The sequence below is a fragment of the Pseudomonas sp. B21-012 genome, from assembly GCF_024749305.1.
GTDB lineage: Bacteria > Pseudomonadota > Gammaproteobacteria > Pseudomonadales > Pseudomonadaceae > Aquipseudomonas.
This window is the reverse complement of the sequence record NZ_CP087197.1, coordinates 5419053-5533430: the sequence shown is the minus strand read 5'-3', so window position 1 is coordinate 5533430 and position 114378 is coordinate 5419053. Positions and strand designations below refer to the sequence as shown.

Genomic DNA, 114378 nt, shown 5'->3' with positions numbered 1-114378 from the left:
CAGACGCCGGTGAAGCGCCAGCCCAGGGTTGCCAGGATCGCACAGTAGCTGGCAAACCAGTCCTGACCCGGGGGCGTTTGTTGTTGAGCCAACAGTTGCGCAAAAAGTGTGCTGTTCAACACGCTCTTGCGCCGCGTATCTGTCAGTCGGTCACTGAAACTGAGGACACTATCCGCTGCCACCGCAGCATTCACTGCACCCGGTAGAGTGTTATTGTGATAGTTGACCAGGCTGCGAGTTGCCGGCGTTAGTGCCGGTGGAATAGCTATCGGGTTTGAATCCATAGAGGTGTTCATGGCGAGGGGCTCGGATACTGCCGCATTGCCAGGATTGACCAGTGCGACAGTATCAGTGGAATAGCCAGCGATTCACGGGTGGGGAAGCTCGAAGGTGAGTTGCTGAATGTGACTACCCAGTTTGGTGGTCACGGTGCTCCTCAGGCTGCTGTAGCTTGCTTTGAGACTGGCATCACTGTGGCGGATCTGGATTGGGCACAGAATGTCCTGACAGGCAAACGAATGCTTTAGCCAGTCATCGGTGACGTTAAAGGGTTTAGTCTCCAGGGCCAGACTGATCTTCTTGATCGCCGTTAACGAACGCGCAATCAGCACTTCAATAGTGATCAACAGGCGGTCCTGGCCAGGCAGCGGTTTAAAAGCAGATTGGCGCAGAACAGTTTTTTTTTGGTCGGGCTGACCCGGCTCGTTCAATGCAGTCCACACCTGCGCTGGAATCGCATAGGGACTGGCAACCTGCTGAAGCAGTTCCATTAGCGTGATTGTGCTTCCCAAGCTTGAGGTGTATTCGGTCAACTGCTCGGTGGTGAAAACCCAGCCTAACTTACCGAGCGCCTTACTGTAGTGCGAGTGCCACGCCTGGATAGAATGGTACGGCTGTTTGTCGGCAGACATTTGCGCGAGCAGGCTCGATCTCAATATGTCTTCCTTGGTGCTCACAGGTAGGTGCGTGGATAAACAGGCAATCTGCGCAGCGTTGATATAATTCTCGAAAGCATTGGGCATGTTGGCACTCCTTGCGATGGGCAGTGCCGATGCCGGGCATCGGCACGCGAAGTATCAAATCTCGAATTGCTCAAGAAAGTTTTCTGCACCACCGGCCAGTTTGTCTTCTACCGCAGAACGGATGCGGGCATACAGATTGGTGTTCAACTGAACCTGGCTAGCAGCCCGATAGATGGTCACATTGGTTTTCTTGAATTTGAAAAACAGCACGCGCTTGGTCCTGACCTGTTTCTTGAATTCCAGGCAATTGAGCACCATCGCTACCTGACCCCTGCCGGACTCGAGGCACGGAAGAATCTGGAAGGTGCCGAAGGATTCCGAGGCGCTGTTGTTTTCCAGCAGGTTCAGTGCGCCCTGGTCTTTTTGCAGGCCATTCAGGGTTTTTTCCGCAATGCTCCTGAATCCCCCGCCCCCGGACACCGCGCCAATGATTTCCAGGGCAATCTGGTCCATGGAAAACTCACTGGCGCGCGGGGTGTAAAGCTGAGAGGCGTTGTTGGTGGTGTTCCATCCCAATGTCGCCAGGCCTTTGGTGTAGAACTCATACCACTGCTTGCGCTGGGTTTCCTTGTCGAACTTCTTGTCTGCCCCTTGTTGCATGAGGGAGATGCAGTTCATTACATCAATACTGTTTTGTTCCGACAGTGAGTCAGTGAGGCCGATGGCACTTTCACCGACGACGACGCCATTGTCGGTGTTTTCGTCGAAGGCGACTCCCGGGAGGGTGGGATCTGCCGCAAACGCCGCGCGAGTGGCGATGACGGGTTTGCGGGCAGGCAGCTCAAGGGAACTGATGAAGTCAAGTTGATCCGATTGCAGCATGTCGTTACTCCTGTAAAGGGTGCCAGCCTCCTGGCTGGTCGAGCAATGATAGAGCGACCACTGCTGCAACCCAGAGGGACGCGCTTCTATTCCCAGGGTTCGCCGCGGCACAAACTGCCCCCCTTCAACAAGCGTTGACGCTTTCGGCAATTCCCCTGTCGTTTTTGCATCTGGGCGACATTGCCCCTAGGCATATGCTGGCCCCAAAGCGCCGGCAGACGATTCGGCGCAGGTTTTACCAATAAAGGGGACAGCCTGATGAGCCCAGCCGAATTACACGCAGACAGCATCGTTATCGACGGGCTGATCATTGCCAAATGGAACCGCGAGCTGTTCGAGGACATGCGCAAGGGCGGCCTGACCGCAGCCAACTGCACAGTGTCGGTCTGGGAAGGTTTCCAGGCCACGGTCAACAACATCGCCGCCAGCCAGAAGCTGATTCGCGACAACAGCGACCTGGTGATGCCGGTGCGCACCACCGCCGACATCCGCAAGGCCAAGGAACTGGGCAAGACCGGCATCCTCTTCGGCTTCCAGAACGCCCATGCCTTCGAAGACCAGATCGGCTACGTCGAGGTGTTCAAGCAGCTGGGCGTGGGCATCGTGCAGATGTGCTACAACACCCAGAACCTGGTCGGTACCGGTTGCTATGAGCGTGACGGCGGGCTATCGGGCTTTGGCCGCGAGATTGTCGCCGAGATGAACCGCGTCGGGGTCATGTGCGACCTGTCCCACGTCGGCTCCAAGACCTCCGAAGAAGTCATCCTCGAATCGAAAAAGCCGGTGTGCTACTCCCACTGCCTGCCTTCCGGGCTCAAGGAGCACCCGCGCAACAAGTCCGATGAAGAGCTCAAGTTCATTGCCGATCACGGCGGTTTCGTCGGCGTTACCATGTTCGCGCCGTTCTTGGCCAAGGGTATCGATTCGACCATCGACGACTACGCCGAAGCCATCGAATACACCATGAACATTGTCGGTGAAGACTCCATCGGCATCGGTACCGACTTCACCCAGGGCCACGGCCAGGATTTTTTCGAGTACCTGACCCACGACAAGGGCTACGCCCGGCGCCTGACCAACTTCGGCAAGATCATCAACCCGCTGGGCATCCGCACCGTGGGCGAGTTCCCCAACCTCACCGAGACCCTGCTCAAACGCGGCCACTCCGAGCGCGTGGTGCGCAAGATCATGGGCGAGAACTGGGTCAACGTTCTAAAGGACGTCTGGGGCGAGTGAATACCTCTGGAGCCTACTCCGCTCGCCGATAGCTGCGTCAGGTCCTCGCGAAAAGCTCGCCGTACCTCGGTACTGTCTCGCCTTTCGCTCCGGTCCTTTCTTGCTCTCGACGTGCTCGCTACGGCTCCAAAGGCATTCACAGCGGCTGTTTATTGAAGAGCAAAGCCAAAGCGGCTTTGCATCGTGAATACCACATTTCTGGAGTTCAGTTTCCATGGCCAAGATCGCCCCGCAATTGCCTATCGAAGTCGACAGCGAAACCGGTGTCTGGACCAGCGACGCCCTGCCGATGCTGTACGTACCGCGGCATTTCTTCGTCAACAACCACATGGGCATCGAGGAAGTACTGGGCGCCGAGGCCTATGCCGAGATCCTCTACAAGGCTGGCTACAAGTCTGCCTGGCACTGGTGCGAGAAAGAGGCCGAATGCCACGGCCTGCAAGGCGTGGCGGTGTTCGAGCACTACATGAAGCGCCTGTCCCAGCGCGGCTGGGGCCTGTTCAAGATCCAGGACATCGACCTCGACAAGGGCACCGCCAGCGTCAAGCTCGAGCATTCGGCGTTCGTCTATGTGTACGGCAAGGTCGGGCGCAAGGTCGACTACATGTTCACCGGCTGGTTCGCCGGGGCCATGGACCAGATCCTGGCCGCGCGCGGCAGCAACATTCGCACGGTCGCCGAGCAGGTCTACGGCGGTTCGCAAGAAGGCCACGACGACGGCCTGTTCATCGTCAAGCCGTTGTAAGTCGAGGATCCCGCCATGGCTTTCGAAGCAATGTTCCAGCCGATCCAGATCGGCAAACTGACCATCCGCAACCGGGTACTGAGCACTGCGCACGCCGAGGTCTACGCCACCGATGGCGGCATGACCACCGAGCGCTACGTGAAGTACTACGAAGAGAAAGCCAAGGGCGGCATCGGCCTGGCGATTTGCGGCGGCTCCTCGGTGGTGGCCATCGACAGCCCGCAGGAATGGTGGGCGTCGGTGAACCTCTCGACCGACCGCATCATCCCGCACTTCCAGAACCTGGCCGACGCCATGCACAAGCATGGCGCCAAGATCATGATCCAGATTACCCACATGGGCCGTCGCTCGCGCTGGGACGGCTTCAACTGGCCGACCCTGATGTCGCCATCGGGGGTGCGCGAGCCGGTGCACCGGGCCACCTGCAAGACCATCGAGCCAGAAGAAATCTGGCGGGTGATCGGCAACTACGCGCAGGCCGCGCGCCGGGCCAAGGAAGGTGGCCTGGACGGCGTCGAGCTGTCGGCGGTGCACCAGCACATGATCGACCAGTTCTGGAGCCCGCGGGTCAACAAGCGCACCGACGAATGGGGCGGCACCTTTGAAGGGCGGATGAAGTTCGGCCTGGAAGTGCTCAAGGCCGTGCGTGCCGAAGTGGGCCCGGACTTTTGCGTGGGCATGCGCATCTGCGGTGACGAGTTCCACCCCGATGGCCTCAGTCATGAGGACATGAAGGAAATCGCCCAGTACTACGACGCCACCGGCATGCTGGATTTTTTCGGCGTGATCGGTTCGGGCTGCGACACCCACAACACCCTGGCCAACGTCATTCCCAACATGAGCTTCCCGCCCGAGCCGTTCCTGCACCTGGCAGCCGGCATCAAGGAAGTGGTCAAGGTGCCGGTGCTGCACGCGCAGAACATCAAGGACCCGAACCAGGCTACGCGCATTCTCGAAGGCGGTTATGTCGACATGGTCGGCATGACCCGTGCGCACATCGCCGACCCGCACCTGATCGCCAAGATCAAGATGGGCCAGATCGACCAGATCAAGCAGTGCGTGGGTGCCAACTACTGCATCGACCGCCAGTACCAGGGCCTGGACGTGCTGTGCATCCAGAACGCCGCGACCTCCCGTGAATACATGGGCGTGCCGCACATCATCGAGAAAAGCACCGGACCCAAGCGCAAGGTGGTGGTGGTTGGCGCCGGGCCTGCGGGCATGGAAGCCGCGCGCGTGGCAGCAGAGCGCGGCCATGACGTCACCCTGTTCGAGAAGAAGGACGCCATCGGCGGTCAGATCAGCATTGCCGCCAAGGCGCCGCAGCGCGACCAGATCGCCGGTATCACCCGCTGGTACCAGCTGGAGCTGGCGCGCCTGAAGGTCGACTTGCGCCTGGGTACTGCCGCCGATATCGACACCATTCAAGACCTGCGCCCGGACATCATCGTGCTGGCGGTGGGCGGCCATCCATTCATCGAACAGAACGAACACTGGGGCGCCGCCGAAGGGCTGGTGGTCAGCAGCTGGGACGTGCTCGACGGCAAGGTGGCGCCGGGCAAGAACGTGCTGGTGTACGACACCATCTGCGAATTCACCGGCATGTCGGTGGCCGACTACATCGCTGACAAGGGCAGCCAGGTCGAGATCGTCACCGACGACATCAAGCCGGGCGTGGCCATTGGCGGCACGTCGTTCCCGACCTACTACCGCAGCATGTACCCCAAGGAAGTGATCATGACTGGCGACCTGATGCTGGAAAAGGTCTACCGCGAGGGTGACAAACTGGTGGCGGTGCTGGAGAACGAATACACCGGCGCCAAAGAGGAGCGGGTGGTCGACCAGGTGGTGATCGAGAACGGCGTACGGCCGGACGAGGCGCTGTACTACGGCCTCAAGGAAGGCTCGCGCAACAAGGGCCAGATCGACATCGAAGCGTTGTTCGCGATCAAGCCGCAGCCGATTCTCAGCCAGCCGGGCGAAGGCTACTTGCTGTATCGCATCGGCGACTGCGTGGCGCAGCGCAATACCCACGCCGCTATCTACGATGCACTCCGGCTTTGTAAGGATTTCTAAGGCAGCTGCAAGCGGCAAGCTTCAAGCGGTAAGCAAGAGCAGCGCGGTGTTGCCCTGGCTTGCGGCTTGAGGCTTGAGGCTTGCACCTGAAAGGTGCCTCTAAATGTTGAACACCCTTATCCCCATCCTCCTGTTCGCCGCCCTGGGCCTTGCTGTCCTGGGCGCGCTGCGGCGCGTGCGGATGTGGCGCCAGGGTCGGCCTTCGAAGGTCGATCTGCTCGGCGGCCTGCTGGCCATGCCCCGGCGCTATATGGTTGACCTGCACCACGTGGTCGCCCGCGACAAGTACATGGCCAACACTCACGTGGCCACCGCTGGCGGCTTTGTCCTGGCGGCGGTGCTGGCGATCCTGGTGCATGGTTTCGGCCTGCATAACAAGATTCTCGGCTACGCCTTGCTGTTCGCTACTGTGCTGATGTTTGCCGGTGCGCTGTTCGTTTACAAACGCCGGCTCAATCCGCCGTCGCGGCTGTCCAAAGGCCCATGGATGCGCTTGCCGAAAAGCCTGCTGGTGTTCGCCGCAAGCTTTTTTATCGCCACCTTGCCGGTCGCCGGGATCCTCCCCGAAGGCTTCGGCGGCTGGCTGCTGGTGGCGCTGTTGGGGCTTGGCGTGTTGTGGGGCGTGTCCGAGCTGTTCTTCGGCATGACCTGGGGCGGGCCGATGAAGCATGCCTTCGCCGGTGCCCTGCACCTGGCCTGGCACCGGCGTGCCGAGCGCTTTGGCGGTGGCCGTTCGACCGGGCTCAAGCCCATCGACCTGGAAGACCCGCAAGCGTTGCTGGGGGTAGAAAAGCCCAAGGATTTCACCTGGAACCAATTGCTCGGTTTTGACGCCTGCGTGCAGTGCGGCAAGTGCGAGGCCGTGTGCCCGGCGTTTGCCGCCGGCCAGCCGCTGAACCCGAAAAAACTCATCCAGGACATGGTTGTTGGCCTGGCCGGTGGTACCGATGCCAAGTTTGCCGGCAGCCCCTATCCTGGCAAAGCCATTGGCGAGCATGGCGGCAACCCGCACCAGCCGATCGTCAACGGCCTGGTCGATGCCCAGACCCTGTGGTCGTGCACCACCTGCCGCGCCTGCGTCGAGGAATGCCCGATGATGATCGAGCACGTCGATGCCATCGTCGACATGCGCCGCCACCTGACCCTGGAAAAAGGCGCGACACCGAACAAGGGCGCCGAGGTGCTGGACAACCTGATCGCCACCGACAACCCCGGCGGCTTCGCCCCGGGCGGGCGGATGAACTGGGCGGCGGACCTCAACCTCAACCTGCTCGGCGACATCAAGACCGCCGAGGTGCTGTTCTGGGTCGGCGACGGTGCCTTCGACATGCGCAACCAGCGCACCCTGCGCGCTTTCGTCAAAGTGCTCAAAGCCGCGCAAGTGGACTTCGCCGTGCTCGGCCTGGAAGAGCGTGACAGCGGTGACGTGGCCCGGCGCCTGGGCGATGAAGCGACCTTCCAGCAACTGGCCCGGCGCAATATCCAGACCCTGGCCAAGTACAGCTTCAAGCGCATCGTCACCTGCGATCCGCACAGCTTCCACGTGCTCAAGAACGAATACGGGGCTTTCGGCGGCAACTACCTGGTGCAGCACCACAGCACTTACATCGCCGAGCTGATTGGCGCAGGCGCGCTCAACCTGGGCCAGCACAAGGGCGGCAGCGTGACCTACCACGACCCGTGCTACCTGGGCCGCTACAACGGTGAGTACGAGGCGCCGCGCGAGGTATTGCGCGCGCTCGGCATCGAGGTCAGGGAAATGCAGCGGTCGGGCTTGCGTTCGCGCTGCTGCGGCGGTGGCGGCGGAGCGCCGATTACCGATATTCCGGGCAAACAACGGATCCCCGACATGCGTATGGATGACATCCGCGAAACCGCCGCCGAGCTGGTGGCCGTGGGTTGTCCACAGTGCACGGCGATGCTTGAGGGCGTAGTCGAGCCCCGTCCGCTGATCAAGGACCTGGCGGAGCTGGTTGCCGACGCCATTCTCGAAGAACCGGCGGCGGCGAGCAAACCCGCTCCGGCACAGCGTGAACCTGCGGAGGTGCACTGATGAGCGACATTATTCGCCGTGATCCGCGCGCCGAGTGGATCGCCCGCAACCGCCTGCACCCGCTGCACGCGGCCATGCAGCAGGGCCAGCAACACAGCTGGCTGGGGCCCAACGGCATCATTCGCAAGAACCCGCACGGGGTCGGCTTCATCGGTCCCAATGGCCTCAAGCGCATCGACCGCAGCGGCGCCCAGCAGGGTGGCAGCAGCAAGCGCACGGCTGCGGCCGTGGTGCAATTGCCGCTGCACCAGGTGGCACAGCCGGCGTTCTACATCGCCGTGGTTCCAGACATGGTCGGCGGTCGCCTGGGCAGCCACGACCGCGACCTGCTGGGCCTGGCCCACAGCCTGGCCGGTAGCGACGGCGCGGTGCTGGCAGTGGTGTTTGGCGAACACAAGGAAAGCAACTTTTCCACAGCCGGCGTCGATCGCCTGCTAGTCATCGAAGGTGACGAGTTCGCAGGTTACGCACCGGAGCAGTTGGTGCAGGGCCTGCGCGCTGTGGATAACCAGTACAGCCCACGCCATTGGCTGCTGCCAGACAGCCGCACGGGTGGCGGCGAGCTGGGCCGGCGCTTTGCTGCGGCCATTGGCGAACGCCCGGCGACTCGGGTCTGGCAGGTCAAGGACGGGCAGTGCAGCGGCCGTGCCGGCGCTGGCCAGCAAGACCTGATCCGCGGCTTGCCGCGCTTGATTCTGGCAGCCGGCGAATGCGCGGAACCGGTCAGCGAAACCCGCCATGAAGCTTTGCCGGTGCAGTTATCCACAAGCACGGCGCGCAGTCTGTCGCGCATCGAGGACCTGGGCCCGGTCGCCGTTGACCCGGCAGCCATCGCCATGGCCGAGGCCGAGTTCATTGTCTCAGGTGGCAATGGCGTCAAGGACTGGGAGTTGTTCCACCGCGCCACCGTGGCCCTCGGCGCGACCGAAGGGGCCTCGCGGGTGGCTGTGGACGACGGCTTTATGCCACGCAATCGCCAGGTCGGTGCCACCGGTACCTGGGTGACTGCGCGGGTTTACCTGGCTGTGGGTATCTCCGGGGCGATCCAGCACCTGCAGGGCATCGGCGCCTGCGACAAGGTGGTGGCGATCAACATGGACCCGGGCTGCGACATGATCAAGCGTGCCGACCTGTCGGTGATCGGCGACAGCGCGGCGATTCTCCAGGCGCTGATCGAGGCTGTGGAAAACTACCGCAACGACGTCAAGCGCGATGCGGCCTGAGGGCAGGGGATAACTATGCACACCAAGGTCATCAGTCTGGTTTCAATCGGTGCCCACCCAAGCTCTGGCCGCACTCGACGTGCCGAGCAGGATGCCCGGGCGGTAGAGCTGGGCCTGCAGCTGGCTGGGGATAACTTGCAGGTGCTGCACGCCGGCGACCCGCAGGAGCCGGCCTTGCGCGCTTACCTGGGTATGGGCCTGGAGCACATCGACGTGCTCGAACAGCCACATGGCGCCGATGCCCTGGGCGTACTCGGCGATTACCTGCGCGACGCTGGCGCTCAATTGGTGCTGACCGGCAGCCAGGCGGAAACCGGCGAAGGTTCGGGGATGCTGCCGTTCCTGCTGGCCGAGCGTCTGGGCTGGCCGCTGGTGGTAGGCCTGGCCGAAGTTGAATCTATCCACAATGGTGTCGCCCAAGTGCTGCAGGCCCTGCCACGGGGCCAGCGGCGGCGTCTGAAGGTACGCCTGCCGCTGCTGGCGACTGTGGATAACGCCGCGCCCAAGCCGCGCCAGAGCGCCTTTGGCCCGGCCCGGCGCGGGGTGTTGGCAGCGCGCCAGGTGGATGTTGTCGAAGACGAGTTATTCACAAGCGCCGAGCTGCAGCCGGCCAAGCCACGGCCCAAGCGCCTGAAAGTGATCAAGGCCAAGAGCGGCGCCGACCGCATGAAAGCTGCTACCGCCAAGGCCAGTGGCGGTGGTGGGCAAGTACTCAAGGACCTCTGCCCCGCAGACGGCGCGCAAGCCATCCTCAAGCTGCTGGTGGAAGAGGGCGTATTACGCTGACAGTTGCTCACAAAGTCTGTTGGCCGATCTGTGGATAAAGTGTTCGTGTATGGCTGCAGGGCACGCATTGCGTGCCCTTCGGCGTTATGGTCAAAAAATGATCAAGCTAAGTTGTGGATTTTTCGAGGTTTTCTCCCTCTGGCTCGGCTGAGTTTGCCCACAATCGCTGTTGGCGGGTCTGTGGATAATATGTTCGCCCATGGCTGAGAGGCCCGTGTGGCAAGGGCTGCGCACGGTTGATCAAAAACTAGCCAATTGCCGTGTTTATGCGTGCCCACGCCCGTTTTTTCGGTTGTTCAGGGCGTTATCCACAACGCTTTTTCACCGCTGCGACTTTTGCACACAAAGTCTGTTGGCGTCTCTGTGGATAAGGTGTTCGCCTTCCGCTGTGAGCCTTGTATTTAAAGGCGTGCAGAGATTTGATCAAATATTGATCAATAAAATTTAGTGGGAAAAACAACGACTTGCCCACATTAGCTGTGGGCTGTCCTGTGGATAAAGTGTTTGTTCTATCGAGGGCCCCAGTAAGGCCGGGGTGTTGCGGGGTATGGTCAAAATTTGATCAGCTCCCACAGGATTCACAGGTACCTACAAATCCGGTGGGAGCAACTGTCTTGATCAGGCTGTTTGCACTCGCCAAGGGGTATTGTCCCGCAGCATTGCATTCAGCCTGACGATCAGCACCCGCATACAGGCTACGAGGGCGACTTTGGCGCACTTGCCACGCTCCCGAAGTGCTTCGTAGCGTGCTTTAAATTCCGTGTTGTGACGGATGATGATCCAGCTCGACATGTACAGGACTCGCCTTACATGCGCCCGGCCACCCCATATCTGGCGGTGCCCTTGATGGCTACCGCTATCGTTGTTGTAAGGCGCTACGCCCACTAGCGCGGCGATCTGACGGCGGTCCAATTGCCCCAGCTCTGGCAGTGAGGCGAGCAGATTTGCGGCGGTTACCCGACCAATTCCGCTCACCGCCAACAACTGACGCGCCCTGGTGTCGTCCAGTTGCACCATCGCCTGGTCAATTTCTTCGTCAAGGCGTTTGATCAGCACTTTCAGCTGCTCTATGTGCTCATCAAAGTGAGCCATCACCATTGCCGAGCGGCATTGCAGGCGGCGCCGTTTGTAGTCATCACGGCTCTGCACAAATTGGGCGCGCTGCTTCACCAACTCGCGCAGCTCTTCGCGTTCCGGGCTGATTAGTTGGTCTTGAGGAGCGCTGAGGTGTGCAGCGAAGTCCGCAAGGACCTCGGCGTCGATCTTATCGGTTTTGGCTTTTTTACCCATCGCCTCGGCGAATTTCCGGGCACGGGCTGGGTTGATGCAGATGGTTTCGAAACCGGCCGAGCGCAATGCAATCAGCACGTCTTTCTCGTAGCCGCCGGTCGCTTCAATCAACACTCTGCTGATCTTGAAGTCCTTCAGTCGCCCGATCAGCACATCAAAGCCTGGGCGCTCATTGATTACTTCGAAGCGGATTTTCTGAGGTTTGATGCAGATTTCCAACGTGGCTTTGGCAGTGTCGATTCCAACAGAAGACAACATGGCTGAACCCTCTTACACTCAGTTGTGAGAGCGCTCTGGCTTGGCCCACGCTTGTGATTCGAGAGGCGCTCAATCAACTGTTCGGGCTCGGGCCAGAGTGGAGAGGTGAATGGCAGCTTTGCTCCCACACGTGCTTTAAGCACTACCGGCGTACAGCTTGCCATTCACCGCTCTCACTTCTGATTCTATTCCAACCTCAAGACACAAGCGGCGGTGCGACGCCTCGACTTGCCCCGCGATAAGGTTACTGCGCAGCCACACCCTTCAGATAAGGCGCCGGCGCCGCCCCCAGGTTGCTCAGCATCCGCTCGCTGTACCAATCGACGAAATTAACCACGCCAAACTCATAGGTCTTCGAATAAGGCCCGGGCTGATACGCCGTAGAGTTGATCCCACGCTGGTTCTCTTCAGCCAGGCGCCGGTCCTGGTCGTTGGTGGCGTCCCACACCTGGCGCATGCGCGCCGGGTCGTAGTCCACACCTTCAACCGCATCCTTGTGCACCAGCCACTTGGTGGTGACCATGGTCTCCTGGGCGCTGATCGGCCATACGGTGAAGACGATGATGTGATCGCCCATGCAGTGGTTCCACGAGTGCGGCAGGTGCAGGATGCGCATCGAGCCGAGATCCGGGTTCTTGATCCGGCCCATGAGCTTCTGGCAGCCCTGCTTGCCGTCCAGGGTCATCGACACCGTGCCCTTGAGCAGCGGCATGCGCACGATGCGGTTGCGCAGGCCGAAGCTTGCGTGGGCGTAGGGGATCTTCTCGGCATCCCAGGCGGCAGCCGAGGCGGCGACGTGGTCCTTGAATGCCTGGTCGGCGCGTGGGTCGGTGACGTCGTCCCATTCCAGCAGGGTTTTCAGCAGTTCAGGGTGCGAGCCGCTGCAGTGGTAGCACTCGCGGTTGTTTTCCAGCACCAGCTTCCAGTTGGCCTTCTCCATCAAGGTGGTTTGCACCGCCACCTTGGTGTTCTCCATGTCGTAGGGTTCCATGTAGTGGGTCAGGGTGGCGAGGAAGTCGTCAATCGCCGGCGGGTTCTCGGCCAGGCTGATGAAGATGTAGCCACCGGCGGTCTTGACGTTCACAGGCTTGAGGCCGTACTGCTTCATGTCGAAATCGGCGCCCATTTCGGTGCCGGCAAACAGCAGGCGGCCGTCCAGCTCGTAGGTCCACTGGTGGTAATGGCAGACCAGCTTGGCGACCTTGCCCTTGTCGCTGGTGCACAGGCGCGAACCGCGATGGCGGCAGACGTTGTGGAAGGCATGCACCTGGCCTTCGGCACCGCGCACCACCAGGATCGGGTTCTTGCCGATCTGCAGGGTGATGAAGTTGCCCTTGGTCGGGATTTCGCAGGTCATCCCGGCGATCAGCCATTCCTTCTGGAAGATTTCTTCCATGTCGATCTGGAACAGGCGCTCGTCGCAGTAGAACGGCTGTGGCAGCGAGAAGGTCCGCTCGCGGCTCTGCAGCATCTCGGCGGTGGCCTTGCGTGCAGGTTCCAGTGGATCGCCCAGACTCAAAGTTGCGGTGACGTCCATCGTGTAGGTCCTCATGGCCAGTGCTTGTGGCCGGTGAAAGTGGCTAATCGTTGTTATGGCGACGCAAGGCTCAAGTACAGATCATGTGCGATGGAGTGTGCGTTCGAAGGGCGCAGGAACCATATCCATGGACGACATGATCAGATCCGTTTCCGACGCGTCAGCCCCCGTGGCCGGGGGCTGGTCGCGATAAGCACGCCAATGTCGCGGATAGGTAAGTGTCGCCTGCGCGGCTTAAGCAGAATCGCAGCCATCAGGCCGCAGTCGGCCGTGGAGACGAGCATGTCCAACAGCTTCCTCAATCCGGTCAGCACCCAGACCTGGGCCAACGGCCGCCACATCGTCCGTTGCGTCAAGGTGATCCAGGAAACCTGGGACGTGCGCACCTTCTGTTTCATGGCCGACCAGCCGATCATGTTCTTCTTCAAGCCCGGGCAGTTCGTCACCCTGGAGCTTGAGATCGATGGCGAGCCGATCATGCGCTCGTACACCATCTCAAGCTCGCCGTCGGTGCCCTACAGCTTCTCGGTGACCATCAAGCGCGTGCCCGGCGGCAAGGTCTCCAACTGGCTGCACGACACATTGCACGAAGGCCAGGAGCTGGCGGTGCACGGCCCGGTCGGGCTGTTCAATGCCATGGATTTCCCCAGCCCCAAGGTGCTGTACCTCAGCGGCGGCGTCGGCATCACCCCGGTGATGTCCATGGCCCGCTGGTTCTATGACACCAACGGCAATGTCGACATGGTTTTCGTTCATAGCGCGCGCTCGCCGAAAGACATCATCTATCACCGCGAGCTGGAGCACATGGCCTCGCGGATCGACAACTTCAGCCTCCATATCATTTGCGAGAAGCATGGCCTGGGCGAGCCCTGGGCGGGCTATCGCGGCTACCTGAACCAGAAGCTGATGGAGCTGATCGCCCCGGACTACCTGGAACGGGAGATTTTCTGCTGCGGCCCGACGCCCTACATGAACGCGGTCAAGCGCCTGCTGGAAAGTAGCGGCTACGACATGAGCCGCTACCATGAAGAGTCGTTCGGCGCGACCCCGGCCGAGGTCAAGGCCGATGCCGTGGAACACGCCGAACAAGCCGCCGAAGCTGCCGAGGTGGACGCCAGCGACCTGCACCAGGTCGAATTCACCGCCACCGGCAAGAGCATCCGCGTGGCCCCGGGCGAGACCGTGCACGCGGCGGCGGCCAAGCTCGGGCTGATGATCCCCAAGGCCTGCGGCATGGGCATCTGCGGCACCTGCAAGGTGCTCAAGCTGGGCGGCGAAGTGGAGATGGAACACAACGGCGGGATCACTGATGACGATGTGGCGGAGGGCTATATTCTGTCCTGCTGCAGTGTGCCGAAGGGTGACGTGCGGATTGAGTACTAGTGTTGCAGACACCGCCGTAAAGCTGCGGCTGGCGATCTTCATGGACATGGTTGTGGTCGCTGATCCATTTGTAGTCGGCGTCGCTCAGCTCCAGGTCGGCCAGCAGCAGTTGCGCTTCGGGCAGGCTGCTGGCGCCAGCCAGGGGAAAGCCGTCGGCATCGACAATGGTTGAACCGCCCACCCAGTCGACCCCGCGTTCGCTGCCATGGCGATCACAAACCGCGATGAACATGCGATTCACTGCTGCTCCAGCCTGAACCCGGACGATTTCTGCCGGGCGCTCCTCGGGAGGGCGGGGGAATTCTGGCCAGTTGGCGGGCGCACACAACAACTGTGCACCACCCAGCGCAGCCAGGCGTACCCACTCCGGGAGCTCCAGGTCATAACAGATCATCAGTGCTATTCGCCCTTTGGCCGTTCGCACAACCGGTGGCGGTTGCTCGCCCGGTGTGAAGATGAGTTTTTCCCGGTCCCACAGGTGCACCTTGCGATAGCAGGTGATCCAGCCTTGAGGCTCGATCAGCACTACGCTGTTGGCGACTTCGGTTGCCGACAGGCGTTCGCACAGGCCGGCCACCACCATGATCTCGTGTTGCCGGGCGAGGGCGAACCAACCCTTGACCGTGGCGTCGTATAAACCCTCGGCAACGCTCAAGGCTTCGTCGCGGTCTTCAAACACGTAGCCGCTCTGCATAAGCTCCGGTAGCACGACCAGTTCCGCACCTTCCCGGGCGGCCTCGATGATCGCTGCATTGGAAACTTCGCGGTTATGGATTACATCGGCAACTTTCGGTGCAACTTGGGCGCAAGCAATGCGCAGCGGCAGTGATGATGTGTTCATGTGTGCTCTCCTGAAAATAATGATCAGGCGATATAAAATAGTTAGCGTCAACTGGCATTTTTGCTAGTTCAAGTGCCGTGTTTTTGATTGCCAATCAATATAACTATTGAACACCCCCGGCTCTATGCTGTGAGTTCATCACTGCCTTCAGACGGAGCCTGATATGTCCTCGATCCCTTCTCGAATTCTTTCCGCCAAGCGTGTTCTGGATAATCAGGTTCGGGCGGTGATTCCAGACTTTCCTTTCGACTATGGGCAGTACCTGGCGGACAAGGGGCCGGCACCGCTTGGCCGAATCCAGCCACAGCATCATGGCCAGCAAGTGCTGGTGGTGGGGGCCGGCGTGGCCGGGCTGGTTGCCGCCTATGAAGCGATGCGCATGGGCCTGCATCCGGTTTTGGTGGAGGCCAGCGGGCGCATAGGCGGGCGCCTGTATTCGACCGCGGTCAACGATAGCGTGCCGTTTGAGCGCGGTGCCATGCGCTTTCCGTTGTCGGGCCAGGCGCTGATGCACTACTTCAGCAAAGTGCGCATGCGGGATAACACTGAAGACTTTCCCAATCCCGGAAGTGCCGCCGCCGTTAGTACTGTCGTTGATTATGCCGACGAAAAATATTACTACGAAGTCGGCAATGACAACTTTCCCCGGCCGCCGGCGTTCGAGAACATTGAAATCAAGTTCTTCGATGAGTTTCTCGAGCAGGCGCCTATCCATTTCAAGGAAATGGAACACGCCATGTCTGCCGGGACAATAGACCAGGCGAAAATCAAACTGTTGTGGAATGCAATTTTGCGCGAAGGCTGGGACAACCTCAGCTTTCATGCCGCGATGGTCGAGCAGGCGCGCTGGCCTGCCGACGAGATTAACCTGTTCGGCCAGATCGGCTTTGGTACGGGTGGCTGGAACACCGACTTTCCCAATTGCTTTCTGGAAGTACTGCGGGTGCTGTATACCGGGCTGGATATCAACCACCTGTTGATGCGCGACGGTGCCGACCAGTTGCCTCTACGGCTTTGGCAGCAACCTGCAGCGGCCTTTGGCGATGACAGCGTGTTCTGGCCGCAGAACATGACCGTGGAAGAACTGGCGAGCGCGTTTCCGGGCAACCCGCTGCGCCAGGAAGTTCGGCAGATCAAGCGCCTGACAGCGGGCGAAGGTGGCGGTTTTGAAGTGCTCTGCCATGACCTGCAGAGCGGACGCGACCAACGCCTGCGTTACGGCAGTGTGGTCTACACCCCGCATGTGCGGATACTCGACAAGTTCCGCTACATGAACGGCGCCGAAGGCCTTGAGGCCAGCCGTTCGCTGCTGACGCAGCAGCAATGGGAAGCGGTGATGTATACCCACTACATGCAGTCGGCCAAGGTGTTTGCCGCTACCCGCGAGCCGTTCTGGACCCAGCGCGGGCCGGACGGCAAGCAACTGATGAGTATTACCCTGTCTGACCGCCTGACCCGTGGCACCTACCTGGTGGACTACAGCCGAAACCCGGGAGCTTGCAAAGGTAGTGGGGTTATCTTGTCATATACCTGGAACGACGACAGCCTGAAGTTTCTCGGTGACCGTCAGGGCGACCTGCCGCAGCATGGCGAGTTGTGCACCGCCTTGCTCGATCAGGTTTATCCGGGCCTGGACCTGGCTTCGCATTTCCCTGCGGCAGACCCCTTTGTCGAGATCAACTGGGAGAACGAGCCTTTCTATCTTGGGGCTTTCAAGATGAACCTGCCGGGTCAGTACGAGTACCAGCGGCTGTTGTTCAGCCAGTTCAAGGAGGGCAGTGACGGTAGCGCGGTGGATGGCTTCATCCTGGCCGGCGACGATGTGTCCTGGACCGGCGGTTGGGCTGAAGGGGCGGTGACCACGGCACTTAATGCCGTGGACAAACTGGCCACGCGCTACAACAACGGCTTCAGCCCCGAGGGCGGTCCCATTGCGCAGTGGGACCCCCTCAAGCCGGCTGCGCTGGCCGATCTGCAGGTCAAACGCTAAAGCGCGCCACCAGCCCGCTCAGGTCCACCGCCAGGCGCGACAGCTCGGCACTGGCGGCGCTGGTCTGGTGGGCGCCGGTGGCCGACTGCACCGAAAGATCGTTGATGTTGACCAGGTTGCGGTCGACTTCGCGGGCAACCTGGGCCTGCTCTTCGGCGGCGCTGGCGATCACCAGGTTGCGTTCGTTGATCTCGGCCACCGCGCCGGTGATGGTTTCCAGCGCCAGGCCGGCGCCACGGGCGATGTTCAGGGTCGACTCGGCGCGTTCGGTGCTGTTGCGCATGGAGTTGACCGCCTGCTCGGTGCCGCCCTGGATACTGCCGATCATCCGTTCGATTTCGCTGGTCGACTGCTGGGTGCGGTGGGCCAGGGCGCGCACTTCGTCGGCCACCACGGCAAAGCCGCGGCCGGCTTCCCCGGCACGCGCCGCTTCGATGGCGGCGTTGAGTGCCAGCAGGTTGGTCTGGTCGGCCAGGCCGCGAATCACATCGAGCACCTTGCCAATATCACGCGACTCTTCCGCCAGGTTGCCGATCAGTTCGGCAGTGCCTTGCACGTCGGTGCTCATGCGCTCGATGGCACTGACGGTTTCCATCACCAGGTCACGGCCGTCACCGGCCGAGCGGGTGGCTTCCTTGGAGGCTTCCGAGGTGCTCACGGCATTGCGCGCGACTTCTTCGACGGCGCTGGTCATCTCGGTGACGGCCGTGGCGGCCTGTTCGATTTCGTTGTTCTGTTGCTGCAGGCCACGGGCGCTTTCGTCGGTGACGCTGTTGAGCTCTTCGGCCGCCGATGCCAGCTGGGTGGCCGAGCCGGAAATCTGCTGCAGGGTGTCGCGCAGCTTGTTCTGCATCTTGGCCATGGCCTTGAGCAGACGCGCTGCTTCGTCCTGGCCTTCGGCGTGGATGCTGCGGGTCAGGTCGCCTTCGGCAATCCGCTCGGCGGCCTGCAGGGCTTCGTCGATCGGCTTGACGATGCTGCGGGTCAGCAGCAGGGCGCAGATCAGGGTCAGGGCGGTGGCGGCCAGCAGCAGGCCGATCACCAGAGTCACGGCATTGGAATATTGTTCGGCGGCGGTGCGGTTGATCTCGCTGGTTTGTTCGGTGTTGATGCTGACCAGTTGATCCATGACGCTGTTGATCTGCTCGGAGCTGTCGAGCATGTCGCGGTTGATCAGGTTGCGCAGGGTGTCCAGGTCATTGTTCTGCGAGGCCAGGCGCATGCGGTTTTCCAGTTGGCGGTACTGGCCCAGCAACTGTACGTACTGGTTGTAGGCCGAGCGTTCCTGGTTGCCGAAGATCAACGGCTCGTAGTTGCGGCGCGCGTCGTCGATCTGCTGGTTGCGCTGGTCGATCAGCTTGAGGGTGGCCTGCAGGGTGTCGGCTTCGCGGTTGAGCAGCAGGCGGTACGACAGGGTGCGCAGGCGCAGGGTCAGCTGGGTCAGTTGGTCGAGGTTGGTCAGGCTTGGCACCGTCGAGGTCTCGATGGTTTCGCCGGCCTGGCGAATCTTGCTCATCTGGTTCAGGGCGAACAGACCCAGGGCCAGCATCAGCGCACCGATCAGAGCAAAGCCCAGAAGCGCGCGCGGGGCGATATTCATGTTGCGTAGGGACATGGTGGTATCCAGGAGGGAAAAGGGCACGCGAACCGTGCGCAGGAGTCAGGACTGCCATGCCTATCGGTCGGCGGGGTAAAGACTTGAGCGGGCGAAGATGAAATTGTGAGGCAGCTATCTTTTTTCCTGACCGGTGGTAGGCAAAACGGGGAACCGGACCCGGATCGGCGGGTCAATCTGCACCAGGCCGAAGCGTCTAAACCCGATATCCCTGGCTAGCACGCGGACTTTTCTTTATCGTGTGCGCCCCCTGAAACACCCCGAGAAGGCAATCATGTTGGAAACTTCCCTTAGTCAACTGGAGCAACTGGTCAGCGACCTGGTGCAGAAGAATCAGGAACTGACCGAGCGCAACGCGCAAATCAGTGCCGAACTGGCCCAGGCCAAAGATGAAAACGACAGCCTGCAACTGAGCCTGCTGGAGCAGGAAGAAAAGCAGGGCGCTACCGCCGCACGCATCCAGGCCCTGGTTGAGCGTGCCAGCGTTGGTGCCGTGAACGCATGAAAACCTCAGCGCAGCCGATCAATGTCGTGTCGATCCTCGGCAGCGATTATTCGATCAAGGCCCCCGAAGGCCAGGAGCAGGCGCTGGCGCAAGCGGTGCAGATGCTCAATGCCTCATTGGCCGATACCAAGCGTAAATACCCGACCCTGATCGGTGACAAGCTGCTGGTACTGGCAGCCCTCAACCTGTGCTCGCAGCAGATCGAACTGCAACAGCAGCACCAGCAGGCCCTCGACCGTTACCAAGAGCAAGTCAACGCCACGGTCGATGTGATTGCGCGGACCATCAGCAACAGCTGATCGCCTCCAAAGCCCCAAGCTAAACCTTTTTGCCAGCTCACCGCCTTCGGGAGGGTGGGCCGGCATTGCTGTGGATCACTGTCATTATTGTATTTCCTGTTGTATACAATTGGCCTGTCTCTTGCACTACAGGACTTATTTACCCAGGGGAAATACATGCAGTTCTGGCGGCGCAGTATCCAGTGGCAATTGATCGCAAGCATGGGCGCAGCGCTGTTGCTGAGCATTCTGGTGGTGGTCGGCATCTACAGCGTGGCGGTCAATCGGCTGACCGAGCGTTACCTGGTCGACACTGCCTTGCCGGCGAGCATTGAGGCGATTCGTAACGACATCGAGCGCATGCTCGGCCGGCCGTTGACGGCGGCGGCCGATATCGCCAACAACACCCTGCTGCGCGACTGGCTGGCGGCGGGTGAAGATAGCGCCCAGGCGCCGCAATTCATCGAGTACCTCGAGGCTCTGCGTAAACAGAATCATGCGTTTACCGCACTGTTTGCCGCGACCGCGAGCAACCACTACTACAACGAGAAAGGCCTGGACCGCACCCTCAGCCGCAGCAATCCGGCGGACAAATGGTTTTTCGGCTTCATCGACAGCGGCAACCCGCGGCTGCTGAACATCGACACCGATGGCAGCACCGGCGAACTGGCGCTGTTCATCGATTATCGGGTGGAAAAAGCCGGGCAACTGGTGGGCATCGCCGGGCTTGGCCTGCGCATGACCGAACTGTCCGAGCTGATTCACAACTTCAGTTTTGGCGAACACGGGCGGGTGATGCTGGTGCGCGGCGACGGTTTGATCCAGGTGCACCCGCAGGCGCAGTTCAGCGGCAAGCGGCAGTTGGCCGAACAGATTGGTGGCGAGGCTGCCAAAGTTGTCTTGAGCCGCGAGCAGGGCCTGCACAGTAGCCGCTTCGAGCGCGATGGCGAGGGCTACCTGGCCCTCAGCCTGCCGCTGCGTGACCTCAACTGGACGCTGGTCGCCGAAGTGCCAGAAGCGCAGATCTACGCCCAGGTACGCGAGACCGTCTGGCTGACCAGCCTGATTGGCGGCGCAGTGGCGTTGGTGTCGCTGTTGCTGGTGGTGCTGCTGGCGCGCGGTATCGTCCGGCCGATCCGTCGCGTGACCGGAGCCTTGATGGCCATCGGCAATGGCGGTGGTGACCTGACCCAGCGCCTGGACGAGAACCGTGCAGACGAACTCGGCGACCTGGCCCGTGGCTTCAACCGCTTTCTCGACAGCCAGCGTGACCTGATCGGCGAGGTGCTGAGCACCAGCGAGCGCTTGCGGGCCTCGGTGGCGCAAGTCACGCAAGTGGTGGACAACACCGCCGAACGTTCCGGCCGCCAGCAGGAAATGACCGAGATGGTCGCCACCGCCGTGCATGAGATGGGCCTGACCGTGCAGGACATTGCCCAGAATGCCGGCAATGCCGCGCACGCCTCGCAAACCGCGCGCAGCGAAGCGCTACAGGCCCGCGACGTAGTGCGCCGCTCGATTGCCCATATCGAGGGCATGTCCGAGGAGATTGGCCAGGCGGCCAGCGCAGTGGGGGAGCTGGCTACGGAGGTGGCGTCGATCGACGAAGTGCTGGCGGTGATCCGCAGCATCTCCGAGCAGACCAACCTGCTGGCGCTCAACGCTGCCATCGAAGCGGCGCGGGCCGGCGAAATGGGCCGCGGCTTTGCCGTGGTCGCCGATGAGGTACGAACCCTGGCGCGGCGCACCCAGGTGTCCACCGATGAAGTGCAGCAGATGATCCTGCGCCTCAAGCAGGGTGCCGGCAGTGCGGTGGCGTCGATGCAGGCCGGGCAGGCGGCAACCGGCACGGGCGTGGAGTCGAGCCAGCAGACCGGTGCTTCGCTGGGGACCATCACCGAGCAGGTCGAGCACATCAGTGACATGAACCATCAGGTGGCGACAGCGACTGAAGAGCAGTCGGCGGTGACCGAGGAGATCAACCGCACGGTGCAGGGGATTTCCGACCTGGCGCGGGAAACGGCAGTGGATGTGCAGGGTTGCCGGGAGGAGTGCCAGGCGCTGCGCGGGCTGGCCGATGACCTGGCGCGGCAGATGGGTGGGTTCAGGCTTTAAGCCGCGATGAGTTCATCGCCGACAAGCGCGCTACGCAGGACCTGCGAGCGTTGGCTTGGCGGTGATGAGCGAGTTTAGTTTACGTGGCTACTTCTTGAACAATTTTGTAACTTTGCTATTGGTGTTAACAGCTCGGCTTCCTACAACGACGAGGTGCCACTCGGATGCACCTGAGTACGCTGGATTAAGAAATTTGTTAGCCACAGTGATTTGCCATACCTCTCCGTCAACCTCTAGAAAGGTGCTGTCCCCACCGTTTAAATAGGCATATCCATCCAGATTACTACCCGATACGTCATGCATTTCGTCATCGACCACAAAGTGCACGGCGCCAATAAGTTTGTTCTGTGACATGTGAGTATCTCCATGAGTGGCCCAGACCCGTTATTCAGTTACCCGGGTAAGCTGACTCTAGGTATTCGCCCCATGGGATTCACCTGACAAAAATACTAGTTCCGATAAACGGTAAATTGAGCTTTAGTACGCCAATGGCGAGGAACTAAGCCTTCATTACCGCCCGGATATCCGCCGCCAGCTCACGCACCCGCGCCTCTTCGGTGTCCCACGAGCACATGAAGCGTGCGCCGCCGCTGCCGATGAAGGTGTAAAAGCGCCAGCCCTTGTTGCGCAAGGCTTCCAGCGCCGGCTCCGACATTTGCAGGAACACCCCGTTGGCTTCCACCGGGAACATCAGCTCAACGCCCGGCACATCGCGAACCAGTTCGCTGAGCAACTGCGCGCAGTGGTTGGCATGCACAGCGTGGCGCTGCCAGGCGCCGTCTTCCAGCAAACCGACCCAGGGTGCCGACAAAAAGCGCATCTTCGACGCCAGTTGCCCGGCCTGCTTGCAGCGGTAGTCGAAGTCTTCGGCCAGCTCGCGGTTGAAGAACAGGATCGCTTCACCCACCGCCATGCCGTTCTTGGTGCCGCCAAAGCACAGCACATCGACACCGGCCTTCCAGGTCAGCTCCGCCGGGCTGCAGCCGAGGAACGCGCAGGCGTTGCTGAAGCGGGCGCCGTCCATGTGCAGGTTCAGGCCCAGCTCCTTGCAGGTGGCGCTGATGGCCTTGAGTTCGTCCGGGCGGTAAACGCTGCCGACCTCGGTGGCCTGGGTGATGGTCACCACCCGCGGCTTGGGGTAGTGGATGTCCTGGCGCTTGAGCGCCACTTCGCGGATCGACTCGGGGGTCAGTTTGCCGGCTTCGCTGCGCGCGGTGAGCAGCTTGGAGCCGTTGGAGAAGAACTCCGGGGCGCCGCATTCGTCGGTCTCGACGTGGGCGGTCTCCGAGCAGATCACGCTGTGATAGCTCTGGCACAGCGAAGACAGCGCCAACGAGTTGGCGGCGGTGCCGTTGAAGGCGAAGAACACTTCGCAGTCGGTTTCGAACAATTTGCGGAAGTATTCCGAGGCACGTGCCGTCCATTGGTCGTCGCCATAGGCGCGCTCGTGGCCCTGGTTGGCCTTTTCCATGGCGGCCCAGGCTTCGGGGCAGATACCTGAGTAGTTGTCGCTGGCGAATTGCTGGCTTTTATCTGGCATGACACTGTCCTGTGAACGACGCAGACGAGCACTCTAAACCAAGAATTGCGGCGTCGCCTATACAAAGCATTGCCCCCGTGGAAGCGGGCTTGCCCCGCGATGAGGCTACATGTCGTAAACGCACCTTTGCGTGGCGTCCGTAGGCATCTGGGCTGTCTGCGTCGGTCATACCATCGCTGCAAAAGGGCAATTGCCCGACAAGAACCGATGCCGCTGCCGGGAGAGACTGCGATGTTCAGCAAGCAAGACCAGATCCAGGGTTATGACGATGCACTGCTGGCGGCGATCAATGCCGAAGAGCAACGCCAGGAAGATCACATCGAGCTGATCGCCTCGGAAAACTACACCAGCAAGCGTGTCATGCAGGCCCAGGGCAGCGGCCTGACCAACAAATACGCCGAAGGCTACCCGGGCAAGCGCTATTACGGCGGTTGCGAGCATGTGGATAAAGTCGAGCAACTGGCCATCGACCGCGCCAAGCAGCTGTTCGGCGCCGATTACGCCAACGTTCAGCCGCACTCCGGCTCCTCGGCCAACAGCGCCGTATACCTGGCCCTGCTGCAGGCCGGCGATACCATCCTGGGCATGAGCCTGGCCCACGGCGGTCACCTGACCCACGGCGCCAAGGTGTCGTCCTCGGGCAAGCTGTACAACGCCGTGCAGTACGGCATCGACACCAACACCGGGCTGATCGACTACGACGAAGTCGAGCGCCTGGCGCTGGAGAACAAGCCGAAGATGATCGTCGCCGGGTTCTCGGCCTACTCAAAAACCCTCGATTTCCCACGCTTTCGTCAGATCGCCGACAAGGTCGGTGCTTATCTGTTTGTCGACATGGCCCACGTTGCCGGCCTGGTTGCCGCTGGCCTGTACCCGAACCCGCTGCCTTACGCTGACGTGGTCACCACCACCACCCACAAGACCCTGCGTGGCCCGCGTGGCGGCCTGATTTTGGCGCGCAGCAACGAAGAGATCGAGAAGAAGCTCAACGCCGCGGTGTTCCCCGGTGCCCAGGGCGGCCCGCTGATGCACGTGATCGCCGCCAAGGCGGTGTGCTTCAAGGAGGCGCTGGAGCCTGGCTTCAAGACCTATCAACAGCAGGTGATCGACAACGCCCAGGCCATGGCCGAAGTGTTCATCAAACGCGGTTATGACGTGGTTTCCGGCGGCACCGACAACCACCTGTTCCTGGTCAGCCTGATCCGCCAGGGCCTGACCGGCAAAGAGGCCGACGCCGCCCTCGGCCGTGCGCACATCACCGTCAACAAGAACGCCGTGCCCAACGACCCACAGTCGCCGTTCGTCACCTCCGGCCTGCGCATCGGCACTCCGGCGGTCACCAGCCGCGGCTTCAAGGTCAGCCAGTGCGTGGAGCTGGCCGGCTGGATCTGCGACATCCTCGATAACCTCGGCGATGCCGACGTCGAGGCCGATGTTGCGAAGAACGTGTCGGCACTCTGTGCAGATTTTCCGGTTTATCGCTGAGTGGTCCAGGAGTAAAGACTATGCAACGTTACTCAGGCTTCGGCCTCTTCAAGCACTCGCTCAGCCACCACGAAAACTGGCAGCGCATGTGGCGCACGCCCACCCCGAAAAAAGTCTACGACGTGGTCATCGTCGGTGGTGGCGGGCATGGCCTGGCCACCGCCTACTACCTGGCCAAGGAACACGGCATCACCAACGTGGCAGTGGTCGAGAAGGGCTGGCTGGGAGGCGGCAACACCGCGCGCAACACCACCATCGTCCGCTCCAACTACCTGTGGGACGAGTCGGCGCACCTGTATGAACACGCGATGAAGCTCTGGGAAGGGCTGTCACAAGACATCAACTACAACGTGATGTTCTCCCAGCGCGGCGTCTACAACCTCTGTCATACCTTGCAGGACATGCGCGACTCCGAGCGTCGGGTCAGTGCCAACCGCCTCAATGGCGTCGACGGCGAGCTGCTCAATGCTCAACAAGTAGCTGAAGAAATCCCTTACCTGGACTGCTCGAAGAACACCCGCTACCCGATCATCGGCGCCACCGTGCAGCGCCGCGGTGGTGTTGCCCGCCACGACGCCGTGGCCTGGGGCTTTGCCCGCGCCGCCGACGCCCTGGGCGTCGACCTGATCCAGCAAACCGAAGTGATCGGTTTTCGCAAGGAAAACGGCGTGGTCATCGGCGTCGAGACCAACAAAGGCTTTATCGGCGCCAAGCGCGTCGGCGTGGTCACCGCCGGTAACTCCGGGCACATGGCCAAGCTCGCAGGTTTCCGCCTGCCGATCGAATCGCATCCGCTGCAAGCACTGGTGTCCGAGCCGCTCAAGCCGATCATCGACAGCGTGATCATGTCCAACGCCGTGCACGGCTACATCAGCCAGTCGGACAAGGGCGACCTGGTCATCGGCGCCGGCATCGACGGCTGGGTCGGTTACGGCCAGCGCGGTTCGTACCCGGTGATCGAGCACACCCTGCAGGCCATCGTCGAAATGTTCCCGATCCTCTCGCGGGTGCGCATGAACCGCCAGTGGGGCGGCATCGTCGATACCACCCCGGACGCCTGCCCGATCATCTCCAAGACCCCGGTGAAGAACATGTTCTTCAACTGCGGCTGGGGCACCGGCGGCTTCAAGGCCACCCCGGGCTCGGGCAACGTCTTTGCCGCAAGCCTGGCCAAGGGCGAAATGCACCCGCTGGCCAAACCCTTTTCCATCGACCGTTTCCACAACGGTGCACTGATCGACGAACACGGCGCCGCCGCTGTCGCCCACTAACAGGAGAAATCCCCATGTTGCATATCTTCTGTCCCCACTGCGGCGAGCTGCGCTCCGAAGAGGAGTTCCACGCCGCAGGCCAGGCGCACATTCCCCGGCCGCTGGACCCCAACGCCTGCTCCGACGAGGAGTGGGGCGACTACATGTTCTTTCGCGATAACCCCCGTGGCCTGCACCACGAGCTGTGGATTCACGCCGCTGGTTGCCGCCAGTACTTCAACGCCACGCGTGACACGCTGACCTACGAAATTCTCGAAACCTATCCGATCGGCGCCAAGCCGCAGGTCACCGGCAAGAGCACCAGCCCGCAGTTGGCAGTCAGTGGTCAGGGAGAAAAGGTATGAGCCAGGTCTATCGCCTGTCCAACGGCGGTCGTATCGATCGCAGCAAAGTCTTGAACTTCACCTTCAACGGCCAGACCTACCAGGGCTTTGCCGGTGACACCCTGGCCGCTGCACTGCTGGCCAACGGCGTCGACATTGTCGGGCGCAGCTTCAAGTACTCGCGCCCGCGCGGGATCATCGCCGCAGGCAGCGAAGAGCCCAACGCCATCCTGCAGATCGGCGCCACCGAAGCCACCCAGGTGCCCAACGTGCGCGCCACCCAGCAGGCGCTGTACGCTGGCCTTGTGGCCACCAGCACCAACGGCTGGCCGAATGTGAACAACGACGTCATGGGCATCCTCGGCAAGGTCGGCGGCAAGCTGATGCCGCCGGGTTTCTACTACAAGACGTTCATGTACCCGCAGTCGTTCTGGATGACCTACGAGAAGTACATCCGCAAAGCCGCCGGCCTTGGCCGTGCGCCGCTGCAGAACGACCCGGACAGCTACGACTATATGAACCACCACTGCGACGTGCTGGTGGTCGGCGCCGGCCCCGCCGGCCTGGCCGCAGCCCTGGCGGCTGGCCGCAGCGGCGCGCGGGTGATCCTCGCCGATGAACAGGAAGAGTTCGGCGGCAGCCTGCTCGACAGCCGTGAAACCCTCGACGGCAAGCCGGCCGCCGACTGGGTTGCGGCAGTGGTGGCCGAGCTCAAGGCACTGCCGGAAGTCACCCTGTTGCCACGGGCCACGGTCAACGGCTACCACGATCACAACTTCCTCACCATTCACGAGCGCCTGACCGACCATCTCGGCGATCGCGCGCCGATCGGCCAGGTGCGCCAGCGCATGCACCGGGTACGCGCCAAGCGTGTGGTGCTGGCGACTGGCGCCCACGAGCGGCCTTTGGTGTACGGCAACAACGATGTGCCGGGCAACATGCTCGCCGGTGCGGTCTCGACCTACGTGCGCCGCTATGGCGTGGCGCCGGGGCGCAAGTTGGTACTGTCGACCAACAACGACCATGCCTACCGCGTGGCCCTGGACTGGCACGACGCCGGCCTGAACGTGGTCGCCGTCGCCGATGCCCGCCACAACCCGCGCGGTTCGTTGGTGGAAGAGGCGCGGGCCAAGGGCATTCGCATCCTCACCTCCAGCGCGGTGATCGAGACGCGCGGCAGCAAGCACGTGACTGCAGCCCGGGTTGCCGCCATCGACGTCAAGGCGCATAAGGTCAGCAGCCCCGGCGAGTGGCTGGATTGCGACCTGGTAGCCACCTCCGGCGGCTACAGCCCGGTGGTGCACCTGGCTTCGCACCTGGGCGGCAAACCGGTCTGGCGTGAAGACATTCTCGGTTTCGTACCCGGTGAAGCACCGCAAAAACGCGTGTGCGTGGGTGGCATCAACGGTGTGTTCGCCCTTGCTGACACCCTCGCCGATGGTTTTGAAGGCGGCGTGCGCGCCGCCACCGAAGCCGGTTTCAAGGCGGTGCTGGGGGTGATTCCGAAAGTCCTGGCACGCCAGGAAGAACCAACCGTGGCGCTGTTCCAGGTGCCCCACGACAAGAACACTGCACGGGCGCCGAAGCAGTTCGTCGACCAGCAGAACGACGTCACCGCCGCCGCCATCGAACTGGCTACCCGCGAAGGCTTCGAGTCGGTCGAGCACGTCAAGCGCTACACCGCGCTGGGCTTTGGTACCGATCAGGGCAAGCTGGGCAACATCAATGGCCTGGCGATTGCCGCGCGTTCGATGGGTATCACCATCCCGGAAATGGGCACCACCATGTTCCGCCCCAACTACACGCCGATCACCTTCGGCGCGGTGGCGGGCCGGCACTGCGGTCACCTGTTCGAGCCGGTACGCTTTACTGCCCTGCATGCCTGGCATGTGAAGAACGGCGCCGAATTCGAAGACGTCGGCCAGTGGAAGCGCCCCTGGTACTTCCCGCGCAACGGCGAGGACATTCATGCCGCCGTGGCTCGCGAGTGCAAGGCGGTGCGTGACAGCGTCGGCCTGCTCGACGCCTCGACCCTGGGCAAGATCGACATCCAGGGCCCGGACGCGCGCGAATTCCTCAACCGCATCTACACCAACGCCTGGACCAAGCTCGATGTTGGCAAGGCCCGCTACGGCCTCATGTGCAAAGAAGATGGCATGGTCTTCGACGACGGCGTCACCGCCTGTGTCGGCGACAACCACTTCATCATGACCACCACCACTGGTGGCGCGGCGCGGGTGCTGCAGTGGCTGGAGATCTACCAGCAGACCGAATGGCCGGACCTGAAAGTGTACTTCACCTCGGTCACCGACCACTGGGCGACCCTGACCCTGTCGGGCCCCAACAGCCGCAAGCTGCTCAGCGAAGTCAGCGATATCGACCTGGACAAGGACGCCTTCCCGTTCATGACCTGGAAGGAGGGCCTGGTCGGCGGTGTGCCGGCGCGGGTGTTCCGTATCTCGTTCACCGGCGAGCTGTCGTATGAAGTCAACGTCCAGGCCAACTACGCCATGGGCGTGCTGGAGAAGATCGTCGCTGCTGGCAAGCAATACAACCTGACTCCGTACGGCACCGAAACCATGCACGTACTGCGCGCCGAGAAGGGCTTCATCATTGTCGGCCAGGACACCGACGGCTCGATGACCCCGGACGACCTCAACATGGGCTGGTGTGTTGGCCGCACCAAGCCGTTTTCGTGGATCGGCTGGCGCGGGATGAACCGCGAAGACTGCGTGCGCGAGAACCGCAAGCAGCTGGTCGGGCTCAAGCCGGTCGACCCCAACAAATGGCTGCCAGAAGGCGCGCAACTGGTGTTCGACCCGAAACAAGCGATCCCGATGGACATGGTCGGTCACGTCACCTCCAGCTACGCCAGCAACTCCCTGGGCTATTCGTTTGCCATGGGTGTGGTCAAAGGCGGGCTCAAACGCATCGGCGAACGGGTCTACTCGCCCCAGGCCGATGGCAGCGTGATCGAGGCCGAGATCTGTTCTTCGGTGTTCTTCGATCCGAAGGGTGAGCGGCAGAACATCTAACGCCGGCGTGATGTAGCTCCCACAGGGATCGCGTTACCAGGTCCACAGAATTCAAGGCAGGTGTGTAATGAGCACGATCAACGTCTACCAGCAACGCCCCGGCAACGACGCCAAGGCTGAAACGCCGCTGCACCACGCCGACCTGCCGAGCCTGATCGGCAAGGGTCGCAAAAACGCCGGGGTAACCCTGCGCGAGAAAAAACTCCTCGGCCACCTGACCCTGCGAGGCGATGGCAAGGACCCGGCCTTTGCCGGCGGTGTGTTCAAGGCCCTGGGCCTGGAGCTGCCGGTGGCCCTGACCGTGGTCGCCAACGGCGAGATGTCGCTGCAGTGGCTGGGCCCGGATGAATGGCTGTTGATCGTCCCCGGCGGTGAGGAATTTGCCGTCGAGCAAAAGCTGCGCGACGCCCTCGATGGCCTGCACGTTCAGATCGTCAACGTCAGTGGCGGGCAAACCGTGCTGGAACTGAGCGGCCCCAACGTGCGCGATGTGCTGATGAAATCCACCAGCTACGATGTACATCCAAACAACTTTCCGGTGGGCAAGGCCGTCGGCACGGTGTTCGCCAAGTCGCAACTGGTGATCCGCCGCACCGGTGAAGAAACCTGGGAGCTGCTGATCCGCCGCAGTTTCTCCGACTACTGGTGGCTGTGGCTGCAGGACGCTTCCGCCGAATACGGCCTGAGCATTCAGGCTTAAGGAGCAATGCCATGAGTCGTGCACCGGACACCTGGATTCTCACCGCCGACTGCCCGAGCCTGCTCGGCACGGTCGATGCGGTGACGCGTTACCTGTTCGAGCAGCACTGCTACGTTACCGAGCACCACTCGTTCGATGACCGGCTGTCCGGGCGCTTTTTCATTCGCGTGGAATTCCGCCAGCCGGATGATTTCGACGAGGCCAGCTTTCGCGCAGGCCTGGCTGAGCGCGGCGCGGCGTTTGGCATGCTGTTCGAGCTGACCGCGCCCAAGCACCGACCGAAAGTGGTGATCATGGTCTCAAAGGCCGATCACTGTCTCAACGATCTGCTCTATCGCCAGCGCATCGGCCAGTTGAGCATGGACGTGGTGGCGGTGGTTTCCAACCACCCGGACCTCGAGCCCCTGGCCCACTGGCACCGCATTCCCTATTACCACTTCGCCCTCGACCCCCATGACAAACCGGCGCAGGAGCGCAAGGTGCTGCAGGTGATCGAAGAGTCCGGCGCCGAGCTGGTAATCCTTGCCCGCTACATGCAGGTGCTGTCGCCCGAGTTGTGCCGCAAGCTCGACGGCTGGGCGATCAACATCCATCACTCGCTGCTGCCCGGCTTCAAGGGCGCCAAGCCCTACCACCAGGCCTACAACAAGGGCGTGAAACTGGTGGGTGCCACCGCGCACTACATCAACAACGACCTCGACGAAGGGCCGATCATCGCCCAGGGCGTCGAGGCGGTGGACCACAGCCATTACCCCGAAGACCTGATCGCCAAGGGCCGCGATATCGAGTGCCTGACCCTGGCGCGGGCGGTGGGCTATCACATCGAGCGGCGGGTGTTCCTCAACGCCAACAGAACGGTAGTGCTCTGACGGCCGCCATTGCGGGGCAAGCCCGCTCCCACACCGGTAGGAGCGGGCTTGCCCCGCGATGAGGCCTTCAAGGCAAAAACAGATTCCAGTAACACAGCGCCGCCTACGGGCAGCGCACTTTGCACCGCTACATAACAACAAACTTTAGCGAGGTGAAAGCATGTCTGGTAATCGTGGTGTGGTGTATCTCGGCGCTGGCAAGGTCGAGGTGCAGAAGATTGACTACCCGAAAATGCAGGACCCGCGCGGTCGCAAGATCGAGCACGGGGTGATCCTGCGGGTGGTCTCCACCAATATCTGTGGCTCCGACCAGCACATGGTCCGTGGCCGTACCACGGCCCAGGTCGGCCTGGTGCTGGGCCATGAAATCACCGGCGAAGTCATCGAGAAGGGCAGGGACGTCGAAAACCTGCAGATCGGTGACCTGGTTTCGGTACCCTTCAACGTCGCCTGCGGCCGCTGCCGCTCGTGCAAAGAGCAGCACACCGGCGTCTGCCTCACCGTCAACCCGGCCCGTGCCGGTGGTGCCTACGGCTATGTCGACATGGGCGACTGGACCGGCGGCCAGGCCGAATACGTGCTGGTGCCTTACGCCGACTTCAACCTGCTGAAACTGCCGAACCGCGACAAGGCCATGGAGAAGATCCGCGACCTGACCTGCCTGTCGGACATTCTCCCTACCGGCTATCACGGCGCGGTGACGGCCGGGGTTGGCCCGGGCAGCTCGGTGTACATCGCCGGTGCCGGCCCGGTGGGCCTGGCTGCAGCGGCGTCGGCGCGCCTGCTGGGCGCTGCGGTGGTGATCGTCGGCGACGTCAACCCGGTGCGCCTGGCCCACGCCAAGGCCCAGGGTTTCGAAATTGCCGACCTGTCCCAGGACACCCCGCTGCACGAACAGATCGCCAACCTGCTGGGCGAGCCGGAAGTCGACTGCGCGGTCGATGCCGTGGGCTTCGAAGCCCGTGGCCACGGCCATGCCGGTGCCAAGCACGAGGCCCCGGCCACTGTGCTCAACTCGCTGATGGGCGTGGTGCGGGTTGCCGGCAAGATCGGTATCCCTGGCCTGTACGTCACCGAAGACCCAGGCGCGGTGGATGCCGCGGCAAAAATCGGCAGCCTGAGCATCCGTTTTGGTCTTGGCTGGGCCAAGTCCCACAGCTTCCACACCGGGCAGACCCCGGTGATGAAATACAACCGCCAACTGATGCAGGCGATCATGTGGGACCGCATCAACATTGCCGAAGTGGTGGGTGTGCAGGTGATCAGCCTCGACCAGGCACCTGAAGGCTATGGCGAGTTCGATGCCGGCGTGCCGAAGAAATTCGTCATCGACCCGCACAAGCTGTTCAGCGCTGCCTAAAAACATCGCGGGGCAAACCCGCTCCCACTTTGCCTGTGGGAGCGGGCTTGCCCCGCGATAGAGGTCTGTCAGTCACATCGCATCGCGGGGCAAGCTGTTCTGGTCAAGTTTTACCGGACACCGATTACGGTGATCAAGCTGCCAACTGCTCCATTGCTATTGGCGACAGGTAGTTGTTGTAGCTATGGAGCCTGATTTGGTTGTAGCGCAAGAAGAAGCTGGTCATGTCCTGTCTGGCTTCTTCGATCGTTGCATAGCCCTTGGCGGGCACCCATTCTGATTTGAGCGTGCCAAATAAGCGCTCCGTTGGTGCGTTGTCCCAGCATTGGCCTCTGCGGCTCATGCTTTGGGTTATGCCATGCTCAAGCAGTTCGGATTGGAAGCGTTGGCTGGTGTATTGGCAGCCTTGATCCGAATGAAACACCAAGCCCGCATGTTTGCCTCGTACTCCCACCGCCATTCCCAAGGCCTTGCTGACCAGGTGGGCATCATTGATCAGAGAAAATGACCAGCCAATGACCCGCCGGGCGAACAGGTCAATGACCACGGCCAAGTGATACCAGCGCTTCCCAATCATCAGGCTGGTTACGTCACCGCACCACACCTGATTGATTGCTGTGGGCTGGAAGTTGCGTTCAAGGACATTCTTGGCCACAAATGCTTCTACACCTCTGGAGCGATATTGGTGGCGACGGCGCTGTCTGCTGGTCAGGTTCGCTTCTGCCATAAGTCTTCCAGCTAGATACCTTCCAACCTTTAGCTGCTGGGCCTTCAAATACTGAGAAATCATTCTCGCACCAGCACTTTCCCTGCTTTCAGCATGCAATTGCACGACCTTTGCCCTGAGCGCATCACGCTCGGTATTGGGTACCGAGCGGCGATCGAGCCAGTCATAAAACGCACTGCGGGAAACGCCCAGAGCGCTGCAAAGCTGGCTGGTCGGATACGAGCCTGACTCTCTCAGCTCCTCGATCAGGAAAAACGATCGGGATCCGACATCAAGAGAGCGGTAGCTTTTTTTAGGATTTCGGCCTCGGTCTCTAAACGTTTGATCTTGGCGCGTAACTGCTGGAGCTCCCGCTGCTCATCGCTGATTGCCTTGGTACCTGGCACTGGTTGCCCTTTCTGACGCTCTTTACGAACCTGGTCTACCCAGCGGCGCAGAGCTGTGGGGCCGACGTCCATTGATGCGCAGACCTCGGGAACCGAGCAGTTGTCGTCAAGAACCATGCTTGCAGCACGTTGCTTGAACTCGCGGGTATAAGTCTTTCGTTCTTGCATGGAGCCTCCTGGTTGGGCGAATCATATCGCCCTTAAGAGGTGTCCGGGATCATTAGGCCAGTTCAAGCCCGCTCCCACCGGGTACAAGGGAACAATCCCCCGCCCACAAGGTCGAAACCTCGTTTTCCCTGCCTTAACGGCTGACGAGGTATTTCGATGAAACGTTTCGCACTGGTCACCCTGGTGGCCCTGGCTGCCACTCCGGTATTCGCAGGCTTCAGCCTCAATGACGCGGCCAATGTCTACAACGCCGCCAAGGGCAACAGCGGCGATGCCGCGGTACAGGCCCCCGCTGCTTCGGCGAACCTGCTCAATACCCTCGGCAGCGAACTGAAAGTCACCCCCGAACAAGCCATCGGCGGCACCGGCGCATTGCTGGGCCTGGCCAAGAACCAGCTCAACAGCGGCGATTACGAGCAACTGAGCAAAGCCGTTCCCGGCCTTGACCTGCTTTCCGGCGAGAAGGCCCTGGGCGGTTTGAACGGTCTGGGCACGCTGCTGGGCAAGAGCGATAAGTCCTCGGCCCTGAGCAATGCCCTGGGTAATGTCAAAGACACCAATGACCTCAACAACGCCTTCAGCGCGCTGGGCATGGACACCGGCATGATCGGCCAGTTCGCGCCGTTGATCCTGCAGTACTTGGGCCAGCAAGGCGTCGGCGGCTCGCTGTTGCAGAGCCTGGGCAGCCTGTGGGGCACAGGTGCTGGCGTACCTTCCGTGTAAGCCAGCTATTTGCGCGGGCGGGGCGGTGTGCTATATGTCCCGCCCCGTTTTACAAGGAAGTGTGATTCGCCATGTTCATGGACGCCCTGAAGATGTCTTTGCCTGCCGACGCCGTGTTCGGCTTTGTGGTCTACATGCTCGGCGCCGCCGTGCTGTTCGGCCTCTACGCATTCATCTACACCCGCCTGACCCCCTACAACGAATTGCGCTTGATCCGCGAAGGCAACAATGCCGCCGCCATTGCCCTGGCCGGTGCCTTGATCGGTTTTGCGATTCCGGTGGCCAGTGCCATTTCCCATTCGATTTCGCTGCTCGACTTCCTGCTCTGGGCGCTGATTGCCGCAGTGGTGCAGTTGCTGGCGTTCGTGGTGGTCAACCGCTGCGTCAAAGGCATGGCTGAACGGGTTGCCCGCCAGGAAACCGCCTCGGCCATTTTGCTGGCCGCCGTGTCCATTGGTATTGGCCTGCTCAACGCCGCCTGCATGACCCCCGCCGCCTGATCAGGGACGATCGACAATGAAACGCAGCAAAACCATTCGCCTGGTCGCCCTCGGCAGCCTGCCGCTGGTGCTGTCCGCCTGTGGCGACCGGCCGACCAAAATCATCAGCGAAACCAAGCGCTACCAGGACGTCGACTATTGCGTCATGGACGGCAAGCCGCGCCAGGTGTGCCAGCAAGCCTGGGTCGCCGCGCAGAACCACCATGCCGCCAACGTCCCGCGCTTTTTGACCGCCGAGGCCTGTGAAGCGGTCTATTTCAAGTGCGATTTTCGCCGTTACGCCAACAACTACGTGCCGCCGATGGAAGGCTTTGCCCTGACCACCGAACGCCAGGTGTACGCCGACGATGAGGACAACAGCAGCAGTTCGTCGACCAACAGCTCATCGTCGAGCGGCGGCTCCGGCGGCGGTCGTCGCTATTACGAGTACACCGACACCGATGCGCGCTATTCGACCGAGGCGATCTATCACGAGCGCGACGGGCGCAACGCGTTCAAGGTCAGCACCTTGACCGAGCAAGTGGCAAACCACAATTACTACACCGGCCTGGACACCTCGCACCCGGCCTCGCAGCCGTTCAGCGAAGCCGCGCAGCATGCGGCGGCGAGTGGCGGCGGTAGCGCCGTTGCCGGCAGCGACCCGGCGCACGTGGGCAGCGCCCATCCGGCGATTATCCCCATGGCCCAGTCAAACAAGCTGATCAGCTCGGCCCGGCCGTTCGCGGTGGGTACCCACAACGGTTTTGTCTCGCGTGCTTCGGGGCGTGGCGGCTTCGCTTCCTGAACGAGGTAAGCCGATGAAACGCAGCAAATCCCTGCGCCTGCTGGCCTTGGGTAGCCTGCCGCTGGTGCTCAGCGCCTGCGACAACCAGGTGGCGACAATCAAGCCGTATAGCGAGGTGCGTCACCATCAAGGGGTGCAGCAGTGCATTGGCAGTGGCACCCGCGCCGAAGCGTGCAACGAGGCACGGGATGTCGCGCAGCAGCTGCACTATGCCCACGCGCCGCGCTTTGATGACCTCAACGCCTGCCAGCTGCGCTTTGAGCGCTGCCAGCAGGTCGAGGGCAACGGCTTTTTTCTGCCGGGCATGGACGGTTTCAAGCTGACCACCGAGCGCCAGGTCTATGACGACGGGGTGCCGATCGACCAGGCGCACTGGACCAGCCTGCGCTATGTCGATGCCGCACCGCGCTACCTGGCGGAGCCTGTGTACCGGGCGCGCAAGGGCCGCGAGGCGTTTGCCAGCAGTGCATTGAGCGAGCAGGGCAGGGCCGACGTGGCGCCTGCCCAATTGCGTGTTTTCGGCGGTAACAGCTATGGCTCGACGCGTTGGTTGACCCTGGATAGCAGCGGGTTCAACAGCCGTTCGTCGCTGCGCAGTTACAGCACCTGAGGATTGCAGATGAAGCGAATTTCCATCGCCCCGCGCCCGGACTGGCGCGCCACCGCCGAGCAGTTCGGCTTCAATTTCCACACCTTCGGCGACGAGCCCTACTGGGACGAGTCGGCCTATTACCAGTTCAGCCTGCGGCAGATCGAAGACGATCTTGAAGAGCCCACCCGCGAGCTGCACGAACTGTGCATGGCGCTGGTGGCCGAGGTGGTCGACAGTGAAGAGCTGCTCGAGCGCCTGGCGATTCCGGCGCCGTACTTCGATTTGATTCGCCGCTCGTGGCGCGACGGCCACCCGCATTTCTACGGGCGCATGGACCTGTGTTACGACGGCAAGGGCCCGGCCAAGCTGCTGGAGGCCAACTACGACACGCCGACGTCACTCTACGAAGCCAGTTTCTTCCAGTACCTGTGGCTGGAGCAGCAGATGCAGCGCGGCATGCTGCCGGCCGACGCCGACCAGTTCAACAGCCTGGAAGACAAACTCACCCAGGTGATGGGTGCCAATACCTTTGCCACGCCGTTCTACTTTTCTTCGGTGAAAGACTCGATCGAAGACCGCGGCACCGTCGAATACCTGCGCGATATCGCCCTCGGCGCCGGGCTCGATGCGCGCCTGGTAGACATGGAAGACATCGGCCTGAGCCGCGGCGGGCGTTTTGTCGATGATGTTGGCGCACCGATCCCGAGCCTGTTCAAACTCTACCCCTGGGAAGACATCTTCCATGACCCCTACGGCCCGGCGATCGCCACTAGCGGTACCTTGTTCGTCGAGCCGCCGTGGAAGGCGATCCTTTCCAACAAGGGCATGCTGGCGCTGCTGTGGGAGCGCCACCAGGGTCATCCGAACCTGTTGCCGGCGTTCATCGAGCAAGCGCCGGGCGCGAGTCTCGACAAGGGCTGGGTGCGCAAACCGTTCTTCTCGCGCGAAGGCGCCAACATCGAGATCCACACCGGCAGTGGCAAGCGGGTGGTCGAAGATGGCCCGTATGGCGGCGGGCCGAGCATCATCCAGCAGTTCCAGGCGCTGCCGCGCTTTGGCGACAGCTACACGGTGATCGGCAGCTGGGTGGTCGGCGACCTGCCGGCGGGCATCGGCATTCGCGAAGACAACTCGCTGATCACCAAGGACAGCAGCCGCTTTTTGCCCCACGCGATCATCGACTGATCAGCGCAGCTCGGCGCGCAAGGCCTCGATGCGGGCGTCCTTGGCGTGCCAGAGCTGGTTGACCCAGTCCTGCACGGTCTGGCGAAACACCGGGTCGTTCTCGTAGTCGCCGCTCCACAGTGCCGGGTCCAGCTCATGTACCTGGATGTCGATGATCACCTTGGGCAAATTGCCGCTGAGCAGGTCCCAGAACCCTGGGGCCTTGTCGCCGGGGTAGACGATGGTGACATCCAGCAGGGCGTCGAGCTGTTCGCCCAGCGCCGCCAGCACGAAGGCCACACCGCCGGCCTTGGGTTTGAGCAGATGCTTGAAGGGTGACTGTTGGGCGGCGCGCTTGGCCTCGGTGAACCGCGTGCCTTCGAGGTAGTTGACCACGGTCACCGGCTGGCGCTTGAACAGCTCGCAGGCGGCCTTGGTGATTTCCAGGTCCTGGCCCTTGAGCTCGGGGTGCTTGTCGAGGAAGGCCTTGCTGTAGCGCTTCATGAACGGGTAGTCCAGCGCCCACCAGGCCAGGCCCAGCAACGGTACCCAGATCAGCTCCTTTTTCAGGAAGAACTTGAAGAACGGTATGCGCCGGTTGAGCACCTGGATCAGCGCCGGGATATCCACCCAGCTCTGGTGGTTGCTGACCGCCAGGTACGAGGTGTCGAGGCGCAGGTCGGCGGCGCCGCGCACGTCCCAGACGGTGGGGATGCACAGGCGGAAGATCAGTTTGTCGATTTCGGCCCAGGTTTCGGCGATCCACATCACCGCCCACGAGGCATAGTCGCGGTAACGGCCGGGCAGGACCAGTTTGAGCAGGGCAAAGACCATCAGCGGGCCGATCAGGACCAGGGTGTTGAGCAGCAACAGCAAGGTCACAAGAATGCCCGTCAGCAAGCGGCGCATAAGAAAGCTCTTATATTCAAGTAAGCGGTCGGCAATGATAAGCACCCGGTCGGCGTACGCCAAATGCTCCGGTCTGCTCCCACCGGACAAATGTTTCACATTGTGTTGAATAAGCTATCGGCGCGAACCTATCCTGCCTTCGCAGTCTAAACACTGTCTTATCTCAAGGAAGCGGATCCTGTGAAATCGGTACTTGCACTGCTGTCCCTGTTGGCCCTGCCGGTCATGGCCGCCGAGCCGACCCTGTATGGCCGCTACGAATACATCAAACTGCCGGAAGTCGGTGGCCAGACCTTCAAGGCCAAGATGGACACCGGCGCGCTGACCGCTTCGCTGTCGGCCAAGGACATCGAAACCTTCACCCGTGACGGCGAAGAGTGGGTGCGCTTTCGGGTTGCCACCAAGGACGCCGACGGCAAGGTCTATGAACACAAGCTGGCGCGCATCAGCAAGATCAAGAACCGCGCCGATGAAGACGAAGACGGCGAGGGCGCCGAGATCAGCAAGCGCCCGGTGGTCGACCTGGAGCTGTGCCTGGGCGACGTGAAACGCACCGTCGAGGTCAACCTGACCGACCGCAGCAGTTTCAACTACCCGTTGCTGATCGGTGCCAAGGCGCTGCGCGAGTTCAAGGCGGCGGTAAACCCGGCGCGGCGCTTTACCGCAGACAAGCCGAGCTGCTGAGCAGCTCACTAGCTGCAAGCTTTAAGCGACAAGCTGCAAGAAAAAGCGGTTCAGTGTAACTTCACGCGATCCGCTTCTTCTTGAAGCTTGTCGCTTGAGGCTTGCCGCTCCAGATGCCCCACATTTTAATTGTCGAAGACGAAGCGGCCATCGCCGATACGCTGATTTTCGCCCTGCAAGGCGACGGTCACAGCACCGAGTGGGTGACCCTTGGCAGCGCCGCGCTGGAGCAGCAACGCCAGCGCCCGGCCGACCTGATCATCCTCGACATTGGCCTGCCGGACATCAGCGGTTTTGAAACCTGCCGGCAACTGCGCCGTTTCAGCGAGGTGCCGGTGATGTTCCTCAGCGCTCGCGATGGCGAAATCGATCGGGTGGTGGGCCTGGAAATTGGCGCCGACGATTACGTGGTCAAACCCTTCAGCCCCCGCGAAGTGGCCGCCCGGGTGCGGGCGATCCTCAAGCGCATGGCGCCGCGCGCGGAACCTGTGGTGAGCGCCGCCGAGCTGTTCCAGGTCGATACCCTGCGCATGCAGATCCACTACCATGGCCAGGCCCTGAGCCTGACCCGCCACGAGTTTCGCCTGCTGCAAAGCTTGCTGGAACAACCGGAGCGGGTATTCAGCCGCGAGCAACTGCTCGATGCCGTCGGGGTTGCTGCCGATGCCGGCTACGAGCGCAGCATCGACAGCCATATCAAGAGCCTGCGCGCCAAACTGCGCGCGGTGGCCGCCGACGCCGAGCCGATCCAGACCCACCGCGGCCTGGGCTACAGCTACAGCCCGAGCCATAGCTGATGCGCCTGGGGATCCGGATTTTCCTGGTGTACTTCCTGTTCGTCGGGCTGACCGGCTATTTCATCCTCAGTACCGTGCGCGAGCAGATTCGCCCAGGTGTACGCCAGTCCACCGAGGAAACCCTGGTCGACACCGCCAACCTGCTAGCGGAAATCCTCCACGACGACGTCAAGGCCGGCACCCTTGGCCAGAGCCGTTTGCCGGTGCTGCTGCGCGCTTACGGCCAGCGCCAGCCCAAGGCCGATATCTGGGGCTTGTCGAAGAACCAGGTCAACCACCGCATCTACGTCACCGATGCCCAAGGCAAGGTGCTGCTCGACTCGGCCGGCGTGGCGGTGGGTGAGGATTATTCGCGCTGGAACGACGTCTACCTGACCCTGCGCGGCCAATACGGTGCGCGCTCGACCCGCAGCAACCCGGATGATCCGGATTCGTCGGTGATGCACGTGGCTGCGCCGATCCTCGATGACAGTAAGATCATCGGCGTGATCACCGTGGCCAAGCCGAACAAATCGCTGCAACCCTATATCGACCGTTCCGAGCGGCGCCTGCTGTACCTCGGCCTGGGCCTGATCGGCCTTGGCCTGCTGGTGGGTGCGGCGCTGTCGTGGTGGCTGGCGCGCTCGTTGCGCAGGCTGACACGCTACGCCCAGGCGGTCAGTGAAGGCGAGCGCACGGCGCTGCCGCATTACCGTGGCGGTGAGCTGTGGCAACTGGCGGCGGCGGTGGAGCGCATGCGCACCCAGCTTGAAGGCAAGGATTACGTCGAGCGCTATGTGCATACCCTGACCCACGAGCTGAAAAGCCCGTTGGCGGCGATTCGCGGCGCCAGCGAGCTGCTCCAGGGGCCGATGAGTGATGAGCAGCGCCAGCGTTTTGCCGGCAATATCGAAAGCGAAAGCGCGCGCATGCAGCAGTTGATCGAACGTCTGCTCAACCTGGCCCAGGTCGAACAGATGCAAGCGCTGGAAGAACAGCAACAGGTGCCGCTGGCGGCATTGGTCGACGAACTGCTGTTGGCCCAGGGCGCGCGAATCGAAAGCGCCGAGCTGCAGGTGCGTCAGCGTCTGCCCGCGGCGGCGCGCCTGCTCTGTGATCCATTCCTGATGCGCCAGGCTATCGCCAACCTGCTCGACAACGCCCTGGATTTCACTCCGCCCGGCGGTTTGTTGGTGTTCGAGCTTGAACATGGCGACGGCCGCGTGGCCTTGAGCCTGTTCAACCAGGGCGAGTCGATTCCGGACTACGCCCTGGGCCGGCTCAGCGAACGCTTCTATTCGCTGCCTCGACCGTTCAGTGGGCGCAAGAGCACCGGCCTGGGGCTGAACTTCGTCGAGGAGGTAATGCAGTTGCACGGCGGCGCGCTGGAAGTGGCCAACGTCGAGGACGGCGTGCGCGTACGGTTGTGGCTGCCGGCCAAGCGCCTGGGCTGAAAACTTCACAGAGTCTGCACACAGGCTCCACATAAGTCCGCAAGGGCTCCATTTCGTTTGCGCAGACTCTGCCCATCGAAACCGGAGTCCTGTCCATGCACCGCAAACTGAGTTACAAACTGGCCGTGATCGGCTTTCTGATCGTGTTGCTGCTGATCCCGTTGTTCATGATCGGCGGCTTGATCCAGGACCGTCAGTACCAGCGTGATCGCGTGGTCCGCGACATTGCCGAAAGCTCAAGCTTCGCCCAGCAGATTACCGGGCCGATGCTGGTGGTGCCGTACCGCAAGATTGAACGGCGCTGGAAGACCGAAGAGGGCAAGAGCTTCCAGGAAATCAGCCAGGTCAATGGCCACCTGTATTTCCTCCCGGAAACCTTCGATCTCAATGCCAGCATCGACACCGAGCTGCGTTCGCGCGGTATCTACGAAGCGCGCCTGTTCCACGCCAATAGCCACATCAATGGCCATTTCGAGATCCCGGCCAACTGGGGTATTACCGAGGACTTCGAGGATTACCGCTTCGAACCGGCTTTCCTGGTCGTCGGTATCAGCGACATCCGCGGCATCGAAAAAGGCCTGCAGCTGCAGCTCAACGACCAGCGCCTGGACTTCGCCGCCGGGACCAAGCTGGACTGGATGAGCGGTGGTGTGCACGCGCTGTTGCCCGGTGTCGATGGCAAGGTCGCGAGCGTGCTCAACTATGCCTTCGACCTCAGCCTGCAAGGCACCGAACAGCTGCAGGTGGTGCCGGTAGGGCGTAGCACCAGCGTGGCCATGGCCGCCAACTGGCCGCATCCGAGCTTTGACGGCAACTACCTGCCGGTCAGCCGCAAGATCGATGCCGGTGGTTTCTCGGCGCGCTGGCAGACCTCGTTCTTCTCCACCAACCTCGAAGATGCCCTGACCCAGTGCGTGGTCAATGACAAGTGCAATGCCTTCAACGGTCGCGCTTTCGGGGTCAGCTTCATCGACCCGGTGGACCAGTACCTCAAGAGCGAGCGGGCAATCAAATATGCGCTGCTGTTCATCGCCCTGACCTTTGCCGGCTTCTTCCTCTTCGAAGTGCTCAAGGGCCTGAGCGTGCACCCGATCCAGTACGGCCTGGTGGGCGTGGCCCTGGCGTTCTTCTACCTGCTGTTGCTGTCGTTGTCCGAGCACCTGGGCTTTGCCATGGCCTATGCCTTGTCGGCGAGCGGTTGTGTGTTGCTGATCGGCTTCTACCTGTGCCACGTGCTGCACAGCGTGTTGCGCGGCATGGGCTTTGCCCTGGGCCTGGCGATGCTCTACGGCATGCTCTACGGTCTGCTGACGGCCGAGGATTACGCTTTGCTGATGGGTTCGCTGCTGCTGTTCGCGCTGCTGGGTGTGTTCATGGTCCTGACCCGTCGCCTGGACTGGTACGGGGTTGGCCAGGTGAAGCTGTCGTGAGCGGCTTGCGCGAGGAGAGGTATCTGGGGGCAGTGCTGGCGATGAAAATCGCCAGGCTGTTCGTGCGCTGGGAGGCAGAAGTCAGCATCGCGGGGCAAGCCCGCTCCTACCACGCACGTAGGAGCGGGCTTGCCCCGCGATAAGGCCGGCTCAGACAATCGACGGGTCAGTCGCGCGCATCGATTCACGCAGGCAAACCTGCGCATACCACCCCGCCAGTTGCGGTTGTTGCTCACGCCAGCCGAAGTCGGGGAAGCGCAGGTCGAGGTAACCCAGGGCGCAGGCCACACCGATGGCGGCGATGTCGAAGCCTGAGGCAAGGTCGGCGAAATGCTGCTGCTCAAGGTTGCTCAGGCCACGACGGATCTTGTCCTGCTGTGCCTCGATCCAGCTGTCCCATTGCTTGTCCTTGGGCCGCAGGAAGGTTTCGTAACGGGTCAGCACCGCGGCATCCATGATCGCATCGGCCAGCGACGCCAGGGTCAGGCGATGCCAGCGCGGCCAGCCGTCACGGGGGATCAGCGGGTTGCCGACATGCTGCAGGTCGAGGTATTCGCAGATCACCCGGCTGTCGTGCAGCACGCTGCCGTCAGCCAGGCGCAGGGCCGGGATCTTGCCTGCCGGGTTGCCCTGGTTGAGCTCGGCCACCGGATCGACCGGGGTGAGGTTGACGGTCTGCAGCGCCACCCGGTCGGTTTGCCCGGTTTCGTGCAGCACCACCAGGACCTTGCGCACGAACGGCGAGGCCGGCGAATGGAACAGGGTCATGCTTGGTGCGGACATGTCGATCCCTCAGTTGCCTTGCAGGCTCGGTGGCAGGCAGACACCGGTACCGCCGATGCCGCAGTAGCCGTCGGGGTTCTTGGCCAGGTACTGCTGGTGGTAGGCCTCGGCAAAGTACACGGTCGGCGCCTGCTCGATTTCGGTGGTGATCTCGCCGAAACCGGCTTTGCTCAGTTCGGCCTGGTAGGCCTGCTTGCTGGCCAGTGCCTCGTCCAGTTGCTGGGGGCTGGTGCAGTAAATTACCGAGCGGTACTGGGTGCCGATGTCGTTGCCCTGGCGCATGCCCTGGGTCGGGTTGTGCAGTTCCCAGAACATCGCCAGCAGCTCTTGGTAGCTGACCTTGTCCTTGTCGAACACCACCAGCACCACTTCGGTGTGGCCGGTCAGGCCCGAGCAGACTTCTTCGTAGGTCGGGTTGGGAGTGAAACCGCCGGCATAGCCGACCACGGTGCTGACCACGCCTTCACGCTGCCAGAAGCGCCGCTCGGCCCCCCAGAAGCAGCCCAGGCCAAAGATTGCGAAGTCGATGGCGCCTTCGAAGAACGGGCCGAGCAGCGGGGTGTCCTTGAAGACAAAATGCTTCTCGGGCAGGGTCATCGGGGTTTCGCGGCCAGGCAAGGCCTGTTCGGCAGTGGGCAGGACGTTTTTGTTCACCAGAATCTCCGAGCGCAGGACCATGATCGTTCCTCTGCTGATTGGGGTAGGCAAGGCTGGTCCCATCGCGGGTCAAGCCCGCTCCCACTGTGGGAGCGGGCTTGACCCGCGATGGGACCCGAATGAACCTATATTGCCCGAGACAAACGCCGCTGTCAGGCGATAGGGCCACGCGGATAGCGTTTGAGTTTGGTGATCAGCTCGCTGCCCGGAATCGGCCGGTCGAACAGGTAGCCCTGGCCGACATCGCAGCGGTGGCGACGCAGGAAGGCCAGCTGCTCGGCGGTCTCGATGCCTTCGGCCACCACCTTGAGCTTGAGATTGTGGGCCATGGCCACCACCGCCGAGGTAATCTCCATGTCGTCCTGGTTGTCGGGGATTTCGTGGATGAAGCTGCGATCGATCTTGATGATGTCGATCGGGAATTTCTTCAGGTAGCTCAACGACGAATAGCCGGTGCCAAAGTCGTCCATGGCCAGGGTCAGGCCCAGTTGCTTGAGCTGGTCGAGCTGGCGGTGAGTGTCTTCGGTGGCTTCCAGCAGCAGGCCCTCGGTCAGCTCCAGCTCCAGCAGGTGCGGGGGCAGGGCTTCTTCCTTGAGGATATTGGCGATCGAGGCGACCAGGTCCGGGTCGGAAAACTGCTTGGGCGAGAGGTTGATCGCCACCTGCAGGTTGCCCAGGCCCTCCAGGCGCAGCGTCTGGCTCATGCGGCAGGCCTGGCGGGCGATCCACTTGCCGATGGGGATGATCAGCCCGGTCTCTTCGGCGACGCTGATGAACTGGTCGGGGCGAATCATGCCCTTTTCCGGGTGGTTCCAGCGCAGCAGCGCTTCCAGGCCCAGCAGGCGGCCGCTGCGCAGGCACAGCTTGGGCTGGTAGAACACGTCCAGCTCGTTCTGGGTCAGGGCGCGGCGCAGGTTGTTCTCGACGAACAGCTTGTAGCTGGCCTCGGCATTGAGCGCTTCGGTGAACACCTGGACCTGGTGCTTGCCGTTGGCTTTGGCCTTGTGCAGGGCAAGGCCTGCGTTCTTCATCAGCGTCTGCGGGTCGCGCCCGTGCAGCGGCGCGCAGGCCAGGCCCACGGAGCCGGTGACGTTGATCAGCTGGTTGTCGACGAACATCGGTTTGTCGAGGGTGCGCAGCAGTTGCTGGGCCACCTGCTGGCCGCTTTCAAGGTCGGTGTCTTCGAGCAGCACGGCGAATTCGTTACTGGCAAAGCGCGCCAGACTGCCGCCGGGGCTCAGACTGTTGCGCAGGCGCCGGGCCAGGCTGATCAGCAGCTTGTCGCCGGTCTGGTGGCCGAGGCTGTCGTTGATCCGCTTGAAGTTGTCGATGTCCACCAGCAGCAGGCTGATCGGGCTGTCGCTGTCACGGGCGAAGCGCTCGTCGAGGTTGCGGATGAACGCCGGGCGGTTGCCCAGGCTGGTCAGGTTGTCGGTGTAGGCCAGGCGCTCGATGCGCTGCTGGGCCAGCTTGCTCTGGGTGATGTCTTCGTAGATGCCGATATAGTGGGTCAGTTCGCGATTGTCGCCGAACACCTTGGAAATCGACAGCTGGCCCCAGTAGGGCTCGAGGTTCTTGCGCCGGCTCTTGAACTCGCCTTGCCAGCTGTTGCCCATGGCCAGGCTCGACGGCGCGTCGAACAGCAGCTCGCTGAGGTTTTCCAGCGCCGGCAGCTCCGACAGGCGGTGGCCGTGGACTTCATCGGTGCTGTACTGGGTGATGGCGGTAAAGCTTGGGTTGACGTACTCGACCACACCGTCGCGGTTGACCAGCAAGAAGGCGTTGGCGCTTTGCTCGACGGCGCGCTGGAACAGGTGCAGGGCATTGGTCGCGGTGCGCCGGTTGTGGTTGTTGATGACCTGGGCGAACTGGTCGGCCAGCTCGCCAGCAAAGGCGATCTCATCGGTTTGCCAGGCCCGCGCCGAGCCGGTCTGCTCCAGGCACAGCACCCCGACCACCTGGCCATCGATGCGGATACTGGCATCGAGCATGGCGTTGATATCGCGTGGGCGCAGGCTCTCGGCCATGTCGCGGGTACGCGGGTCGTGGGTGGCGTTGTGGGCGTCGATGGCGCGGCTGGTGTGCAGCGCTTCAAGGTAGTCGGGAAAGCGGCTGGCGTCGATGGGCTCGGGCAGGCGGTATTCCTGGGTCGAACGGTAGAACGCCGAAATCGGCTGCAGTTGCTGCTCTTCCAGGTACCAGATGCTTGCGCAGTCGATCTTGTAGATCTCGCAGGCACTGCGGGTGATCAGCTCGGCGGCTTCGAGCAGCGAGTTGCTGGCGCTGTAGCGATGGCGCGCCAGGTGCAGGATCAGGTCCTGCTGGGCGCGCACCCGCTCCAGGTGCTCGAGCTGTTCCTGCTGGGCGCGCTGGTTGAGCTGCAGGGCGATCTGCAGGCGACTGTTGCGGGTCTCGAGGTCGGCGGCCGACAGGTCCGGGGTATCTCCCGGCTGGCTGTCGAGGACCATCAGGTAACCGCGCAGCAGTTGGCGGTTGTGCTGCTTGTAGGCCTCGCCCAGCTCCAGCAGGTGCAGCGGGCCCTGGCCGGTGTGCAGGGTGTAGCGCACCAGGTAATGCGGGCGCTGGGCCAGTTGCAGCTGGATGGCGTCGTGCAGTTTGTAGCGCGCTTCGGGCTCCATCAGGCTGGCGTAGGGCGAGCCGACCAGGGCGCAGAGTTCGACGGCGGCCAGGCCAAATTGCCGTTCGCAACCAGGGTCCAGATAGAGCAGCGCCCAGCTCGCCTCGTTCAGCCGCTCGAAACGCAGCATCCCGAGCCGCGAGGGCACGGGCAACTGCGTCACGACCTCGGCCACCATACGGCTGGCGGCATCAGGTTGGCTTTTCATCGAGAGCTCGCTTCAAGAAGGCTGTTCGCGCAAATAGAGCAATCTGCTACTACGCGTGTCGGCAAGGTTGCATCATGCGCTTGAGGCTGACAAGCGATACAGAGACCTCCGTACTAACTGTGTCGGCATTGGCGTAGGAATCTTAAGTCGGACACAGCGCATCGCGGGCTCAGCCCACTTCCACAGGACCTTTCCAGCAGATAAAAAAAGCCCCGCCAAAATGACGGGGTTGAGGTACGAGCGTGGCAGCTCGAAAAGGGAGCCTGTCTCCCCGGCAGGGGAGACAGGAAACAGCAATTACAACAGCATGGTGCGGATGTCGGTCAGCAGGTCGCCCAGGCGCTTGGTGAAGCGCGCAGCAGCAGCACCGTTGATCACGCGGTGATCGTAGGACAGCGACAGCGGCAGCATCAGCTTCGGCTGGAAGGCTTTACCGTCCCAGACTGGCTGGATGGTTGCCTTGGAGACACCGAGGATCGCCACTTCCGGCGCGTTGACGATCGGCGTGAAGCCGGTGCCGCCAATGTGGCCGAGGCTGGAAATGGTGAAGCAGGCGCCTTGCATGTCGTCGGCCGAAAGCTTCTTGGTCCGGGCTTTTTCTGCCAGGGCCGCCGCTTCGCCAGCCAGTTGCAGCAGGCTCTTCTGGTCGACGTTCTTGATCACAGGGACCAGCAGGCCGTCCGGGGTATCCACCGCGAAGCCGACGTTGACGTACTTCTTGCGGATGATCGCCTTGCCGCTCGGGGCCAGCGAGCTGTTGAAGTCCGGCAGTTCCTTGAGCAGGTGCGCGCACGCCTTGAGCAGCAGTGGCAGCACGGTCAGCTTGACGCCAGCCTTCTCGGCCACGGCCTTCTGGGCTACGCGGAAAGCTTCCAGCTCGGTGATGTCGGCGCTGTCGAACTGGGTCACGTGCGGCACGTTCAGCCAGCTGCGGTGCAGGTTGGTGGCGCCAACTTGCATCAGGCGGGTCATCGGCACTTCTTCGATTTCGCCGAAGCGGCTGAAATCGACTTCCGGGATCGGCGGAATACCAGCACCACCGGTGGCACCGGCGGCTGGAGCTTCCTTGGCCTTCTGCATCATGGCCTTGACGTAAACCTGCACGTCTTCCTTGAGCACACGACCGTGCGGGCCGCTGGCGGCAACCGCGCTCAGTTCGACGCCGAACTCACGGGCCAGCTGACGCACGGCAGGGCCGGCGTGAACCTTGGCACCGCTTGGTGCAGGGGCAGCGGCAGGCGCCGCTGCAGCCTCGGCTTTGGCGGCCGGAGCAGGTGCAGCAGCAGGTGCGGCTTCAGCCTTGGCGGCCGGGGCAGCAGCGGCAGGCGCTGGCGCCGGGGCAGCAGCGCCCTGGACCTTGAGCTTGAGGATGAAGTCGCCAGTGCCGACTTCGTCTTCAAGCTTGACGCCGATGCTTTCCACCACGCCGGCAGCCGGCGACGGGATTTCCATCGAGGCTTTGTCCGATTCCAGGGTGATCAGCGACTGGTCGGCTTCGACGCTGTCGCCGACCTTGACCAGCAGCTCGATGATCTTGGCCTTGCCCGAGGAGCCGATGTCCGGAACATGAATGTCCTGGACGGTTGCGGCAGCCGGTGCTGCGGCCGGGGCCGCCGGGGCCGGGGCAGCAGCAGGTTTTTCTTCGCCAGCAGGCGCTGCGGCAGGGGCGGCAGCCGCTGGGGCCGCAGCAGCGGCGCCCTCGACTTCCAGCTCCAGCAGTTCGTCGCCTTCTTTCAGACGGTCGCCCAGCTTGACCTTCAGGCTCTTGACCACGCCGGCCTTGGGAGCAGGGATTTCCATGCTCGCCTTGTCCGATTCCAGGGTCAGGATGCTCTGGTCGGCTTCGATACGGTCGCCAACTTTGACGAACAGCTCGATGACTTCACCTTCACCGCTGCCGATGTCAGGTACGCGAATGAGTTCGCTCACTTAAAAATACTCCTCAGCAGTCCAGTGGGTTGCGTTTGTCCGGTTCGATGCCGAACTTGGTGATGGCTTCAGCCACGACCTTCGGTTCGATATCGCCACGGTCAGCCAAGGCTTCCAGGGCAGCCAGCACCACGAAGTGGCGGTCGACTTCGAAGAAGTGACGCAGCTTCTTGCGGCTGTCGCTGCGACCGAAGCCATCGGTACCCAGGACTTTGAACTCTTTGCTCGGAACCCACTGGCGAATCTGCTCGGCGAACAGCTTCATGTAGTCGGTGGAGGCAATGACCGGGCCCTTACGGCCAGCCAGGCACTCTTCGACGTAGGTAACCTGAGGTTTCTGACCAGGCTTGAGGCGGTTGCTGCGCTCTACGGCCAGGCCGTCGCGACGCAGTTCGTTGAAGCTGGTAACGCTCCAGACGTCGGCGCCAACGTTGAACTCTTCACGCAGGATCTTCGCCGCTTCGCGAACTTCACGCAGGATGGTGCCGGAGCCCAGCAACTGAACGTGGTGCGCCGCTTCGCGGGTGTCTTCCTCGAGCAGGTACATGCCCTTGATGATGCCTTCCTCGACACCGGCCGGGATGGCTGGCTGCTGGTAGGACTCGTTCATCACGGTGATGTAGTAGAAGACGTCCTGTTGCTCTTCGGTCATCTTCTTCATGCCGTCCTGGATGATCACCGCCAGCTCGTAGCCGTAGGTCGGATCATAGGTGCGGCAGTTCGGGATGGTCGCGGCCAGCATGTGGCTGTGACCGTCTTCGTGCTGCAGGCCTTCACCGTTGAGGGTGGTACGGCCGGCGGTACCGCCGATCAGGAAGCCACGGGTGCGGCTGTCGCCAGCGGCCCAGGCCAGGTCGCCGATACGCTGGAAGCCGAACATCGAGTAGAAGATGTAGAACGGCAACATCGGCTGGTTGTGGTTCGAGTACGAAGTACCGGCAGCGATGAAGGAGGACATGGCGCCCGCTTCGTTGATGCCTTCTTCGAGGATCTGGCCCTTTTTGTCTTCGCGGTAGAACATCACCTGGTCTTTATCGACTGGCTCGTAGAGCTGGCCGACGGACGAGTAGATGCCCAGCTGGCGGAACATGCCTTCCATACCGAAGGTACGGGCTTCGTCCGGGATGATCGGGACGATGCGCTGGCCGATTTCCTTGTCCTTGACCAGTTGCGCGAGGATCCGCACGAAGGCCATGGTGGTGGAGATTTCACGGTCGCCCGAGCCGTCGAGGATCGCCTTCAGGGTTTCCAGTGGCGGGGTCGGGATGCTGAAGCTCTTGGCGCGGCGCTGCGGCACGAAGCCACCCAGGGCGCTGCGGCGCTCGGCCAGGTAACGGGCTTCGGCGCTGCCTTCTTCAGGCTTGAAGAACGGCAGGTTTTCCAGCTCTTCGTCCTTGACCGGGATGTCGAAACGATCGCGGAAGTGACGCAGGCTGTCGACGTCGACCTTCTTGGTGTTGTGCGCGGTGTTCTTGGCTTCGCCAGCACCGGTGCCGTAACCCTTGATGGTCTTGGCCAGGATGACGGTCGGTTGCTCTTTGTGGTTGACCGCCTGGTGGTAGGCCGCATAGACCTTGTACGGGTCGTGGCCGCCACGGTTGAGCTTCCAGATCTCGTCGTCGGACAGGTCGGCGACCATGGCCTTGAGTTCTGGGGTGTTGAAGAAGTGCTCACGGACGAACGCGCCGTCCTTGGCCTTGTAGTTCTGGTACTCGCCGTCGATGACTTCGTCCATGCGACGCTGCAGGATACCGTCGACGTCCTTGGCCAGCAGTGGGTCCCAGAAACGGCCCCAGACCACTTTGTTGACGTTCCAGCCACCACCACGGAACACGCCTTCGAGTTCCTGGATGATCTTGCCGTTGCCGCGAACCGGGCCGTCGAGGCGCTGCAGGTTGCAGTTGATGACGAAGATCAGGTTGTCGAGCTTCTCGCGGCCAGCCAGCGAGATTGCGCCCAGGGATTCCGGCTCGTCGCACTCGCCGTCGCCCATGAAGCACCAGACTTTCTGCTTGCCTGCAGGGATGTAGCCGCGGCTTTCCAGGTACTTCATGAAGCGTGCCTGGTAGATCGCCTGGATCGGGCCCAGACCCATGGAAACGGTCGGGAACTGCCAGAAGTCAGGCATCAGCCATGGGTGCGGGTACGAAGACAGGCCCTTGCCATCGACTTCCTGGCGGAAGTTGTTCATCTGCTCTTCGCTGATGCGGCCTTCCATGAAGGCGCGGGCGTAGACGCCAGGCGAGGCGTGGCCCTGGAAGAAGATCAGGTCGCCGCCGTGTTCTTCGGTCGGAGCCTGGAAGAAGTAGTTGAAGCCGATGTCGTAGAGGGTGGCACTGGAGGCGAAGCTCGAAATGTGGCCGCCCAGGTCCGAGTCTTTCAGGTTGGTGCGCATCACCATGGCCAGCGCGTTCCAACGGACCAACGAGCGAATGCGGCGTTCCATGAACAGGTCGCCAGGCATGCGTGCTTCGTGGGTAACGGGGATGGTGTTGCGGTATGGCGTGGTGATGGCATATGGCAGCTGAGAGCCACTACGGGTGGCCAGCTCGCCCATACGGGTCATCAGGTAGTGAGCGCGGTCTTCGCCTTCTTTGTCGAGAACCGACTCCAGGGCGTCCAGCCATTCCTGGGTTTCGACGGGATCGAGGTCTTGCATGGCTTGCTCCAGGGCGGAAAGGCTTCCAGAATCGGTTGCCTGAGTTTGCGACTGGCCTTTTGGGCAGACGACATAAAATTCTTGGATTACCGGAGAGTGTACCGGCGTTGTGTAGTTTTACTACAAATGAATCACCATTTCATGCTTTTGAAGTGATCGGGCAGTAGTAAAACTACACAAAAATGGCTCGTGGCCGCAGTTCGGGTTGTGGGAAAAATCGATACCGGTGGTTAAAAACAAGTTAAGAAAAGGTTTGCTGCGATGGTTTCTGCCAGAAAATCAGTTTTTACAGCTATTTCTAACTTTTGTACGACAGTCCAACCGTGGTCAGGGTTCCCCGGTCCGCTCGCTGCCAACCCAATCTCGCCGATCAAGGATAGACCATGAGCCTGCCTTTGCTGGCCGAACTGCCGGCCACCCTCACTGCCTTGGTCAGCCGTAACGAGCAATCGTTTCGTGCGGCTGTCGCCCTGCAGCCAGAACTGTCTGTTGCTGACTGGAACGCCGAACGCTGGGCGCAGTTCGCCCGGGTGAGCGCGGCCAGTGATTTTGCTCTTGAACAGGTGCTGCGCGACCCGGCGATGCTGGTCGATCTGGCCGCCAGTGGCGAGCTCGACCGGGCCTTTGCCGCGGGCCAGTTGTGCGCGCAGATCGCTGCCGCCAGCCAGGCCGCCGAGAGCGAGGACGAACTGGCGCGCAACCTGCGCCGCCAGCGCAGCCGCCAGCAGGTGCGGATCATCTGGCGCGACCTGACTCGCCAGGCCGACCTGGTGCAGACCTGCCGCGACCTGTCCGACCTTGCCGACGCCTGTATAGACCAGGCCTACAACTGGCTGTACCCGCGCCATTGCCAGCAGTTCGGCACGCCGATCGGCCATCGCAGCGGTGAGCCGCAGCACATGGTGGTGCTGGGCATGGGCAAGCTCGGCGCGGTGGAGCTGAACCTGTCGTCGGACATCGACCTGATCTTCGCCTTCCCCGAAGGTGGCGAGACCGAAGGGGTCAAGCGCTCGCTGGACAACCAGGAGTTCTTCACCCGCCTGGGCCAGCGGCTGATCAAGGCCCTCGACCCGATCACTGTCGACGGCTTTGTATTTCGTGTCGACATGCGCCTGCGCCCGTACGGCTCGGCCGGCGCTCTGGTGCTCAGCTTCAATGCTCTGGAGCAGTACTACCAGGACCAGGGCCGCGACTGGGAACGCTACGCGATGATCAAGGCGCGGGTGGTGGCCGGTGACCAGGTGGCCGGCGCGCAGTTGCTGGACCTGCTGCGGCCCTTCGTTTACCGGCGTTACCTGGATTTCTCGGCGATCGAAGCGTTGCGCACCATGAAGCAGCTCATCCAGCAGGAAGTGCGGCGCAAGGGCATGGCCGAGAATATCAAGCTGGGTGCCGGCGGCATCCGCGAAGTCGAATTTATTGCCCAGGCCTTCCAGCTGATTCACGGCGGGCGCGACCTGAGCCTGCAGCAGCGGCCGTTGCTCAAAGTGCTGTCGACCCTCGAAGGCCAGGGTTACCTGCCGCCGGCGGTGATTGCCGAGCTGCGCGAAGGCTATGAATTCCTGCGCTATACCGAACACGCGATCCAGGCGATTGCCGACCGCCAGACCCAGATGCTCCCGGACGATGAGCTGGACCGCGCGCGCATCGCCTTCATGCTTGGCTTTGCCGACTGGCCGAGCTTCCATGCCCAACTGATGCACTGGCGTGGGCGCATCGACTGGCACTTTCGCCAGGTGATTGCCGACCCGGACGAAGACGAGAATGAAGAAGGCGAAGTGATTGTCGGCGGCGAATGGCTGCCGCTGTGGGAAGAAGCCCAGAATGAAGAGGCCGCCTGCCGCCAGTTGCAGGACGCCGGTTTTGCCGACCCGCAAAAAGCCCTCAAGCAACTCGCCGGCTTGCGTGTCAGCCCGCAGTTGCGGGCCATGCAGCGCCTGGGGCGTGAACGTCTGGATGCCTTTATTCCGCGCCTGCTGGCCCAGGCGGTGGAGCACGCCGACCCGGACCTGGTGCTGGAACGGGTGTTGCCGCTGGTCGAAGCGGTAGCCCGGCGTTCGGCCTACCTGGTGTTGCTCACCGAAAACCCCGGCGCCCTGCGCCGCCTGCTGACCCTGTGCGCCGCCAGCCCATGGATCGCCGAGCAGATCACCCGCTTCCCGCTGCTGCTCGATGAATTGCTTAATGAAGGCCGCCTGTTCAGCCCACCGCAAGCCCCGGAACTGGCCGCCGAACTGCGCGAGCGGCTGACGCGCATCCCCGAGGACGACCTCGAGCAGCAAATGGAAGCCCTGCGCCACTTCAAACTGGCCCACAGCCTGCGCGTGGCCGCTTCAGAAATCGCCGGCAACCTGCCGCTGATGAAAGTCAGCGACTACCTGACCTGGCTGGCCGAGGCTATTCTCAACCAGGTGCTGGCCCTGGCCTGGCGCCAGACGGTCAGCCGTCACGGCCAGCCCAAGCGCAGCGACGGCAGCCTGTGCGACCCGGGCTTCATTATTGTCGGCTACGGCAAGGTTGGCGGCATCGAGCTGGGCCACGGCTCGGACCTTGACCTGGTGTTCATCCACGACGGCGACCCGCAGGCCGAAACCGATGGCGCCAAGCCGATCGACAGCGCGCAGTTCTTTACCCGCCTGGGCCAGCGCATCATTCACCTGCTGACTACCCAGACCAACTCCGGGCAACTCTACGACGTGGACATGCGCCTGCGACCTTCGGGTGCTTCAGGCCTGTTGGTCAGCTCCCTGGGCGCCTTCGAGCGTTACCAGCAGAACGAAGCCTGGACCTGGGAGCATCAAGCCCTGGTCCGCGCCCGGGTGCTGGTCGGTTGCCCGCAGGTGGGCACGGCGTTCGAGGCGGTGCGTGCGCGCATCCTCGGCCAGGCCCGCGACCTGCCCAAGCTGCAGGCCGAGGTCAGCGAGATGCGCGCCAAGATGCGCGACAACCTCGGCACCAAGCTCAGCGCCGCCGGGACTGCGGCCAATGCTTTCGAGGCCGGCGTGCCCTTCGATATCAAGCAGGATGCCGGTGGTATCGTCGATATCGAATTTATGGTGCAATACGCCGCTTTGGCCTGGTCTCACGACCATCCGGCACTGCTGCGCTGGACCGACAACATCCGCATCCTCGAAGAGCTTGAGCAGGCCGGGCTGATGCCCGCCAGCGATGCCGTGCTGCTGCGCGAGGTGTACAAGGCGTTCCGTTCCGCCGCGCACCGCCAGGCCCTGCAAAAGCAGGCCGGGGTAATCGATGCCGGGCAGTTCGTCAAGGAGCGCCAGGAGGTGCGGCGGATCTGGTCGCAGCTGGGTTTGAGTTGAGCCATCGGCCAGGCGGTTCAGGCACCAGGACGCCTGCCACGACCACAGTACAGCCCGAGTGGCGTACACTGGTCGACATATAGCCTGAATATAAAGAGGGGAGGCCAGGCTGTTTGCGAACAGTTTGCAGCCTCCCTGATCGTTTCTGGATAAAGCATGAGAATTTTGATCATTGGCCCCAGCTGGGTGGGCGACATGGTAATGGCGCAGACCCTGTTCCAGTGCCTGAAGCAGCGTCACCCGGAATGTGTGATCGATGTGCTGGCGCCCGAGTGGAGCCGGCCGATCCTCGAGCGCATGCCTGAAGTGCGCCAGGCCTTGAGCTTCCCGCTCGGCCACGGCGCGCTGGAGCTTGCCACGCGCCGGCGTATCGGCAAGTCCCTGGCCGGCCAGTACGACCAGGCGATCCTGCTGCCCAACTCGCTGAAATCGGCGCTGGTGCCGTTCTTTGCCGGCATCCCCAAGCGTACCGGCTGGCGCGGCGAGCTGCGTTTCGGCCTGCTCAACGACGTGCGCAAGCTCGACAAGGCCAAGTACCCGCTGATGATCGAGCGCTTCATGGCCCTGGCCTACCCGGCCGGCGCCGAGTTGCCGCAGCCGTACCCGCGCCCGAGCCTGCAGATCGAAGCGCCGAGCCGCGACGCCGCCCTGGCCAAGTTCGGCCTGAGCCTGGATCGCCCGGTGTTGGCATTGTGCCCCGGTGCCGAGTTCGGCGAAGCCAAGCGCTGGCCGTCGGAGCATTACGCCAAGGTCGCCGAGACCAAGATCCGCGAAGGCTGGCAGGTCTGGTTATTCGGCTCGAAGAACGACCACGCGGTTGGCGAGGCCATTCGTGCGCGGTTGATACCGGGCCTGCGTGAAGAAGCAACCAACCTCAGCGGCGAAACCTCGCTGGCCGAGGCCATCGACCTGCTGTCGTGCAGCGATGCGGTGGTGTCCAACGATTCCGGGCTGATGCACGTGGCGGCGGCGCTGAAGCGCCCGCTGGTGGCGGTCTACGGCTCTACTTCGCCGGGCTTTACCCCACCTTTGGCCGATCAGGTCGAGGTGGTGCGCCTGGGCCTGGAGTGCAGCCCATGCTTCGACCGTACCTGTCGCTTCGGCCATTACAACTGCTTGCGTCAGCTGGAACCGGAAGCCGTGGAAGCTGCGTTGCAGCGCCTGAACGGCCCGAGCCTGATCGACGTCATGGCCGAGGTCGACTAAGTGCGGGTACTGCTGATCAAGACCTCGTCCCTGGGCGATGTGATCCACGCGCTGCCGGCGCTGACCGACGCTGCCCGGGCGATCCCCGGCATCCGCTTCGACTGGGTGGTGGAAGAAGGCTTCGCCGAGATCCCCAGCTGGCACCCGGCAGTCGACACGATCATCCCGGTGGCCATCCGTCGCTGGCGCAAGAACCTCTGGCAGACGTTCAAGAGCGGCGAATGGCGCCAGTTCAAGCAGCGTCTGCGCGAGCGCAAGTACGATTTGGTGATCGACGCCCAAGGCCTGGTCAAGTCGGCCTGGCTGACCCGTTACGTCAAGGCGCCGGTGGCCGGCATGGACCGTTACTCGGCCCGTGAAGGGCTGTCTAGCCGCTTCTACGACCGGCGTTTGTCGGTCGAGCGCGGCCAGCATGCGGTAGAGCGGGTACGCCAGTTGTTTGCCCTGGCGCTGGGCTACAACCTGCCAGCAGGCCTGGGTGACTACGGCCTGGACCTGAACCGCCTGCAGTTGCCGCCGGCGGCGCCGTTCGTGGTGTTCCTGCACGGCACCACCTGGGCAACCAAGCACTGGCCGGAAGCCTACTGGCGCCAGTTGGCCGAACGCCTTGGCCAGCAAGGCCTGCAGGTACGCTTGCCGTGGGGCAACCCGGCCGAACAGGCGCGTGCCGAGCGCATCGCCAAGGGCCTGGCCAACTGTCAGGTACTGCCCAAGCTCAACCTGGTGGGTGTCGCCCGGGTGCTGGCGGCGGCCAAGGCCTGCATTGCCGTGGACACCGGCCTCGGTCACCTGGCGGCGGCGCTGGATGTGCCGACCCTGTCGCTGTTCGGGCCGACCAACCCGGGGCTGACCGGGGCCTATGGCAAGTCCCAGGTGCACATCGCCAGCGATTTTGCCTGCGCGCCGTGCCTGCAGAAAAAATGTACCTACAAGCCGAGCGCTGATGACCAGCGCCGGTTCGATCTCAAACGCGAGTGGCCGCTGTGCTTCACTCGCCTGAATCCCGAGCGTGTGGCGAGCCAATTGCGCGCGTTGCTGCTGGCTGAGGATGTTCGTTGATGCAACTGGCTTTTGTTCTGTACAAGTATTTCCCCTTCGGTGGCCTGCAGCGCGACTTCATGCGCATTGCCCTGGAGTGCCAGCGGCGCGGTCATCAGATCCGCGTCTATACGCTGATCTGGGAAGGTGACGTGCCCGAGGGCTTCGAGGTGCTGGTGGCGCCGGTCAAGGCGCTGTTCAACCACCGGCGTAACGAGAAGCTCAGTGCCTGGATGCAAGCGGATCTGGCCAAGCGCCCGGTCGATCGCCTGATCGGCTTCAACAAGATGCCCGGGCTGGATGTCTACTTTGCTGCTGACGGCTGCTTCGAAGACAAGGCGCAGACCCTGCGTAATTCGCTGTATCGGCGTTGGGGCCGTTACCGGCATTTCGCTGAATACGAGCGGGCAGTGTTCGCCAAGGACGCCAAGACCGAGATCCTGATGATCTCCGAAGTCCAGCAGCCGCTGTTCATCAAACACTACGACACGCCGATCGAGCGCTTCCACCTGCTGCCACCCGGCATCAGCCAGGATCGCCGGGCGCCGGCCAATGCCGCCGAGATCCGCGCCGAGTTCCGCCGCGAATTCGACCTGAAAGACGATCAGCTGCTGCTGGTGCAGATCGGTTCGGGCTTCAAGACCAAGGGCGTCGACCGCAGCCTCAAGGCCCTGGCCGCCTTGCCGTCGGCCTTGCGCAAGCGCACGCGGCTGATGGTCATCGGCCAGGACGATCCCAAGGTGTTTCAACTGCAAAGCGCGACCCTGGGCCTGACCGACCAGGTGCAGTTCCTCAAGGGCCGCAGCGATATTCCGCGTTTTCTGCTCGGCGCCGACCTGCTGATTCACCCGGCCTACAACGAAAACACCGGCACCGTGCTGCTTGAAGCACTGGTCGCCGGGCTGCCGGTGCTGGTCTCGGCCGTGTGCGGCTATGCCCATTACATCGCCGAGGCCGACAGCGGCCTGGTGCTCGACGAGCCGTTCGAGCAGGAGCAGCTCAATCGCTACCTGCAACGCATGCTCGAAGACGGCCCGGCCCGCGTCGACTGGGCGCGCAATGGCCTGGCATTTGCCGATACCGCCGACCTCTACAGCATGCCCGAGCATGCCGCCGACGTGATCCTGGCGCAGGAGCGCGCATGAAACTGATATTGGCTGAGCCGTTCAAGCGCCTGTGGGCCGGGCGCGATGCCTTCGAGGCCGTCGAGGCCTTGCAGGGCGAGGTGTACCGCGAGCTGGAAGGCCGCCGTACCCTGCGCACCGAGGTCGAAGGCCGTGGCTATTTCGTCAAGATTCACCGCGGCATCGGCTGGGGCGAGATCTTCAAGAACTTGTTCACCGCCAAGCTGCCGGTGCTCGGTGCCGGCCAGGAATGGCAGGCTATCCAGCGCCTGCACCAGGTGGGCGTGCCGACCATGACCGCGGTTGCCTATGGCGAACGTGGCGACAACCCGGCGACCCAGCATTCGTTTATCGTCACTGAAGAGCTGGCGCCGACCGTCAGCCTTGAAGACTTCAGCATCGACTGGCTCAAGCAACCGCCGCAGCCACGCTTCAAGCGTGCGCTGATCGCTGAAGTGGCGCGTATGACCGGCATGATGCACCGCGCCGGGGTCAACCACCGCGACTGCTACATCTGCCACTTCTTGCTGCACACCGACCGGCCGGTGACGGCCGATGACTTCAAGTTGTCGGTCATCGACCTGCACCGCGCCCAGACCCGGGCGAAAATCTCTCGCCGCTGGCGTGACAAGGACCTGGCCGCGCTGTATTTCTCGGCGCTGGACATCGGCCTGACCCGGCGCGACAAGTTGCGCTTCTTGCGGGGCTACTTCCAGCAGCCGCTACGCCAGATCCTGGCCGAAGAAGCGGGGCTGCTGGCCTGGCTGGAAGGCAAGGCGCGCAAGCTCTACGAGCGTAAACAACGGTACGGAGACGCGCTCTGATGGCGGGTTGGAAACTGGAGCCTGCGTATCAGGCCCTGGCGACGGATTTTGGCAGTATCGACGCGGTATTCGCCCTCAAGGGCGAGCGCCTGACCCACGACCCGCTGAGCGAAGTGATCCGGGTCGAGCGCGACGGGGTCAACTATTACGTCAAACGCTATACCGGCGCCGGCAAAGGCTTGCGCCGCTACCTCGGGCGGCCGCGGATCAAGGCTGAATGGCAGAACCTCAAGCAGTTCGCCAAGTGGGACATTCCCACCGCCGAAGTGGTCGCCTTCGGTCATGAGCGCAATGGCCTGGCGTTCGGCCGCGGGGCGATGATCACCCGCGAGCTGCCGCGCACCGAAGACCTTTCGGCCCTGGCCGAGCGCAACGATGCGCGCCTGGCCGATCGCGCCTGGGTCGATCACATCAGCCGTCAGCTGGCCCGCCATACGCGGATCATGCATGACCACCACTTCACCCATAACGACCTGAAGTGGCGCAACCTGCTGGTGGACGACCAGGCCACGCTATTCTTCATCGACTGCCCGACCGGCGATTTCTGGTGGGGCTTCATGCTGCGTTACCGCATCACCAAAGACCTGGCGTGCCTGGACAAAGTGGCCAAGTATCACTTGTCCAACACCCAGCGCCTGCGCTTTTACCTGCAGTACCGCGGGCGCGAGCGTCTGAATGAATCGGACAAGCGCCGCATTCGCCATGTGGTGACGTTTTTCGAGGGACGCGAATGACTGATTTTCTTGCCGGTGCCGATAAGGCATTGCTAGAGCGCCATGGCCTCAACGGTTTCGACCAGCTCTGGGCCCTGCAGCTCGATGCGGTGGATGAGCCCAACACCGGCCGTGGCGGCTGGAGCAGCGTCTATCGCCTGGAACTTGAAGGCAAGGGCTACTACCTCAAGCGCCAGAGCGACTACCTGACCCGCACGTTGCACAAGCCGTTTGGCGAGCCGACCTTCGCCCGCGAGTTTCGCAATATCAGCCGCTACCAGAAGCTCGGCATTCCCGCATTGCAGGCGGTGTATTACGGCGAGCGCAAGGTTGAAGGCGAGCGCCGGGCGATCCTCATGACCCGCGCCCTGGATGACTGGAGCGACCTCGACAGCCTGCTGGCGCAGTGGCCACAGCTGGACATCGGCCAGCGCCAGGGCATCCTGCGCGCCTGCGGGCAGCTGGCGCGCACCCTGCACGCGGCCAACCAGGTGCATGGCTGCTTTTATCCCAAGCATATCTTCCTGCGCACCCGCAGCGACGGCTGGTTGGCGCAACTGATCGACCTGGAGAAAACCCGGCCGTTGCTGCTGGGCATGCGCGACCGCCTCAAAGACCTTGAGCCGCTGTTACGCCGGGCGCCGATCTGGAGCGAGGTCGAAGTGCGGGTGATGCTCTCGTCCTACCTGGACCAGCCCAGCGACAGCCCGCTGGTCGATACCTGGCTGCAGCGCCTGACGCGCCGCCGCCGTGAGAAAGAGGCTCGCTGATGCGTTTGTCTGAACTCAAGGATGCCGGGCGCAGCCCGGACCTGCCACTGAACATCAGCCTGGCCGACGCCGCTGGCAGCGCCGAGCTGCAACTGCTCAGCCTGTTGCGGGTGTTGCCCGGCCAGCGATACGTCGGCGCCGGGATCTGGCGCGGCAAGCCGGTGTTGGCCAAGTTGCTGGTTGGTAGCAGCGCCGCCCGGCATTTTCAACGCGAGCTGGACGGCGCACGGCTGCTGGCCGCGCAGGGCCTGACCACGCCGTTGCTGCTGGCCGATGGCTTGCGCGAAGGCGAGGGTGGCTGGCTGCTGTTCGAGTTTCTCGAAAACGCGCAAAGCCTGGCCGATGCCTGGGCGCAGGTCGAAGCCCTGCCGCCGCTGGCCGATGAACAGCACCTGGTACTTGGCGAAGCGCTGACCGCCGTGGCGCAGATGCACGCCAAGGGCCTGTGGCAGGACGACCTGCACCTGGACAACCTGCTGCGTCACGACGGCCAGCTGTATCTGATCGATGGCGCCGGGATCAAGGCCGAAACCCTCGGCCAGCCCCTGTCGCGCCAACAAGTGCTACACAACCTCGGGGTGCTGTTCGCCCAGTTGCCCAAGCGCCTGGAGCCTTTTATCGAAGAGCTGCTGGTGCATTACCTGCTGGCCAACGCCGAGCACGCCTTGCCGCTCGAAGCACTGCAAAAGCAGATCGACAAGGTGCGCAGCTGGCGCTTGAAGGACTACCTCGACAAGGCCGGGCGCGAGTGCACGCTGTTCAGCGTCGAGCGCGGCCCGTCGGGCCTGCGTTCGATCCGCCGCACTGAAGTGGCCGCCATGCTGCCAGTGCTGGAGCAGGCCGATGCGCTGATCGACCAGGGCCACCTGTACAAGACCGGCGGCGCTGCCAGTGTCGCGAAAGTCGAGGTCGATGGCCGGCCGCTGGTGCTCAAGCGCTACAACATCAAGAACACCGCCCACTGGTTCAAGCGCTTCTGGCGTCCGAGCCGGGCCTGGCATTCGTGGGTCGAAGGGCATCGCCTGGAGTTTCTCGGCATTGCCACGCCCAAGCCGCTGGCGGTGCAGGAGCTGCGCTTCATGGGCTTGCGCAGCCGCGCCTACCTGGTTACCGAGTATGCCGATGGCCCGGACTTGCTGGCCTGTTTTGCGCCTTATGTCGAGTCTGGCGAGGTGCCAGAGGAGCAGTTGCAGGCCCTGCAACAGCTGCTTGGGCAACTGATCCACGAGCGCATCAGCCATGGCGACATGAAAGGCCACAACCTGTTCTGGCAGGACGGCCAATGGTCGCTGATCGACCTCGATGCCATGTGCCAGCACGCCACCCAGATGAGCTTCGCCCAGGCCTTCGCCCGCGACCGCGCGCGGCTGTTGCGCAACTGGCCCGCTGGCAGTGCGCTGTATAAGCGGCTGGATGAGTGCCTGCCGAAGCTGGTGAGCTAATCAAGCGCATCGCGGGTCAAGTCGAGTCGTCGCACCGCCGCTCCTACAGGACCCATGCTGTGGGAGCGGGCTTGACCCGCGATAGCTATCTCGCCAAGCCTCGCAAACTGTAAAGAGCCGGCAGCCCCAGCCCTACCCAGGCCAGTGCATCCCACCAGCCATCGCCGAGCAGGGCAGCAAACAGCCCTAGCGCGCCCAGCAAGGCAATGACTGTCGGTATGGCGAATACGCTCCAGAAACCTGACGTCTTGCGCTTCATTGCAGCGTCTCCATCTGCGCCGCAACCAGCGGCTTGCTGGCCCGCCGGCGCACCACCCAAAGGTACACGCCGCTACCCAGGACGATGATGGTCAGCACATCCAGCACTGCCCAGAGGATCTGCATTGGCCGGCCGCCGTAGTCACCAAAGTGCAGCGGCTGCGACAGGCCCATGGCGTCCATGTACCAGGGGCGGTCGCCGATGGCGGTGACTTGCAGGTTGCTCGCGTCGATCAGCACCGGCGTCAGCAGGTGCGCGGTCAGGTGGGTGCTGCCTTTCATGAACACCGCATAGTGGTGCTCGCTGGAGAAACGCGTACCGGGGAAGGCGATGAAGTCCGGCTGCATGCCCGGTGCGGCGTCGGCGGCGATATCCAGCACACGACTGACCGGTGCCAGTTCGGTGAGCGGTGGTGCATCGCGGTAGGGCGCAACCATCGCCGTCAGGCTGTCGTTGCGCCAGGCGGCGATGACCAGGTCCGACAGCGCGCTGATCACCCCGGTGACGCCCACCACCAGCGCCCAGGTCAGGGTGACGATGCCGATCAGGTTGTGCAGGTCGAGCCAGCGCAGACGCGTGGATTTGTCGTTGCGCACCGTAGCGAACTTCAGCCGGCGCATGAACGGCGCATAAAGCACCACGCCAGAGATGATCGCCACCACGAACAACAGCCCCATGAACGCCAGCAGCAGTTTGCCGGGCAGGCCGGCAAACATGTCCACGTGCAGGCGCAGCATGGTCATCATGAAACCGCCGTTGGCCGAAGGCATTTCCACCGCTTCGCCGCTGCGCGCATCGAGCATGAAGGTGTGCGACGAGTTCGGCTCGGTACCTGCGGTAGCGGCCATGATCGCGACCACGCCGTTGCGGTCGTCTTCATCCCAGCCGAAGTACTGCATCACTTCACCGGGGCGATGGGCCTGGGCCTTGAGCACCAGTTCCTGCAAGTCGAGCCTGGGCGTGTCGGCCGGCATCTCCTTGAGCTCGGGGGCATCGCCCAGCAGGTGGTCGATCTCGTGATGAAAGATCAGCGGCAAGCCAGTAACTGCCAGCATCAGCAGGAACAGGGTGCAGATCAGGCTGGTCCAAGTATGCACGAAGGACCAGCGGCGGATGGTTCGGCTGTTCATCCGCGGCCTTAGAACTTGTAGTTGACGCTGGCAACCACGTTGCGCTCGTCACCGTAGTAGCACCAGTAACCGTCGCAGTTGGCCAGGTAGTCCTTGTTGAACAGGTTCTTGGCCTCGACGGCGACGGTCATGCCTTTGAGCGTGCTGACCTTGCGGCCCAGGTCGTAGTGCACCGAGGCGTCGTAGACGGTGTAGGAGCCGACATAGCCCAGATCGGTGTTGGTGGTGTTGCCGTAGTTGTCACCCACATAGCGCACGCCACCGCCGACGCCGAAGCCGTCGAGCAGGCCGTTGTGCCAGGTGTAGTCGGCCCACAGGGTCGCCTGGTTGCGCGGGATCAGGGCCATGCGGTTGCCTTGCTCGTTGGCCGCACCCTTGAGGATCTCGGTATCGGTGTAGCTGTAGGAACCGATCACCTTGAGGCTCTCTGTCACCTGGGTGGTGGCTTCCAGCTCAAGGCCGCGAACCTGCAACTGGCCAACCTGCTGGGTAATGTTGCCTTCGGTGACTTTCACGTTGTCCTGGCGCAGGTCATACACGGCGGCGGTGTAGAGGTTCTTGCTGCCCACCGGCTGGTACTTGATGCCGACTTCGTACTGGCGGCCTTCGGTGGGTTTGAACGAGTCAGTGGAGGCGACGGCGGCGCCTGTGGTCGGCTGGAACGACTCGGTGTAGGAGATGTACGGGGTTACGCCGTTGTCGAACACGTAGCTCAAGCCGACGTTGCCGGTGAAGGCCTTGTCGCGCTCGGTGCTGGTGGCATCGTTCTGGTTGTGGAAGGTGGTGCCGGTGTGCACCCAGTCTTCACGCCCGCCCAGGGTCAGGCGCCAGTTGTCGAGGGCGATCTGGTCCTGAATGTAGAAGCCGGTCTGGCGGGTTTTCTGGCCGTAGTCGTACATGGTGAAGTACGACACCTTGGAGAAGTCCTGGCCGTACGGCGGGTTGATCACGTTGCCTGGCGGCACGCTGAAGGCCAGGCCGTAATCCCAACGGTAATTGGTGTTCGAGCGCTGGTGATCGAGGCCGATCAGCAGGGTGTGGCTCAGGGCGCCGGTCTGGAAGTCGGCCTGGAAATTGTTGTCGACGGCGAACTGGCTGATGTCTTCGTTGACGATGCCGGTTTCACGCGGGACGCTGCCGTCTGCTTCGACGCTGCCGCCTGGGGTGGAGGTATCGTTGTTCATGGTCGCGACGTTGATGCCCTGGAACGACAGGTCGCTCTTGGTATAGCGCAGGTTCTGACGGAACTGCCAGACATCGTTCAGACGGTGCTCGAAGGCATAGCCCAGGGCGTAGTAGGTGCGATCGTAGAACTCCCAGTCCGGGTCACCGAGGTTCTTGTGGTGGGAGATGTCGCCAGCCGGCGAGCCCAGCTTGGTGCCCTGCAGCGGCAGGAACTGGCCGCTGATACCGGTGTCGTCACGGGTGAACTGGGTGATGAAGGTCAGGCTGGTGTCTTCATCCATGTTCCAAGTCAGGCTGGGCGCGAGGTTGTAGCGCTTGTCTGGAACGTGGTCGGTCGGTGCGCCGCTGTCGCGTACCACGCCGCTGACGCGATACAGGAACTGGCCGTCGTCATCGATCTTGCCGGTGCTGTCGAAGTTGATCTGGCGATGGTTGTTGCTGCCAACCTGGGCTTCGACCTGGTGGGCGCTTTCAGCCTGGGGGCGACGGCTGACCATGTCGAGCATGCCGCCGGGCGGGGTCTGGCCATACACCGACGAGGCCGGGCCGCGCAGCACGGCAATGCGCTCAAGGTTCCACGGCTCGACCTTCGGGTTGGCGAACGAGCCTTTGGGCAAAGGCAGGCCGTCGAGGAACTGGGTCGGGTCGAAACCGCGCACCCGCAGCCAGTCGGCGCGGGTGTCGGAGCCATAGCCGCTGCTTTGTACGCCAGCGGTGTAGCGCAGGGCGTCGTTGAGGTTGAGAACCTGGCGGTCGTCCAGTTGTTCACGGGTGATCACGCTCATCGAGCGGGGTGCTTCAACGATCGGGGTGTCGGTTTTGGTACCAGCGGCGGTGCGCGTGGCGGTAAAACCGGTGGCCGGGCCCCAGGCGCTTTCGTAGTCGCTGCGCGCGTTGACGCTGGTTTCCGGCAGCGCCAGGGTGCCCTCGGGGGTGGCGATCAGGCTGTAGGTGCCGGCGCTGCTCTGCTGCAATTGCAGGCCGGTGCCGCGCAGGGCCGCTTGCAGGGCGCCGACGCCATCGTACTGGCCGTTGACCGGCGCCGAGGTGCGGCCGCTGGCCAGGCTCGGGTCCAGGGCCAGAGCGATGCCAGCCTGGCTGGCGATCTGGTTGAGCGTGGTCGACAGCGGCGCGCCAGGCAGGTTGTAGCTGCGCAGGGTGGCCGATTGCTCGGCAGCGATCAGCGGGCTGCTCGCCAGAGGTGCTGTCAGGGCAATGGCCACGGCCAGCAGACCGGGACGCAGGAAGTTCTCAAAAGCGCGGGACATACAGCGGCTCCTCGACGGAAGTAAGTGCTAACTAGCTTCCTTGCCGAGTGAGTTGGGAAAAGTGTCAGGGGTTAGTGAAAATAATTTTGATTTTTATTTCACGCTGCTCGCCGGCGTATCGCTTTTAGCCACCACCGTCACCCACCACGGCGTGCGCTGCTCGATCTGCACCGGCAAGGTCGGTAGCAACGAGGTCAGTGCCAGGTCGATATCATTGAGCGGGAAGCTGCCGGTAATGCGCAGGTCGGCCACATCCGTAGCAACCCCCAGGTGCCCGCTGCGGTAACGCCCCAGCTCCTCGACCAGATCGGCCAGGCGCACGTTGTCGACCACCAGCATGCCGCGGGTCCAGGCATCGGCTCCGGCGGCCAGGCCGTCGGCGCGGCCCAGGCGGTCGTGGTTCATCAGCACCTGCTGGCCTTCCTTGAAAATCTGCTCGTCGCCGCTGTCTTGCGGGCGCGCCGCTACTGCCGACTGCAGCACGCTCAGGCGCGTGCCCTGGTCTTCGAGCTTGACCAGGAAGCGCGTTCCCAGTGCGCGCAGGCGACCGTCTTCGGTGGTGACTACAAACGGGCGATCGTCCTTGTGGCCGGTCTCGATGGAGATTTCGCCTTCGTGCAGGACGATCAGGCGCTGTTTCTCGTCGAAGCGGATATCCACCGCCGAATGGGTGTTGAGGCTGATCAGGGTGCCGTCGGTGAGGCGCAAGGTACGCTGCTCGCCGGTGCCGGTGCGCTGGTCGGCCAACCAATAGCCCAGCGATTGATGGGCACTGACCCAGCTCAGCAGGCCGACCACCAGCACCAGGCTGGCCAGGCCGCTGCCCAGCTTGCGCACTCGCTGGCGCAGGCCGGCGCGTGATTGCAGCAGGGCCTGGCGCGCAGGGCCGGCAGCGGCGCTGAAGCGCTGGTCGAGCATGCCCAGTTGCAGCCAGGCACGGGCGTGCTCTTCGCTGGCGGCGTGCCAGCGGGCGAACTCGGCGCGCTCATCGGCGCTGCCGCTGCCGCTGCCCGAGTCCAGGCACAGCTGCCAGGCGATCGCGGCATCCAGTACCCGCGCCGAAACCGGCTTGCTGTTCATGTCGGCTCACCGTACAGCGCCACGTAGCACTGGCGCATGCCCTGGGCCAGGTACTGGCGCACCCGCGACACGGAAACCCCCAGACGCTCGGCGATCTCGCCATGGCCCAGGCCGTCCAGGCGGTTGTACAGGAACGCCGCCCGGGCCTTGCTCGACAGCTTGCCGAGCAGGCGGTCGATGGCCTTGAGGTCTTCAAGAATCAGCTGTTGTTCTTCCGGGGAGGGCTGTTCGGCTTCGGGGATGAGCATCAATTCGGCCAGGTACGCCTGTTCCAGCGCCGCGCGGCGAAAGTGGTCAAACAGCAGGCCCTTGGCAATGGCCAGGAGGAACGCCCGGGGTTCGCGTGGCGCCGGCAATTGCTCGCGCCCGAGCAGGCGCACGAAGGTGTCCTGGCTCAGGTCTTCGGCGCGCTCGGCGCAGGCGATGTTGCGCCGCAGCCAGGCGAGCAGCCAACTGCGATGGTCGCGGTAAAGCGTACCGACCAGCTCAGTGTGTGGGCTTTGCACAGACGACAAGGCGTTCCCCGAAAAGATGCGTTAACTAACGAGAATTATTCGCGATTGTCGCAGAAGCTCCCCATTAGACGCAATTCACGCTCATCGGATGATGCTTAAAAGCCATGACTTTGTTGCCGACGCCTGCGCAGGCGGTGCAACTGCTGGTCGAGCAAGGCCGGGCTGTCCAGTTGCTGGCGGCGGGCCTGGCTGAACAGAATCAGCGCCAGCTCGGCGGTGACCATGGCATCGGCGCTGGCGTTGTGCCGTTCGGCGGCCTCAAGGCCAAAGTAGGCGGTCCAGTCATCCAGCCCGGCTTCACGCAGGGTGATCTGCGGGTTGAGCAGCGGCGCCAGCTCGGCGACATCGAAGAACGGATGCTGCAGGCGATAACCCAGGTGGTCCTTCAGCGCACGGCTAAGCATGCGTTGATCGAATGGCGCATGAAACGCCAGCAGCGGGCTGTCGCCGATAAAGTCCATCAGATCCAGCAGCGCCTGGGCTGGATCACTGCCAGCGGCGATGGCGCTGGGGCCCAGGCCGTGGATCAGCACACTGGAGGTGAGCTTGTGGTCCCGCTGGTGCAGGGTGCGTTCGAACTGCTGGCTGAAGTCGATGGCGCCGTCTTCGATCACCACCGCGCCAATCGACAGCACCTGGTCGCGGTTTAGGTTCAGGCCGCTGGTTTCCAGGTCGAGCACCACCCAGCGCTGCTGGCGCAGGCTGTGTTCGGCCAGCGGCGCGGGGGCTGTCAGTTGCTCCACGCGCTGGCGCAGGTGCTCGTCGAGCCGCGGTTGGTTGGGGCGCAGCCAGGCAAACAGGCTCATAGCTGGTACCGCAGGGCCAGGCTGCTTTGCAGGCGCTGGGCCTGGCGCAGGGACTCGCGCAGGATGCGCCGGTCCAGATGGTTGAGGCTGTCGGGGTCGACCCGGTTGGAGTAGGGCAGGTTCTGCCGGCTTTGCAATTGATGTTGCTGCATGCGGGTTTGCTGAATGAAGTGGTAGGCCTCTTCATAGGCGGCGCCGTCGAGCGGGTCGATCACTTGCCTGGCCACCAGTTGGCGCAGGCGCTCCAGGGTGTTGTTGGCGCCGATGCCGTTGGCCAGGGCCAGCAACCGTGCGCCATCGACGAACGGCGTCAGGCCCTGGACCTTGAGGTCGAGAGTGGCGGCCTTGTCGTTACCCTGGCGGGTCAGCACGAACTCCCGGAAACGTCCCACCGGCGGGCGCTGGCGCAGGGCATTATCGGCCATCATGCGCTGGAACAGGCGGTTGTCGGCTACCTGCTCGAGGATGCTCTGGCGCAGTTGCTCACAGGCCTGTTCGTCGCCCCAGACCACCCGCAGGTCGAAGTAAATGCTCGACGCCAGCAGGTTTTGGGGCGTGGCTTCGCGAATGAAAGCGGCAAAGCGCCGTGCCCATTCGGCGCGGGACAGGCACAGCTCGGGGTTGCCGGCCATGATGTTGCCCTTGCACAGGCTGAAGCCGCATTGCGCCAGGCCCTGATTGATGTGCTGGGCCAGCGGCAACAGGCGCCCGCGTAGTTCGGCGGCATGGGCGGCATCGCGGGCTTCGAAGAGGATGCCGTTGTCCTGATCGGTGTGCAGGGTCTGTTCGCGGCGGCCTTCGCTGCCGAAGCACAGCCAGCTGAAGGGCACGCCCGGGTCGCCCTTGTCTTCGATGGCCAGCTCGATCACCCGGCACACGGTGTGGTCGTTGAGCAGGGTGATGATCTGGGTGATCTGCGTCGAAGACGCGCCATGGGCGAGCATGCGTTCAACCAGCTGGCTGATTTCGCCGCGTAGCGATACCAGGTTTTCGACCCGGCTGGCGTGGCGGATGGTGCGCGCCAGGTGCACCAGGTCGACCCGTTGCAGGGAGAACAGGTCCCGCTCGGACACCACGCCGCACAAGCGCCGCTCTTCGACCAGGCAGACGTGGGCGATATGCCGCTCGGTCATGGCGATGGCGGCGTCGAAGGCGCTGGCCTGCGGGCTCAGGTAGAACGGCGCGGCGGTCATGTGCCGGCTGATTGGCTGAGCGAAGTCGGCGCTGGCATCGGCCACCACCTGGCGCAGGTCGCGCAGGGTGAAGATGCCGATGGGAAAGCGCTGCTCGTCGACGATGACAATGCTGCCGACCTGTTGCTCGTGCATCAGCCGCACCGCTTCACGCAAAGGCGTAGCCGGGTCGCAGACTACCGGGTGACGCATGGCCAGCTCGCCCAGGCGGGTGTTCAGTGAATACTGGTTGCCGAGGGTTTCCACCGCGCGGCGCTGGACCTGCTGGTTGACCTGGTCGAGCAGGCTGCTGACCCCGCGCAGGGCGAAGTCGCGGAAGGCTTCGGACAGGGTGAACAGGCGGATGAACGCGGCCTTGTTCAATTGCAGGCAAAAGGTATCTTCGCCGGCCAGGTGTTCGGTACGGGTCGCCCGTTCGCCGAGCAGGGCGGCGAGCGGGAAGCACTCGCCGCTGGTGATCTCGAAGGTAGTTTCGGTGCCCGGGCGGGTTACGTGCTGACGCTCACCGACCACCCGGCCCTGCTTGACGATGTAGAAGTGCTCGACCGGGCCGTCGCTGGGCTTGATGATGCTGTCATTGGCCGCATAGAAGCGCAGTTGGCACTGTTCGACGAGAAACGCCAGGTGGGCGTTCTCCATCTGATTGAAGGGTGGAAAGCGTTGCAGAAACTGCATGGTCCCCTGGATGTTCTGCATGACTGCAGTCTTTCCTGCCTGGGCGAAGGCGTCCTTTTTGCTCATGAGCATTACCGCGTCTTTGTGTCGAGCTGTGACCATCGACCTTGTTGTTTTCGTTGTTCATGGTCGGCCGCGGGCTGCTCAGTGCCCATTGGACGTAAGTCTATAAACTGCGTCAGGCTGTTGAAGCGTTGCGTCATGTGTCAATTTGCCGACGAAAGGCAGTTTGCAAGTAATCTCAATGCGGTCTGAACTTGATTCACAGGACATTTTGCAGGTCATTGATGATGAGACAGCCATGTCCGACCACGAAGACATACTGAGCGAAGCCGAGCGCAAAGCCCTGGCATCGGTGATTGCGCCTGAGGCTGCGCCGCCCAAGGTTTTGATCGTCGACGACAACCGTGTGGCCCGCGATGCCCTGGCCAGGTACCTGAGTTCAAAACGCATCAAATGCCTGACCGCCAACAGCGGCAAGCAGGCGCTGGAGTGCCTGGCCAAGGAGCGCGGTATCGGTCTGGTGATCACCGACCTGCGCATGGGCTCGTTCGGTGGGCTTGAGCTGATACGTCAGATTCGCGAATCGGAGCGCGCGGCGATGCCGATCATCATCGTCTCAGGGGCTGCGGATGTGAAAGACGCCATCGAGGCGATGCACTTGAGCGTCGTCGACTTTCTGCTCAAGCCGATCGATCTGGACAAGCTGGTGGGGTTGGTGCGCAGGGAACTGGGGATAGGCTGAAGCCATCACGGGTCAAGTCGGATCGGCGCACCGCCGCTCCGACTTGACCCGCGATGAAGACAACGCGATTACAGGCCGTTCCGGGCCTTGAACTCGCGACGACGACGATGCAGCACCGGCTCGGTGTAACCATTCGGTTGCTTGCTGCCTTCGACGACCAACTCAACCGCCGCCTGGAAGGCGATGTTGTTGTCGAAGTCCGGAGCCAGCGGGCGGTACAGCGGGTCGTTGGCGTTCTGCTTGTCGACCACCGGCGCCATGCGCTTGAGGCTTTCCAGGACTTGCGCTTCGCTGACCACGCCGTGACGCAGCCAGTTGGCCAGCAACTGTGCGGAAATCCGCAGGGTGGCGCGGTCTTCCATCAGGCCGACATCGTTGATGTCCGGCACCTTCGAACAACCGACACCCTGGTCGATCCAGCGCACCACGTAACCGAGGATGCCCTGGGCGTTGTTGTCCAGTTCGTTGCGCTTTTCTTCGTCCGACCAGTTGGTATCGGTCGCCAGCGGGATGGTCAGGATGTCATCGACCGAAGCCGGTGTACGCTTGGCCAGTTCCGCCTGACGGGCGAACACATCAACCTTGTGGTAGTGCAGGGCGTGCAGCGCGGCAGCAGTCGGCGACGGTACCCAGGCGGTGTTGGCACCGGCCAGCGGGTGGGCGATCTTCTGCTCGAGCATGTCGGCCATCAGGTCCGGCATGGCCCACATGCCTTTACCGATCTGGGCGCGGCCTTGCAGGCCGGTGGCCAGGCCAATATCGACGTTGGAGTTTTCGTAGGCACCGATCCACTTCTGGGTCTTCATGGCGCCTTTGCGCACCACGGCGCCGGCTTCCATGGAGGTGTGGATTTCGTCACCGGTACGGTCGAGGAAGCCGGTGTTGATGAACACCACGCGTTCGCTGGCTGCCTGGATACAGGCCTTGAGGTTGACCGTGGTGCGGCGCTCCTCGTCCATGATCCCGACTTTCAGGGTGTTGCGCTTGAGGCCCAGGGCATCTTCGATGCGGCCGAACAGCTCGTTGGTGAACGCGGCTTCTTCCGGGCCGTGCATCTTCGGTTTGACGATGTACATGGAGCCGGTGCGGCTGTTCTTGCGGCTGGTGTTGCCATTGAGGTTGTGCATCGAGGCGAGGCTGGTGACCAGGCCATCGAGGATGCCTTCCGGCACTTCGTTGCCGTCCTTGTCGAGGATGGCGTCGATGGTCATCAGGTGCCCGACGTTACGCACGAACAGCAGCGAACGGCCGTGCAGGCTGACCGAACCACCGTTAGGTGCGGTGTATTCGCGGTCCGGGTTCATGGTCCGGGTGAAGGTCTGGCCAGCTTTGCTGACGCTTTCGGCCAGGTCGCCTTTCATCAGGCCCAGCCAGTTGCGGTAGATCACCACTTTATCGTCTGCATCGACGGCGGCAACCGAGTCTTCGCAGTCCATGATGGTGGTCAGGGCGGCTTCCATCAGCACGTCCTTGACCCCGGCGGCGTCGGTCTGGCCGACCGGGGTGCTGGCGTCGATCTGGATTTCGAAGTGCAGGCCGTTGTGCTTGAGCAGGATCGCAGTCGGCGCCGAAGCGTCGCCCTGATAGCCGATCAGCTGGGCATCGTCACGCAGGCCGCTGTTGCTGCCACCCTTGAGGGCGACCACCAGCTTGCCGCCTTCAATGCGGTAGGCAGTGGAGTCGACATGGGAGCCGGCAGCCAGTGGCGCCGATTCGTCGAGGAAGGCGCGGGCGAAGGCAATCACCTTGTCGCCGCGAACCTTGTTGTAGCCTTTGCCTTTTTCTGCGCCGCCGGCTTCGCTGATGGCATCAGTGCCATACAGCGCGTCGTACAGCGAACCCCAACGGGCGTTGGAGGCGTTCAGGGCAAAGCGGGCATTCATGACCGGCACGACCAGCTGAGGGCCGGCCATGCGGGCGATTTCGTCGTCGACGTTCTGGGTCGAGGCCTGGAAGTCTGCAGCTTCTGGCAGCAGGTAACCGATGTCCTGAAGGAAGGCCTTGTAAGCCACGGCATCGTGAGCCTGGCCTTTGCGCGCCTGGTGCCAGGCGTCAATCTGCGCCTGCAGTGCGTCACGTTTGGCCAGCAGTGCTTTGTTCTTTGGAGCGAGGTCGTTGATGATCTTTTCCGCACCTACCCAGAATTGTTCGGCGTTGACGCCGGTTCCGGGAATGGCTTCGTTGTTCACGAAGTCGAACAGGACTTTGGCGACCTGAAGGCCACCGACTTGAACGTGTTCAGTCATTGCTTGCCTCACTCTGCTCAGCTATTCAGCTCTTCTATTTAAGCCTTGCGCGCTTCTCTAAACACGGCACCAGAACATGCCCTTGTGGGCGGCTGGGTGCGGCCTGCCAGACAGGCTGGCAGGCGTTGGCGTATTTTCACAGGCGCCTTGGCAGACATCGATCCAACGTTTTGTAGTCCACGCTGCGGCATACTACATGATGCGCTGCGGTTGTGAAAATCAGACTAAATACGTCGTTCTGCGACCAATTGGTCGCATAGGGTCACGCTGGGAGTGCGTATGTTCTCAAAAAAGCGGCAGATTGTTCCAGATAAATCTTGAAACAGTACACGATTAGTCAATCGCTGCTCCTGCGGCAGGTTGCCGCGCCTTGCCTATACTTTCTGCGCGCCCTTTGATTTCGGGGGCTGAACGTCAAAAGCAGAGGGTTAGCGCGTGGATCATCTCGTATTGACAGTGATCGCCCCCGATAAGGCCGGGCAGGTCGAGCGGATCGCTCAATGCATTGCCGAGCATAACGGTAACTGGTTGGAGAGCCGCATGTCGCGCATGGCCGGGCAATTTGCCGGCATTCTCAAGATAGCGGTGCCGGCCGAGTCCTACGATGAACTGGTCGAGGCGCTGAAGGCCCTGATCAAGCACGACATTCGTGTGCTGATCGCCGAGAGCGGCATTGAGCCGTCCTGCACCTGGAAGCCGATCGCCATGGAGCTGGTGGGCAATGACCGCCCGGGTATCGTTCGCGACATTACCCGGCTGCTGGCCGAGCAGGGCGTCAACGTCGAGCGCCTGACCACCGAGGTGCGACCGGCGCCGATGAGCAGCGAACCGCTGTTCCATGCCGATGCCTTGCTGGCGGTGCCGCTGACGCTGTCGCTGGAGGTGTTGCAGGGCAAGCTGGAGGCATTGGCCGACGACCTGATGGTCGAATTGAACTTGCGCCCCGAGGATTAGTTATCCCGGTTTATCGGGGATGCGCCTGTGGATAAGCTTGGGAGATGTCGCTGCAGGCCACGATTGGCGTGGCCTGCAGGTGGCTGTGTGTTTTTTGATCAGCTGCGCCGGCGCAGGCTCAGCCAGGCGTCGACGCTGTACAGCGCCAGGCCCGCCCAGATGAACATGAAGGCCACCAGAGTGCTGCTCGACAGGTGCTCGCCGAACAACCACACCGCCTGCAGCAGGACCAGGGTTGGCGCCAGGTACTGCAAGAAGCCCAGGGTGGTGTAGGGCAGGTGCCGGGCGGCGGCGTTGAAGCACACCAGCGGCACCAGGGTGACCGGACCTGCGGCTATCAGCCACAAGGCTTCGCTACTGGTATAGAAGCTGGCCTGGGCGCTGTGAGCCATGGGGTTGAGCAGCATCCAGCCGATGGCCAGCGGCACCAGCATCCAGGTTTCCACCACCAGCCCGGGCAGGGCGGCGACCGGCGCCTGTTTGCGGATCAAGCCATAGAAACCAAAGCTCAGCGCCAGTACCAGGGATACCCAAGGCAGGCTACCGACCTGCCAAACTTGTTGCGCTACCCCAAGCGCGGCCAGCCCTACTGCGACCCACTGCAAACGGCGCAGGCGTTCACCGAGTAAAAGCATGCCCAGCAGCACGTTGACCAGCGGGTTGATGTAGTAGCCCAGGCTGGCTTCAAGCATGCGGCCATTGTTTACTGACCACACGTAAGTCAGCCAGTTGCCGGCGATCAGCGAGCCGCTCAGGGCCAGGATTGCCAGGCGCTTGGGGTTTTCGCGCAGTTCGCGCAACCAGCCCGGATGTTTCCAGACCAGCAGCAGCAACGAGCCGAACAGCGCCGACCAGAGCACCCGGTGGACGATGATTTCTACCGCGGGGACGCTTTGCAGCGCTTTGAAGTAGAGCGGGAACAAACCCCAGATGATGTAGGCGCTCAGGCCCAGGATGTACCCGCGGCGCGGGTTGGCGGCGTGCATGCAGATTCCTTGCTTAGGCAGCTATCTAAAAGCAGGGGGCTATTGTAGACAGACTCGCACGCGCTTCAGAACAATTTCAGCGGTTCTTCATCCAGCGCCGCCATTTGCTCGCGCAGGGCGAGGATCTGGTCGCCCCAGTAACGCTCCTGGCCGAACCAGGGGAAACTGCGCGGGAACGCCGGGTCGTCCCAGCGCCGGGCCAGCCAGGCACTGTAGTGCAACAGGCGCAGGGCGCGCAGAGGCTCGATCAGCGCCAGCTCGCGCGGGTCGAAATCGTGGAACTCGTTGTAGCCATCCATCAGCTCGGCGAGTTGGCCAAGACGCTCGTGGCGTTCGCCGGCAAGCATCATCCACAGGTCCTGCACGGCCGGGCCGGTGCGGCAGTCGTCGAGATCGACGATGTGGAACACTTCGTCGCGGCACATCATGTTGCCCGGGTGGCAGTCGCCGTGCAGGCGGATGACCTGGTGCGGAGTGCTGGCGTAGATCGCTTCGACCCGCTTGAGCAGGTCGCGGGCTACCGATTCGAAAGCCGGCAGCAGGCTTTTAGGGATGAAGTTGCCTTCGAGCAGGGTGTTCAGCGAGGCGTGGCCGAAGTTATCCACCGCCAGCGCTTCGCGGTGCTCGAACGGGCGGGTAGCGCCAACCCCGTGCAGGCGGCCGAGCAATTGCCCGAGGCGATACAGCTGATCAAGATTGCCCGGCTCCGGCGCGCGACCACCGCGGCGCGGGAACAGGGTGAAGCGAAAGCCGCTGTGCTCGAACAGGGTCTCGCCGTTGTGCACCAGTGGCGCCACCACCGGCACTTCGCATTCGGCGAGTTCCGCGGTAAAGCTGTGTTCTTCGAGGATCGCCGCGTTGCTCCAGCGGTCCGGGCGGTAGAACTTGGCGATCAGTGGTTCAGCCCCTTCGATGCCCACCTGGTAGACCCGGTTCTCGTAGCTGTTGAGTGCCAGCACCCGGGCGTCGCTGAGAAAGCCAATGCTTTCCACGGCGTCCAGGACCAGGTCGGGGGTGAGTGTTTCAAAGGGGTGGGACATGCTCGCTCCTGCTATGCGGCAGGTGGCCGCAAGGTTCCTGCATGGTATCGCACATCGCCGGCTCGTGTGGGAGCGGGCTTGCCCCGCGATGCAGACACCACCTGATGTGCCGTCTGCACTGGCGTCATCGCGGGTCAAGTCGAGTCGTCGCACCGCCGCTCCTACAGATGGGCGCCAACGATCCCACCATCCGCCCTGCTGATTGCCATCACCGACGAGCGCGGCTTGCCGTTGGGCAGGTGCTCGGGGAAGGTCGAACCGCCGGTTTCGCCCGGATGCTGGATACCGACGAACAGCGTGCGCTGGTCCGGGGCAAAGGCGATGCCGGTCACTTCGCAGGCCACCGGGCCGACCATGAAGCGGCGGATCTCGCCACTGGCAGGATCTGCACAGAGCATCTGGTTGTTGCCCATGCCGGCAAAGTCACCGCTGTTGCTGTAGTCGCCGTCAGTCAGTATCCACAAGCGGCCATCGGCATCGAAGCCCAGGCCATCGGGGCTATTGAACATGTTTTGCGGGGTGATGTTGGCGGAACCTGCCTTGGCATCACCGGCATGCACGGATGGATTGCCGGCCACCACGAACAGGTCCCAGTCGAAGCTCATGGCGCCATGGTCATCGGCGGATTCGCGCCAGCGCAGGATCTGCCCGTAGACATTCTTCTCGCGCGGGTTGGGGCCGCCGACCGGCTGGCCGTCTTCACCGCGTTTGACGTTATTGGTCAGGGTGCAATAGACCTGGCCGTCCTTGGGGCTGACCACGATCCACTCCGGGCGGTCCATGCGGGTGGCCTGCAGGTGGCTGGCGGCCAGGCGTGCATGGATCAACACCTGGGCCTGGCTGGCAAAACCGTTGGCGGCGTTGAGGCCGTGCTTGCCGTGGGTCAGCTCCAGCCATTGGCCTTTGCCGCGCGGATGGTCAGGGGTACGGTCACCATCGTCGAAGCGCGCCACATACAAGGTGCCGTGGTCCAGCAGGTTGCGGTTGGCGCTGGCGTTCTTGTGGTCGATGCGCTCGCGGCTGATGAACTTGTAGATGAACTCGCCTCGCTCGTCGTCGCCCATGTACACCACGGCGCGGCCGTCGGCGGTCTCGGCGAGGGCGGCATTTTCGTGCTTGAAGCGGCCCAGGGCGGTGCGCTTGACCGGTGTTGATTGCGGATCGAACGGGTCGATCTCGACCACCCAGCCATGGCGGTTGAGTTCGTTGGGGTTTTTCGCCAGGTCAAAGCGCGGGTCGTGCGGGTGCCAGTCGACGTCCTTGCCGCTGACCGAAGCGCCATAACGCTTCTGCGCGGTATCGAAGGCCTGGGCCGGATCGCTGCTGCCGAAGCAGTCGGTGAAGTTCTCTTCGCAGGTCAGGTAGGTGCCCCAGGGGGTTTTGCCGTTGGCGCAGTTCTGGAAGGTACCCAGCACCTTGCGCCCGCTGTTGTCGGCCGCGGTTCTGAGCAGGGCATCGCCGGCGGCGGGGCCGCTGAGGCTGATGGGCGTGTTGCCATGGATGCGTCGGTTGTAGGGCGAATCCTGGATGAATTGCCACTGGCCGTCGGCGCGCCGCACTTCGATTACCGACACCCCTTCAGCGGCCTGGGCCTTGTGCACCTCTTCGGCAGAGGCCGGTTTGCCGCCGTGGCTGAACAGGTAGCGGTAGTTGGTGTACTCGTTGTTGATCGCCATCAGCGCGCGGTTGTCGTCGCCGGGGAAGGGGAACAGGCTCATGCCATCGTTGTGATCACCGAACTGCAGTTCCTGGGCCTGGGCACTGCCATTGCCGGAAGGGTCAAAGGCTGGCGCGTTGGCGTGCAGCGGCTGGCCCCAGCTGATCAGCACCCGGGCCTTGTAGCCTGGCGGCAGGCTGATGCTGTCGGCGCTGGCGGCGGGAATGCTGGCAAAGCCCAGCAGGCTGCTGTTGCCGGCGCTGACGCTGGCGGCCAGAACGCTGCGGCTGAGCAGATTGCCACCGAGAAACAACGCTGCGCCGCACAGGGCGCCGGCACCGATAAAGCGCCGGCGGCTGAGACGGGTGAGCTGTTCGAGGTCGGTTGGCTGGTGTTCTTCTAATAGGTGCATGACAGGCTTCCTGCGGGTTTGGCAGTCACCTTAGTCAGGGCGCATGACGGTTTTGTGGCAGTTTTACAGCGGCGTTCCGAGAAGTACGTAGGAAGGCTGGAACTGCACCTGCAGGTCGCTACCTACAACGACCCGGTGATCCTTAAGCCAGTGAGCTTCGGCAAAGGCACACAGGGTTTGCCCGCTGGCCAGGGCCAGGCGCACTTCGGTGGGGCCCTCGGCGTCGTCAAGCAAGGCATCGACCTTGACCGGCAAGCAGTTGTAGCCCTGCGCAGGTTGTTCACCGAGGCCGAGCAACTCCAGCCAGCCGGCCTTGATCAGGGCGACGACGGCGGTACCGGGGCTCAGTTCCAGGCGAGCGGTGCTGTCGTGGGTGATCTCGGCGTCGATGCGCAGATCACCCGCCAGGGTCAGGCTGATGCGGTCATAGCGGCCCTGGGTCTCGATCGAACTGATGCGCCCGTGCAGTTGGTTGCGCGCGCTGGTGCGCAGCATCAGGCGGCCGAGCAGGTCGAGATCGCTGGCGTCTTCGGCGGCTTCGAGGATCTGCGCCTGCAGCGCCTGCAAGCGCTGGTACAGGCGCAGCACCCGCTGGCCTTCGGTGGACAGTTTGGCCCCACCGCCGCCACGGCCGCCGACACTGCGCTCGACCAGCGGGCTGGCCGCCAGGTTGTTGAGCTCGTCGATGGCATCCCAGGCGGCCTTGTAACTCATGCCGGCGCTTTTCGCCGCACGGGTGATCGAGCCTTGTTCGGCAATGTGTTGCAGCAAGGCAATACGCTGCGGACGGCGGACGATGTGCTGGGTGAGCAGGGCAGGCAGAGACATAAGCGGTAACGGGCACCTGAAAGGAAACAGCCCGAAAGTGCCCGCACCCCGCGTGCAAGTCAAGCGCTGCCGGGCTTGGCGGTGCGTGCCAGGCAGTAGACATCGACCCGCCGGGCACCCGCCTTGAGCAGCAGGCTGGCCAAGGCCTGGGCAGTAGCGCCAGTGGTCAGCACGTCATCCACCAGCGCCACATGACGCCCGGCAATCAGCTTGCTGTCGTGGATGGCGAAGGCCTGGCGCAGGTTGCGTTTGCGCGCCTGCGCCTTGAGACCTTGCTGGGCCGGGGTATCGAGGGTGCGGATAAGCACCTGTTCGCTGCAGCTTATGCCCAGTTGCTGCGCCAGCCAGTGACCGAGCATGCCCGCCTGGTTGTAGCCACGTTGGCGCAAACGCCGCTTTGCCAACGGCACCGGCAGCAACAAGGCCGGGCGCGGCAGCCCTTCTTCAAAGCGATGGATCAACCAGCGCCCGAGCAGTTGTGCCAGCAGGCGGCCCAGCGGCCACTGGCTGTTGTGCTTGAAGCGGGTGACCAGTGCATCGACCGGAAAGCCGTAGTGCCAGGGCGCCTCGACCCGATAGAAAGCCGGCGGGTGCCGGCTGCACTGGCCGCAAACCAGACCGTGCATGGGCAGCGGCAGGGCACAGACCTGGCAATGTTCATCGAGCCAGGGCAGTTCGCTTTCGCAGGCGACACACAAAGGGTAGGGCTGCTCGGCCGCTTCATTGCAGAGCAGACAGGTATGGTTATTAAATAGCCAGTTGTAAACCTTGTTTTTGACTTGTGGTTGACAGTGCATCAGCCTTCCTTAACTATGCGAGCTATCCGTGATGCGCTGGCGGGGTTTCCTGTGCCGGCGCTTGTACAAGCCTAAACAAGGAACCGCCGATGAGCGCCAGCACAACTGCAACAACACGTCACGACTGGTCCCTGGCCGAGGTCAAAGCCCTGTTCCAGCAGCCGTTCAATGACTTGCTGTTCCAGGCGCAAACCGTGCACCGCGCGCATTTCGACGCCAACCGCGTGCAGGTCTCGACCCTGTTGTCGATCAAGACCGGCGCCTGTCCGGAAGATTGCAAATATTGTCCGCAGTCCGGCCACTACAACACCGGGCTGGAAAAACAGAAGCTGATGGAAGTGCAGAAGGTCCTCGAAGAGGCTGCCCGCGCCAAAGCCATTGGTTCGACCCGCTTCTGCATGGGCGCGGCCTGGAAGCATCCGTCGGCCAAGGACATGCCCTACGTGCTGCAGATGGTCAAAGGGGTCAAGGCCATGGGCCTGGAAACCTGCATGACCCTCGGCAAGCTCGACCTTGAGCAAACCCAGGCGCTGGCCGAGGCCGGGCTGGACTACTACAACCACAACCTCGACACCTCGCCGGAGTTTTACGCCAGCATCATCACCACCCGCACCTACAGCGATCGCCTGCAGACCCTGGCCTATGTGCGCGACGCCGGGATGAAAATCTGTTCGGGTGGCATCCTCGGCATGGGCGAGTCGCTGGACGACCGCGCCGGGTTGCTGATCCAGCTGGCCAACCTGCCGGAGCACCCGGAGTCGGTACCTATCAACATGCTGGTGAAGGTCGCCGGCACCCCGCTGGAAAACGCCGAAGACGTTGACCCGTTCGATTTCATCCGCATGCTCGCCGTGGCCCGTATCCTCATGCCCAAATCCCACGTGCGGCTGTCGGCCGGCCGCGAAGCGATGAACGAGCAGATGCAGGCCCTGGCCTTCTTTGCCGGTGCCAACTCGATCTTCTACGGCGAGAAACTGCTGACCACCGCCAACCCGCAAGCCGACAAGGACATGCAACTGTTCGCGCGCCTGGGCATCCAGCCCGAAGCCGGTGAAGAACACGCCGACGAAGTTCACCAGGCGGCCATCGAGCAGGCCTTGGTCGAGCACAAGAGCAGCGAGCTGTTCTACAACGCTGCCTCGGCCTGAGGCGCGCATGGCTTTTGATCTTCGCGCGCGGCTCGAACAACGCCGCGCGGCTGACCTGTACCGTCAGCGCCCGCTGCTGCAAAGCCCGCAGGGCCCTGAAGTGGTGGTCGACGGCCAGCCGTTGCTGGCGTTCTGCAGCAACGACTACCTGGGCCTGGCCAATCACCCGGAAGTGATCGCCGCCTGGCGCGCCGGTGCCGAGCGCTGGGGTGTCGGCGGCGGCGCTTCGCACCTGGTGATCGGCCACAGCAGTCCGCATCACGCGGTCGAAGAAGCCCTGGCCGAACTCACCGGGCGGCCGCGAGCACTGCTGTTTACCACCGGCTACATGGCCAACCTCGGTGCCTTGACCGCACTGGTCGGGCAGGGCGATACGGTGCTGCAAGACCGCCTCAATCACGCCTCGCTGCTCGATGCCGGGTTGCTCAGTGGCGCGCGCTTCAACCGTTACCTGCACAACGATGCCCAGAGCCTGGCCAGCCGCCTGGACAAGGCCGTCGGCAACACCCTGGTGGTGACTGACGGGGTGTTCAGCATGGACGGCGACCTGGCCGATCTGCCCGCCCTGGCTGCAGCGGCCAATGCCCGCGACGCCTGGCTGATGGTCGACGATGCCCATGGCCTGGGCACTCTGGGACGCAACGGCGGCGGCATCGTCGAGCATTTCGGCCTGACACTGGCGCAGGTGCCGGTGCTGATCGGTACGCTCGGCAAGGCTTGCGGTACCGCAGGTGCTTTCGTGGCGGGTAGCGAAGAGCTGATCGAATGCCTGATCCAGTTCGCCCGGCCCTACATCTATACCACCAGCCAGCCACCGGCGCTGGCCTGCGCCACCCTGCGCAGCCTGGAACTGCTGCGCAGCGAACACTGGCGGCGTGAGCACCTGGCGGCGTTGATCCAGCAGTTTCGCCGCGGCGCCGAGCAGATCGGCCTGCAGTTGATGGACAGCTTCACGCCAATCCAGCCGATCCTGATCGGCGACAGCGCGCGCGCTTTGCGCCTGTCGCAGCTGCTGCGCGAGCGCGGCCTGCTGGTGACCGCGATCCGCCCACCCACGGTGCCTACCGGCAGTGCGCGGCTGCGCGTGACCCTGAGTGCGGCGCACAGCGCGGCGCAGGTGCAGCTATTGTTGAATGCATTGGCTGACTGTTATCCGCTGCTGGAGCCTGCTGATGCGTAATCATCTGATCCTGTTGCCGGGCTGGGGCCTGGGCAGCTCCGCCTTGCAACCGCTAGTGGCGACCCTACGAGCCATCGACCCCGGTTTGCGGGTCGAGATCCAGGCCTTGCCCAGCCTGGTGTCGAGCAACCCCGAAGACTGGCTCGACAAGCTCGACCGGCAACTGCCACGCCATGCCTGGCTGGGTGGCTGGTCGCTGGGCGGCATGCTCGCCGCAGAGCTCGCTGCTCGCCGAGGCGATGACTGCCATGGCTTGATCACCCTGGGCAGCAACCTCAGTTTTGTTTCGCGCCCAGGCTGGCCGCACGGTATGGCGGTGGATACCTTCCAGACCTTCCTTGAGGGCTGCCGTTATCACACCCAGGTCACCCTCAAGCGCTTTGTTTCGCTGTGCAGCCAGGGCGCGCAAGAGCCGCGCAGCCTGGCCCGGTTGCTCAGCGCCTGCATGCCCGCGCCGGCCCCCGAGGAACTGGTGGCGGGGTTGCAGGTGCTCGGCCAGCTCGATACCCGGAAGGCTGTGCAAGCTTATGGCGGCCCGCAGTTGCACCTGTTTGCCGGGCGTGACGAGCTGGTGCCGGCGGAGGTCGCCGGCGAGTTGCTGGAGATTCTGCCCGACGTGGAAGTCGGGCTGCTGGAAGACAGTGCTCATGGTTTTGTGATGGAAACACCTCATGAGTTGGCGGCAGCAATCAAGGCCTTTGTACATGAGAGTGGTGATGACTGATCTTTCCCTGCCGGGCCTGCCCGGCGCCTTGCCCGATAAACGCCAGGTTGCTGCGTCGTTCTCCCGCGCCGCCGCCAGCTACGACAGCGTCGCCGAACTGCAGCGCGCGGTAGGTACTGCGCTGCTTGAGCAGTTGCCGGGTGCACTTGAACCGCAACGCTGGCTGGACCTGGGCAGTGGCACCGGCTACTTCAGTCGCGCCCTGAACAGCCGTTTTCCCCAAGCCGCCGGTATCGCCGTGGACATCGCCGAAGGCATGCTCGAGCACGCCCGCGAGCAAGGCGGGGCGCATCATTATGTAGCTGGCGATGCCGAGCGCTTGCCGCTGCGCGACGCCAGTGTCGAGTTGATTTTCACCAGCCTGGCGGTGCAATGGTGCGGCGATTTTCGTGCCGTGCTCAGCGAGGCCCGGCGCGTGCTGCAACCGGGTGGCGTACTGGCGTTCGCCAGCCTCTGCGTCGGCACCCTGCATGAACTGCGCGAAAGCTGGCAGGCGGTCGATGGCCTGGTGCACGTCAATCGCTTCCGGCGCCTTGAGGACTATCAGCGCCTGTGCGGCGAAAGTGAGCTGCAGGTGCTGAGCCTGCAGTCCCGGCCCCATGTGTTGCACTACCCGGATGTACGCAGCCTGACCCACGAACTCAAGGCCCTCGGCGCCCACAACCTCAACCCCGGCCGTCCGGCAGGCCTGACCGGACGCGCGCGCATGCAGGGGCTGTTGCAGGCCTATGAGCGCTTCCGCCAGCCGCAAGGACTACCGGCGACCTACCAGGTGGTCTACGGTGTACTGCAAAAGCCGCCGGTAGAAGGGGATTGAGATGAACCCGGCCTATTTCATTGCAGGGACCGACACCGACGTCGGCAAGACCACCATCGCCGCCGGCCTGCTGCACGCCGCGCACCTGGCCGGCCTGAGCACCCTCGGTGCCAAGCCGGTGGCGTCCGGTTGCGAGGCCAGCAGCAAGGGCCTGCGCAACGCCGATGCCATGGCGCTGATCGCCGAAAGTTCGCTCAAGCTGCCCTACGAGCAGGTCAACCCGTTCGCCTTCGCGCCGGCCATTGCCCCGCACCTGGCGGCGCGTGAGGCCGGTATCGCCCTGAGCGTGCAGGCCTTGTTGACGCCGATGCGCGAGGTGCTGGCCCAAGGCGCTGATTTCACCCTGATCGAAGGTGCTGGCGGCTGGCGCGTGCCGCTGTCCGACCAGGCCAATCTGTCGGACCTGGCCGTGGCCCTGAAGCTGCCGGTGATCCTTGTGGTCGGCGTACGTCTGGGCTGCATCAACCACGCCTTGCTGACGGCTGAAGCCATTGCCCGCGACGGCCTGCAACTGGCTGGCTGGGTGGCCAACATCGTCGACCCGCGCACCTCGCGCCTGGAGGAAAACCTCGCCAGCCTCGCCGAACGTTTACCGGCGCCGTGCCTCGGGCGGGTGCCGAAGCTCAAGCAGGTCAGCGCTGAAGCGGTGGCCGCGCACTTGCAACTGGACCTGCTGGACTGACGCTCGTCTATCGTAAGGCACAGTGCCATTAGTGTTTTCAACGGGCCTTTTGTTGGCAAGTCTGCTTCAATAGAGGCTGTTCGCCTTCAGCGTCATGGAGTTTCGACATGGAAATCTCGGGCAACTCAGTCTACTACGCAGGGCTCGGCGCCATTCAGGCCGGGCAGAACCGCGTCGATCAGGCCGCCAGCCAGATCGCCAACACCACCGTCGAGCGTGCCGCCACCAGCCAGTCCAGCGACTATCAGGCCGAGCGCCTGCGTGCGGTCGATCGCAGCCAGCAGATGGACCTGGCCACCAGCAGCGTCGAGATGGCGCTGGGCAAGCATCAGGTCGAACTTGGTGTCAAAGTGGCCAAAGCATCGGACGAAATGCTCGGCACCCTGATCGATACCTACGCCTGACCCCCTGCGGCTCGCCCTCTGCGCGCCTTCAACTAGTCTTTATGTATCAGCGCCTTGGCCTTGCAGGCCGGCGCTCGGCTGCGCGTTTGCGGGGTATTTGGCCAGGGCAATCGCGCAGTCTGGCATGGCCGAACTGCCCTCTGCTTGATGCTTGACAAGTTTTCGGCGTAAACGTATGTTTCAAACAACTGTTTGACCGAAAGCCGCCTAGAGCTGGTCGGTATATCGCGGTCTCCCTATCCAGGATTCATCAGCAGAGGTTCATCGCTATGCCTGATTACAAAGCCCCCTTGCGTGATATTCGCTTCGTTCGTGACGAGCTGCTCGGCTACGAAGCGCATTATCAGAGCCTGCCGGCTTGCCAGGACGCCACCCCGGACATGGTTGACGCCATCCTCGAGGAAGGCGCCAAGTTTTGTGAACAGGTACTGGCCCCGCTGAACCGTGTCGGTGACCTTGAAGGCTGCACCTGGAGCGAGTCGGGCGTAAAAACCCCATCCGGCTTCAAGGAAGCCTACAAGCAGTTCGTCGAAGGTGGCTGGCCGAGCCTGGCCCATGACGTCGAGCACGGCGGTCAGGGCCTGCCTGAGTCGCTGGGCCTGGCGGTCAGCGAAATGGTTGGCGAGTCGAACTGGTCGTGGGGCATGTACCCTGGCCTGTCCCACGGCGCGATGAACACCATCTCCGAGCACGGCACCGCCGAGCAGCAGGAGACCTACCTGACCAAGCTGGTATCCGGCGAATGGACCGGCACCATGTGCCTGACCGAGCCACACTGCGGTACCGACCTGGGCATGCTGCGCACCAAGGCCGAACCTCAGGCTGATGGTTCCTACAAAGTTACCGGCACCAAGATCTTCATCTCGGCCGGTGAGCACGACATGGCCGACAACATCGTCCACATCGTCCTGGCCCGCCTGCCCGATGCTCCTGCTGGCACCAAAGGCATTTCGCTGTTCATCGTGCCGAAGTTCCTGCCGACCGCCGAAGGCACTGTCGGTGAGCGCAACGCCGTTTCCTGTGGCTCGATCGAACACAAGATGGGCATCCACGGCAACGCCACCTGCGTGATGAACTTCGACGCCGCTACCGGCTACCTGATCGGCCCGGCCAACAAAGGCCTGAACTGCATGTTCACCTTCATGAACACTGCTCGCCTGGGTACCGCGCTGCAAGGCCTGGCCCACGCTGAAGTGGCGTTCCAGGGCGGCCTGAAATACGCTCGCGACCGCCTGCAAATGCGCTCGCTGACTGGCCCGAAAGCGCCGGATAAAGCCGCTGACCCGATCATCGTCCACCCGGACGTACGTCGCATGCTGCTGACCATGAAGGCGTTCGCCGAAGGCAACCGCGCCATGGTCTACTTCACCGCCAAGCAGGTGGACATCGTCAAGTACAGCCAGGACGAAGAAGAGAAGAAGAAGGCCGACGCACTGCTGGCCTTCATGACGCCGATCGCCAAGGCGTTCATGACTGAAGTCGGCTTCGAAGCAGCCAACCACGGCGTACAGATCTACGGCGGCCACGGCTTCATCGCCGAGTGGGGCATGGAGCAGAACGTTCGCGACAGCCGCATCTCGATGCTGTACGAAGGCACCACCGGCATCCAGGCGCTGGACCTGCTCGGCCGTAAAGTACTGATGACCCAGGGCGAAGCGCTCAAGGGCTTCACCAAGATCGTGCACAAGTTCTGCCAGGGCAACGAAGGCAACGAGGCGATCAGCGAGTTCGTCGCACCGCTGGCCCAGCTGAACAAAGAGTGGGGCGAGCTGACCATGAAGGTCGGTATGGCTGCAATGAAAGACCGCGAAGAAGTCGGCGCCGCTTCGGTGGACTACCTGATGTACTCCGGTTACGCCTGCCTTGCCTACTTCTGGGCCGACATGGCGCGCCTGGCTGCCGAGAAGCTGGCTGCCGGCACCACTGAAGAAGCCTTCTACACCGCCAAGCTGCAGACCGCGCGTTTCTACTTCCAGCGCATCCTGCCGCGTACCCGCACCCATGTCGCAACCATGCTGTCGGGCGCCAACAACCTGATGGACATGAACGAAGAGCACTTCGGTCTGTCGTACTGATTCAAAGGCTGTAAGGAAAAACGCCTGCCCTCACCGGCAGGCGTTTTTTTTGCCTTTTGTTTTCTGTGGGAGCGGGCTTGCCCCGCGATGTGAGGTAGCTGACAGAATGCTATCGCGGGGCAAGCCCGCTCCCACCGACCAAGCGCATTCATCTATTCATGTGCGCTGCCGATACATTAAGGCACAATGCCATTATTGATCTGCCGGGTCGGAGATTACCCTTGTTTCGTTTATCCGCTGTACGCCTGAGCCACTTCCTGCCATCAGTCTGTTTGCTGGTGTCGGGGCTCGCGGCCGCTTATGTGAGAGACCTCAGCGTCTTTTTCACCTCACTGTTCAATGTCCTGCCTACTCTGGTCCTGTTGCTCGGCGGCGCCTATTGCGCCGTGTACCGTCGTCAGCGCGAACTGTTTCTGATGCTCACGGTGTACATCGCCTACTTTCTCCTCGACACCCAGACCGACTTCTACCGCGACAACGGTCGCGTGCGCGAAGACGCAGCGGTGGTGTTCCACTTGGTTTGCCTGCTGTTGCCGCTGATGTTTGCCCTGTATGGCGCCTGGCAGGAGCGTACCCACCTGTTCCAGGACATGGTCGCGCGCTTCGCCGTACTGCTGGCCGTGGGCAGCGTCGCCCTGGGCCTGGAGCAGAGTTTCCCGCAGGCACTGCTGAGCTGGCTGGCGGAGATCCGCTGGCCATCGCTGCACGGCCAGTGGATGAGCCTGATCCAGCTGGCCTACCCGGTGTTCTTCTGCGCCTTCATCCTGCTGGTGGTGCAGTACCTGCGCCAGCCACGGCCGTTGCATGCCGCGCAGTTGATCGGCCTGATCGGTATCTTCTGGATGCTGCCCAAGACTTTCATCCTGCCGTTCACCCTGAACATCATGTGCAGCCAGGTGATGCTGATGATTGCCGCAGCGGTGTCCCACGAGGCTTATCAGATGGCCTTCCGCGATGAGCTGACCGGCTTGCCCGGCCGCCGCGCGCTCAACGAACGCATGCAGCGCCTGGGGCGCAACTATGTGCTGGCGATGACCGACGTCGACCACTTCAAGAAATTCAACGACACCCATGGCCACGACGTCGGTGACCAGGTGTTGCGCCTGGTGGCCAGCAAGCTGTCCAAAGTTACCGGCGGTGGTCGGGCCTATCGCTATGGCGGTGAGGAATTTGCCGTGGTGTTCGCCGGCAAGAGCATCGAGGAGTGCATGCCGCACCTTGAGGCCGTGCGCGAGGTGATCGCCAACTACAACATCCAGTTGCGCAATCAGGACAGCCGCCCCCAGGACGACCAGCAAGGGCGCCAGCGCCGCGGTGCGTCGGCGGCCTCAAGCGTTTCGGTGACCATCAGTATCGGCGTCAGCGAGCGTCTGGCCGATCATCGCTCACCCGACGAAGTACTCAAGTCCGCCGACCAAGCCTTGTACAGCGCCAAAGGTGCCGGGCGTAACTGTGTCGTCGCCTACGGTGTACAGGCCAAGCGTGGTGCCGTACGCATGGCGTGACCGAAATAGACTATACAGTCGCCAGATGACCCTATGTGTCACAAAAGTTGTTCGGTTACACTGCTTGCATAACAGTGATGCGGCCTGCGGGCCGTCCCCGACTCTAGTGTGAGAGGTAGCCATGGCTGACTATAAAGCGCCCCTGCGCGATATGCGCTTCGTCCTCAATGAAGTCTTCGAGGTGTCCAAGCTCTGGGCGCAGTTGCCGGGCCTGGCCGAAGTGGTCGACGAAGAAACCGCGCTGGCGGTGCTCGAAGAAGCCGGCAAGGTCACCAGCAAGAGCATCGCGCCGCTGAGCCGCAGCGCCGATGAAGAAGGCTGCCACTGGGACAACGGTGCGGTGAGCACCCCCGCCGGTTTCATCGAGGCCTACCAGACCTACGCCGAAGGCGGCTGGGTGGGCGTCGGTGGCGACCCGGCCTACGGCGGCATGGGCATGCCCAAGGTGATCTCGGCCCAGGTCGAGGAGATGGTCAACTCGTCCAGCCTGGCGTTCGGCCTGTACCCGATGCTGACTGCCGGTGCCTGCCTGTCGATCAACGCCCACGCCAGTGAAGAGCTCAAGGCAAAGTACCTGCCGAACATGTACGCCGGTATCTGGGCCGGCTCCATGTGCCTGACCGAGCCGCACGCCGGCACCGACCTGGGCATCATCCGCACCAAGGCCGAGCCTCAGGCGGACGGCAGCTACAAGGTCAGCGGCACGAAGATCTTCATCACCGGTGGCGAGCACGACCTCACCGAGAACATCATCCACCTGGTGCTGGCCAAGTTGCCGGACGCCCCTGCCGGGCCGAAGGGCATTTCCCTGTTCCTGGTACCGAAGGTCCTGGTCAATGCCGATGGCAGCCTGGGCGCGCGCAACCCGGCCACTTGCGGCTCGATCGAGCACAAGATGGGCATCCAGGCCTCGGCCACCTGCGTGATGAACTTCGATGAAGCGGTCGGTTACCTGGTCGGCGAGCCGAACAAGGGCCTGGCGGCGATGTTCACCATGATGAACTACGAGCGCCTGGGCGTTGGTATCCAGGGCCTGGCCTCGGCCGAGCGCTCCTACCAGAACGCCATCGAATATGCCCGCGACCGCCTGCAGAGCCGCTCGCCAACCGGCCCGCAAGCCAAGGACAAGGTCGCCGACCCGATCATCGTCCACCCTGATGTGCGGCGCATGCTGCTGACCATGAAGGCCCTCAACGAAGGGGGTCGTGCATTCTCCACCTATGTGGCGATGCAGCTCGATACCGCCAAGTTCAGCGAAGACGCCCAGACCCGCAAGCGCGGTGAAGACCTGGTGGCCTTGCTGACGCCGGTGGCCAAGGCATTTCTCACCGACCTCGGCCTGGAGTCGGCGGTGCATGGCCAGCAAGTGTTCGGTGGCCACGGTTACATTCGTGAGTGGGGCCAGGAGCAGCTGGTGCGCGATGTGCGCATCACCCAGATCTACGAAGGCACCAACGGCATCCAGGCCCTCGACCTGATGGGGCGCAAGGTGGTTGGTAGCGGCGGCGCGCTGTACAAGTTGTTCGCCGACGAGATCCGCCACTTCACCGCCAGCGCTGGCAGCGAGCTGGGCGAGTTCGTCAAACCGCTGAATGCCGCCCTCGACAACCTCGACGACCTGACCGCCTGGGTGCTCGACCGGGCCAAGAGCAACCCGAATGAAATCGGCGCGGCGTCTGTTGAATACCTGCAGGCGTTTGGCTATACCGCTTATGCCTACATGTGGGCGTTGATGGCCCGGACCGCCCTGGCCAAGCAAGGCGAGGACGATTTCTACGCCAGCAAGCTGGGCACCGCACGCTTCTATTTCGCCCGTCTGCTGCCGCGGATTCACTCGCTGAGCGCTTCGGTCAAAGCCGGTAGCGAGTCGCTGTACCTCCTGGATGCGGCGCAGTTTTAAGCGTAATAGTTGTTTGTAAGCATTCTCTTACATGACGTGGTGACTTTTCGCCTCTATCGGAAGATTGGATCCACAGTTAATCTTCTCACATGGACGTAGCGCAGGAAGCGCAAAGTACAGAACACGGACACGAAGGATTCCTGCCAGGATGGCGGGGCGAAAAGGATGTCAGGGAAACAGTCTGCAAAGCCCCGCTTCGGCGGGGTTTTCTTTTGCCTGCGATTTGACCTCAGCCCAGTACATCCAGCGGCGACACGCCGATCTGGCGCGGGTCGGCTTCTTCTTCCAGCAGGTTGCGCAGCAACTCCACCGAGGCTTGCTGGCGCTGCGCATCGCGAAACACCAGGCCGATCTTCAGCGGCACCCGTGGTTCGCTCAATGGCTTCCACAACAAGTCCTGGTCATCTTCGACCACTTCCTTGGCGCGCCCGGGCAGTACCGTTGCCAGCGAGGTGTGCGCGAGGCTGTCGAGAATCCCGCCCATGTTGTTCATTTCCGCCTGCACTTGCGGGCGCCGGCCGAGGTTGGCCAGTTGCGACTGCCAGATCTGCCGCACCTGAAATTCTTCGCCGAGCAGCAGCATCGGCAATTCGGCGGCCTGCTTGAGCGATACCTTCTTGAATTCGCGCAAGGGGTGGGTGTTGGGGATGACCAGTTGCAGCTCGTCTTCGTACAGTAACAGCCCATGCAGGCCGGGCTGGCGCGGCGGCAGGTAGCTGATGCCGATGTCCAGGCTGCCATTGAGCAGGCGCCGCTCGATCTCCAGCCCCGACAGCTCATAGATTTGCACCACCAGGTGCGGCTGCGCCTTGCGCACCCGGTCTAGCAGTTGCGGCACCAGGCTTGGCCGCACGGTTTGCAGCACGCCGATGGCCAAGGTGCGCAACGACTGGCCCTTGAAATTGCGCAGGGCCTCACGGGCCCGCTGCAGGCCATCGAGCAAGGGCAGGGCGTGGTTGTACAGGGTGTGCGCGGCCAGGGTCGGCAGCAGGCGCTTGTTGCCGCGCTCGAACAGGCTGACATCGAGGTTCTGTTCAAGCTGGCGGATCTGCTGTGACAGCGCCGGTTGCGACAGCGACAGGCGCTCGGCGGCGCGGCCGACGTGGCCCTCTTCATACACCGCGACGAAATAACGCAGTTGGCGAAAATCCATAAGTAATACTTATCAAAAATGCTCGAAAAACCAAATGGCCGTTAGCCTCCAAGAGGCCTAGTCTATCCCGTATTCACAAGGTTTACAGGGCCAGAAGGCGCGATGAATACCGTGTATGTGGATGGCGTTTACATAGGCAAGGCAAAAAACCTCGGGCATGGCTTGTTGACTGATATCGATAAGCAGGAGGTTGCAAGACGCTTGTGGTTATGGCCGCAAGGGTTGGGTAGCGACGAACACGGCGACCCACGCTTTCATACCGGCCCCGAACGGGCCTTGCACCACTACCCGGCCGAACACTACGCCTGGTGGCGGCAACGTTATCCACAGATCGACTGGTGCGCCCCGGGTTTTGGCGAAAACCTCTCGACCCACGGCCTGGATGAACATCAGGTCTGCCTGGGCGATATGTTTCGCTGGGGCGGGGCGCTGCTGCAGATCAGCCAGCCGCGTTCGCCGTGCTATCGCCTGAGCCATCGCTGGGGTTTGCCGAACCTGCCGCAACAGGCCCAGGACAGTGGCCGCTGTGGCTGGTTCTACCGGGTGCTCAGGCCTGGTTTCGTCAGCGCCGACGAGCCTTTTGAACTGATTCAACGCAGTTATCCGGGCCTGACCGTGGCCTGGGCGCTACGCACTTTTTACCGTGAACCTCTGGAGCATGCAGGTTTGAAAAAGCTGGTGGATTGTCCGGCCCTCTCGTCTCGCTGGCGCGATATCGCCATCAAGCGCATGCGCACCGGTCAGGTCGAAGACTGGAGCGCGCGTTTGCTTGGTCTGCCGCTCGAGGGGCTGCGCGCATGAACCTGTTCAACCTGCGCCGCCCGGCTCCCGCCGTGGCCGAGCGCAAGCTCGCTGCGCAACCGGTAGAAGACCTGTCGCGGGAATGCCTGATGCCGGCGGTAGCGCGAGCGCCCCAGGTGTTCGTTCGCGGCCAGGGTTCGTGGTTATGGGACAGTGAAGGCCACGCTTACCTGGACTTCACCCAGGGCTGTGCAGTCAACAGCCTCGGCCACAGCCCCAGCGTGCTGGTCAAAGCCTTGGGCAGCCAGGCCCAGGCGCTGATCAATCCGGGTGCCGGTTTTCATAATCGCGGCCTGTTGAATCTGGTCAACCAACTGTGCGAAAGCACCGGCAGCGATCAGGCCTATCTGCTCAACAGCGGCGCCGAAGCCTGTGAAGGGGCGATCAAGCTGGCGCGCAAATGGGGCCAGTTGCATCGCAATGGCGCCTACCACATCATCACCGCCAGCCAGAGCTGCCATGGCCGCAGCCTGGGCGCGTTGTCGGCTTCCGACCCGTCGCCGTGCAATCGTTGTGAGCCAGGGCTGCCGGGTTTCAGCAAGGTGCCGTTCAACGACCTTGAAGCGCTGCACGCGGCGGTCGACTCGCGCACCGTGGCGATCATGCTCGAACCGATCCAGGGCGAAGCCGGGGTGATTCCGGCGACCCAGGCGTACCTGCAGGGCGTCGAGCGCCTGTGCCGCGAACTCGGCATCCTGCTGATTCTCGATGAAGTGCAGACCGGCGTCGGCCGCTGCGGGGCGATGCTCGCCGAACAGCTGTACGGCGTACGTGCCGATATCCTCACCCTCGGCAAAGGCCTGGGTGGCGGCGTGCCCTTGGCGGCCCTGCTGGCCCGTGGCAGCGCCTGCTGCGCCGCGCCCGGCGAGCTGGAAGGCAGTCACCATGGCAATGCACTGATGACTGCGGCAGGCCTGGCGGTATTGCAGACCGTGCTGGAGGTGGGCTTCTTCGAGCATGTGCAAGATTCCGGGCGGCACCTGCGCGATGGCCTGAGCCGGTTGGCCGGCCGCTATGGCCAGGTCGAGGTGCGTGGCCAGGGGCTGCTCTGGGCGCTGCAACTGAGCGAAGACAATGCGGGCGAGCTGGTCCAGGCTGCCTTGCACGAAGGCCTGCTGCTCAATGCCCCGCAAGCCGACGTGTTGCGCTTTTCGCCGGCACTGACGGTGAGCAAGGGCAACATCGACGAAATGCTGTTGCGCCTGGCCCGGGCCTTTGCCCGCGTGCATGCCGCGCAGCAGAACCAGCGACGCGAGGCCACGGCCTGATCAATACATCGCGTTAACGAATTTTCCGAACCGTCTCGCGTTCCTGCGCATCGCCCCGGGCCTGTTGTTTTTGGCTTGGGGCGTTTTTTTGTCTGTTGCCGACGAGTGGAACCCTGGTGCCGCGCTAGAGTCAGTTCTAGTACATCTTTGAAGGGAGCTGCCCAATGGATTTTATTCGTATCATCATCGCCATTCTCCTGCCGCCGCTGGGCGTGTTCCTGCAGGTCGGCTTCGGCGGCGCCTTCTGGCTGAACATCCTGCTGACGTTGCTGGGGTACATTCCGGGCATCGTGCATGCGGTGTATATCATCGCCAAGCGGTGAGGCCAATCGCGGGTCAAGTCGGGTCGCGATAGCGATCTAACTGCCCTCCAGCACCCGCCGATAGAACTTCCATTCCTCTTCCAGCGCATGCGCCAGGTTGCTCGCGGTACGAAAACCGTGACGCTCCGATGGGTAGAAATGCCCTTCGGCGCGAATGCCGTTGGCTTTCAATGCATCCAGCATCGAACGGGTCTGTTCCGGCACCACCACGGCATCCAGCTCACCCTGGAAGAAGATCACCGGCACCTTGATGTTGGCGGCGTGCAGCAACGGCGTGCGCTGCTGGTAACGTTCGGCGTCGGCTACCGGGTCGCCGATCAGCCAGTCCAGGTAATCGCCTTCGAATTTGTGCGTGGCGCGGGCCAGCGCCTGCGGGTCGCTGACGCCGTAGAGGCTGGCACCGGCGCGGAATACATCATGGAACGCCAGGGCACAGAGGGTGGTGTAGCCGCCAGCGCTGCCGCCACGGATGAACGCGCGCTGGGGGTCGATCAGCTTGCGTTCGGCCAGGTGCCTGACCACGGCGCAGGCATCTTCGACGTCAATCTCGCCCCAGCGCAGGTGCAGGGCCTGGCGATAGTCGCGGCCATAGCTGCTGCTGCCTCGGTAATTGAGGTCGGCCACGGCAAAACCGCGCTGGGCCCAGTACTGGATGCGCGGGTCGAGCACCGGGTAGCAGGCCGAGGTCGGCCCGCCATGGATGAACACCAGCAGTGGCGGCTGCGCCTCACCGTTCATGGCCGGGTAGAAGAAACCATGAGCGAAACCATCGCCACTGGGGTAGCGCAGGGCCTGCGGGCGGCTGATGCGTTCGGCCGGCAGCGGCAAGGCACCGCCTGCCAACACTTGCACCTGATGATTCTGGCGGTTGATGGCGATAACCGCAGGTGGGCTGATGGCCGACGCGGCAATGGCATAGATGTGCTGCTCGTCGAGGTCTAGGCAGCGGAAGCGGTTGTAGTTCGCGCTGTAGTCTTCTACCGAACCGTCGGCATGACAGATGCCTAAACGACTGAAGCCGTTTTCGAACCAGCTGGCCAGGTAGTGTTGCTGATCCAGCGCCAGCCAGGTGCTGGCGCCCAGTTGCCAGGGCGCGCCGGCGTGGTCGGCAGCGGCGGCCGGCAATGCGCTCCAGCCTGCGACGGTTTCGCCCCAGGGTTGCCAATAACCGTTGCGGTCGGACAGGCAATACAAGCGGCCGCCGGCATCAAAATGTGGTTGCTGCAGGGACTGTTGCGGGCCTTGTTCACCGGCGATACAGCGCGGTGTGCTCCAGCGGCCATTGGCCTGGCGCTGGCAACACAGCAACCGGGTTGCGGTCCATGGTTGCTCGGGGCGGCTCCATTCTATCCAGGCCAGGCGCGAGCTATCGGCGCTGAGGGTGGGCGCGGCGTAGAAGTCGGCGCCTTCGGCCAGTACTTCACGGCTGCCCTTGGCGATGGCCACCAGGCGATGCTCGACCGCCCCCGGGCCATGGCTTTCTTCCACTGCCAGTACCTGGCCATTGGCCCAGCGCAGGTCGCCGTAACGCTTCAGACCCTCGGTCAGGGGTTGCGGCAACCCACCGTCAAGGTTCTGGCAATAGAGCTGTTGGTCGGCCTCGTTGACGAACACCAGGCCATCGTCGCTCAGGCAGAAGCTGCCGCCACCGTATTCATACACCCGGCTGCGCACGCTGAAACCATTGGGCGTCAGGCAGCGGGCCTGGCCATCGCGCCAGTGCCAGATCCGGCAGGCGCCGTCGCTGGGGCGAAACTCGTTCCAGAACAGGCCCTGGGCGGCAACCCGCAGCTCGGCAAAATCGGTACCGGCGGCGACCGCCTGTTCGGCGCTGAAACGCTCAGCCGCGGACAATGACACGGGAGTTTCGCTCATTACGGAAGGTCAGCTCGTCGATGGTCTGATGGGCATGTTCGGCGTCTTCACGCGCCTTGAGGATGATGCCGTGCTCGGCCGACTTGGCGCAAACCGGGTCGGCATTGCTGGCGTCGCCGGTGAGCATGAAGGCCTGGCAGCGGCAGCCGCCGAAGTCTTTCTCCTTTTCGTCGCAGGAACGGCACGGCTCGGGCATCCAGTCATAACCGCGAAAGCGATTGAACCCGAACGAGTCGTACCAGATGTGCTGCATGCTGTGGTCGCGCACATTGGGAAACTGCACCGGTAACTGCCGGGCGCCATGGCAGGGCAGGGCAGTGCCGTCCGGGGTGACGGTGAGGAACACGCTGCCCCAGCCGTTCATACAGGCCTTGGGGCGCTCTTCGTAATAGTCCGGGGTGACGAAGATCAGCTTGCACGGGTTGCCGGCGGCTTGCAGTTTGGCCCGGTACTCGTTGGTGATGCGCTCGGCGCGTTCGAGCTGGGCGCGGGTCGGCAGCAGGCCGACGCGGTTCAGGTGCGCCCAGCCATAGAACTGACAAGTGGCCAGTTCAACGAAGTCGGCTTCCAGGGCCACGCACAGCTCGATGATGCGGTCGATCTTATCGATGTTGTGCCGATGGGTGACGAAGTTCAGCACCATCGGGTAGCCATGGGCTTTTACCGCGCGGGCCATTTCCAGCTTTTGCGCGAAGGCCTTCTTCGAGCCGGCCAGCAGGTTGTTCACTTGCTCGTCGCTGGCCTGGAAGCTGATCTGGATATGGTCCAGCCCGGCCTCTTTGAAGGTGGCGATCTTCTGTTCGGTGAGGCCGATGCCGGAGGTGATCAGGTTGGTGTAGTAACCCAGGCGCCGGCCCTCGCCGATCAGTTCGGCCAGGTCCTGGCGCACCAGCGGCTCACCGCCGGAAAAGCCCAGTTGCGCGGCGCCCATTTCCCGCGCTTCGGCCATCACCTTGAACCACTGCGCGGTGCTCAGCTCCTGGCCCTGGGCGGCGAAGTCCAGGGGGTTGGAGCAGTACGGGCACTGCAGCGGGCAACGGTAGGTCAGCTCGGCGAGCAGCCACAGCGGCAGGCCGACGTCAGGTTTTGCCGGCAATTCAGGCAAGGCTGATCCAGTGTTCGGCACGGGCCACCTCCATGAACTGCTCGATGTCGTCACCAAGTTCAGGTACGCCAGGGAACTGCTTGTCCAGCTCGGCGATGATCGCAGCGACATCGCGCTGGCCGTCGATCAGCCCGCCGATCAGCGCAGCGCTGTCGTTGAGCTTGATCATCCCTTCCGGGTACAACAGCACATGGCCCTTTTGCGCCGGCTCGTACTGGAAGCGATAGCCCGGGCGCCAGGCCGGAACTTGCGCGCGATTAAAACTCATAGGGCGATTCCTTTGTGCCAGACCCTTTCGCTGGTGACACTGTGATAGGGCGGGCGGTTCAGTTCGTAAGCCATGCTCATGGCATCGAGCATGCTCCAGAGGATGTCCAGCTTGAACTGCAGGATCTCCAGCATGCGCTGCTGCCCTTCAACTGTAGTGTAGTGCTGCAGGGTAATTGCCAGCCCATGCTCGACGTCACGCCGGGCCTGGCCCAGGCGAGTGCGGAAGTACTCGTAGCCGGCCGGGTCGATCCATGGGTAGTGCTGCGGCCAGCTGTCGAGCCGCGACTGATGGATCTGCGGGGCGAACAGCTCGGTCAGCGAGCTGCTGGCCGCCTCTTGCCAGCTGGCGCGGCGGGCGAAGTTGACGTAGGCATCCACGGCAAAACGCACGCCAGGCAGCACCAGTTCCTGGGAACGCAGCTGCTGCGGATCGAGGCCGACCGCCTGGCCCAGGCGCAGCCAGGCTTCGATGCCGCCGTCTTCGCCAGGGGCGCCGTCATGGTCGAGCAGGCGCTGAATCCACTCGCGGCGGATTTCGCGGTCCGGGCAGTTGGCCAGGATCGCGGCGTCTTTCATCGGGATGTTGACCTGGTAATAGAAACGGTTGGCCACCCAGCCCTGGATCTGCTCGCGGCTCGCGCGGCCTTCATACATCGCCACATGGTAGGGGTGATGAATGTGGTAATAGGCGCCCTTGGCGCGCAGGGCCTGTTCGAATTCGGCGGGGGACAGCGGTTTGGCGTCGCTCATGTCGGCTCCTAGAGGGTGATGCTCATGCCGTCGAAGGCCACTTCGACGCCGCGGCGTACGCATTCGGCGCGTTCGGCCGAATCCTCATCGAGAATCGGGTTGGTGTTGTTGATGTGGATAAGCACCTTGCGCTGACGCGGGAAGCCTTCCAGTACCTCGAGCATGCCGCCCGGGCCGTTCTGCGCCAGGTGGCCCATCTCGCGGCCGGTGCGGGTGCCGACACCGCGGCGCTGCATTTCATCATCCTCCCAGAGGGTGCCGTCGACCAGCAGGCAGTCGGCGTCGCTCATCATCTGCAACAATTTGCCGTCGACCTGGCCCAGGCCCGGGGCGTAGAACAGCTTGCCGCCGGTGCGCAGGTCTTCGACCATCAGCCCGAGGTTGTCACCCGGGTGTGGGTCGAAGCGGTGCGGAGAGTAGGGCGGTGCGGCGCTACGCAGTGGGAAGGGGGTGAAGCGCAGGTTCGGACAGGCATCGATGACGAAGCTGCCTTCGAGCTCGATGCGCTGCCACTGCAGGCCACCGTTCCAGTGGCTGAGCATGGTGAACAGCGGGAAACCAGTGCTCAGGTCCTGATGGACCATGTCGGTGCACCAGACCTGGTGCGGGCAGCCTTCGCGCAGGCTGAGCAGGCCGGTGGTGTGGTCGATCTGGCTGTCGAGCAGGACGATGGCATTGATGCCGGTGTCGCGCAGGGCCCGGGCCGGCTGCATCGGGGCAAAGCTTTGCAGCTGTGCGCGGATGTCCGGCGAGGCGTTGCACAGCACCCAGTGGATACCGTCGTCAGACAGGGCAATCGATGACTGGGTGCGCGCCGTCGCGCGCAGGCTGCCGTCGCGAAAGCCTTTGCAGTTGGCGCAGTTGCAGTTCCACTGGGGAAAACCGCCACCGGCGGCGGAACCTAGAATCTGGATGTACATGGCCACTCCTGCCGCGTCCTGAAATAAAAACGCCCCGGCGGGCCGAGGCGTTGTACCGCAAGCAGGTTCAGCGGCTTGCGAAATACATGGTCACTTCAAAGCCGATACGCAGGTCAGTGTAAGCAGGTTTGGTCCACATGGGATTACTCCTTCCGGATAGGTCTGGGGGTTGTCAGCTACTTATTTAGTCCACCCTCCAGGTGAGGGGTTCCATAGCCAAGATTGCGCTATCTTACTAAAAAAATACGAACCGAATGGTTAAATCTAAGATAAACGCCATTACCGGGACGGTAAGAATCGCCTGCATCAGTGCCAGTTTTCGCTGGGCACCGGGCCGTTGGCCAGGCACAGCCAGCCGTGTTCGGCCTGGCTTACCTGGCGGGCCAGGTGCTGCAGTTGCGGCGTTTCGAGCGCCAGGATCGCCGCTTGCAGATCGCTCAACTGCGGCTGGCGATGGCCGGCCAGATGCGCCTGCCAGGCCCATTCGGCCACCTCGTTGTTGGTCATCGTCGCTTCGTCGAACTGGGCGGCGAGGGCCTGTTTATCTGCAGGGTTGCAGCTCAGTGTGACGGGCAGGTTATCGAGCAATGCCTGGATGTGCCCGATGATCTCGGTATGGCTGGCCGATGGCGACTGCACGCCAAGCAGCAGGCCGTTGCAGCCCTCGATCTGTCGGAAGGCGCTGAATACCGCGTAGCCCAGGTTCAGTTCGACCCGCAGGCGCTGATAGAAAGGCCCTTGTAGCTGCTGGGCAAACAGCCGGCCTGCGGCTTGGTCCTCGATCGGGCAGAACAGCAGCAAGGCCTGTTCACTGGCCGCTGGCGGTAGCGTTTGCCAGCGCCGCACAGGTTCGATTGTGGTCGGCAGATGCCTGCCAGCGCACCCTGGCATTGCGCTTAGGGCCTGGTTCAGCAGCGATTGCTGGCTGGCACTGAAGCCGGTCGAAAGTCCAGTCCAGGTTGAATGCTCCCACAACGCATCCAGATCGCTCTGGCTGATTATGCAGGCCGGCAAGGGCTCGTCGACGCGGCGGCCTAGTAGTTGCTCCGGCAACTGCCTGAGCAGCGCGCGGATCGGCATGGTATCGGGCTGCTCGGCAGCGCCAGTTGTCCAGCTCTGGCTGGGCGGCTGCCGCAGGATGGCCAATGCCTGTTCAATCACTGCGCCCACCACGGTGCCATTGCCGGCGCAGCGCAACTGCCAGTATTTGTCGCAGGCGCTCAATTGCACTTGCACCCCAGCCTGCGCGGCCTGTTCACGCAGCGCTTGCAGCGCCCGATCAAGTACCTGCCACAGGCGCCCACGCAAGGCTGAGGTGAGCTGCCAGCGCAGGTAGACCACACCATGCTCGCGCGACGGCGGTAGCAGGGGAGAGACAGTCAGGCCTTCGGGAACGGCGCTGACCGAGAGGGGCTGCGCCTTCACGCTCAGCAACGGATTTGCAGCGGGCAACTGCCAGGCGTGGGTAGGCGTTTTAACCTGGCCGGCGAGCATTGTTTCGAGCAATTGCTCAAGCGCAGCCAAGCCTTGCGCGTCCAGCGCGTGGAAGCGTTGCCCGGTGCTGTCCTGGCGTGCCAGCTCCAGCGCGCTGGCGGCAAGTTCGCGACAACGCTGCAAGCGGGCGTATTCCTGATTGATGCTGCTCAGGTCCGCCGTGCGGAAAAACACCAGCCAGTCAGTCAACAGCGCCTGGACCTGCGTGGCATCAGCCGTGTCGTTGAGCTTGAAGCCCGCATGCAGCAGCGTCTGGCCGGCAAAGCTGTACAGCGAGGAAAACGCGAAGTGCGCCAGCCAGCCCCGCTCGCGCAAGGTCGCCGGCAAGCCGCCGGGCCGGATGTCGCTCAGCCAGGTAGCGAGAAAATCGACTGCCTGCTCAAAACCTGTGGGGAGTTGCTCGCACGGGTACAGCACATCCAGTTGCCGTTCGTTGTGCATCAACAGCGCAGCCCGGCTATAGAAGCTCGGTGGTAGCGATTGCTGCACTTTTGCCCCGCGACTGAACACCTGGCCGAAGCGATTCGCCAACGCCTGCAGTTCGTCGAGGCTTTGTGGCCCGCTCAGGCTCAAGGTGATTTGCCCGGCCTGGTAGAAGCGCTGGTGAAAGCCGCGCAACGCCGCCTGGAACGCCGGATTTTGAACCTGCAGGCTGTAGCGGTTACCAGCCTGGAACGCGCTCAGCGGATGTTCGCTGCCCGCAGCCTGAAGCAAGGCAAACTGGTGCTGCGCTTGTGGATTGCGCGACCAGGCAATGAACTCGGCATGGATCACTTCCCGTTCGCGCACTTGCCGCTCAAGGTCGAACTGCGGCTGTGCGAGCATCTGGCACAGTCGCTCAAGCCCCCCGGCAAAAGCTGCGGGCGGTACTTCGAAAAAGAACTCGGTGCTGCGTTCACGGGTGCTGGCGTTGACCTGCCCGCCGTGGTGCTGCACATAGCGCATCAGGCCGTCGTCCAGGGCGAAGCGTTGATTGCCGAGGAAGAACAGATGCTCGAGAAAGTGTGCCAGCCCCGGCCACGCCGGTGGCGCGTCATGGCTGCCGGCCGCTACCCGCACAGCCGCCGCGCAGCGTTTTAGCTGCGGTGCATGGCGCAGGGTGACCTGCAGGCCATTGGCGAGGGTCAGGTTGTGCAGGGCGCTGGGCATGACGACTCCGGGTACAGGCGAACCGTCATGCTAGCGGATTATTGCCGCGGCGTGCTGTAGAGCTCGGGGCGCAGGTCGTGCAGGTAAGGGTTGTTGGCCCGCCCTTGCTGCACTCGCTGCAGGTCGAGGTCGGCGCTCAGCAGCGCGCTGTCACGACCGGCCATGGCCAGGATGCTGCCATCCGGGCCGACGATGCTGCTCTGCCCGCAGTAGTGGATTTCGCCTTCGCTGCCGCAGTAGTTGGCGTACGCCAGGTAGCACTGGTTCTCGTAGGCGCGGGCGCGCACGGTGACCTGGGCAATGAAGTCGAAGGGCACCATGTTCGCCGTCGGCACCAGGATCAGTTCGGCACCGGCCAGGGCCAGGCGCCGGGCGTTTTCCGGGAACTCGATGTCGTAGCAGATCAAAAAGCCCAGGCGCCAGCCGTTGAGCTCGACCACCGGAAAGTGATCGGGCCCCGGGCTGAACATCGCCCGGTCGAGGCCACCGAACAGGTGGGTCTTGCGGTAGTTGCACAGGCTGCTGCCGTGGGCGTCGATCAACTGCACGCTGTTGAAGATCTGCCCGTCCTCGGCCAGTTCCGGGTAGCCGTAGGCAATGGCGATGCGGTTGCTCTGGGCGATCTCCACCACGGCCATGGCCGAGGGGCCGTCTTCGGCTTCGGCCAGGCGCGCGACGGCTTCGCTGCCGATGTTGTAGCCGCTGAGGAACATCTCCGGGCATACCAGCAGTTCGGCGCCGCGGGCAGCGGCCAGTTGCGCCTGCTGGTGCAGGCGCTCGAGGTTGCCGGACAGGTCCAGCGGTTGCGGTTCGCCTTGGAACAGGGCGATGCGCATGGCGATTCTCCCGTCAGTCGGCCAGGGCGATCGGGCCGATTTCATTGAACACGTCGCCCGGGCCTGGGTTGTCCGGGTGGGTCTGGCCACCGAAGTGATTGATGATACCCCACACTGCATTGAGCGACGTTTGCACCGCGCCTTCGACCCAGGCCGGGGTCCACGACACATCGTCACCGGCAATGAAGATACCGCGCTGCTCGGCCGGCATGTCCTGCTGCATGAAGTGCGCGTACATGCGCTGGTTGTAGCGGTAATGGCCGGGCAGGGCGCCCTTGAAGGCGCCGAGGAAGTGCGGGTCGGCTTCCCACGACACGGTGATCGGGTCGCCGATGATGTGCCCGGCGATATCGACTTTCGGGTAGATCTTCTTCAGCGCATCGAGGGCCAGCTTGACGCGCTTTTCCACTGGGTGCGGGAGCATTTTCAGCGCATCGCTCATCCACGAGTACGACAGGCAGATCACCCCCGGCTTGTCGTCGCCGTTGTCGAACAGGTAGGTGCCGCGGGTCAGGCGGTCGGTCAGGGTCATGCTCATCAGGTCGCGGCCGGTATCTGGATCCTTGTCCTTCCAGAACGGCCGGTCGACCATGACGAAGGTCTTCGACGACTGCATGTAGCGGGTGCGGTCCAGGGCCATCCACATCTTCTGCGAGAACAGCGATTCTTCGCACTCGATCTGGGTGGTCAGCAGCCAGCTCTGGCAGGTGGTCAGCACCGCGGCGTAGTGGCGGGTGTCGCCCCAGGTGTCGGTTACCGCCAGGCGCCCGTCGCTGTCGCGGGCAATGCTTTTCACCCCGGCACGTGGCGCGCCGCGGTGTAGCGAGCTGAGGCTGGTGCCGGCCGGCCAGTGCGCGCAACGCTCCGGCACGTGGCGCCAGATGCCCAGCGGCACCTGCTCGACGCCGCCAACTACCAGGTGCTGGTGATCGTCGCAGTTGGTCATCACCACGCGGAAGATTTCCAGCATCGAGTTGGGGAAGTCCGAGTCCCAGCCACCGGTGCCGAAACCGACCTGGCCGAACACCTCGCGGTGCAGGAAGCTGAGCTTGGCGAAGGCTTTTGAGGTGGCGACGAAGTCGTAGAAGGTGCGGTCGTCCCACAGCGGTACCAGGGTGTTCCACAGCTCCTTGAGGCGCGGCACATCGCGGTCGCGGATGGCTTGCTGGATGTCGCCGAAGCGGGCGCCGTCTTCCAGGGCATCGGCCCAGGCGTCGGCAACCTCCTGGAACAACTTGGGCAAATCGGAGAGTTTTTCCGCGTAGTGGGTCTGGCCTTCGAGGTCGATCACTGTGCTGCCCGAGGCCGGGGTCAGCGGGTTGGGGAAGGGCTTGGTTTCAAGGCCGAGCTTGTCGACATAGTGGTAGAACGCCGTCGACGACACCGGAAAGCGCATGCCACCCAGCTCGGCGATGATCCCGTCACTGCCTTCGAAGGCTTGCGAGCGCAGGCGCCCACCCATTTTCGAAGCTTCGTAGACCACAGGCTTGAGGCCCAGCTTCATCAACTCGTAGGCCGCCACCAGCCCGGCGATACCGGCACCGACAATCGCCACTTCCTCTCCATGGCGCGCCGCCGGGATGCTACCCAGGCCGGCCGGGTGCTCGATCCAGTCGTCAAAGGCAAAAGGAAAATCCGGGCCGAAAATGGTGATGGGTTTCTTGCCGTCGGCGGGGTGACGATTGTTCTTGTTCATAAGTGACCTTGCCAGGCGCTGCGCGGGGTGCGGAGCTTGAGTATAGAAAAAACACTGGCGGTCATTTTAGGGGGCGGGGATTACGTAATTAAGATGCAGAGTGTCGTCGTTATGATTTTATGTAAGTCATTTTGACGATACTGATTGACTAAATGACGAGTCAGGCCAGCGCAGCCAGGTGCTCCACGGTTTCAGGGAATTTTTCTACCAGGCGAATCAGCGTCATTGCCTGGGCATTGGGGCGGGCCCGGCCCTGTTCCCAGTTTTCCAGGGTGCGGGCATTGGTGCGCAGGTACATGGCAAATACCGCGCGAGACATGTTCAAGCGTTCGCGAATAGCCACAAGCTCTTCGGCCGAGACGTCCATCAACTCGGCGAGCTGTACTTTATGCGAGCGCAGGGTCAGTTTGCCCTGACGCTCCTGGGCAAGGGCATCGAAGCCTTCGTTCAGTTCGGAAAAAACATCGCGTTTCATTTTATCTCCTCGCTTCGATTTGCAGATCGAGCATCTGTTTGAGCGAATGGCGTTGCGCAGGGCTCAGGTCGTCCAGTTGATCCTTGCCGTACAAGGTGAACAGCCAGAACTGTTGGCCGTTGCTCCACCAGTAATAGATGACTCGGATTCCACCGCGCTTGCCCTTGTGCCGCTGATCATCAGCAAAGCGAACTTTGCGCAAGCCCCCGGTCCCCTGGATGACTGAGCCGGCCTGAGGATTGAGCAGCAATACGAGCTGCAAGGCCCTCATCGCCTCGTCATCCAGGTAGTCACTGCGATAGCGCGCAAAGGCCGGTAGTTCGACGAAAAGTGCGTCCATGCTTTGTACGTTACCTGCGTATAGTTTGTGATTATCAAGCCTTGCCGTCAAGCGACGGGCCTGTAACCAGCCTATACGTGCCGCCGCTATGCATCCGGGGGGATGATTGCCTGGTGTGTCAAACCGGCTGCCCGCGATCCACCTTGCTGCTGAGGATGATCGAGGTGGTGGTTTTTTCCACGCCTTCAACGCTGCCGATCTGGTCGAGCAACTGGTCCAGTTGCTCGGGCGAGTCGCTGCGCAGCCAGGCGACGTAGTCGAATTCGCCGCTGACCGCGCACAACTGTTGCACCTGGCCCATGGCGCTCAGGCGCCGCACCACGTCCTTGCCCGAACGCGGTTGTACCTTGATCCCGACATAGGCCTGCAGGCCACCATCGATCAGGCGCTGACCCAGGCGCACGCCGTAGCCGCTGATGACCTTGGTCTTTTCCAGACGGGCCAGGCGCGAAGTTACCGTGGTGCGCGCGATACCCAGTTGCCGGGCGAGCGTGGCGACGCTTTCACGGGCGTTGATCTGCAGCAGCGAGATCAGCTGGCGATCGATTTCGTCGAGGGCGACGGGGCGGCTGTCGGACATGGGCACTCTCTGGCAAGAGCCGCTTTGCGCGGCTCATGGAATAAGCGCGATAGCCTATCCATTGCCCTCACCCTGGGGCAAGGCGTCTGTGCTCAGCGCGCCTTGAAGCAGTGCTCGGCCTGGGGGAAGCTGCCGTCGCGTACTTCCCGGGCATAGGCGGCCAATGCCTGGGCAATCTGCGGCTGAAGGTCGGCAAAGCGTTTGACGAAGCGCGGTAGGTATTCACCGAACAAGCCCAGCAGGTCCTCGGTGACCAGCACCTGGCCATCACAGGCAGGCGAAGCGCCGATGCCGATGGTGGGGATTGTCAGCTCTTCGCTCACGCGGCGTGCCAGGGGTTCGGCGATGCCTTCGAGCACCACCGAAAAGGCACCGGCGGCCTGCATGGCCAGGGCGTCCTGGCGCACTTTGGCGGCGCCCTGGTCGTCGCGGCCCTGGGCCTTGAAACCTCCCAGGCAGTTGACCTGTTGCGGCATCAGGCCGACATGGGCCATGACCGGAATCCCACGGCGGGTGAGGAATTCCACGGTCTCGGCCAGCTCTTCACCGCCCTCAAGCTTGACGCCCTGGGCACCTGTCTCGCGCAGCAGCCGGGCGGCGCTGAGGAAGGCCTGTTCGGGTGAAGCCTGATAGCTGCCAAAGGGCAGGTCGATGACCACGCAAGCGCGCTGGGAGCCGCGCATCACTGCCTGGCCATGGGCAATCATCATCTCCAGGCTGACTCCCAAAGTGCTGGGCAGGCCATATAGCACCATGCCCACCGAGTCGCCGACGATAATCACGTCGGCTTCGGCATCTACCCAACGCGCCATCGGCATGCTGTAGGCGGTCAGCACCACCAGGTTGCCAGCGCCCTTGCGTTGCTGGATGGCGGGCACGCTCAAACGGTTTTCACGCACATGGCTGCTCATCGGTCTCTCCTTGGGTTGTTCAACGAAGCGGGGCGCAGGCTACCATCGGCCTTCGTCGGCTCACTTGAGCAAAGGAGACAGGCATTGCCGCCAATGAGACAAAGCAGTGAAGTACCGCCGTTGCCGGACTTCCAGCAACTGCCGGGGCCGGTTTACCGGCGCATGTTTGCCATTCCGGCCGGCCATCGCGTGCAATTGCACAGACACCCCTGGGTGCAGTTCACCTACGCCAGCGCCGGGATCATGCAAGTGGTCACCGAGCAGCACAGCTACCTGCTGCCGCCGCAATGTGCGTTGTGGATACCGGCGGGGGTCGAGCACACCGCCTACAGCGACCAGACCATCGAGTTTCGCGGGCTGTACCTGGATGACTCGCTGCTCAATGGCTACCAGCGTCCTTGCGGTGTGGTGCAAGTCACGCCGCTGGTACGCGAGCTGATCGCCAAGGCCAACAGCTTTGCACCGCAATACCCTGCCCAAGGCGCCCAGGCGCGGCTGTTGCAGGTGCTGGTCGATGAGTTGCGCGAACTGCCCGAAGCGCCGTTCGGCCTGCCGCTGCCCAGTGATCCGCGCCTGCGCCGAATCAGCGAAGCCTTGCAGGCCAACCCGGCCGACAACCGCAGCATTGAAGACTGGGCGCAGCAGGTGGGGGCTTCGCGGCGCACCCTGGTGCGGTTGTTCCAGGCCCAGACGCAGTTGTCGTTCAGGGAATGGCGCCAACGCTTGCGCCTGTTGGCGGCCTTGCCGTTGCTGGCGCAAGGCATGAGCGTCACGGCGCTGGCCAATGAGCTGGGCTACGACTCGGTGTCGGCGTTCATCGCCTTGTTCCAGCGCCACTACGGCAAGACCCCGGGCTTGTGGGCGGCAGAATTGCGCAACTGACAGCGGGCACAGTGAGTTTTCATGAGGATTTTTTCGTTCTTAGCAATTTTAGTTGCAACTCTGGTCAGTGCGCCCTGGAAAACCAATAAGTGTGTATGGTGTGTATGATGTCGGAGCGAAGGGCAGTCACCACCAGTTCAAGCATCCAACCAAATCCGGCAGGGTCACAGTGCCCCACCCCAAGAGCGATATTCCAAAAGGAACCCTGAACAACATACTGAAGACCGCCGGCCTCAAGTGAGGCCGGTAACTCAGCTAGACCGGGGACGGTCGCCCGAGGGGCTCTCGTCTCTGCTCAAGGAGCAATGAATGAAGTTTCCAGTGGTCATCCACAAAGACCCTGAATCTGACTATGGCGTAACGGTACCGGACGTCGCGGGCTGCTTCTCTGCAGGCGAGACCGTCGAGGAAGCATTGGACAACGTCCAGGAGGCGCTGGCCCTGCATTTCGAATCACTGGTCACCGATGAAGAGCCATTGCCTCAGGGCCAGGCTATTGATGCTCATATGGGCAATCCCGATTATGCGGGTGGTGTGTGGGCGGTCGTTGATTTCGACGTGACCCCATACTTGGGTAAGTCGGTACGGTTCAATGCATCTCTGCCGGAGTTTCTGCTGCAACGCATCGACAACTATGTGAAGAATCACCCAGAACAGAAAAGCCGTTCGGGGTTCCTGGCGTCAGCAGCGTTGCGCGTACTGCAAGAAACGTCCCCCAACGTAAGAACATGAGTAACAGACCCGCCGGACTGGCGGTTTTGTTGTTGCTGGCTCAAGCGTAAGTGGTTTGAACTGTCCTCCAGTACGCCAGTCTGGGCCCCTGCATTGGCGAAAGTGGCCGACCATGGTGGGCGTTGATGTGGACAGTTTGTGGACGTTGGAACGCCGAAGTTTGTGAATCGAGAGTGGCTGGAAAAGACAAAAACCGCGCCATGCGCGGTTTTTTATTTGGTGGGCCCAGCAGGACTCGAACCTGCGACCAAGGGATTATGAGTCCCCTGCTCTAACCAACTGAGCTATAGGCCCCAGTGGACGCGGATTATAACGAGGGTTTCCGGGCTGTGCTATCCGAAAGATCTGAAAGTGCTATGCGAAGGAAACTCGCGGCAAATTCTTCGGGCGGCAGCGGCAGGCTGACGATGTAGCCCTGGATCTGCTCGCAGCCTTCGGCAGCGAGGAACTGCTGCTGAGCCTGGCTTTCCACCCCTTCGGCGATGATGGTCAGTTGCATGCTGCGGCCCAGGGCAATGATGGCGCGGGCAATGGCCGCGTCGTGGGGGTCGTCGGGCAGGCCGCGGATGAACGACTGGTCGATCTTGAGGATATCCAGCGGCAGGCGCTTGAGGTAGCTCAGCGACGAGTAGCCGGTGCCGAAGTCGTCGATCGCCAGTTGCACGCCCAGGTGCTTGAGTTGATGGAGGATGGCCAGGGCTTCTTCGGCCTGGCTCATGATGAAGTTCTCGGTGATTTCCAACTGCAGGTCGCCGGCCTTGAGCTGGTGGGTCTTGAGCAGTTGTTCGATGCGTTTGACCAGGCTTGGCTGGCGCAACTGAGCGCCGGCGAGGTTGACCGACAACGGGCCGAACGCCAGGTAGTTATGCTTCCAGACCTGCATTTGCCGGCAGGCTTGTTCCAGTACCCAGTCGCCCAGTTGCAGGATCATGCCGTTCTCTTCGGCCAGTGCAATGAAGTGCTCCGGCGGGACGTCGCCGAACGTCGGGTTGGTCCAGCGGATCAGCGCTTCGGCGCCGACCAGGCTCTGGGTCTTGAGGCTGAACTTGGGCTGGTAGCACAGGCTCAGTTCATTGCGCTCGATGGCCCGGCGCAGTTCGTGCTCCAGAGCGATGCGCTCGCTGGCCTGGGCGGTGAGGTCGCGGGTGTAGGACTCGACCCGGTTGCGCCCCTTGGCCTTGGAGCGGTACATGGCGGCGTCGGCGTTGCGGATCAGCGAGGCGACGTCGGTGCCGTCCTGTGGATAAAGGCTGGTGCCGATGCTGGCGCTGGTGAAGAACTCATGTTCGCCAGCCTGGAACGGTGCGCCGAAGCAGGCCAGCAGTTTGTGCGCGATGTGCTCGGCATCACTGGGCTGGTGCAGGCCGGGCAGGAGGATGATGAACTCGTCGCCGCCCAGGCGTGCGACGGTATCGATGTCGCGCACCTGTTCCTTGAGCCGCTGGGCGATGCCTTTAAGCAACAGGTCGCCGACCGGATGGCCGAGGCTGTCGTTGATGTGCTTGAAGCGATCGAGATCGAGAAACAGCACCGCGCCCTGGCGCTTGGAGGCCTGGGAACAGTTGAGCGCGGCCTGCAGGCGGCTTTCGAACAGGGTGCGATTGGGCAGGCCGGTCAGCGGGTCGTGATGGGCCTGGTAATCGAGCTTGGCCTGGGCGTGCTTGAGGCTGGAGATATCGGCGAACACCGCGACAAAGTGGGTGATGGCGCGCTCGCTGTTGCGCACCGCGCTGATGGTCAGCCAACTGGGGTAAACCTCGCCGTTCTTGCGCCGGTTGTGGATTTCGCCCTGCCAATGGCCCTCGGCCGTCAGTTGGTGCCACATGGCCACATAGAAGGCGCTATCGTGCTGGCCGGAGGCGAGCAGCCGTGGGGTCTGACCCAGCGCTTCAAACTCGCTGTAGCCGGTGATTTCGCTGAAGGCGCGGTTGACCGCACTGATGCGCTGGTCGATGTCGGTGATCAACACGCCTTCGGCGGTGTTCTCGAATACGGTGGCGGCCAGTTGCAGTTTTTCCTGCATCAGATGGCGCTCGGTGATGTCGCGGGCGATGGTCAGCATGCAATCGACCCCGGCAATCGGCAGCGGCCTGGCTGACAGTTCGCAGAGGCGGATCTGGCCGTCGCTGCGGCGGATATGGCAGCTGAAATCACGCACGAAGCCGTCGCGCTGGAGCATGTCCAGCAGCCGCCGGCGCTCGTTGAGGTCGACCCAGATACCCAGGTCCAGCGAGGTGTGGTCCAGCGACATGTGGGTGTCGTAGCCGGTCAGGCGGCAGAAGCCTTCGTTTACTTCGATCAGCAAACCGTCACTCTGGCGCGACAGCAACAGGCCGTCGGGGGAGGCGTGGAAGGCCTTGGCGAACTTCTCTTCGGAGGTCTGCAGCTGCTCCTGGGTTTCTTTCAGCTGGCTGATGTCGCGTACTGCCACTACCAGCGCCGGCGTGCTGTCGAGCTGGAAGGTCTCGGCGGAAGTCAGGCCGGTGAACAGCTGGCCGTTGCTGCGCCGGAAGAGCATTTCCAGGTTGCGGATGCTGCCTGCCTGCAAGCGCTTGAGCAGGTCCGGGCCAACGCCGTCGATGCCCCAGATGTTCAGCTCGGTGGCGGTGCGGCCCAGCACTTGCGCCGGGCTCAGGCCGATCTGTTCTTCAAAGGCCTCGTTGACTTCCAGCAGGCAGCCGTCGCTCATCCGGGCGATCACCAGGATATCCGGGCACTGCTGAAACACCGAGGCGAACTTCTGCTCCGACAGGCGCAGGGCTTCTTCGGCGTTCTTGGTTTCGCTGATGTCGATCATCAGCCCGCGCATCACTGGTTTGTGCCCGTGTTCGATGAGGCTGACGATATCGCGCACCCACAGGCTGCGGCCGTCGGCGCGGATTACGCGGTAATCAAGGCTGTGATCGCGGCCGGCGGCGGTTTCGCTGTCGCAATAGGCCTGGGCCCAGAGGGCGTCGTCGGGGTGGATGATGCTGTGCCAGAAGCCCGGGCGCAGCCACTGGTTCAACGGGTAGCCGAGCAGGTCTTCGGCATGGGGCGAGACGTAGCTGTAGGTGAAGTCGTTGGCGTCGGCTTCCCAGGCAATGGCCGAAAGGCTTTCGACCAGGCCGCGGTAGTGGTATTCGCTGCTGCGCAGTTCTTGCTCAAGGGCGATGCGCCGGGAAATCTCCGAGCTCAGGCGGCGGTTGACGCGGATCACCGCAGCAAGGATGGCGATCATCAGCAGCAGGGCGGGCAGGCCGTAGATCAGCAGGTCGTACCACAGCGTGCGGTGGTCAAGCACTTTGCCGACCCAGCGCTCCTGGATATTGCTGATTTCGCCGGGGCTCATGTCGGCCATGACCTTGTCGAGAATGCCGACGAGGATCTTCTGTTCCCGTGGCACTGCCATGGCCAGCTGATAGCGGTAGGGCGTTTCGCCGCTGACGTACAGGCCTTCGAGCTTGAGCTGACGCAGGCTCCAGATGCTCGAGGCAAGGTCGCCCACCACGGCGTCCACTTCATCGGTGGCCAGGGCCTGCAGCGCCGAGCTGACATTGGGCAGGGCCACCAGGTTGAGGTCCGGGTGGTGGGTGCGCAACAGCTCGTGGGGCGCGTAGTTTTCCACCACGGCGATCTTCAGGCCGTAGAGGTCCTTGATGGTCCGTGGTTGCGGCCCGCCATCATGGGCGAGGATGACGATCGGAAAATCCAGGTACGGGCGGGTGAAGGCCAGAAAGCTCTGGCGCTCTGGGGTCGACATGATACCGGGCAGCAGGTCGAGCTTGTTCTGCCGGGCCTGCTCGAGTACGGCAGTCCAGCTGATCGGCTCGATCGGCTTGAACTGCACGTCCAGGCGGTCCTGGATAAGGGCAATGTAGTCGGCGGCCAATCCCTGGTAGCGACCGTCCTGGTCCCGGTATTCAAAAGGTGGCCAGGATGCATCGACGCCCAGGCGCAGCTGCGGGTGTGCGCTGAGCCAGGCTTGTTCTTCCTCAGTCAGGGTCAAGGCGCCGGCAGTTGCACTCCAGACGAGCAGGAGAGCCAACAGAAGGGCCGGCATTCGGGGCATAACGGCCTCGTCACACAGGTGGATTGATTCGAGTGTAGACGGGCATTTCAGCGGCGGGGTAGTGGGCAAAGGCTGAAAAGCGCCGTTCGCCGGAAAAGAAAAACCCCGGCCTGGGCCGGGGTTTGTCATCACTCGTCGAGGAAGGAGCGCAGATGCTCGCTTCGCGTCGGATGGCGCAGCTTGCGCAGCGCCTTGGCTTCAATCTGACGGATCCGCTCGCGGGTCACGTCGAATTGTTTGCCGACCTCTTCGAGGGTGTGATCGGTGTTCATGTCGATACCGAAACGCATGCGCAGCACCTTGGCTTCGCGTGCGGTCAGACCGGAGAGCACGTCACGGGTCGCTTCCTTGAGGCTTTCGACCGTGGCCACATCGATTGGCGACTGCATGGTCGAGTCTTCGATGAAGTCACCCAGGTGCGAATCTTCGTCGTCACCGATCGGGGTTTCCATGGAGATTGGCTCTTTGGCGATCTTCAATACCTTGCGGATCTTGTCCTCAGGCATTTCCATGCGCTCACCCAGCTCTTCCGGGGTCGGTTCGCGACCCATTTCCTGCAACATCTGCCGGGAAATACGGTTGAGCTTGTTGATCGTCTCGATCATGTGCACCGGAATACGGATGGTGCGGGCCTGGTCGGCGATCGAACGGGTGATCGCCTGGCGAATCCACCAGGTGGCATAGGTCGAGAACTTGTAACCACGACGGTATTCGAACTTGTCCACCGCCTTCATCAGGCCGATGTTGCCTTCCTGGATCAGGTCGAGGAACTGCAGGCCGCGGTTGGTGTACTTCTTGGCGATCGAGATAACCAGACGCAGGTTGGCCTCGACCATTTCTTTCTTGGCGCGACGAGCCTTGGCTTCACCGATCGACATGCGACGGTTGATGTCCTTGATCTCGGCGATGGTCAGGCCGGTTTCGCTTTCGAGGTCGATCAGCTTCTGCTGGCAGGCCACGATGGCGTCGCTTTTCTCACCCAGGGCGGCAGCCCATTTGGTGCTGCGCTTGGCCAGGTCGCTGGCCCAGGTCTGGTCGATTTCGTTGCTCGGGAACAGGCGCAGGAAGTCGGCACGTGGCATGCGTGCGTCACGGACGCACAGTTGCATGATGGCGCGTTCTTGCTGACGCAGGCGGTCCAGGGCGCTACGAACGCGCTCAACCAGGGCTTCGAACTGCTTTGGTACCAGCTTGATCGGCATGAACAGCTCGGCCAGATCAAGCATCGCCTTGAGGCTGTCCTTGTGGCTGCGGCCGTTCTTCTTCAGTACCTTGAGGGTAGCGTTGAGCTGATCCTGGACGGCACCGAAGCGCTGTTGCGCGACGACCGGATCCGGACCGCTTTCGACTTCTTCCTCTTCGTCGCTGCTTTCCTCTTTCTCTTCCTCGTCGTCGTCAGCATCGGCCTTGGCCGGGGCTTTCGGGTCGATCGGCGGCGGCACTTCGGCCGGCGGCGCGATGCCGTCGTCCGGGTCGATGTAACCGCTGAGAACGTCGGACAGGCGGCCACCTTCGGTGGTGACGCGATCGTACTCGGAGAGAATGTGCTCGACAGTACCCGGGAAGTGGGCGATAGCACCCATGACTTCACGAATACCTTCTTCGATCCGCTTGGCGATTTCGATTTCGCCTTCGCGGGTCAGAAGCTCGACGGTACCCATTTCACGCATGTACATGCGCACCGGGTCAGTCGTGCGACCAATATCGGTTTCCACAGCCGCCAACGCTGCGGCGGCTTCTTCAGCTGCGGCTTCGTCGGTGTCGGCTTCGGCCAACAAAAGGGCATCCGCATCCGGAGCACTCTCGAATACGTTGATCCCCATGTCGTTGATCATGCGGATGATGTCTTCCACCTGCTCCGGATCTGAAATATCCTCTGGCAGGTGGTCGTTGACCTCCGCGTAAGTCAGGTAGCCCTGCTCACGACCGCGGGTGATCAACTCTTTGATGCGAGACTGCTGTTGCGCTTTTCCGGACATAACACCCTATCCACTGAAGGTCTTGGCGGGCAAAAAACAAGCCGAGGATTATACCCGAGCTAGGACCTCACGCGCCAGTTGAGGTCGGGGTTTGTGCGGGAACATTACGGCTTAACAGGTCACGCAGCTGATTTTTTTCCTCTGCGCTCAAGTCACTTTGACGTGCTTTCCTGAGCAGATGTTCCAGGCTGCGCTCGCGTTGGCGAGCGGACAAGCTAGTTATGGTGTCGAAAAACTGTTGTTCAAGGTTATCGGCATCGATCAGCCATTCCTTTTCTGCCAATGCCCTTAGCAGGCGGCCCTGTTCGGTGCCATGCCAGCGGGCGATCAACTGTAGTGAGCGTAGCTCAGGATTTTTCTGCAATGCCTCGAGCAGGGCCACCAGCAGCTGGGCATAGACGTGTTCTTCAGCCGCCAGCTGGCTGGCATCTTCGACCTTTTTTGCCAGCTGCGGGTGATGCAGCAGGGTACGCAGGGCGCTCAAGGTCGGCGGTTCTACCGAGGTCGGTACCCGTGGTGGCGCATCCTGGCGCTGGCCATTGCGCTCCCAGGGTTTGCCCTTCTTGTCCCAGGGTTTGCCTTCCCACTTTTTCTTGCCGCCCTTGTTCGGC

The 114378-nt window shown here is 62.7% G+C and carries 99 protein-coding genes, 1 tRNA gene and 2 pseudogenes (2 of these 102 running past the window's edge); 53 read left to right on the top strand and 49 right to left on the bottom strand.

The annotated features are described in order from the left end of the window. The 3 genes from LOY37_RS25445 to LOY37_RS25435 all read right to left on the bottom strand — a co-directional run. Positions 1–296, bottom strand: the 5' end (the start) of a protein-coding gene (locus LOY37_RS25445; RefSeq protein ID WP_258715977.1) for a hypothetical protein. It extends 442 nt beyond the left edge of the window; the window shows 296 of its 738 coding nt (coding positions 1–296); it begins with the start codon at positions 294–296; its stop codon lies off the left edge, out of view. A 72-nt stretch (positions 297–368) separates the two neighbouring features. Then, positions 369–1022, bottom strand: a complete 654-nt coding sequence (locus LOY37_RS25440) for a hypothetical protein (RefSeq protein WP_093378692.1) — start codon at positions 1020–1022, stop codon at positions 369–371. Between the two features lie 54 nt (positions 1023–1076). Next, a complete protein-coding gene (locus LOY37_RS25435; protein WP_258715976.1) occupies positions 1077–1844 on the bottom strand; it encodes a hypothetical protein in 768 nt (255 codons plus the stop codon). Between the two features lie 258 nt (positions 1845–2102). Between LOY37_RS25435 and LOY37_RS25430 the strand changes: the two genes are divergently transcribed. From LOY37_RS25430 to LOY37_RS25405, 6 genes are all read left to right on the top strand, one after another. Next, the gene (locus tag LOY37_RS25430; RefSeq protein WP_123565301.1) at positions 2103–3080 is read left to right on the top strand and encodes a dipeptidase; all 978 of its coding nucleotides are present in this window, start codon (positions 2103–2105) and stop codon (positions 3078–3080) included. A 214-nt stretch (positions 3081–3294) separates the two neighbouring features. Further along, positions 3295–3825, top strand: a complete 531-nt coding sequence (locus tag LOY37_RS25425; protein ID WP_045202287.1) for a 4-vinyl reductase — start codon at positions 3295–3297, stop codon at positions 3823–3825. Positions 3826–3840: 15 nt separating this feature from the next. Continuing rightward, positions 3841–5901: a dimethylglycine demethylation protein DgcA gene (gene dgcA / locus LOY37_RS25420; protein WP_258715975.1), complete on the top strand. Its 2061-nt coding sequence runs from the start codon at positions 3841–3843 to the stop codon at positions 5899–5901. A gap of 103 nt (positions 5902–6004) precedes the next feature. Continuing rightward, positions 6005–7954, top strand: a complete 1950-nt coding sequence (gene dgcB / locus LOY37_RS25415; RefSeq protein WP_195885200.1) for a dimethylglycine demethylation protein DgcB — start codon at positions 6005–6007, stop codon at positions 7952–7954. Beyond that, positions 7954–9177, top strand: a complete 1224-nt coding sequence (locus LOY37_RS25410) for an electron transfer flavoprotein subunit alpha/FixB family protein (protein WP_258715974.1) — start codon at positions 7954–7956, stop codon at positions 9175–9177. The genes dgcB and LOY37_RS25410 overlap by 1 nt, the downstream gene beginning before the upstream one ends. A gap of 15 nt (positions 9178–9192) precedes the next feature. After that, positions 9193–9963, top strand: coding sequence for an electron transfer flavoprotein subunit beta (locus tag LOY37_RS25405; protein WP_045202289.1), 771 nt, complete (start codon positions 9193–9195; stop codon positions 9961–9963). 618 nt (positions 9964–10581) lie between these two features. Here the strand turns inward: LOY37_RS25405 and LOY37_RS25400 are convergent. Further along, positions 10582–11511: a transposase gene (locus LOY37_RS25400; RefSeq protein WP_258715096.1), complete on the bottom strand. Its 930-nt coding sequence runs from the start codon at positions 11509–11511 to the stop codon at positions 10582–10584. 244 nt (positions 11512–11755) lie between these two features. Then, positions 11756–13048: a glycine-betaine demethylase subunit GbcA gene (gene gbcA / locus LOY37_RS25395; RefSeq protein ID WP_115084934.1), complete on the bottom strand. Its 1293-nt coding sequence runs from the start codon at positions 13046–13048 to the stop codon at positions 11756–11758. 282 nt (positions 13049–13330) lie between these two features. Here gbcA and gbcB point away from each other — a divergent pair, with 282 nt between their 5' ends. After that, positions 13331–14431 carry a glycine-betaine demethylase subunit GbcB gene (gene gbcB, locus LOY37_RS25390; protein WP_258715973.1) on the top strand — a complete coding sequence of 367 codons (1101 nt, stop codon included), beginning with the start codon at positions 13331–13333 and terminating at the stop codon, positions 14429–14431. Here gbcB and LOY37_RS25385 read toward each other — a convergent pair. Beyond that, on the bottom strand, positions 14352–15272 hold the full coding sequence (locus tag LOY37_RS25385) for a nitrilase-related carbon-nitrogen hydrolase (RefSeq protein ID WP_258715972.1): 921 nt from the start codon (positions 15270–15272) through the stop codon (positions 14352–14354). The genes gbcB and LOY37_RS25385 overlap by 80 nt on opposite strands. A 163-nt stretch (positions 15273–15435) precedes the next feature. Between LOY37_RS25385 and LOY37_RS25380 the strand changes: the two genes are divergently transcribed. Beyond that, complete coding sequence (locus LOY37_RS25380) at positions 15436–17262, top strand: flavin monoamine oxidase family protein (protein ID WP_258715971.1); 1827 nt, start codon at positions 15436–15438, stop codon at positions 17260–17262. Here LOY37_RS25380 and LOY37_RS27700 read toward each other — a convergent pair. Both LOY37_RS27700 and LOY37_RS27695 read right to left on the bottom strand, forming a co-directional pair. Next, a complete protein-coding gene (locus LOY37_RS27700; RefSeq protein WP_374045289.1) occupies positions 17252–18115 on the bottom strand; it encodes a methyl-accepting chemotaxis protein in 864 nt (287 codons plus the stop codon). The two genes, LOY37_RS25380 and LOY37_RS27700, sit on opposite strands and share 11 nt — an antisense overlap. Beyond that, positions 18107–18862, bottom strand: a pseudogene (locus LOY37_RS27695) (MCP four helix bundle domain-containing protein); the annotation flags it as partial. The pseudogene LOY37_RS27695 and the gene LOY37_RS27700, both read right to left, overlap by 9 nt. A 289-nt stretch (positions 18863–19151) precedes the next feature. Between LOY37_RS27695 and LOY37_RS25370 the strand changes: the two are divergent. The 4 genes and pseudogenes from LOY37_RS25370 (at position 19152) to LOY37_RS27685 (ending at position 21775) form a co-directional block, all read left to right on the top strand. After that, positions 19152–19382 carry a hypothetical protein gene (locus tag LOY37_RS25370; protein WP_045202365.1) on the top strand — a complete coding sequence of 77 codons (231 nt, stop codon included), beginning with the start codon at positions 19152–19154 and terminating at the stop codon, positions 19380–19382. Further along, entirely contained in the window at positions 19379–19681 is a 303-nt protein-coding gene (locus tag LOY37_RS25365; RefSeq protein WP_038998322.1) for a cell division protein ZapA, read from the top strand. Before LOY37_RS25370 ends, LOY37_RS25365 begins: the two co-directional genes overlap by 4 nt. 156 nt (positions 19682–19837) lie before the next feature. After that, positions 19838–20914 (top strand): annotated as a pseudogene (locus tag LOY37_RS27690) (cache domain-containing protein); the annotation flags it as partial. A 123-nt stretch (positions 20915–21037) separates the two neighbouring features. Further along, positions 21038–21775 carry a methyl-accepting chemotaxis protein gene (locus LOY37_RS27685; protein WP_408980610.1) on the top strand — a complete coding sequence of 246 codons (738 nt, stop codon included), beginning with the start codon at positions 21038–21040 and terminating at the stop codon, positions 21773–21775. Positions 21776–21862: 87 nt separating this feature from the next. On the opposite strand, the gene LOY37_RS25355 is transcribed toward LOY37_RS27685, so the two are convergent. Both LOY37_RS25355 and LOY37_RS25350 read right to left on the bottom strand, forming a co-directional pair. Next, positions 21863–22129, bottom strand: a complete 267-nt coding sequence (locus LOY37_RS25355) for a hypothetical protein (RefSeq protein ID WP_258715968.1) — start codon at positions 22127–22129, stop codon at positions 21863–21865. Between the two features lie 145 nt (positions 22130–22274). Beyond that, positions 22275–23315, bottom strand: coding sequence for a low specificity L-threonine aldolase (locus LOY37_RS25350; RefSeq protein ID WP_258715967.1), 1041 nt, complete (start codon positions 23313–23315; stop codon positions 22275–22277). A gap of 231 nt (positions 23316–23546) precedes the next feature. Here LOY37_RS25350 and glyA point away from each other — a divergent pair, with 231 nt between their 5' ends. The 7 genes from glyA (at position 23547) to fdhA (ending at position 32358) form a co-directional block, all read left to right on the top strand. Further along, on the top strand, positions 23547–24800 hold the full coding sequence (gene glyA / locus LOY37_RS25345; protein ID WP_195885194.1) for a serine hydroxymethyltransferase: 1254 nt from the start codon (positions 23547–23549) through the stop codon (positions 24798–24800). A 20-nt stretch (positions 24801–24820) separates the two neighbouring features. After that, positions 24821–26071, top strand: a complete 1251-nt coding sequence (locus LOY37_RS25340; protein ID WP_038998326.1) for a sarcosine oxidase subunit beta family protein — start codon at positions 24821–24823, stop codon at positions 26069–26071. Between the two features lie 14 nt (positions 26072–26085). Next, on the top strand, positions 26086–26415 hold the full coding sequence (locus LOY37_RS25335; protein ID WP_038998327.1) for a sarcosine oxidase subunit delta: 330 nt from the start codon (positions 26086–26088) through the stop codon (positions 26413–26415). Further along, positions 26412–29429, top strand: a complete 3018-nt coding sequence (locus LOY37_RS25330) for a sarcosine oxidase subunit alpha (protein WP_213603043.1) — start codon at positions 26412–26414, stop codon at positions 29427–29429. The genes LOY37_RS25335 and LOY37_RS25330 overlap by 4 nt, the downstream gene beginning before the upstream one ends. Before the next feature lie 67 nt (positions 29430–29496). After that, positions 29497–30129, top strand: a complete 633-nt coding sequence (locus LOY37_RS25325) for a sarcosine oxidase subunit gamma (protein WP_093378763.1) — start codon at positions 29497–29499, stop codon at positions 30127–30129. Positions 30130–30140: 11 nt separating this feature from the next. Next, complete coding sequence (gene purU, locus LOY37_RS25320; protein ID WP_093378767.1) at positions 30141–30998, top strand: formyltetrahydrofolate deformylase; 858 nt, start codon at positions 30141–30143, stop codon at positions 30996–30998. A gap of 160 nt (positions 30999–31158) precedes the next feature. Continuing rightward, a complete protein-coding gene (fdhA, locus tag LOY37_RS25315; RefSeq protein ID WP_045199135.1) occupies positions 31159–32358 on the top strand; it encodes a formaldehyde dehydrogenase, glutathione-independent in 1200 nt (399 codons plus the stop codon). A 133-nt stretch (positions 32359–32491) separates the two neighbouring features. Here fdhA and LOY37_RS25310 read toward each other — a convergent pair whose 3' ends face one another. Together LOY37_RS25310 and LOY37_RS25305 are read right to left on the bottom strand one after the other, a co-directional pair. Then, a complete protein-coding gene (locus tag LOY37_RS25310; RefSeq protein WP_258717184.1) occupies positions 32492–33322 on the bottom strand; it encodes an IS3 family transposase in 831 nt (276 codons plus the stop codon). An 8-nt stretch (positions 33323–33330) separates the two neighbouring features. Continuing rightward, on the bottom strand, positions 33331–33639 hold the full coding sequence (locus tag LOY37_RS25305; RefSeq protein ID WP_258715522.1) for a transposase: 309 nt from the start codon (positions 33637–33639) through the stop codon (positions 33331–33333). 156 nt (positions 33640–33795) lie between these two features. Here LOY37_RS25305 and LOY37_RS25300 point away from each other — a divergent pair, with 156 nt between their 5' ends. The 5 genes from LOY37_RS25300 to LOY37_RS25280 all read left to right on the top strand — a co-directional run bounded on the left by LOY37_RS25300 (position 33796) and on the right by LOY37_RS25280 (position 37423). Next, positions 33796–34362, top strand: coding sequence for a DUF2780 domain-containing protein (locus LOY37_RS25300; protein WP_045199137.1), 567 nt, complete (start codon positions 33796–33798; stop codon positions 34360–34362). A 71-nt stretch (positions 34363–34433) separates the two neighbouring features. Then, entirely contained in the window at positions 34434–34862 is a 429-nt protein-coding gene (locus LOY37_RS25295; RefSeq protein ID WP_045199139.1) for a DUF350 domain-containing protein, read from the top strand. Positions 34863–34878: 16 nt separating this feature from the next. Next, on the top strand, positions 34879–35646 hold the full coding sequence (locus LOY37_RS25290; protein ID WP_258715966.1) for a DUF1190 domain-containing protein: 768 nt from the start codon (positions 34879–34881) through the stop codon (positions 35644–35646). 13 nt (positions 35647–35659) lie between these two features. Further along, the gene (locus LOY37_RS25285; protein WP_258715965.1) at positions 35660–36256 is read left to right on the top strand and encodes a DUF1190 domain-containing protein; all 597 of its coding nucleotides are present in this window, start codon (positions 35660–35662) and stop codon (positions 36254–36256) included. Positions 36257–36265: 9 nt separating this feature from the next. Then, positions 36266–37423, top strand: a complete 1158-nt coding sequence (locus tag LOY37_RS25280; RefSeq protein ID WP_258608379.1) for a glutathionylspermidine synthase family protein — start codon at positions 36266–36268, stop codon at positions 37421–37423. Here LOY37_RS25280 and LOY37_RS25275 read toward each other — a convergent pair whose 3' ends face one another. Then, positions 37424–38311 (bottom strand): acyltransferase, encoded by an 888-nt coding sequence (locus tag LOY37_RS25275; protein ID WP_258715964.1) that lies wholly within the window; start codon positions 38309–38311, stop codon positions 37424–37426. Between the two features lie 180 nt (positions 38312–38491). Between LOY37_RS25275 and LOY37_RS25270 the strand changes: the two genes are divergently transcribed. The 4 genes from LOY37_RS25270 (at position 38492) to creD (ending at position 42655) form a co-directional block, all read left to right on the top strand. Beyond that, complete coding sequence (locus LOY37_RS25270) at positions 38492–38995, top strand: ATP-dependent zinc protease (RefSeq protein WP_258608375.1); 504 nt, start codon at positions 38492–38494, stop codon at positions 38993–38995. A 113-nt stretch (positions 38996–39108) separates the two neighbouring features. Continuing rightward, positions 39109–39792 (top strand): two-component system response regulator CreB, encoded by a 684-nt coding sequence (gene creB, locus LOY37_RS25265; protein WP_258715963.1) that lies wholly within the window; start codon positions 39109–39111, stop codon positions 39790–39792. Then, a complete protein-coding gene (creC, locus tag LOY37_RS25260; RefSeq protein WP_258715962.1) occupies positions 39792–41225 on the top strand; it encodes a two-component system sensor histidine kinase CreC in 1434 nt (477 codons plus the stop codon). Before creB ends, creC begins: the two co-directional genes overlap by 1 nt. A 95-nt stretch (positions 41226–41320) precedes the next feature. Beyond that, entirely contained in the window at positions 41321–42655 is a 1335-nt protein-coding gene (creD, locus tag LOY37_RS25255) for a cell envelope integrity protein CreD (RefSeq protein ID WP_258715961.1), read from the top strand. A gap of 150 nt (positions 42656–42805) precedes the next feature. Here the strand turns inward: creD and LOY37_RS25250 are convergent, their stop codons facing one another. The 5 genes from LOY37_RS25250 to aceE all read right to left on the bottom strand — a co-directional run bounded on the left by LOY37_RS25250 (position 42806) and on the right by aceE (position 51529). Further along, a complete protein-coding gene (locus LOY37_RS25250) occupies positions 42806–43438 on the bottom strand; it encodes a glutathione S-transferase (RefSeq protein WP_045199153.1) in 633 nt (210 codons plus the stop codon). Between the two features lie 9 nt (positions 43439–43447). Beyond that, complete coding sequence (gene msrA, locus LOY37_RS25245; RefSeq protein WP_093378790.1) at positions 43448–44116, bottom strand: peptide-methionine (S)-S-oxide reductase MsrA; 669 nt, start codon at positions 44114–44116, stop codon at positions 43448–43450. 131 nt (positions 44117–44247) lie between these two features. After that, complete coding sequence (locus LOY37_RS25240) at positions 44248–46941, bottom strand: bifunctional diguanylate cyclase/phosphodiesterase (protein ID WP_045199157.1); 2694 nt, start codon at positions 46939–46941, stop codon at positions 44248–44250. Positions 46942–47238: 297 nt separating this feature from the next. Next, on the bottom strand, positions 47239–48870 hold the full coding sequence (aceF, locus tag LOY37_RS25235; RefSeq protein WP_093378794.1) for a dihydrolipoyllysine-residue acetyltransferase: 1632 nt from the start codon (positions 48868–48870) through the stop codon (positions 47239–47241). Between the two features lie 13 nt (positions 48871–48883). Further along, positions 48884–51529, bottom strand: coding sequence for a pyruvate dehydrogenase (acetyl-transferring), homodimeric type (gene aceE / locus LOY37_RS25230; RefSeq protein ID WP_258715960.1), 2646 nt, complete (start codon positions 51527–51529; stop codon positions 48884–48886). 383 nt (positions 51530–51912) lie between these two features. On the opposite strand from aceE, the gene glnE reads away from it, so the two are divergent. The 8 genes from glnE (at position 51913) to LOY37_RS25190 (ending at position 61966) form a co-directional block, all read left to right on the top strand. Continuing rightward, positions 51913–54849 (top strand): bifunctional [glutamate--ammonia ligase]-adenylyl-L-tyrosine phosphorylase/[glutamate--ammonia-ligase] adenylyltransferase, encoded by a 2937-nt coding sequence (gene glnE / locus LOY37_RS25225; protein WP_258715959.1) that lies wholly within the window; start codon positions 51913–51915, stop codon positions 54847–54849. A gap of 156 nt (positions 54850–55005) precedes the next feature. Next, complete coding sequence (gene waaF, locus LOY37_RS25220; protein ID WP_258715958.1) at positions 55006–56055, top strand: lipopolysaccharide heptosyltransferase II; 1050 nt, start codon at positions 55006–55008, stop codon at positions 56053–56055. Next, positions 56056–57114 (top strand): lipopolysaccharide heptosyltransferase I, encoded by a 1059-nt coding sequence (gene waaC, locus LOY37_RS25215; RefSeq protein WP_045199168.1) that lies wholly within the window; start codon positions 56056–56058, stop codon positions 57112–57114. Further along, the gene (locus tag LOY37_RS25210; protein WP_258715957.1) at positions 57114–58238 is read left to right on the top strand and encodes a glycosyltransferase family 4 protein; all 1125 of its coding nucleotides are present in this window, start codon (positions 57114–57116) and stop codon (positions 58236–58238) included. Before waaC ends, LOY37_RS25210 begins: the two co-directional genes overlap by 1 nt. Beyond that, positions 58235–59041 (top strand): lipopolysaccharide core heptose(I) kinase RfaP, encoded by an 807-nt coding sequence (rfaP, locus tag LOY37_RS25205; protein ID WP_258715956.1) that lies wholly within the window; start codon positions 58235–58237, stop codon positions 59039–59041. Before LOY37_RS25210 ends, rfaP begins: the two co-directional genes overlap by 4 nt. Beyond that, on the top strand, positions 59041–59775 hold the full coding sequence (locus LOY37_RS25200; protein WP_045199173.1) for a lipopolysaccharide kinase InaA family protein: 735 nt from the start codon (positions 59041–59043) through the stop codon (positions 59773–59775). The genes rfaP and LOY37_RS25200 overlap by 1 nt, the downstream gene beginning before the upstream one ends. After that, positions 59772–60524, top strand: coding sequence for a lipopolysaccharide kinase InaA family protein (locus LOY37_RS25195; RefSeq protein WP_258715955.1), 753 nt, complete (start codon positions 59772–59774; stop codon positions 60522–60524). Before LOY37_RS25200 ends, LOY37_RS25195 begins: the two co-directional genes overlap by 4 nt. Next, positions 60524–61966 (top strand): lipopolysaccharide kinase InaA family protein, encoded by a 1443-nt coding sequence (locus LOY37_RS25190; protein ID WP_258715954.1) that lies wholly within the window; start codon positions 60524–60526, stop codon positions 61964–61966. The genes LOY37_RS25195 and LOY37_RS25190 overlap by 1 nt, the downstream gene beginning before the upstream one ends. An 85-nt stretch (positions 61967–62051) precedes the next feature. Here LOY37_RS25190 and LOY37_RS25185 read toward each other — a convergent pair whose 3' ends face one another. The 7 genes from LOY37_RS25185 to LOY37_RS25155 form a co-directional block, all read right to left on the bottom strand. Then, positions 62052–62225, bottom strand: coding sequence for a hypothetical protein (locus LOY37_RS25185; protein WP_176794207.1), 174 nt, complete (start codon positions 62223–62225; stop codon positions 62052–62054). Continuing rightward, the gene (locus LOY37_RS25180; RefSeq protein WP_045199179.1) at positions 62222–63355 is read right to left on the bottom strand and encodes a PepSY domain-containing protein; all 1134 of its coding nucleotides are present in this window, start codon (positions 63353–63355) and stop codon (positions 62222–62224) included. The genes LOY37_RS25185 and LOY37_RS25180 overlap by 4 nt, the downstream gene beginning before the upstream one ends. Positions 63356–63363: 8 nt before the next feature. Then, on the bottom strand, positions 63364–65808 hold the full coding sequence (locus LOY37_RS25175; RefSeq protein WP_258715953.1) for a TonB-dependent siderophore receptor: 2445 nt from the start codon (positions 65806–65808) through the stop codon (positions 63364–63366). 93 nt (positions 65809–65901) lie between these two features. Further along, positions 65902–66888: a FecR family protein gene (locus LOY37_RS25170; protein WP_093378830.1), complete on the bottom strand. Its 987-nt coding sequence runs from the start codon at positions 66886–66888 to the stop codon at positions 65902–65904. After that, positions 66885–67403: an RNA polymerase sigma factor gene (locus LOY37_RS25165; protein ID WP_258595164.1), complete on the bottom strand. Its 519-nt coding sequence runs from the start codon at positions 67401–67403 to the stop codon at positions 66885–66887. The genes LOY37_RS25170 and LOY37_RS25165 overlap by 4 nt, the downstream gene beginning before the upstream one ends. 95 nt (positions 67404–67498) lie before the next feature. Continuing rightward, entirely contained in the window at positions 67499–68209 is a 711-nt protein-coding gene (locus tag LOY37_RS25160; protein WP_258715952.1) for a PolC-type DNA polymerase III, read from the bottom strand. Next, positions 68206–70143, bottom strand: a complete 1938-nt coding sequence (locus LOY37_RS25155) for a DUF294 nucleotidyltransferase-like domain-containing protein (protein ID WP_258717226.1) — start codon at positions 70141–70143, stop codon at positions 68206–68208. Before LOY37_RS25155 ends, LOY37_RS25160 begins: the two co-directional genes overlap by 4 nt. A 235-nt stretch (positions 70144–70378) precedes the next feature. On the opposite strand from LOY37_RS25155, the gene LOY37_RS25150 reads away from it, so the two are divergent. Next, positions 70379–70822 (top strand): response regulator, encoded by a 444-nt coding sequence (locus LOY37_RS25150; RefSeq protein WP_093378845.1) that lies wholly within the window; start codon positions 70379–70381, stop codon positions 70820–70822. Between the two features lie 68 nt (positions 70823–70890). Here the strand turns inward: LOY37_RS25150 and LOY37_RS25145 are convergent, their stop codons facing one another. Further along, complete coding sequence (locus LOY37_RS25145) at positions 70891–73068, bottom strand: malate synthase G (RefSeq protein WP_093378849.1); 2178 nt, start codon at positions 73066–73068, stop codon at positions 70891–70893. 435 nt (positions 73069–73503) lie between these two features. On the opposite strand from LOY37_RS25145, the gene LOY37_RS25140 reads away from it, so the two are divergent. Next, entirely contained in the window at positions 73504–74022 is a 519-nt protein-coding gene (locus LOY37_RS25140) for a glycine cleavage system protein R (RefSeq protein ID WP_258715951.1), read from the top strand. 98 nt (positions 74023–74120) lie between these two features. Here LOY37_RS25140 and rarD read toward each other — a convergent pair whose 3' ends face one another. The 5 genes from rarD to LOY37_RS25115 all read right to left on the bottom strand — a co-directional run bounded on the left by rarD (position 74121) and on the right by LOY37_RS25115 (position 79742). Further along, positions 74121–75008, bottom strand: a complete 888-nt coding sequence (rarD, locus tag LOY37_RS25135; RefSeq protein ID WP_045199195.1) for an EamA family transporter RarD — start codon at positions 75006–75008, stop codon at positions 74121–74123. A gap of 65 nt (positions 75009–75073) precedes the next feature. Further along, entirely contained in the window at positions 75074–76048 is a 975-nt protein-coding gene (locus LOY37_RS25130; RefSeq protein ID WP_258715950.1) for a serine/threonine protein kinase, read from the bottom strand. 161 nt (positions 76049–76209) lie between these two features. Then, the gene (locus LOY37_RS25125) at positions 76210–78117 is read right to left on the bottom strand and encodes a PhoX family phosphatase (protein WP_258715949.1); all 1908 of its coding nucleotides are present in this window, start codon (positions 78115–78117) and stop codon (positions 76210–76212) included. A 63-nt stretch (positions 78118–78180) separates the two neighbouring features. Next, positions 78181–78945, bottom strand: coding sequence for a TOBE domain-containing protein (locus LOY37_RS25120; RefSeq protein ID WP_045199202.1), 765 nt, complete (start codon positions 78943–78945; stop codon positions 78181–78183). A 59-nt stretch (positions 78946–79004) separates the two neighbouring features. Beyond that, on the bottom strand, positions 79005–79742 hold the full coding sequence (locus tag LOY37_RS25115) for a ComF family protein (protein ID WP_258715948.1): 738 nt from the start codon (positions 79740–79742) through the stop codon (positions 79005–79007). A gap of 89 nt (positions 79743–79831) precedes the next feature. Here LOY37_RS25115 and bioB point away from each other — a divergent pair, with 89 nt between their 5' ends. The 9 genes from bioB (at position 79832) to LOY37_RS25070 (ending at position 90177) form a co-directional block, all read left to right on the top strand. Continuing rightward, the gene (gene bioB, locus LOY37_RS25110) at positions 79832–80890 is read left to right on the top strand and encodes a biotin synthase BioB (RefSeq protein ID WP_045199206.1); all 1059 of its coding nucleotides are present in this window, start codon (positions 79832–79834) and stop codon (positions 80888–80890) included. Positions 80891–80897: 7 nt separating this feature from the next. Next, positions 80898–82070: an 8-amino-7-oxononanoate synthase gene (gene bioF / locus LOY37_RS25105; RefSeq protein ID WP_093378874.1), complete on the top strand. Its 1173-nt coding sequence runs from the start codon at positions 80898–80900 to the stop codon at positions 82068–82070. Continuing rightward, positions 82063–82794, top strand: a complete 732-nt coding sequence (locus LOY37_RS25100; protein WP_258608347.1) for an alpha/beta fold hydrolase — start codon at positions 82063–82065, stop codon at positions 82792–82794. Before bioF ends, LOY37_RS25100 begins: the two co-directional genes overlap by 8 nt. Continuing rightward, complete coding sequence (gene bioC / locus LOY37_RS25095) at positions 82787–83611, top strand: malonyl-ACP O-methyltransferase BioC (protein WP_258715947.1); 825 nt, start codon at positions 82787–82789, stop codon at positions 83609–83611. The genes LOY37_RS25100 and bioC overlap by 8 nt, the downstream gene beginning before the upstream one ends. Before the next feature lies 1 nt (position 83612). Further along, positions 83613–84293, top strand: coding sequence for a dethiobiotin synthase (bioD, locus tag LOY37_RS25090; RefSeq protein ID WP_258715946.1), 681 nt, complete (start codon positions 83613–83615; stop codon positions 84291–84293). Positions 84294–84400: 107 nt separating this feature from the next. Next, positions 84401–84697: a hypothetical protein gene (locus tag LOY37_RS25085; RefSeq protein WP_045199215.1), complete on the top strand. Its 297-nt coding sequence runs from the start codon at positions 84401–84403 to the stop codon at positions 84695–84697. Positions 84698–84966: 269 nt separating this feature from the next. Beyond that, on the top strand, positions 84967–86772 hold the full coding sequence (locus tag LOY37_RS25080) for a phenylacyl-CoA dehydrogenase (RefSeq protein WP_010221411.1): 1806 nt from the start codon (positions 84967–84969) through the stop codon (positions 86770–86772). A gap of 221 nt (positions 86773–86993) precedes the next feature. Further along, complete coding sequence (locus LOY37_RS25075; protein WP_045199217.1) at positions 86994–88277, top strand: diguanylate cyclase; 1284 nt, start codon at positions 86994–86996, stop codon at positions 88275–88277. 121 nt (positions 88278–88398) lie between these two features. Beyond that, entirely contained in the window at positions 88399–90177 is a 1779-nt protein-coding gene (locus LOY37_RS25070) for an acyl-CoA dehydrogenase C-terminal domain-containing protein (protein WP_258715945.1), read from the top strand. Positions 90178–90406: 229 nt separating this feature from the next. On the opposite strand, the gene LOY37_RS25065 is transcribed toward LOY37_RS25070, so the two are convergent. Next, positions 90407–91330 carry a LysR family transcriptional regulator gene (locus LOY37_RS25065; RefSeq protein ID WP_045199221.1) on the bottom strand — a complete coding sequence of 308 codons (924 nt, stop codon included), beginning with the start codon at positions 91328–91330 and terminating at the stop codon, positions 90407–90409. A 102-nt stretch (positions 91331–91432) separates the two neighbouring features. On the opposite strand from LOY37_RS25065, the gene LOY37_RS25060 reads away from it, so the two are divergent. From LOY37_RS25060 to LOY37_RS25050, 3 genes are all read left to right on the top strand, one after another. Further along, the gene (locus LOY37_RS25060; RefSeq protein ID WP_258715944.1) at positions 91433–92131 is read left to right on the top strand and encodes an MOSC domain-containing protein; all 699 of its coding nucleotides are present in this window, start codon (positions 91433–91435) and stop codon (positions 92129–92131) included. After that, the gene (locus LOY37_RS25055) at positions 92128–93399 is read left to right on the top strand and encodes an aspartate aminotransferase family protein (protein WP_258715943.1); all 1272 of its coding nucleotides are present in this window, start codon (positions 92128–92130) and stop codon (positions 93397–93399) included. Before LOY37_RS25060 ends, LOY37_RS25055 begins: the two co-directional genes overlap by 4 nt. A 164-nt stretch (positions 93400–93563) precedes the next feature. Further along, positions 93564–93722 carry a YqaE/Pmp3 family membrane protein gene (locus tag LOY37_RS25050; protein WP_003177654.1) on the top strand — a complete coding sequence of 53 codons (159 nt, stop codon included), beginning with the start codon at positions 93564–93566 and terminating at the stop codon, positions 93720–93722. Positions 93723–93758: 36 nt separating this feature from the next. Here the strand turns inward: LOY37_RS25050 and LOY37_RS25045 are convergent, their stop codons facing one another. The 13 genes from LOY37_RS25045 to panB all read right to left on the bottom strand — a co-directional run bounded on the left by LOY37_RS25045 (position 93759) and on the right by panB (position 106123). Then, complete coding sequence (locus LOY37_RS25045; RefSeq protein ID WP_258715942.1) at positions 93759–95597, bottom strand: S9 family peptidase; 1839 nt, start codon at positions 95595–95597, stop codon at positions 93759–93761. Then, positions 95563–96723 (bottom strand): pyrroloquinoline quinone biosynthesis protein PqqE, encoded by a 1161-nt coding sequence (pqqE, locus tag LOY37_RS25040; protein WP_213603077.1) that lies wholly within the window; start codon positions 96721–96723, stop codon positions 95563–95565. The genes LOY37_RS25045 and pqqE overlap by 35 nt, the downstream gene beginning before the upstream one ends. Continuing rightward, positions 96695–96970 carry a pyrroloquinoline quinone biosynthesis peptide chaperone PqqD gene (gene pqqD / locus LOY37_RS25035; protein WP_045199234.1) on the bottom strand — a complete coding sequence of 92 codons (276 nt, stop codon included), beginning with the start codon at positions 96968–96970 and terminating at the stop codon, positions 96695–96697. The genes pqqE and pqqD overlap by 29 nt, the downstream gene beginning before the upstream one ends. Then, the gene (gene pqqC, locus LOY37_RS25030) at positions 96967–97722 is read right to left on the bottom strand and encodes a pyrroloquinoline-quinone synthase PqqC (protein WP_045199236.1); all 756 of its coding nucleotides are present in this window, start codon (positions 97720–97722) and stop codon (positions 96967–96969) included. The genes pqqD and pqqC overlap by 4 nt, the downstream gene beginning before the upstream one ends. An 8-nt stretch (positions 97723–97730) precedes the next feature. Continuing rightward, entirely contained in the window at positions 97731–98642 is a 912-nt protein-coding gene (pqqB, locus tag LOY37_RS25025) for a pyrroloquinoline quinone biosynthesis protein PqqB (RefSeq protein WP_045199237.1), read from the bottom strand. Positions 98643–98709: 67 nt separating this feature from the next. Then, positions 98710–98781: a pyrroloquinoline quinone precursor peptide PqqA gene (gene pqqA / locus LOY37_RS25020; RefSeq protein ID WP_008365141.1), complete on the bottom strand. Its 72-nt coding sequence runs from the start codon at positions 98779–98781 to the stop codon at positions 98710–98712. 167 nt (positions 98782–98948) lie between these two features. Continuing rightward, the gene (pqqF, locus tag LOY37_RS25015; RefSeq protein WP_258715941.1) at positions 98949–101285 is read right to left on the bottom strand and encodes a pyrroloquinoline quinone biosynthesis protein PqqF; all 2337 of its coding nucleotides are present in this window, start codon (positions 101283–101285) and stop codon (positions 98949–98951) included. A 38-nt stretch (positions 101286–101323) separates the two neighbouring features. After that, positions 101324–102121 carry a carbon-nitrogen hydrolase family protein gene (locus LOY37_RS25010; RefSeq protein WP_093378922.1) on the bottom strand — a complete coding sequence of 266 codons (798 nt, stop codon included), beginning with the start codon at positions 102119–102121 and terminating at the stop codon, positions 101324–101326. Between the two features lie 13 nt (positions 102122–102134). Then, the gene (locus LOY37_RS25005) at positions 102135–103817 is read right to left on the bottom strand and encodes an NAD(P)/FAD-dependent oxidoreductase (RefSeq protein WP_045199243.1); all 1683 of its coding nucleotides are present in this window, start codon (positions 103815–103817) and stop codon (positions 102135–102137) included. A 160-nt stretch (positions 103818–103977) separates the two neighbouring features. Further along, positions 103978–104292, bottom strand: coding sequence for a DNA-binding transcriptional regulator (locus LOY37_RS25000; RefSeq protein WP_258608324.1), 315 nt, complete (start codon positions 104290–104292; stop codon positions 103978–103980). 1 nt (position 104293) lies between these two features. Next, complete coding sequence (locus LOY37_RS24995; protein ID WP_258715940.1) at positions 104294–104632, bottom strand: toxin; 339 nt, start codon at positions 104630–104632, stop codon at positions 104294–104296. 118 nt (positions 104633–104750) lie between these two features. After that, positions 104751–105212 (bottom strand): Lrp/AsnC family transcriptional regulator, encoded by a 462-nt coding sequence (locus LOY37_RS24990; protein ID WP_038998420.1) that lies wholly within the window; start codon positions 105210–105212, stop codon positions 104751–104753. Positions 105213–105304: 92 nt separating this feature from the next. Beyond that, positions 105305–106123: a 3-methyl-2-oxobutanoate hydroxymethyltransferase gene (gene panB / locus LOY37_RS24985; RefSeq protein ID WP_258715939.1), complete on the bottom strand. Its 819-nt coding sequence runs from the start codon at positions 106121–106123 to the stop codon at positions 105305–105307. A 93-nt stretch (positions 106124–106216) separates the two neighbouring features. Between panB and LOY37_RS24980 the strand changes: the two genes are divergently transcribed. The 3 genes from LOY37_RS24980 (at position 106217) to LOY37_RS24970 (ending at position 107737) form a co-directional block, all read left to right on the top strand. Beyond that, the gene (locus LOY37_RS24980; protein WP_258715938.1) at positions 106217–107005 is read left to right on the top strand and encodes a helix-turn-helix domain-containing protein; all 789 of its coding nucleotides are present in this window, start codon (positions 106217–106219) and stop codon (positions 107003–107005) included. A gap of 67 nt (positions 107006–107072) precedes the next feature. After that, positions 107073–107246, top strand: coding sequence for a type II toxin-antitoxin system HicA family toxin (locus LOY37_RS24975; protein ID WP_258717225.1), 174 nt, complete (start codon positions 107073–107075; stop codon positions 107244–107246). A 68-nt stretch (positions 107247–107314) separates the two neighbouring features. Then, positions 107315–107737 (top strand): type II toxin-antitoxin system HicB family antitoxin, encoded by a 423-nt coding sequence (locus LOY37_RS24970; protein WP_258715937.1) that lies wholly within the window; start codon positions 107315–107317, stop codon positions 107735–107737. A 217-nt stretch (positions 107738–107954) separates the two neighbouring features. On the opposite strand, the gene LOY37_RS24965 is transcribed toward LOY37_RS24970, so the two are convergent. The 4 genes from LOY37_RS24965 to dnaG all read right to left on the bottom strand — a co-directional run. Next, positions 107955–108031, bottom strand: a tRNA-Ile gene (locus tag LOY37_RS24965). Between the two features lie 13 nt (positions 108032–108044). After that, positions 108045–111788: an EAL domain-containing protein gene (locus LOY37_RS24960; RefSeq protein WP_258715936.1), complete on the bottom strand. Its 3744-nt coding sequence runs from the start codon at positions 111786–111788 to the stop codon at positions 108045–108047. Between the two features lie 128 nt (positions 111789–111916). Then, positions 111917–113767, bottom strand: coding sequence for an RNA polymerase sigma factor RpoD (gene rpoD, locus LOY37_RS24955; protein WP_045199259.1), 1851 nt, complete (start codon positions 113765–113767; stop codon positions 111917–111919). Between the two features lie 67 nt (positions 113768–113834). Then, positions 113835–114378 carry the final stretch of a DNA primase gene (gene dnaG, locus LOY37_RS24950; protein WP_258715935.1) on the bottom strand. It continues 1427 nt past the right edge of the window, so the window shows 544 of its 1971 coding nt (coding positions 1428–1971); its start codon lies off the right edge, out of view; it ends in the stop codon at positions 113835–113837.

Coding starts and splice junctions, on each gene's coding strand:
- LOY37_RS25440 (WP_093378692.1), bottom strand. CDS start 1,022: ATGCCCAATGCTTTCGAGAATTATATCAACGCTGCGCAGATTGCCTGT.
- LOY37_RS25435 (WP_258715976.1), bottom strand. CDS start 1,844: ATGCTGCAATCGGATCAACTTGACTTCATCAGTTCCCTTGAGCTGCCT.
- LOY37_RS25430 (WP_123565301.1), top strand. CDS start 2,103: ATGAGCCCAGCCGAATTACACGCAGACAGCATCGTTATCGACGGGCTG.
- LOY37_RS25425 (WP_045202287.1), top strand. CDS start 3,295: ATGGCCAAGATCGCCCCGCAATTGCCTATCGAAGTCGACAGCGAAACC.
- dgcA (WP_258715975.1), top strand. CDS start 3,841: ATGGCTTTCGAAGCAATGTTCCAGCCGATCCAGATCGGCAAACTGACC.
- dgcB (WP_195885200.1), top strand. CDS start 6,005: ATGTTGAACACCCTTATCCCCATCCTCCTGTTCGCCGCCCTGGGCCTT.
- LOY37_RS25410 (WP_258715974.1), top strand. CDS start 7,954: ATGAGCGACATTATTCGCCGTGATCCGCGCGCCGAGTGGATCGCCCGC.
- LOY37_RS25405 (WP_045202289.1), top strand. CDS start 9,193: ATGCACACCAAGGTCATCAGTCTGGTTTCAATCGGTGCCCACCCAAGC.
- LOY37_RS25400 (WP_258715096.1), bottom strand. CDS start 11,511: ATGTTGTCTTCTGTTGGAATCGACACTGCCAAAGCCACGTTGGAAATC.
- gbcA (WP_115084934.1), bottom strand. CDS start 13,048: ATGGACGTCACCGCAACTTTGAGTCTGGGCGATCCACTGGAACCTGCA.
- gbcB (WP_258715973.1), top strand. CDS start 13,331: ATGTCCAACAGCTTCCTCAATCCGGTCAGCACCCAGACCTGGGCCAAC.
- LOY37_RS25385 (WP_258715972.1), bottom strand. CDS start 15,272: ATGAACACATCATCACTGCCGCTGCGCATTGCTTGCGCCCAAGTTGCA.
- LOY37_RS25380 (WP_258715971.1), top strand. CDS start 15,436: ATGTCCTCGATCCCTTCTCGAATTCTTTCCGCCAAGCGTGTTCTGGAT.
- LOY37_RS27700 (WP_374045289.1), bottom strand. CDS start 18,115: ATGCAGAACAAGCTGCGCGACACCCTGCAGCAGATTTCCGGCTCGGCC.
- LOY37_RS25370 (WP_045202365.1), top strand. CDS start 19,152: ATGTTGGAAACTTCCCTTAGTCAACTGGAGCAACTGGTCAGCGACCTG.
- LOY37_RS25365 (WP_038998322.1), top strand. CDS start 19,379: ATGAAAACCTCAGCGCAGCCGATCAATGTCGTGTCGATCCTCGGCAGC.
- LOY37_RS27685 (WP_408980610.1), top strand. CDS start 21,038: ATGACCGAGATGGTCGCCACCGCCGTGCATGAGATGGGCCTGACCGTG.
- LOY37_RS25355 (WP_258715968.1), bottom strand. CDS start 22,129: ATGTCACAGAACAAACTTATTGGCGCCGTGCACTTTGTGGTCGATGAC.
- LOY37_RS25350 (WP_258715967.1), bottom strand. CDS start 23,315: ATGCCAGATAAAAGCCAGCAATTCGCCAGCGACAACTACTCAGGTATC.
- glyA (WP_195885194.1), top strand. CDS start 23,547: ATGTTCAGCAAGCAAGACCAGATCCAGGGTTATGACGATGCACTGCTG.
- LOY37_RS25340 (WP_038998326.1), top strand. CDS start 24,821: ATGCAACGTTACTCAGGCTTCGGCCTCTTCAAGCACTCGCTCAGCCAC.
- LOY37_RS25335 (WP_038998327.1), top strand. CDS start 26,086: ATGTTGCATATCTTCTGTCCCCACTGCGGCGAGCTGCGCTCCGAAGAG.
- LOY37_RS25330 (WP_213603043.1), top strand. CDS start 26,412: ATGAGCCAGGTCTATCGCCTGTCCAACGGCGGTCGTATCGATCGCAGC.
- LOY37_RS25325 (WP_093378763.1), top strand. CDS start 29,497: ATGAGCACGATCAACGTCTACCAGCAACGCCCCGGCAACGACGCCAAG.
- purU (WP_093378767.1), top strand. CDS start 30,141: ATGAGTCGTGCACCGGACACCTGGATTCTCACCGCCGACTGCCCGAGC.
- fdhA (WP_045199135.1), top strand. CDS start 31,159: ATGTCTGGTAATCGTGGTGTGGTGTATCTCGGCGCTGGCAAGGTCGAG.
- LOY37_RS25305 (WP_258715522.1), bottom strand. CDS start 33,639: ATGCAAGAACGAAAGACTTATACCCGCGAGTTCAAGCAACGTGCTGCA.
- LOY37_RS25300 (WP_045199137.1), top strand. CDS start 33,796: ATGAAACGTTTCGCACTGGTCACCCTGGTGGCCCTGGCTGCCACTCCG.
- LOY37_RS25295 (WP_045199139.1), top strand. CDS start 34,434: ATGTTCATGGACGCCCTGAAGATGTCTTTGCCTGCCGACGCCGTGTTC.
- LOY37_RS25290 (WP_258715966.1), top strand. CDS start 34,879: ATGAAACGCAGCAAAACCATTCGCCTGGTCGCCCTCGGCAGCCTGCCG.
- LOY37_RS25285 (WP_258715965.1), top strand. CDS start 35,660: ATGAAACGCAGCAAATCCCTGCGCCTGCTGGCCTTGGGTAGCCTGCCG.
- LOY37_RS25280 (WP_258608379.1), top strand. CDS start 36,266: ATGAAGCGAATTTCCATCGCCCCGCGCCCGGACTGGCGCGCCACCGCC.
- LOY37_RS25275 (WP_258715964.1), bottom strand. CDS start 38,311: ATGCGCCGCTTGCTGACGGGCATTCTTGTGACCTTGCTGTTGCTGCTC.
- creB (WP_258715963.1), top strand. CDS start 39,109: ATGCCCCACATTTTAATTGTCGAAGACGAAGCGGCCATCGCCGATACG.
- creC (WP_258715962.1), top strand. CDS start 39,792: ATGCGCCTGGGGATCCGGATTTTCCTGGTGTACTTCCTGTTCGTCGGG.
- creD (WP_258715961.1), top strand. CDS start 41,321: ATGCACCGCAAACTGAGTTACAAACTGGCCGTGATCGGCTTTCTGATC.
- LOY37_RS25250 (WP_045199153.1), bottom strand. CDS start 43,438: ATGTCCGCACCAAGCATGACCCTGTTCCATTCGCCGGCCTCGCCGTTC.
- msrA (WP_093378790.1), bottom strand. CDS start 44,116: ATGGTCCTGCGCTCGGAGATTCTGGTGAACAAAAACGTCCTGCCCACT.
- LOY37_RS25240 (WP_045199157.1), bottom strand. CDS start 46,941: ATGAAAAGCCAACCTGATGCCGCCAGCCGTATGGTGGCCGAGGTCGTG.
- aceE (WP_258715960.1), bottom strand. CDS start 51,529: ATGCAAGACCTCGATCCCGTCGAAACCCAGGAATGGCTGGACGCCCTG.
- glnE (WP_258715959.1), top strand. CDS start 51,913: ATGAGCCTGCCTTTGCTGGCCGAACTGCCGGCCACCCTCACTGCCTTG.
- waaF (WP_258715958.1), top strand. CDS start 55,006: ATGAGAATTTTGATCATTGGCCCCAGCTGGGTGGGCGACATGGTAATG.
- LOY37_RS25210 (WP_258715957.1), top strand. CDS start 57,114: ATGCAACTGGCTTTTGTTCTGTACAAGTATTTCCCCTTCGGTGGCCTG.
- rfaP (WP_258715956.1), top strand. CDS start 58,235: ATGAAACTGATATTGGCTGAGCCGTTCAAGCGCCTGTGGGCCGGGCGC.
- LOY37_RS25200 (WP_045199173.1), top strand. CDS start 59,041: ATGGCGGGTTGGAAACTGGAGCCTGCGTATCAGGCCCTGGCGACGGAT.
- LOY37_RS25195 (WP_258715955.1), top strand. CDS start 59,772: ATGACTGATTTTCTTGCCGGTGCCGATAAGGCATTGCTAGAGCGCCAT.
- LOY37_RS25190 (WP_258715954.1), top strand. CDS start 60,524: ATGCGTTTGTCTGAACTCAAGGATGCCGGGCGCAGCCCGGACCTGCCA.
- LOY37_RS25185 (WP_176794207.1), bottom strand. CDS start 62,225: ATGAAGCGCAAGACGTCAGGTTTCTGGAGCGTATTCGCCATACCGACA.
- LOY37_RS25180 (WP_045199179.1), bottom strand. CDS start 63,355: ATGAACAGCCGAACCATCCGCCGCTGGTCCTTCGTGCATACTTGGACC.
- LOY37_RS25175 (WP_258715953.1), bottom strand. CDS start 65,808: ATGTCCCGCGCTTTTGAGAACTTCCTGCGTCCCGGTCTGCTGGCCGTG.
- LOY37_RS25170 (WP_093378830.1), bottom strand. CDS start 66,888: ATGAACAGCAAGCCGGTTTCGGCGCGGGTACTGGATGCCGCGATCGCC.
- LOY37_RS25160 (WP_258715952.1), bottom strand. CDS start 68,209: ATGAGCCTGTTTGCCTGGCTGCGCCCCAACCAACCGCGGCTCGACGAG.
- LOY37_RS25155 (WP_258717226.1), bottom strand. CDS start 70,143: ATGAGCAAAAAGGACGCCTTCGCCCAGGCAGGAAAGACTGCAGTCATG.
- LOY37_RS25150 (WP_093378845.1), top strand. CDS start 70,379: ATGTCCGACCACGAAGACATACTGAGCGAAGCCGAGCGCAAAGCCCTG.
- LOY37_RS25145 (WP_093378849.1), bottom strand. CDS start 73,068: ATGACTGAACACGTTCAAGTCGGTGGCCTTCAGGTCGCCAAAGTCCTG.
- rarD (WP_045199195.1), bottom strand. CDS start 75,008: ATGCACGCCGCCAACCCGCGCCGCGGGTACATCCTGGGCCTGAGCGCC.
- LOY37_RS25130 (WP_258715950.1), bottom strand. CDS start 76,048: ATGTCCCACCCCTTTGAAACACTCACCCCCGACCTGGTCCTGGACGCC.
- LOY37_RS25125 (WP_258715949.1), bottom strand. CDS start 78,117: ATGCACCTATTAGAAGAACACCAGCCAACCGACCTCGAACAGCTCACC.
- LOY37_RS25120 (WP_045199202.1), bottom strand. CDS start 78,945: ATGTCTCTGCCTGCCCTGCTCACCCAGCACATCGTCCGCCGTCCGCAG.
- LOY37_RS25115 (WP_258715948.1), bottom strand. CDS start 79,742: ATGCACTGTCAACCACAAGTCAAAAACAAGGTTTACAACTGGCTATTT.
- bioB (WP_045199206.1), top strand. CDS start 79,832: ATGAGCGCCAGCACAACTGCAACAACACGTCACGACTGGTCCCTGGCC.
- bioF (WP_093378874.1), top strand. CDS start 80,898: ATGGCTTTTGATCTTCGCGCGCGGCTCGAACAACGCCGCGCGGCTGAC.
- LOY37_RS25100 (WP_258608347.1), top strand. CDS start 82,063: ATGCGTAATCATCTGATCCTGTTGCCGGGCTGGGGCCTGGGCAGCTCC.
- bioC (WP_258715947.1), top strand. CDS start 82,787: ATGACTGATCTTTCCCTGCCGGGCCTGCCCGGCGCCTTGCCCGATAAA.
- bioD (WP_258715946.1), top strand. CDS start 83,613: ATGAACCCGGCCTATTTCATTGCAGGGACCGACACCGACGTCGGCAAG.
- LOY37_RS25085 (WP_045199215.1), top strand. CDS start 84,401: ATGGAAATCTCGGGCAACTCAGTCTACTACGCAGGGCTCGGCGCCATT.
- LOY37_RS25080 (WP_010221411.1), top strand. CDS start 84,967: ATGCCTGATTACAAAGCCCCCTTGCGTGATATTCGCTTCGTTCGTGAC.
- LOY37_RS25070 (WP_258715945.1), top strand. CDS start 88,399: ATGGCTGACTATAAAGCGCCCCTGCGCGATATGCGCTTCGTCCTCAAT.
- LOY37_RS25065 (WP_045199221.1), bottom strand. CDS start 91,330: ATGGATTTTCGCCAACTGCGTTATTTCGTCGCGGTGTATGAAGAGGGC.
- LOY37_RS25060 (WP_258715944.1), top strand. CDS start 91,433: ATGAATACCGTGTATGTGGATGGCGTTTACATAGGCAAGGCAAAAAAC.
- LOY37_RS25055 (WP_258715943.1), top strand. CDS start 92,128: ATGAACCTGTTCAACCTGCGCCGCCCGGCTCCCGCCGTGGCCGAGCGC.
- LOY37_RS25050 (WP_003177654.1), top strand. CDS start 93,564: ATGGATTTTATTCGTATCATCATCGCCATTCTCCTGCCGCCGCTGGGC.
- LOY37_RS25045 (WP_258715942.1), bottom strand. CDS start 95,597: ATGAGCGAAACTCCCGTGTCATTGTCCGCGGCTGAGCGTTTCAGCGCC.
- pqqD (WP_045199234.1), bottom strand. CDS start 96,970: ATGAGTTTTAATCGCGCGCAAGTTCCGGCCTGGCGCCCGGGCTATCGC.
- pqqC (WP_045199236.1), bottom strand. CDS start 97,722: ATGAGCGACGCCAAACCGCTGTCCCCCGCCGAATTCGAACAGGCCCTG.
- pqqB (WP_045199237.1), bottom strand. CDS start 98,642: ATGTACATCCAGATTCTAGGTTCCGCCGCCGGTGGCGGTTTTCCCCAG.
- pqqF (WP_258715941.1), bottom strand. CDS start 101,285: ATGCCCAGCGCCCTGCACAACCTGACCCTCGCCAATGGCCTGCAGGTC.
- LOY37_RS25010 (WP_093378922.1), bottom strand. CDS start 102,121: ATGCGCATCGCCCTGTTCCAAGGCGAACCGCAACCGCTGGACCTGTCC.
- LOY37_RS25005 (WP_045199243.1), bottom strand. CDS start 103,817: ATGAACAAGAACAATCGTCACCCCGCCGACGGCAAGAAACCCATCACC.
- LOY37_RS25000 (WP_258608324.1), bottom strand. CDS start 104,292: ATGAAACGCGATGTTTTTTCCGAACTGAACGAAGGCTTCGATGCCCTT.
- LOY37_RS24995 (WP_258715940.1), bottom strand. CDS start 104,632: ATGGACGCACTTTTCGTCGAACTACCGGCCTTTGCGCGCTATCGCAGT.
- LOY37_RS24990 (WP_038998420.1), bottom strand. CDS start 105,212: ATGTCCGACAGCCGCCCCGTCGCCCTCGACGAAATCGATCGCCAGCTG.
- panB (WP_258715939.1), bottom strand. CDS start 106,123: ATGAGCAGCCATGTGCGTGAAAACCGTTTGAGCGTGCCCGCCATCCAG.
- LOY37_RS24980 (WP_258715938.1), top strand. CDS start 106,217: ATGAGACAAAGCAGTGAAGTACCGCCGTTGCCGGACTTCCAGCAACTG.
- LOY37_RS24970 (WP_258715937.1), top strand. CDS start 107,315: ATGAAGTTTCCAGTGGTCATCCACAAAGACCCTGAATCTGACTATGGC.
- LOY37_RS24960 (WP_258715936.1), bottom strand. CDS start 111,788: ATGCCCCGAATGCCGGCCCTTCTGTTGGCTCTCCTGCTCGTCTGGAGT.
- rpoD (WP_045199259.1), bottom strand. CDS start 113,767: ATGTCCGGAAAAGCGCAACAGCAGTCTCGCATCAAAGAGTTGATCACC.